The 89,211-nt window shown below is 71.8% G+C and carries 94 protein-coding genes (1 of these 94 running past the window's edge); 27 read left to right on the plus strand and 67 right to left on the minus strand.

The features are described from left to right. The 3 genes in view from ISU07_RS19170 to ISU07_RS19180 are tightly spaced (at most 13 nt apart) and all read right to left on the minus strand, a layout consistent with a single transcriptional unit that may run on beyond the window. Positions 1-198, minus strand: the start of a protein-coding gene (locus tag ISU07_RS19170) for an alpha/beta fold hydrolase (protein ID WP_194708448.1). 891 nt of this gene lie to the left of the window's left edge; the window shows 198 of its 1,089 coding nt (coding positions 1-198); it begins with the start codon at positions 196-198; its stop codon lies off the left edge, out of view. Next, positions 195-1,316: an alanine racemase gene (gene alr / locus ISU07_RS19175; protein WP_194708449.1), complete on the minus strand. Its 1,122-nt coding sequence runs from the start codon at positions 1,314-1,316 to the stop codon at positions 195-197. Before alr ends, ISU07_RS19170 begins: the two co-directional genes overlap by 4 nt. A 13-nt stretch (positions 1,317-1,329) precedes the next feature. Further along, a complete protein-coding gene (locus ISU07_RS19180; protein WP_194708450.1) occupies positions 1,330-2,703 on the minus strand; it encodes an NAD(P)H-hydrate dehydratase in 1,374 nt (457 codons plus the stop codon). Positions 2,704-2,821: 118 nt separating this feature from the next. Here ISU07_RS19180 and ISU07_RS19185 point away from each other — a divergent pair, with 118 nt between their 5' ends. Continuing rightward, entirely contained in the window at positions 2,822-3,766 is a 945-nt protein-coding gene (locus tag ISU07_RS19185; RefSeq protein WP_194708451.1) for a PDDEXK family nuclease, read from the plus strand. 26 nt (positions 3,767-3,792) lie between these two features. Here ISU07_RS19185 and ISU07_RS19190 read toward each other — a convergent pair whose 3' ends face one another. Then, positions 3,793-4,146, minus strand: coding sequence for a holo-ACP synthase (locus ISU07_RS19190; RefSeq protein WP_194708452.1), 354 nt, complete (start codon positions 4,144-4,146; stop codon positions 3,793-3,795). Positions 4,147-4,156: 10 nt separating this feature from the next. After that, positions 4,157-6,001 (minus strand): glutamine--fructose-6-phosphate transaminase (isomerizing), encoded by a 1,845-nt coding sequence (gene glmS / locus ISU07_RS19195; RefSeq protein WP_194708453.1) that lies wholly within the window; start codon positions 5,999-6,001, stop codon positions 4,157-4,159. Between the two features lie 67 nt (positions 6,002-6,068). On the opposite strand from glmS, the gene coaA reads away from it, so the two are divergent. Beyond that, positions 6,069-7,037 carry a type I pantothenate kinase gene (coaA, locus tag ISU07_RS19200; RefSeq protein ID WP_194708454.1) on the plus strand — a complete coding sequence of 323 codons (969 nt, stop codon included), beginning with the start codon at positions 6,069-6,071 and terminating at the stop codon, positions 7,035-7,037. 12 nt (positions 7,038-7,049) lie between these two features. Here the strand turns inward: coaA and ISU07_RS19205 are convergent, their stop codons facing one another. The 5 genes from ISU07_RS19205 to rplM form a co-directional block, all read right to left on the minus strand. After that, on the minus strand, positions 7,050-9,335 hold the full coding sequence (locus tag ISU07_RS19205) for a PQQ-dependent sugar dehydrogenase (protein WP_194708455.1): 2,286 nt from the start codon (positions 9,333-9,335) through the stop codon (positions 7,050-7,052). A gap of 113 nt (positions 9,336-9,448) precedes the next feature. Beyond that, positions 9,449-10,444, minus strand: a complete 996-nt coding sequence (locus ISU07_RS19210; protein ID WP_194708456.1) for a GNAT family N-acetyltransferase — start codon at positions 10,442-10,444, stop codon at positions 9,449-9,451. Positions 10,445-10,500: 56 nt separating this feature from the next. Further along, positions 10,501-11,847 (minus strand): phosphoglucosamine mutase, encoded by a 1,347-nt coding sequence (gene glmM / locus ISU07_RS19215; protein ID WP_194708457.1) that lies wholly within the window; start codon positions 11,845-11,847, stop codon positions 10,501-10,503. 20 nt (positions 11,848-11,867) lie between these two features. Continuing rightward, entirely contained in the window at positions 11,868-12,395 is a 528-nt protein-coding gene (gene rpsI, locus ISU07_RS19220; protein WP_407671458.1) for a 30S ribosomal protein S9, read from the minus strand. A 26-nt stretch (positions 12,396-12,421) separates the two neighbouring features. After that, complete coding sequence (gene rplM, locus ISU07_RS19225; RefSeq protein WP_194708531.1) at positions 12,422-12,865, minus strand: 50S ribosomal protein L13; 444 nt, start codon at positions 12,863-12,865, stop codon at positions 12,422-12,424. Positions 12,866-13,178: 313 nt separating this feature from the next. On the opposite strand from rplM, the gene ISU07_RS19230 reads away from it, so the two are divergent. The 4 genes from ISU07_RS19230 (at position 13,179) to ISU07_RS19245 (ending at position 17,033) form a co-directional block, all read left to right on the plus strand. Beyond that, positions 13,179-14,483, plus strand: coding sequence for a citrate synthase (locus ISU07_RS19230; RefSeq protein WP_194708458.1), 1,305 nt, complete (start codon positions 13,179-13,181; stop codon positions 14,481-14,483). A gap of 85 nt (positions 14,484-14,568) precedes the next feature. Further along, entirely contained in the window at positions 14,569-15,090 is a 522-nt protein-coding gene (locus ISU07_RS19235) for a cupin domain-containing protein (protein WP_194708459.1), read from the plus strand. A 115-nt stretch (positions 15,091-15,205) separates the two neighbouring features. Next, positions 15,206-15,691 (plus strand): hypothetical protein, encoded by a 486-nt coding sequence (locus ISU07_RS19240; RefSeq protein WP_194708460.1) that lies wholly within the window; start codon positions 15,206-15,208, stop codon positions 15,689-15,691. A gap of 67 nt (positions 15,692-15,758) precedes the next feature. Beyond that, positions 15,759-17,033 carry a S1C family serine protease gene (locus tag ISU07_RS19245; RefSeq protein ID WP_323742711.1) on the plus strand — a complete coding sequence of 425 codons (1,275 nt, stop codon included), beginning with the start codon at positions 15,759-15,761 and terminating at the stop codon, positions 17,031-17,033. Between the two features lie 162 nt (positions 17,034-17,195). On the opposite strand, the gene ISU07_RS19250 is transcribed toward ISU07_RS19245, so the two are convergent. From ISU07_RS19250 to ISU07_RS19260, 3 genes are all read right to left on the minus strand, one after another. After that, positions 17,196-17,630, minus strand: a complete 435-nt coding sequence (locus tag ISU07_RS19250; protein ID WP_194708461.1) for an SRPBCC family protein — start codon at positions 17,628-17,630, stop codon at positions 17,196-17,198. A 17-nt stretch (positions 17,631-17,647) separates the two neighbouring features. Next, positions 17,648-19,369, minus strand: coding sequence for an ABC-F family ATP-binding cassette domain-containing protein (locus ISU07_RS19255; RefSeq protein ID WP_194708462.1), 1,722 nt, complete (start codon positions 19,367-19,369; stop codon positions 17,648-17,650). An 82-nt stretch (positions 19,370-19,451) separates the two neighbouring features. Next, entirely contained in the window at positions 19,452-20,822 is a 1,371-nt protein-coding gene (locus tag ISU07_RS19260; RefSeq protein WP_194708463.1) for a S8/S53 family peptidase, read from the minus strand. A gap of 77 nt (positions 20,823-20,899) precedes the next feature. On the opposite strand from ISU07_RS19260, the gene ISU07_RS19265 reads away from it, so the two are divergent. Continuing rightward, a complete protein-coding gene (locus tag ISU07_RS19265) occupies positions 20,900-23,482 on the plus strand; it encodes a CHAT domain-containing protein (RefSeq protein WP_194708464.1) in 2,583 nt (860 codons plus the stop codon). Between the two features lie 4 nt (positions 23,483-23,486). Here the strand turns inward: ISU07_RS19265 and ISU07_RS19270 are convergent, their stop codons facing one another. Next, positions 23,487-23,930 (minus strand): hypothetical protein, encoded by a 444-nt coding sequence (locus ISU07_RS19270; protein ID WP_194708465.1) that lies wholly within the window; start codon positions 23,928-23,930, stop codon positions 23,487-23,489. A gap of 13 nt (positions 23,931-23,943) precedes the next feature. Continuing rightward, on the minus strand, positions 23,944-24,525 hold the full coding sequence (locus tag ISU07_RS19275) for an RNA polymerase sigma factor (RefSeq protein WP_194708466.1): 582 nt from the start codon (positions 24,523-24,525) through the stop codon (positions 23,944-23,946). Positions 24,526-24,756: 231 nt separating this feature from the next. On the opposite strand from ISU07_RS19275, the gene ISU07_RS19280 reads away from it, so the two are divergent. Next, positions 24,757-25,062: a hypothetical protein gene (locus ISU07_RS19280; RefSeq protein ID WP_194708467.1), complete on the plus strand. Its 306-nt coding sequence runs from the start codon at positions 24,757-24,759 to the stop codon at positions 25,060-25,062. A gap of 82 nt (positions 25,063-25,144) precedes the next feature. On the opposite strand, the gene ISU07_RS19285 is transcribed toward ISU07_RS19280, so the two are convergent. Next, a complete protein-coding gene (locus ISU07_RS19285) occupies positions 25,145-25,480 on the minus strand; it encodes a DMT family transporter (RefSeq protein WP_228522216.1) in 336 nt (111 codons plus the stop codon). 68 nt (positions 25,481-25,548) lie between these two features. Here ISU07_RS19285 and ISU07_RS19290 point away from each other — a divergent pair, with 68 nt between their 5' ends. Both ISU07_RS19290 and ISU07_RS19295 read left to right on the plus strand, forming a co-directional pair. Continuing rightward, positions 25,549-26,106: a TetR/AcrR family transcriptional regulator gene (locus tag ISU07_RS19290; RefSeq protein ID WP_194708468.1), complete on the plus strand. Its 558-nt coding sequence runs from the start codon at positions 25,549-25,551 to the stop codon at positions 26,104-26,106. Between the two features lie 7 nt (positions 26,107-26,113). Then, positions 26,114-26,509 carry a hypothetical protein gene (locus tag ISU07_RS19295; protein ID WP_194708469.1) on the plus strand — a complete coding sequence of 132 codons (396 nt, stop codon included), beginning with the start codon at positions 26,114-26,116 and terminating at the stop codon, positions 26,507-26,509. 7 nt (positions 26,510-26,516) lie between these two features. Here the strand turns inward: ISU07_RS19295 and ISU07_RS19300 are convergent, their stop codons facing one another. From ISU07_RS19300 to mgrA, 3 genes are read right to left on the minus strand one after another with little or no spacing between them, the layout of a single operon-like run. Continuing rightward, entirely contained in the window at positions 26,517-27,497 is a 981-nt protein-coding gene (locus ISU07_RS19300; RefSeq protein ID WP_194708470.1) for a hypothetical protein, read from the minus strand. After that, entirely contained in the window at positions 27,490-28,002 is a 513-nt protein-coding gene (locus ISU07_RS19305) for a SigE family RNA polymerase sigma factor (RefSeq protein ID WP_323742712.1), read from the minus strand. The genes ISU07_RS19300 and ISU07_RS19305 overlap by 8 nt, the downstream gene beginning before the upstream one ends. A gap of 16 nt (positions 28,003-28,018) precedes the next feature. Then, complete coding sequence (mgrA, locus tag ISU07_RS19310; RefSeq protein WP_194708471.1) at positions 28,019-29,059, minus strand: L-glyceraldehyde 3-phosphate reductase; 1,041 nt, start codon at positions 29,057-29,059, stop codon at positions 28,019-28,021. A 26-nt stretch (positions 29,060-29,085) separates the two neighbouring features. On the opposite strand from mgrA, the gene ISU07_RS19315 reads away from it, so the two are divergent. Further along, positions 29,086-29,307 (plus strand): hypothetical protein, encoded by a 222-nt coding sequence (locus tag ISU07_RS19315; RefSeq protein WP_228522217.1) that lies wholly within the window; start codon positions 29,086-29,088, stop codon positions 29,305-29,307. On the opposite strand, the gene ISU07_RS19320 is transcribed toward ISU07_RS19315, so the two are convergent. After that, complete coding sequence (locus ISU07_RS19320; protein ID WP_194708472.1) at positions 29,273-29,890, minus strand: class I SAM-dependent methyltransferase; 618 nt, start codon at positions 29,888-29,890, stop codon at positions 29,273-29,275. The two genes, ISU07_RS19315 and ISU07_RS19320, sit on opposite strands and share 35 nt — an antisense overlap. Positions 29,891-29,941: 51 nt before the next feature. On the opposite strand from ISU07_RS19320, the gene ISU07_RS19325 reads away from it, so the two are divergent. From ISU07_RS19325 to ISU07_RS19335, 3 genes are read left to right on the plus strand one after another with little or no spacing between them, the layout of a single operon-like run. Then, the gene (locus ISU07_RS19325; RefSeq protein WP_194708473.1) at positions 29,942-30,388 is read left to right on the plus strand and encodes an SRPBCC family protein; all 447 of its coding nucleotides are present in this window, start codon (positions 29,942-29,944) and stop codon (positions 30,386-30,388) included. Continuing rightward, positions 30,385-31,350, plus strand: a complete 966-nt coding sequence (locus ISU07_RS19330; RefSeq protein WP_194708474.1) for an SDR family NAD(P)-dependent oxidoreductase — start codon at positions 30,385-30,387, stop codon at positions 31,348-31,350. The genes ISU07_RS19325 and ISU07_RS19330 overlap by 4 nt, the downstream gene beginning before the upstream one ends. Then, positions 31,347-31,790, plus strand: a complete 444-nt coding sequence (locus tag ISU07_RS19335) for a TspO/MBR family protein (protein WP_323742713.1) — start codon at positions 31,347-31,349, stop codon at positions 31,788-31,790. Before ISU07_RS19330 ends, ISU07_RS19335 begins: the two co-directional genes overlap by 4 nt. On the opposite strand, the gene ISU07_RS19340 is transcribed toward ISU07_RS19335, so the two are convergent. Both ISU07_RS19340 and truA read right to left on the minus strand, forming a co-directional pair. After that, complete coding sequence (locus tag ISU07_RS19340) at positions 31,787-32,485, minus strand: L,D-transpeptidase family protein (protein WP_194708475.1); 699 nt, start codon at positions 32,483-32,485, stop codon at positions 31,787-31,789. The two genes, ISU07_RS19335 and ISU07_RS19340, sit on opposite strands and share 4 nt — an antisense overlap. Then, positions 32,482-33,285: a tRNA pseudouridine(38-40) synthase TruA gene (truA, locus tag ISU07_RS19345; RefSeq protein ID WP_194708476.1), complete on the minus strand. Its 804-nt coding sequence runs from the start codon at positions 33,283-33,285 to the stop codon at positions 32,482-32,484. Before truA ends, ISU07_RS19340 begins: the two co-directional genes overlap by 4 nt. Positions 33,286-33,324: 39 nt before the next feature. Between truA and ISU07_RS24925 the strand changes: the two genes are divergently transcribed. Together ISU07_RS24925 and ISU07_RS19355 are read left to right on the plus strand one after the other, a co-directional pair. Continuing rightward, entirely contained in the window at positions 33,325-35,031 is a 1,707-nt protein-coding gene (locus tag ISU07_RS24925) for an NAD(P)/FAD-dependent oxidoreductase (protein ID WP_194708477.1), read from the plus strand. 72 nt (positions 35,032-35,103) lie between these two features. Further along, on the plus strand, positions 35,104-36,990 hold the full coding sequence (locus ISU07_RS19355; protein ID WP_323742714.1) for a glycoside hydrolase family 3 protein: 1,887 nt from the start codon (positions 35,104-35,106) through the stop codon (positions 36,988-36,990). Here the strand turns inward: ISU07_RS19355 and ISU07_RS19360 are convergent. Continuing rightward, positions 36,984-37,901: a carbohydrate kinase family protein gene (locus ISU07_RS19360; protein WP_194708479.1), complete on the minus strand. Its 918-nt coding sequence runs from the start codon at positions 37,899-37,901 to the stop codon at positions 36,984-36,986. The two genes, ISU07_RS19355 and ISU07_RS19360, sit on opposite strands and share 7 nt — an antisense overlap. Positions 37,902-37,963: 62 nt before the next feature. Here ISU07_RS19360 and ISU07_RS19365 point away from each other — a divergent pair, with 62 nt between their 5' ends. Next, complete coding sequence (locus ISU07_RS19365; protein WP_194708480.1) at positions 37,964-38,536, plus strand: hypothetical protein; 573 nt, start codon at positions 37,964-37,966, stop codon at positions 38,534-38,536. Next, the gene (locus ISU07_RS19370; protein ID WP_194708481.1) at positions 38,533-38,898 is read left to right on the plus strand and encodes a GntR family transcriptional regulator; all 366 of its coding nucleotides are present in this window, start codon (positions 38,533-38,535) and stop codon (positions 38,896-38,898) included. The genes ISU07_RS19365 and ISU07_RS19370 overlap by 4 nt, the downstream gene beginning before the upstream one ends. Positions 38,899-38,944: 46 nt before the next feature. Here the strand turns inward: ISU07_RS19370 and rplQ are convergent, their stop codons facing one another. The 11 genes from rplQ to ISU07_RS19425 form a co-directional block, all read right to left on the minus strand. Continuing rightward, the gene (rplQ, locus tag ISU07_RS19375; protein WP_194708482.1) at positions 38,945-39,685 is read right to left on the minus strand and encodes a 50S ribosomal protein L17, sunset domain variant; all 741 of its coding nucleotides are present in this window, start codon (positions 39,683-39,685) and stop codon (positions 38,945-38,947) included. 78 nt (positions 39,686-39,763) lie between these two features. Next, complete coding sequence (locus ISU07_RS19380) at positions 39,764-40,780, minus strand: DNA-directed RNA polymerase subunit alpha (RefSeq protein WP_194708483.1); 1,017 nt, start codon at positions 40,778-40,780, stop codon at positions 39,764-39,766. 77 nt (positions 40,781-40,857) lie between these two features. Then, on the minus strand, positions 40,858-41,466 hold the full coding sequence (rpsD, locus tag ISU07_RS19385) for a 30S ribosomal protein S4 (protein WP_194708484.1): 609 nt from the start codon (positions 41,464-41,466) through the stop codon (positions 40,858-40,860). Positions 41,467-41,499: 33 nt separating this feature from the next. Beyond that, entirely contained in the window at positions 41,500-41,904 is a 405-nt protein-coding gene (gene rpsK, locus ISU07_RS19390; protein ID WP_194708485.1) for a 30S ribosomal protein S11, read from the minus strand. Positions 41,905-41,961: 57 nt separating this feature from the next. Further along, positions 41,962-42,336: a 30S ribosomal protein S13 gene (gene rpsM / locus ISU07_RS19395; protein WP_194708486.1), complete on the minus strand. Its 375-nt coding sequence runs from the start codon at positions 42,334-42,336 to the stop codon at positions 41,962-41,964. A 257-nt stretch (positions 42,337-42,593) separates the two neighbouring features. Beyond that, the gene (rpmJ, locus tag ISU07_RS19400; RefSeq protein ID WP_008361054.1) at positions 42,594-42,707 is read right to left on the minus strand and encodes a 50S ribosomal protein L36; all 114 of its coding nucleotides are present in this window, start codon (positions 42,705-42,707) and stop codon (positions 42,594-42,596) included. Between the two features lie 26 nt (positions 42,708-42,733). After that, positions 42,734-42,955, minus strand: a complete 222-nt coding sequence (gene infA / locus ISU07_RS19405) for a translation initiation factor IF-1 (RefSeq protein ID WP_011757309.1) — start codon at positions 42,953-42,955, stop codon at positions 42,734-42,736. A 303-nt stretch (positions 42,956-43,258) separates the two neighbouring features. Then, positions 43,259-45,565, minus strand: a complete 2,307-nt coding sequence (locus ISU07_RS19410; protein WP_194708487.1) for a DUF3488 and transglutaminase-like domain-containing protein — start codon at positions 45,563-45,565, stop codon at positions 43,259-43,261. Continuing rightward, the gene (locus ISU07_RS19415) at positions 45,562-46,755 is read right to left on the minus strand and encodes a DUF58 domain-containing protein (protein ID WP_194708488.1); all 1,194 of its coding nucleotides are present in this window, start codon (positions 46,753-46,755) and stop codon (positions 45,562-45,564) included. The genes ISU07_RS19410 and ISU07_RS19415 overlap by 4 nt, the downstream gene beginning before the upstream one ends. A gap of 4 nt (positions 46,756-46,759) precedes the next feature. After that, positions 46,760-47,728, minus strand: a complete 969-nt coding sequence (locus ISU07_RS19420) for an AAA family ATPase (RefSeq protein WP_194708489.1) — start codon at positions 47,726-47,728, stop codon at positions 46,760-46,762. Between the two features lie 39 nt (positions 47,729-47,767). Further along, complete coding sequence (locus tag ISU07_RS19425; protein ID WP_194708490.1) at positions 47,768-54,049, minus strand: Ig-like domain-containing protein; 6,282 nt, start codon at positions 54,047-54,049, stop codon at positions 47,768-47,770. A gap of 202 nt (positions 54,050-54,251) precedes the next feature. Between ISU07_RS19425 and ISU07_RS19430 the strand changes: the two genes are divergently transcribed. Genes ISU07_RS19430 through ISU07_RS19440 form a run of 3 tightly spaced genes read left to right on the plus strand, consistent with a single transcriptional unit; the run spans position 54,252 to position 57,541 of the window. Next, complete coding sequence (locus ISU07_RS19430; RefSeq protein WP_194708491.1) at positions 54,252-55,466, plus strand: FHA domain-containing protein; 1,215 nt, start codon at positions 54,252-54,254, stop codon at positions 55,464-55,466. A gap of 9 nt (positions 55,467-55,475) precedes the next feature. Next, positions 55,476-56,897 (plus strand): serine/threonine-protein kinase, encoded by a 1,422-nt coding sequence (locus tag ISU07_RS19435; RefSeq protein WP_323742715.1) that lies wholly within the window; start codon positions 55,476-55,478, stop codon positions 56,895-56,897. Beyond that, a complete protein-coding gene (locus ISU07_RS19440; RefSeq protein ID WP_323742716.1) occupies positions 56,885-57,541 on the plus strand; it encodes an HNH endonuclease family protein in 657 nt (218 codons plus the stop codon). Before ISU07_RS19435 ends, ISU07_RS19440 begins: the two co-directional genes overlap by 13 nt. Here ISU07_RS19440 and ISU07_RS19445 read toward each other — a convergent pair. The 29 genes from ISU07_RS19445 to rpsJ form a co-directional block, all read right to left on the minus strand. Then, positions 57,538-57,981 (minus strand): MarR family winged helix-turn-helix transcriptional regulator, encoded by a 444-nt coding sequence (locus ISU07_RS19445; RefSeq protein ID WP_194708492.1) that lies wholly within the window; start codon positions 57,979-57,981, stop codon positions 57,538-57,540. The genes ISU07_RS19440 and ISU07_RS19445 overlap by 4 nt on opposite strands. 40 nt (positions 57,982-58,021) lie before the next feature. Next, positions 58,022-59,248 carry an NAD(P)/FAD-dependent oxidoreductase gene (locus tag ISU07_RS19450; protein WP_194708493.1) on the minus strand — a complete coding sequence of 409 codons (1,227 nt, stop codon included), beginning with the start codon at positions 59,246-59,248 and terminating at the stop codon, positions 58,022-58,024. 9 nt (positions 59,249-59,257) lie between these two features. Then, positions 59,258-59,974, minus strand: coding sequence for a CPBP family intramembrane glutamic endopeptidase (locus ISU07_RS24930; RefSeq protein WP_194708494.1), 717 nt, complete (start codon positions 59,972-59,974; stop codon positions 59,258-59,260). Further along, positions 59,971-60,897 (minus strand): NAD(P)H-binding protein, encoded by a 927-nt coding sequence (locus ISU07_RS19460; RefSeq protein ID WP_194708495.1) that lies wholly within the window; start codon positions 60,895-60,897, stop codon positions 59,971-59,973. Before ISU07_RS19460 ends, ISU07_RS24930 begins: the two co-directional genes overlap by 4 nt. Further along, on the minus strand, positions 60,897-61,883 hold the full coding sequence (locus ISU07_RS19465; protein WP_194708496.1) for a TerC family protein: 987 nt from the start codon (positions 61,881-61,883) through the stop codon (positions 60,897-60,899). The genes ISU07_RS19460 and ISU07_RS19465 overlap by 1 nt, the downstream gene beginning before the upstream one ends. A 61-nt stretch (positions 61,884-61,944) precedes the next feature. After that, entirely contained in the window at positions 61,945-62,769 is an 825-nt protein-coding gene (gene map, locus ISU07_RS19470) for a type I methionyl aminopeptidase (RefSeq protein ID WP_194708497.1), read from the minus strand. Further along, on the minus strand, positions 62,769-63,344 hold the full coding sequence (locus ISU07_RS19475) for an adenylate kinase (protein WP_194708498.1): 576 nt from the start codon (positions 63,342-63,344) through the stop codon (positions 62,769-62,771). Before ISU07_RS19475 ends, map begins: the two co-directional genes overlap by 1 nt. A gap of 94 nt (positions 63,345-63,438) precedes the next feature. After that, the gene (secY, locus tag ISU07_RS19480; RefSeq protein WP_194708499.1) at positions 63,439-64,734 is read right to left on the minus strand and encodes a preprotein translocase subunit SecY; all 1,296 of its coding nucleotides are present in this window, start codon (positions 64,732-64,734) and stop codon (positions 63,439-63,441) included. A 137-nt stretch (positions 64,735-64,871) separates the two neighbouring features. Then, positions 64,872-65,312 carry a 50S ribosomal protein L15 gene (gene rplO, locus ISU07_RS19485; protein ID WP_194708500.1) on the minus strand — a complete coding sequence of 147 codons (441 nt, stop codon included), beginning with the start codon at positions 65,310-65,312 and terminating at the stop codon, positions 64,872-64,874. 1 nt (position 65,313) lies between these two features. Then, positions 65,314-65,496 (minus strand): 50S ribosomal protein L30, encoded by a 183-nt coding sequence (gene rpmD, locus ISU07_RS19490; RefSeq protein ID WP_194708501.1) that lies wholly within the window; start codon positions 65,494-65,496, stop codon positions 65,314-65,316. Then, positions 65,496-66,116: a 30S ribosomal protein S5 gene (gene rpsE / locus ISU07_RS19495; RefSeq protein WP_194708502.1), complete on the minus strand. Its 621-nt coding sequence runs from the start codon at positions 66,114-66,116 to the stop codon at positions 65,496-65,498. Before rpsE ends, rpmD begins: the two co-directional genes overlap by 1 nt. 40 nt (positions 66,117-66,156) lie before the next feature. Beyond that, complete coding sequence (gene rplR, locus ISU07_RS19500) at positions 66,157-66,540, minus strand: 50S ribosomal protein L18 (protein ID WP_194708503.1); 384 nt, start codon at positions 66,538-66,540, stop codon at positions 66,157-66,159. A 2-nt stretch (positions 66,541-66,542) separates the two neighbouring features. Next, a complete protein-coding gene (gene rplF / locus ISU07_RS19505) occupies positions 66,543-67,082 on the minus strand; it encodes a 50S ribosomal protein L6 (RefSeq protein ID WP_194708504.1) in 540 nt (179 codons plus the stop codon). A 37-nt stretch (positions 67,083-67,119) separates the two neighbouring features. Further along, entirely contained in the window at positions 67,120-67,527 is a 408-nt protein-coding gene (gene rpsH / locus ISU07_RS19510) for a 30S ribosomal protein S8 (protein ID WP_194708505.1), read from the minus strand. Between the two features lie 69 nt (positions 67,528-67,596). After that, on the minus strand, positions 67,597-67,782 hold the full coding sequence (locus ISU07_RS19515) for a type Z 30S ribosomal protein S14 (RefSeq protein ID WP_028636399.1): 186 nt from the start codon (positions 67,780-67,782) through the stop codon (positions 67,597-67,599). Positions 67,783-67,799: 17 nt separating this feature from the next. Beyond that, entirely contained in the window at positions 67,800-68,414 is a 615-nt protein-coding gene (gene rplE, locus ISU07_RS19520; RefSeq protein WP_228522218.1) for a 50S ribosomal protein L5, read from the minus strand. After that, positions 68,414-68,788, minus strand: coding sequence for a 50S ribosomal protein L24 (rplX, locus tag ISU07_RS19525; protein WP_228522219.1), 375 nt, complete (start codon positions 68,786-68,788; stop codon positions 68,414-68,416). The genes rplE and rplX overlap by 1 nt, the downstream gene beginning before the upstream one ends. A 3-nt stretch (positions 68,789-68,791) precedes the next feature. Next, positions 68,792-69,160 (minus strand): 50S ribosomal protein L14, encoded by a 369-nt coding sequence (gene rplN / locus ISU07_RS19530; RefSeq protein WP_194708506.1) that lies wholly within the window; start codon positions 69,158-69,160, stop codon positions 68,792-68,794. Further along, positions 69,157-69,459 (minus strand): 30S ribosomal protein S17, encoded by a 303-nt coding sequence (gene rpsQ, locus ISU07_RS19535; protein ID WP_194708507.1) that lies wholly within the window; start codon positions 69,457-69,459, stop codon positions 69,157-69,159. The genes rplN and rpsQ overlap by 4 nt, the downstream gene beginning before the upstream one ends. Beyond that, on the minus strand, positions 69,456-69,707 hold the full coding sequence (gene rpmC, locus ISU07_RS19540) for a 50S ribosomal protein L29 (RefSeq protein ID WP_194708508.1): 252 nt from the start codon (positions 69,705-69,707) through the stop codon (positions 69,456-69,458). The genes rpsQ and rpmC overlap by 4 nt, the downstream gene beginning before the upstream one ends. Next, positions 69,707-70,126 carry a 50S ribosomal protein L16 gene (gene rplP / locus ISU07_RS19545; protein ID WP_194708509.1) on the minus strand — a complete coding sequence of 140 codons (420 nt, stop codon included), beginning with the start codon at positions 70,124-70,126 and terminating at the stop codon, positions 69,707-69,709. The genes rpmC and rplP overlap by 1 nt, the downstream gene beginning before the upstream one ends. Positions 70,127-70,130: 4 nt before the next feature. Further along, positions 70,131-70,946: a 30S ribosomal protein S3 gene (gene rpsC, locus ISU07_RS19550; protein WP_194708510.1), complete on the minus strand. Its 816-nt coding sequence runs from the start codon at positions 70,944-70,946 to the stop codon at positions 70,131-70,133. Next, on the minus strand, positions 70,946-71,419 hold the full coding sequence (rplV, locus tag ISU07_RS19555) for a 50S ribosomal protein L22 (protein ID WP_194708511.1): 474 nt from the start codon (positions 71,417-71,419) through the stop codon (positions 70,946-70,948). Before rplV ends, rpsC begins: the two co-directional genes overlap by 1 nt. 1 nt (position 71,420) lies before the next feature. After that, entirely contained in the window at positions 71,421-71,702 is a 282-nt protein-coding gene (gene rpsS, locus ISU07_RS19560; RefSeq protein ID WP_194708512.1) for a 30S ribosomal protein S19, read from the minus strand. A gap of 5 nt (positions 71,703-71,707) precedes the next feature. Beyond that, positions 71,708-72,544 carry a 50S ribosomal protein L2 gene (gene rplB / locus ISU07_RS19565; protein ID WP_194708513.1) on the minus strand — a complete coding sequence of 279 codons (837 nt, stop codon included), beginning with the start codon at positions 72,542-72,544 and terminating at the stop codon, positions 71,708-71,710. A gap of 26 nt (positions 72,545-72,570) precedes the next feature. After that, complete coding sequence (rplW, locus tag ISU07_RS19570; protein ID WP_194708514.1) at positions 72,571-72,876, minus strand: 50S ribosomal protein L23; 306 nt, start codon at positions 72,874-72,876, stop codon at positions 72,571-72,573. Beyond that, entirely contained in the window at positions 72,873-73,850 is a 978-nt protein-coding gene (gene rplD / locus ISU07_RS19575) for a 50S ribosomal protein L4, sunset domain variant (RefSeq protein WP_194708515.1), read from the minus strand. The genes rplW and rplD overlap by 4 nt, the downstream gene beginning before the upstream one ends. Continuing rightward, positions 73,847-74,506: a 50S ribosomal protein L3 gene (gene rplC, locus ISU07_RS19580; protein ID WP_194708516.1), complete on the minus strand. Its 660-nt coding sequence runs from the start codon at positions 74,504-74,506 to the stop codon at positions 73,847-73,849. Before rplC ends, rplD begins: the two co-directional genes overlap by 4 nt. Positions 74,507-74,516: 10 nt before the next feature. Further along, positions 74,517-74,825 (minus strand): 30S ribosomal protein S10, encoded by a 309-nt coding sequence (rpsJ, locus tag ISU07_RS19585; protein ID WP_139977667.1) that lies wholly within the window; start codon positions 74,823-74,825, stop codon positions 74,517-74,519. A 402-nt stretch (positions 74,826-75,227) separates the two neighbouring features. Between rpsJ and ISU07_RS19590 the strand changes: the two genes are divergently transcribed. The 5 genes from ISU07_RS19590 to ISU07_RS19610 are packed head-to-tail and all read left to right on the plus strand — an operon-like array spanning position 75,228 to position 80,404. Further along, positions 75,228-76,349, plus strand: coding sequence for a hypothetical protein (locus ISU07_RS19590; RefSeq protein WP_194708517.1), 1,122 nt, complete (start codon positions 75,228-75,230; stop codon positions 76,347-76,349). After that, positions 76,346-76,969 (plus strand): DUF4129 domain-containing protein, encoded by a 624-nt coding sequence (locus ISU07_RS24935; RefSeq protein ID WP_194708518.1) that lies wholly within the window; start codon positions 76,346-76,348, stop codon positions 76,967-76,969. The genes ISU07_RS19590 and ISU07_RS24935 overlap by 4 nt, the downstream gene beginning before the upstream one ends. A 17-nt stretch (positions 76,970-76,986) precedes the next feature. Beyond that, positions 76,987-78,120 carry a DUF4350 domain-containing protein gene (locus ISU07_RS19600; RefSeq protein ID WP_194708519.1) on the plus strand — a complete coding sequence of 378 codons (1,134 nt, stop codon included), beginning with the start codon at positions 76,987-76,989 and terminating at the stop codon, positions 78,118-78,120. After that, positions 78,117-79,112, plus strand: coding sequence for an AAA family ATPase (locus ISU07_RS19605; protein WP_194708520.1), 996 nt, complete (start codon positions 78,117-78,119; stop codon positions 79,110-79,112). The genes ISU07_RS19600 and ISU07_RS19605 overlap by 4 nt, the downstream gene beginning before the upstream one ends. Beyond that, a complete protein-coding gene (locus tag ISU07_RS19610; protein WP_194708521.1) occupies positions 79,112-80,404 on the plus strand; it encodes a DUF58 domain-containing protein in 1,293 nt (430 codons plus the stop codon). Before ISU07_RS19605 ends, ISU07_RS19610 begins: the two co-directional genes overlap by 1 nt. Before the next feature lie 12 nt (positions 80,405-80,416). On the opposite strand, the gene ISU07_RS19615 is transcribed toward ISU07_RS19610, so the two are convergent. The 4 genes from ISU07_RS19615 to ISU07_RS19630 form a co-directional block, all read right to left on the minus strand. Continuing rightward, positions 80,417-82,318 (minus strand): fibronectin type III domain-containing protein, encoded by a 1,902-nt coding sequence (locus ISU07_RS19615; RefSeq protein WP_194708522.1) that lies wholly within the window; start codon positions 82,316-82,318, stop codon positions 80,417-80,419. Between the two features lie 78 nt (positions 82,319-82,396). After that, positions 82,397-84,310, minus strand: a complete 1,914-nt coding sequence (locus ISU07_RS19620; protein ID WP_194708523.1) for a hypothetical protein — start codon at positions 84,308-84,310, stop codon at positions 82,397-82,399. Between the two features lie 71 nt (positions 84,311-84,381). After that, complete coding sequence (locus tag ISU07_RS19625) at positions 84,382-87,252, minus strand: ATP-binding protein (protein WP_194708524.1); 2,871 nt, start codon at positions 87,250-87,252, stop codon at positions 84,382-84,384. Between the two features lie 30 nt (positions 87,253-87,282). Then, entirely contained in the window at positions 87,283-88,278 is a 996-nt protein-coding gene (locus ISU07_RS19630) for a stage II sporulation protein M (protein WP_194708525.1), read from the minus strand. A 25-nt stretch (positions 88,279-88,303) separates the two neighbouring features. Between ISU07_RS19630 and ISU07_RS19635 the strand changes: the two genes are divergently transcribed. Next, complete coding sequence (locus ISU07_RS19635) at positions 88,304-89,116, plus strand: RDD family protein (protein ID WP_194708526.1); 813 nt, start codon at positions 88,304-88,306, stop codon at positions 89,114-89,116. The last annotated feature ends 95 nt before the right edge of the window (positions 89,117-89,211 follow it).

The following is an 89,211-nucleotide window of genomic DNA, read 5'->3' on the forward strand; positions in this document are numbered from 1 at the left end:
GATCTCGACGTGCAGGGGTAGGCCGTCGTCGGCGACGACCGTCAGCGGCTGGGAGCGCAGCGAGCCGAACGGCGTCATGTCGCCGACGCCCCGGCGCGCGATGATCCGGCGCCGATGGGCGACCCGCCAGGCGGTCGCGCCGGCCGCCAGGCCGGCGGCACCGGCCGCGACCCCGAGAACCCTGCCGGTCCTGCTCACTCGTCATTCCCTTCGTAGCGTCGCTCGAGACGGCCGCCGATCCTGGTCACGATCTCGTAGGAGATCGTCCCGCACGCCACCGCCCACTCCTGCGCGGTGGGCTCGCCGTGGTCACCGGGTCCGAAGAGCGCCACCTCGGCCCCGGCCCCGGGCAGGTCGCCGCCCAGGTCGACCACCACCTGGTCCATGCAGACCCGCCCGCGCACGGGGCGGCGGACGCCGTCCACGGCGACCTCGAGCGCGTTGCTGCCGTGGCGCGGTACGCCGTCGCCGTACCCGGCCGGGACGAGCCCGACCGTCGTGTCCCGGTCCGCGACCCAGGTGTGGCCGTAGGAGACGCCCTCGCCGCGGGCGACGGCCTTGCTGAGCGCCAGCGGAGCTCGCACGGTCATCGCCGGGCGCAGGTGGGTGCCGTGCGGGACGTCGGGTGCCGGGTCGAGGCCGTACGACGCGAGGCCGACGCGGACCAGGTCCAGCCGGCTGCTCGGGCGCAGGATCGCCGCGGCGGAGTTGGCCAGGTGGGTGACCTCGGGGCGCAGGCCGGCCTCCTCGGCCCGCGCCAACGCCTGCTCGAACCGCGCCTGCTGCTCGTCGTTGGCCGGGTGGTCGGGCTCGTCGCTGCAGGCGAAGTGGGACCAGACGCCGGTGATGCGGGCCCGTCCCGCTTGCTCGTGCTCCGCGGCGCGTGCGACCAGCGCCGGCCAGTCGGCGAGGGCGGCGCCGCCGCGGGCGAGCCCGGTGTCGACCTTCAGCTGGACACGTGGGCAGTCGCCCGCGGCCACGATCTGGTCGAGGCGTTCCGGGGTGTAGGCGGTGATGTCCACGCCGTGCTCGACCGCCCTGCTCAACGACCCGTCCTCGGCGTCGGCGGGGAGGGTGAGCCAGCAGAGCAGCGGCCCCTCGTCGCCCGCCTCGCGGAGGACGAGCGCCTCGGGGACGGTGGCGACGCCGATCCAGTCCGCGCCGCCCTGCCGCGCGGCTCGGGCGCTCTCGACGATGCCGTGGCCGTAGCCGTCCGCCTTGACGACGGTCATCAACGCAGCCGGCGCGACCAGGCGCTTGAGGGTGGTGACGTTGCGGCGGATCGCGGCCAGGTCGACCACGATCTCCGGGCGCATGGCCTGGATTCTTTCAGAGCAGCCCGCGCACGACCGCAGGGATCGCCCGCGCGACGTCGGGCGCGGTGAGCGGACCGCCCCCGGACGCGTACGTCGCGGCCGCGCCGTGCAGCCACGAGCCGGCGCTGGCCGCGTCGAACGGGCTCAGCCCGCCGGCCAGCAGGGCGCCGATCAGGCCGGCGAGCACGTCCCCGGCTCCAGCGGTGGCCAACCAGGGCACGCCGGTGGTGGTGATCCGCACCCGGCCATCGGGTCGGGCGACGACGGTGTGCCGGCCCTTGAGCAGCACCACCGCGTCGTACCTGCGCGCCGCCTCGCGCGCGTGGCGCAGCGGCGCCGCCTCGATCGCCTCGCGGCTCTCGCCGGTCATCCGGGACAGCTCGCCGGCGTGGGGGGTCAGCACGGCGGGCACGGTCAGCGGCCCGTCCACCAGGGCCAGTGCGTCGGCGTCGACCACGACCGGTACGCCGTCCTCCTGTGCCTCCACGAGCATCGTGGCGACGTCGGCGCCACCGCCGGAGCCGACCGTCCAGGCCTGGACCCGGCCGTTCTCGGTCACGACGTCGGGATGGGCCGCGAGCACCTGGGCGCTGGCGCCCGCGACGTACCGGACCATCCCGCACAGCCCGCTCGCCGCGCCGGCGACGCAGAGGACGCCCGCGCCGGGGTACTGCTCGGAACCGGCGCGCACGCCGACCACGCCGCGGGTGTACTTGTGCGCGTCCTCGGCGGGTCGGGGCAGGAGCGCCGCCACGTCGTCGGGCTGGAGGCTCTCGACGGCGGCCGCAGGGAGCTCCAGGCCGAGGTCGACGAGGTGGACGGCGCCTGCGTGGTGAGCGGCCGGGTCGGCGAGGAGGGCGACCTTGTGGGTGCCGAAGGTGACGGTGACGTCGGCACGCACGGCGGGCCCGTCCAGCTCGCCGGTGTCCACGTCGACGCCGCTCGGGACGTCCACCGAGACCACAGGAACCCCCTGGAGGGCGTCGAGCGCACGGACGGCCTCGGCCCTGAGTCCTGGCTGGCCGCCGATCCCCACGATGCCGTCGACGACGAGGTCGGGCACGCTTCGCGGGGCCCCGGTGATCGTGCGCCCGCCCGCGCGCTCCAGCGCGGCCAGGCCGGCCCCGTGCGGCTTCTCGGACAGCAGCCACGCACTCACCCGCACCCCGCGCCGCGCGAGCATCGCCCCGGCGTACAGCGCGTCTCCTCCGTTGTCCCCGCTGCCCACGAGCAGCACCACGTGGGACCCGTAGGCCCGCCCGAGCATCTCGAGCGCGGCGCTCGCCAGCCCCGCCGCGGCGCGCTGCATCAGCGCCCCGTCCGGCAGCCGGCTCATCAGCGCCGCCTCCGCCGCCCTGACCTCCTCGACGGTGTGCGCCCTCCTCATGCCCTGGACGCTAGTGGGTCGTGTCGTTGAGAGTGCGCCCTAGCGCTCGCTGAACCACACGACCCGACCCTGTGGAGGGACGACGACGGCAACGTCCGGATTCGGGTTCGCTGGCGTGGTGCCTCACCGCCCTGACCGACCCGACTGGCGGTCGCTGGCCGATCAGCAAGCCGGGCTGCTCAGCCGGCGCCAGCTCAACGGGCTCGGCCTGGATCGCTTCGTCGTCCGCAACCAGGTCGACGCAGGGCGCTGGGTCGAACTGACCCCGATGGTGCTGGCGACCTTCACCGGCCCGCTGCCACGCGTCGCGAGCATGTGGCTGGGCGTCCTCCATGCTGGCGACTCCTCGGTCATCGGCGGGCTGACGGCCGCCGAGGTGCTGGGGCTGCGACATTGGCAGCGCGACGAGGTGACCGTGCTCGTCCCCGACGAGCTGGACTTCGATGAGTCGGTCCCAGGAGTGCGCTTCGTGCGGACCCGCCGGAAGATCCCCGCCATGCGCCTCCAGAGGCCAGGTATCCCCGTGGCCCGTATCGAACCTGCCGTCCTGTTGTGGGCGGCGTACCAGCCGTCGCGCCGGACCGCTCAAGGCGTCGTCGCCGCCGTCATCCAGCAGCGCTTGTCGACAGCCGACGGCATGTACCTGTGGGTGGAGCGGATGAGACCGCTGCGCTGGGCCAGGATGTTCCGAACCGCTCTCGAGGAGATCTCGGGTGGCGCCCAGTCGCTGGGCGAGATCGACGTACGCCGCATGTGCCGCGCCGTCGACATCCTGCTGCCGCACCGCCAGAGACAACGCCGTGACGCGACAGGAAAGACGCGCTGGACCGACTGCGAGTGGGACCTGCCGAACGGCGACGTGCTGGTGCTCGAGGTCGACGGCTCGTTCCACATGGACGTGGACCACTGGGAGGACGACCTGGCGCGACAGCGGCGGCTCAGTGGTCCGGGCCGGATCGTCGTTCGGTGCACGACCCGCGAGCTCCGCGACGACCGTGAGCAGGTCGGTCGTGACCTCATCGCCCTCGGAGCGCCGCGTCGTGCCCCTCATCGTGCGATCTAGCGCTCGCTGGACCACACGACCCCTGGTCAGCTCTCCAGCACCACCACCGCGGAGGCGATGCCCGCGTCGTGGGAGAGGGAGAGGTGGACGTGGACCGCGCCCACCTCCGCGGCGCGGGCGGCGACGGTGCCCCGGAGCGAGAACAAGGGACGGCCGGACGACTCCGAGACGACCTCGGCGTCGTGCCAGTTGAGGTTGCCGGGCGCGCCGAGGGCCTTGGCCAGCGCCTCCTTCGCGGCGAACCGCGCCGCGAGCGAGGCGATCCCGAGGCCGGACTCGCCCGGCGTGAACAGCCGCTGGGACAGGCCGGGCGTGCGCCCGAGCGACTCCGCGAACCGCTCCAGGTCGACCACGTCGATGCCGACCCCGATCACCGCCACGAGGAGAGGTCTACTCGACCGTGACCGACTTGGCGAGGTTGCGCGGCTGGTCGACGTCGTGGCCCATGTTGCTGGCCAGCTGGCAGGCGAACAGCTGCAGAGGTACGACGGCCACCAGCGGCTGCAGCAGCACGGGCACGCGCGGGAGGTAGATCACCGAGTCGGCGTACGGCGCCACGGCGGGGTCGTCCTCCTCCGCGAGCATGATGGTGCGGGCGCCGCGGGCACGGATCTCCTGGATGGCGCTGATCATCTTGTCGTGCAGCTGGTCGCGGCCCTGCGGCGGCACGACGCAGAACACCGGCAGCCCCTCCTCGATCAGCGCGATCGGCCCGTGCTTGAGCTCGCCGGCCGCGAAGCCCTCGGCATGGATGTACGCCAGCTCCTTGAGCTTCAGCGCGCCCTCGAGCGCGACCGGGAACCCGGCGTGCCGCCCGAGGAACAGCACCGAGCGCGCGTCCTTCAGCTCGGCCGCCAGGGCGTAGATCTCGTCCTTGCGGTCGAGGATGCCCTGGATGTGGACCGGCATCTGCTCCAGCTCGTCGACGACGGCGGCGATCTCGTCGCCGAACTTCGTCCCGCGCACCTGCGCCAGGTAGAGGCCGAGGAGGTACGACGCCACCAGCTGGGTGATGAACCCCTTGGTCGACGCGACCCCGATCTCCGGACCCGCGTGGGTGTAGATGACCGCGTCGGACTCGCGCGGGATCGTCGAGCCGTTGGTGTTGCAGATCGCCAGCACCCGCGAGCCCTGCGTGCGGGCGTGCCGGATCGCCATCAGGGTGTCGGCGGTCTCGCCCGACTGGCTGATGGCGACGACGAGGGTGTCCTGGGTGAGGATCGGGTCGCGGTAGCGGAACTCGTGCGCGAGCTCCACCTCGCACGGGATGCGCGTCCAGTGCTCGATGGCGTACTTGGCCACCAGGCCGGCGTAGTAGGCCGTCCCGCACGCGATGACGATGATCTTGTCGACCTCGCGCAGCTCCTGCTCCGACAACCGCATCTCGTCCAGCTGGAGCCGGCCTCCGGCGGTGTGCCGGCCGAGCAGGGCGTCGGCGACGGCGTGCGGCTGCTCGAAGATCTCCTTGCGCATGAACCAGTCGTGACCGTCCTTCTCGGCGGCCGACAGGTCCCAGTCGACGTGGTAGCGCTTGCCCTCGGCCGGCGACCCGTCGAACCCGGTCACCTCGACGCCCGAGCGAGTGATGGTGACGACCTGGTCCTGCGCGAGCTCGAGCGCCTCGCGGGTGTGCTCGATGAACGCCGACACGTCGGAGCCGACGAAGTTCTCGCCGTCGCCGAGGCCCACGACCAGCGGCGAGTTGCGCCGCGCGGCCACCACCCGGGACGGGTCCTGGGCGTCGACGGCGACGAGCGTGAACGCGCCCTCGAGCTGCCGGCACACGCGCTGCATGGCCTCGGTGAGGTCGACCCCGGTCTCCAGCTCGCGCTCCAGCAGGTGCGCGGCGACCTCGGTGTCGGTGTCGGACCGCATCTCCGTGCCGTCGGCCTCGAGGTCCTCGCGCAGCCCGGCGAAGTTCTCGATGATCCCGTTGTGGATCACCGCGACCCGCTCGTGCCGGCCGAGGTGCGGATGGGCGTTGCGGTCGGTCGGGGCCCCGTGGGTGGCCCAGCGGGTGTGACCGATGCCGGTCGTCGACGACGCCAGCGGGTGCTCGACGAGCTCCTTCTCGAGGTTCGCCAGCTTGCCGGCCTTCTTGTCCCAGAGGATCTCGCCGTCGTGGACCAGGGCGATGCCGGCGGAGTCGTAGCCGCGGTACTCCATGCGTCGCAGGCCCTCGACCACGACGTCCTGAGCCGACTGCTCGCCGACGTAGCCCACGATTCCGCACATGGGCCGGATCCTATCGGCGCCCCGGCCCGCGCCCGGCTTCGACGACGGCCCCTGCCACACTTGAGGTATGCCCTCCGACGGCCCGTTCGGGACCGAGCGCGAGCCGTCGCCGTACGTCGAGCTGGACCGCGCACGCTGGGCATCGCTGGCCGCCGAGGAGACGACGCCGCTCACCGAGGACGAGATCACCCGGCTGCGCGGCCTCGGGGACGCGCTCGACCTGGACGAGGTCACCCAGGTCTACCTCCCGCTCTCCGGCCTGCTCAGCCTGCGCGTGCAGGCCGCAGCGCTGCTGCACCGCCAGCAGGAGGACTTCCTCCAGCAGCCGCAGCCCCCGCGCACCCCCTTCGTCATCGGGCTGGCCGGCTCGGTCGCGGTCGGCAAGTCGACGACCGCTCGCGTCCTCCAGCACCTGCTGGCGCACTGGCCCGCGCACCCGAACGTCGCGCTGGTCACCACCGACGGCTTCCTGCTGCCGACCGCCGAGCTCGAGCGCCGCGGGATCCTGGAGCGCAAGGGCTTCCCGGAGTCCTACGACCGCCGCGCGCTGCTGCGCTTCCTCATCGCGATCAAGTCCGGCCGCGACGAGGTCAGCGCCCCGGTCTACTCGCACCTCACCTACGACGTCGTGCCCGACGAGCACGTCGTCGTGCGCCGCCCCGACATCGTCATCCTCGAAGGTCTCAACGTCCTCCAGCCCGCGCGCCCCCGCGAGGACGGCCGCAGCGGCCTGGCACCCAGCGACTTCTTCGACTTCAGCGTGTACGTCGACGCGGCCACCAGCGACATCCGGCACTGGTACGTCGAGCGCTTCCTGCGGCTGCGCGAGACGGCGTTCCGCGACCCGGCGTCGTACTTCGCGAGGTACGCCGCGCTCTCCCACGACGAGGCGGTCGACCGCGCCCAGAGCATCTGGGACTCCATCAACGGCCCCAACCTGACCCAGAACATCCTGCCCACCCGCGGTCGCGCCGACCTGGTGCTGCGCAAGGACAGCGACCACTCGGTGCGCTACGTGCGGCTGCGCAAGATCTGACCCGGCGCCGCCTCACTTGTACCTCGCCGTGTACGTCGCCGCCGCCTGCGGCGCGACGATGGTGTGCGTCTGGGCACCACCGTCGGACCAGGACACGAAGCGGTACTGCTGCTTGCCCTTGGTCTGGGGCGACACCGCGCTCACGGTGTTGGTGGAGCCGACGATCACGGTGCGCGAGAACGTCGCCTTGCCCGAGAGCCCGTTGACCGTCAGGGTCATCCCACCCGGGACGGACTGGAAGGTCAGCGTCACCACCCTCGGATCGAGCCGGAGGCTCGTCGTGCTGGACAGTCCACCGGAGTCGGTGGCCGTCAGCCGCAGCTCGAGGTAGGACGGCCACTCGTGGTCGGGCGCGACGAACGAGCCGCCGGACACCCCGGAGAAGGTCTGGATGAGGTGGCTGTGGCAGTTCGACGGACAGTGCTGCATCACCAGGTCCCAGCTCAGCGCCGACGAGGGCAGAGCTCCGTCCTGGGTGTCGGTGGCATGGCCCGTGAACGCGATGACGTCGCCGACCCGCCACAGTGTGCCCGCGGACGGGATGTCGATGACGGCCGTCGGTGCGGTGTTGCCGACCGTGACCGTGGTCGACGTCGTCGCCGTTGCTCCGTGGGAGTCCGTCACGCGGAGCGAGACCGTGAACGTGCCCGCCGACATGTAGGTGTACGTCGGCTTCGCGGCGTTCGAGTCGTCATAGGCCAGGTCGCCGTCGAGGTCCCAGGCGTAGGTCAACGTGTCACCGGGGTCCGGGTCGCTCGAGCCCGTCGCGTCGAACGCCACGGTCAGCGGCGCGGAGCCCGTTGTCGGGTTGGCGGAGACCACGGCCACCGGCGGCCGGTTCTGGGACGTGTAGCTGATCCGTCGGATCGTCCCGCCGTCGAAGTCGACGTAGTAGAGCTCTCCTCCGGGGCCGATCTGCAGGTTGACCGGGTTGGCGGCGCCCGCCACGAAGGTGCGCACCCGCGTCCGGTCCGGCAGGCCGTCGGTGCCGGTCGGCATCACCCAGATGCAGTCGCGCGAGTAGTCCGCGAAGAACAGCGCGTTGCCGTACTCGGCCGGGTACGGACTCTGGGTCGCGGGTGGTCCGAACTGCAGTCCCGAGATGGACGAGCTGCCCGTCGGGCAGGTCTCGCCGGCGACCACCTGGTTGCTGTGGTTGTAAGCGAGGTACGGCGACGTGACCGCGCCCGAGGTGGCGTAGAGGTTCTCGCAGACCGCGAGGTCCGCCCCGTCGTACCCGGACTGACGAGACGCTCCCTCGTAGCAGGGCCAGCCGTTGTTGGCCGGTCCGCTGGTCGGTACGGGCACGCGGTTGATCTCCTCCCACGTGTTCCAGCCGACGTCACCGATCCACAGCTCGTCGGTGCCAGGGCGTCCGGTCAGGCGGAAGGGGTTGCGCAGGCCGCTGGCCACGATGCGACGCGCGTTGGGGTCGGCCGAGGACGCGAGCGGGTTGTCCGGAAGCCCCTGGCCGGTGGCGGGGTCGACGCGGATGACCGAGCCGTCCAGGCCCACCGGGTCGGACGTCGTGCGCAGGTCCTGGCTGCGGAGGGCACCTCCCTCAGCCGTGGGCGGTGCGAGGACGGTGCCAGGCGGCCCGGGCGGGTCTCCGCACGGGTTGAGCGGCGACCCGTCCTGTCCCCAGTCGGCGAAGTTGAAGCTGGCGCCGTCGCCGGCACTGGCGTAGAGGGCGCCCGACCTGTCGAACTCGACCGTGCCGACGGAGTGACTGGGGTACTGCTGGCACCAGTCCTCGACGAGCACCTGCTCAGGCCCCGTCATCGTGTCACCAGCCGCGGTGAGACGCGACAGTCGCCCGCTCACGACACATCCGTCCGCCGTGGCGCCGGGGGGCGTCGGACACGGGTCCGAGTAGACGCCGGGGGTTCCCCAGCGCGGGGCCTGCTGCGACGAGCCCAGCTCGTGGTCGTAGGTGTAGAGCACGTAGACGTACGGCTTCGTCGGGAACTCGGGGTCCAGGGCCATGCCGAGCAGTCCCCGGTCCCAGAAGTTGTAGACGTTCGCGTTGAGGTCCGCGAACACCTTGGGTGTGGTGTCCGACAACGAGTCGAAGATCTTGATGACGCCCCGCTTCTCCGCCACCAGCACACGGCCGTCGGGCGAGAATCGCACGACCGTCGGGTTCGTCAGGCCGCTGAGCACGACCGACTCGCTGAAGCCCGGCAGGGTCGTGGCACCCTGCGCCTCTCCGCTGACGGTGACGGCGGCCAACCCCGCCGCCACCAGGGAGAGGACCGCACCCCTCGCCACCCGAGACCAGTTCAGCCCACGCCGCATCGTGACCCCCTCGGCCGGGCGACGGACCATCGAGGTCCGGCGCCGATCTCCAGGATCCTGGTGCGACGGCTGCCGCGACCGGGTGAACCGGTGGACGTTCTAGCCAATCTGGGCTACTGCGACAGCGTCTTCTGCACCTCCAGCTGCTGCTCGACCAGCCGGTACCCGAGCTGGTCGTTCACGGCGTTCATCTGCGCGTTGGCGTCGGCGTTGTTGGTCGTCACCAGGCGGCACCGCGGCTCCGCGGCCATCAGCGACTCGTGCGTGGCCAGCTTCAGCGCGAGCCCGAGGGCGTGCCCGCGGTGCTCGGGCAGCACCATCGTGATCCCGATGTCGGCATGGTCGACGACGTGCGCGGGCACGAACAGGTCGCTGTAACCCGCGAGCGCACCGTCCGGCGCGATGGCCGCAGCGGCGTACCGCCGCCGCCCGAGCTGGTCGCTGCGGGTCTCGTTGCGGCGCAGCCGCTCCGGCGTGAGCGTGATGTCCTCGATCGCGACGTCGCCGCTCGGGATCATGCTGATGAAGCCGTTCAGCGCCTCGCACACGGCCGGGGCAAGCCCGTCCGGGGTGAAGTTCCCCCAGGTCTCGATCCGGTAGCCACCGGCGCGCTCGGCCGTCTTCTGCCTCAGCGGCGCCCAGTCGGGGTGGTCGTCGAGGTCGAGGACCTTGACCCCTTCGCGGTTGGCGATCGGGTAGCCGCGGGCCTCGGCGAACCGCTCCCCCGGGCCGACGACCCCGAGCGGGGCGAGCACCTCGACGAGCACGTAGGAGCGCCCGGCAGCGCGGGCCCGTGCCTCGACGTCGGCGAGCAGCGCGGAGCCGACCCCGCGTCGGCGGTGCGGCTCGGGCACGGTCACGTCGGCGTACGCCATCGCCAGGTTGTCGGCGATCGGCAGGAGCAACAGAGCCGCGCCGACCACGCTGTCGTCGTCGTACGCCGCCAGCAGCGTCTGCTCGAAGTCGTCGTGCGGACGGGTCATCGCCGCGCGGGTGGTCGGCCACGTGGGCCGCAGGTCGAACGGACGCCCGGCCATCGCCTCGTGGCCGGCCTGCCACCAGCGGTGCAGCGCGGCCTCGTCGGCCGGGTCGACCTCGCGGATCTCCACCCGTGCACCCTAGGAACGCAGCCCGGACGGCGCGACCGGGTTTCGGCGTAGCCGGCCTAGAGGGCCAGTCGCTCGCGGACGACGTCCGCGAGGCGCTCGGCGATCGCGTCGGCCTCCGCTTGTGTCTGGGCCTCGACCATCACCCGCACGATCGGCTCGGTGCCCGACGAGCGCAGCAGGATGCGGCCGGACTCGCCGAGCGCGGCCTCCTCCTCGGCGAGCGCGGCGGCCAGGATGCCGTCCTCCTCGACGCGCGACTTGTCGACGCCGTCGACGTTGACCAGGGTCTGCGGCAGCCGCTGGACCACGGAGGCCAGCTCCTGGAGCGACTTGCCGGTGGTGACCATCCGCTCCAGGACCTGGAGCGCGGTCAGCAGCCCGTCCCCGGTCGTCGCGTAGTCGGTGAGGATCACGTGGCCGGACTGCTCCCCGCCGAGCGTGTAGCCGGACACCTGCATCGCCTGGAGCACGTAGCGGTCGCCGACGCGGGTCTGGCGCACCCCGACCCCGGCGGCGCGCATCGCCTTCACGAACCCGAGGTTGCTCATCACCGTGGCCACGACGGTGTCCTTGGCCAGCGTGCCGGCCTCCTTCATCGACAGCGCCAGGATCGCCAGCAGCTGGTCGCCGTCGACGACGTTGCCCTCGTGGTCCACCGCGAGGCAGCGGTCGGCGTCACCGTCGACGGCGAAGCCGACGGCCGCCCCGTGCTCGAGCACCGCGGCCCGGACGGTGCCGAGGTGCGTGGACCCGCAGCCGTCGTTGATGTTCAGGCCGTCGGGCGAGGCGTGGATCGGGATGACGCGGGCGCCGGCGTCCTCCAGGGCGCGCGGACCGACGTCGTAGGCCGCCCCCTCGGCGCAGTCGAGCACGACCGTCAGCCCGACGAGCGGGTGGTCGATGGTGCGCACCAGGTGCGCGGCGTACTCCTCGACGGCGGTCGCGTAGCGGGTGACGCGGCCGACCTCGCCGCCGGTGGGCCGGTCGAACTCCTCGGTCAGCCGGTTCTCGATCGCCGCCTCGATGGCGTCGTCGAGCTTCAGGCCGCCGCGGGCGAAGTACTTGATCCCGTTGTCGGGCATCGGGTTGTGCGAGGCCGAGATGACGACGCCGAGGTCGGCGCCGAGGCTCGCGGTGAGGTACGCGACGCCGGGCGTCGGAAGGACGCCCAGGAGCAGCACGTCGACGCCCGACGACGCGAGGCCGGCGACGACCGCAGCCTCCAGGAACTGCCCGGAGACCCGGGTGTCGCGGCCGACGACGGCGAGCGGACGGTGGCCCTCGAACTCGCCACGGTCGGCGAGCACGTGGGCCGCGGCCGCGGACAGGTCCAGGGCCAGGCCGGCGGTGAGATCACCGTTGGCCAGGCCGCGGACCCCGTCCGTGCCGAACAGTCGAGCCATGGGCGGACCCGGGCTCGAGATCAGCGCTTGCTGTACTGAGGCGCCTTGCGGGCCTTCTTCAGGCCGGCCTTCTTGCGCTCGATGACGCGGGCGTCACGAGTCAGCAGGCCGGCCTTCTTCAGGACCGCGCGGTTGGCGTCGAGGTCGACCGCGTTGAGGCAGCGGGCGACGCCGAGACGCAGGGCCCCGGCCTGGCCGGTGATGCCGCCGCCGTGGATGCGGGCGATCACGTCGAACCGGCCCTCGAGCTGGGTCGCGGCGAAGGGCTCGCTGACGACCTGCTGGTGCAGCTTGTTCGGGAAGTACGAGTCGAGCGTGCGGCCGTTGATCGTCCAGTTGCCGGAGCCGGGGACGATGCGGACGCGGGCCACGGCCTCCTTGCGGCGGCCGGTGGCCGCGGCGGGCGCGATGGTGGCCGGCTTGAGCGGCGCGTCGGCCGAGGGTGCCGACTCCGACGAGTAGGCGATGCCCGACTCGTCAGGGGTGTAGGTCTCCTCCACGTCTGCGTCGACGCCCGAGGGACCAGTCTCGTTGGTGGTGTCAGTCACGAGTGATTCACAGTCCTTCGTCGGAGTTACTGGGAGACCTGGGAGATCTCGAACGGAACGGCCTTCTGGGCCGCGTGCGGGTGGTTCGGGCCGGAGTAGACCTTCAGCTTCTTGAGGATCTGCCGGCCGAGCTTGTTCTTGGGGAGCATGCCCCAGACGGCCTTCTCGATCGCCTTGCGGGCGTCCTTCTCGAGGATGACGCCGATGGGGGTGGCGCTGAGGCCGCCCGGGTATCCCGAGTGGCGGTAGGCCATCTTGGTGGTCTTCTTGTCGCCGGACAGCGCGACCTTCTCGGCGTTGACGATGATGACGAAGTCACCGGTGTCGACGTGCGGCGCGAAGATCGGCTTGTGCTTGCCGCGCAGGAGGTTGGCGGCGGTGACGGCGAGCCGGCCGAGGATGACGTCCTCGGCGTCGATGACGTGCCACTCGCGGGTCACGTCACCGGGCTTGGGGCTGTACGTGCGCACAGGCATGCCTTTTCGTTCGTAGGAAAGGTTTCACTGCGCCCTCTGACGAACTCTGCCCCGCTCAGCCCGTAGCAATGGGTACGGCGTCGAGGTCTGCACCCGGCCCGTGCCCAACAGATGGGCGAGAGGCTGGACGCGGCAGGTGGCGCGACCGCTCAGTCTACGGACGGTTGCGGCGAGCGCCAATTCCGAGACTCGGATTCGACCCGTTCCGGAGCGCGGTCTAGGTTGAAAGGACGAACCGGACCCGCGTCCACCCCAAGAAGGCGGCCTGCGGGCGACCGGTTCTCCCACTGTTGTCGAAGGAGCACCCGTGCCTGAGCAGCCAGCCAACTCTCTCACCGTACGCGACAACCGCACGGGCCAGGAGTACGACGTCCCGATCACCGACGGCACGATCCGGGCGGCCGACATCGGGCAGATCCGCTCCGGTGAGGACGAGCCCGGTCTGGCGGTCTACGACCCGGGGTTCGTGAACACCGCCTCCTGCAAGAGCGCGGTCACGTTCATCGACGGCGAGAAGGGGATCCTGGAGTACCGCGGGTACCCCATCGAGCAGCTCGCGGAGAAGTCCACGTTCCTCGAGGTCGCCTACCTCCTGGTGCACGGCACCCTGCCGTCCAAGGACGAGTACGACTCGTGGGTGCACGAGATCACCTATCACACGTTCGTCCACGAGAACGTCCGCTCGTTCATGCAGGGCTTCCGGTACGACGCGCACCCGATGGGCATGCTGATGGCCTCGGTGGGCGCGCTGTCGACGTTCTACCCGGACGCCCGCAACATCCACGACGCCGAGAACCGCCACATGCAGATCGTGCGGATGATCGCGAAGATGCCGACCCTCGGCGCCTGGTCGTTCCGGCACGCGCAGGGCAAGCCGTACGTCTACCCCGACAACGACCTCGGCTACACCGCCAACTTCCTCTCCATGCTCTTCAAGATGAGCGAGCAGAAGTTCCAGGCCGACGAGCGGCTGGTCAAGGCCCTCGACGTGCTGTTCATCCTGCACGCCGACCACGAGCAGAACTGCTCGACCAACGCCGTACGGTCCGTCGGCTCCTCCCAGGTCGACCCGTACTCCGCCGTGGCCGCCGGCGTCGGCGCCCTGTTCGGCCCGCTGCACGGCGGGGCCAACGAGGCCGTGCTGCGGATGCTGCGCCGGATCGGCTCGATGGAGAACATCCCGTCCTTCATCGAGGGCGTGAAGGACGGCAACGAGCGGCTGATGGGCTTCGGCCATCGCGTCTACAAGAACTACGACCCGCGCGCCACGATCATCAAGAAGGCCTGCGACGACGTGTTCGAGGTGACCGGCGTCAACCCGCTGCTGAAGATCGCCCAGGAGCTGGAGAAGATCGCGCTCGAGGACGAGTACTTCGTCAAGCGCAAGCTCTACCCCAACGTCGACTTCTACTCCGGCCTCATCTACGAGGCCTTCCAGTTCCCGCCGGAGATGTTCACAGTGCTGTTCGCGATCGGCCGCACCCCCGGCTGGCTCGCCCAGTGGCTGGAGCTGGTGCAGGACAAGGAGCAGAAGATCGCCCGCCCCAAGCAGATCTACACCGGCGACCGCACCCTCGACTTCACGCCGGCCAGCGAGCGCTGGGCTCAGTAGTCCTGCGCCTCCGGTCCGCTTCGTCGCGTGTCCGGCGCACCCATGTGGCTCGACAGGCCCGACGGGTCGTGGTTGGGATAGACCCATGTCCTTTCCCTTCTACGACGACCCGTCCGCGGGCTACCCGCCCGACGCGTACCACGGCGACGGCGGCGAGACGTCGGCCTGGATCCGGCCGGCCGACGCGCCGAAGGAGATCGAGTACGCAGCAGGCGGCAGCTGCGAGTACCTGCTCACCGGGCCGCAGTCCGGCGGCAAGCTCGGCGTCTACAAGTGGAGCTTCGGCGAGGCCGAGAGCGGGCCGGACCCGCACTTCCACCGGTCGATCGCCGAGCTGTTCTACGTGCTCGAGGGTGAGGTACGGCTGTACGACGGGCGCGGCTGGCAGGAGGCCGGGGCGGGTGACTTCCTCTACGTGCCCGAGGGCGGGCTGCACGGGTTCCGTGGCGGCAACCGCGCCAGCATGCTGTTGATGTTCACGCCGGGCGCGCCGCGCGAGGACTACTTCGAGACGCTCGCCTCGCTCGGCCGCGGCGCGACGATGTCGCCCGAGGAGCGGGTCGCGTTCATGCTGCGCCACGACACCTACTGGGTCGACGAGGACTGAGCACCGGCGCGCTATCTGGTCTGGACGACCAGACCGGCACCAGTGGCGGGTGGTGCGGCGCACCCTTACCGTCGCCAGCAGACACCCGAATCCCCCCAACCGGAGGTCACCCCCCATGAAGCATCGTCACAGTGCTGCCCTCTGCCTGACGGCAGGTCTCTTCGTCGCCGGCGTCGTCGCGCCCGCCGACGCCGTGCCCGGTGGCAGTGCCACCGAGCGCTGCACCGGCTTCCACGCCAAGGGCGAGGGCGTCGACAGCGGGCTGGGCACCACCACCGCCACCCTGTACCGCGGCCAGCGCGAGTGGGCCACCAGCGTCGGCACCTTCACCCTCGGCGTGGAGGTGGACGGCGTCGTGCCCTTCACCGGAGAGATCGTGCTGACCAACGACAAGGGCACGCTCACCGCCCCGGTCGAGGGCACGCTCGACACGGCGACGGGTTGGTTCGCCGCCGCCTCGACCAGCCTGACCGGCACGGACGGGTACGTCGACACGACCGGTCGGCTCCGGTTCCGCGGCGTCGAGGACCTCACCGACCACACGTTCACCGAGCACGTGTACGGCAAGTTCTGCGTGCCCAAGGTGAAGAAGGACAAGTAGTCCGAATTTCACAGACGCCCAGCGCACTCTCAGGTGGCACACAGGTCGGGCCACGAGTGTCGGGGACGTGAACGAGACACCGCAGCACCCGCAGGACCCGCACCAGTCGCAGGACCCCGTTCAGTCCCAGCAGGGATGGGGGAACAGCTGGAGCACGCACCCGCTGCCCCCGATCGCCTACGAGCGCGCCACGACCACGACGCCGACCGCACCGAAGAAGCCCCGCCGGGGCGCCTTCGCAGCGTCGGTGGTCGCCGCCTCGCTGCTGGTCGGGGCCGGCGCCGGTGTCGGCGGGGCCGCGGTGTGGACCACCCAGCACGACGCGGACCGCACCTCCGCGTCGGCCCCGCGCTCGACGTCGCCGGTCGTCGACACCCCGGCCGCGGCGTCGGGCGACGGGTCGGTGGAGCAGGTCGCGCAGACCGTGCTCCCCTCGGTGGTCAAGATCGACGTGGCCGGGCCGCAGGGGCAGGGCTCGGGCTCCGGGATCATCCTGTCCTCGGACGGGCAGATCCTCACCAACAACCACGTCGTCGAGCTGGCCGGTGACAGCGGCGAGCTCGAGGTCTCCTTCAACGACGGGTCGCACGCCAAGGCCAAGATCGTGGGCACCGACCCGCTGACCGACACCGCCGTCATCCAGGCGGAGGGCGTCAGCGGGCTGACGCCGGCGACGATCGGGTCGTCCGACTCGCTCCAGGTGGGACAGAGCGTGGTGGCCATCGGGTCGCCGTTCGGCCTCGACGCCACGGTGACCTCGGGCATCGTCAGCGCGCTGAACCGCCCCGTGAACGTCGGCACCGTGAGCCAGGGCAACAGCACCGTCTACCCGGCGATCCAGACCGACGCGGCGATCAACCCCGGCAACAGCGGCGGCCCGCTCGTCGACATGAACGGCCACGTGGTCGGCATCAACGCCTCCATCCAGACCGCCAGCCAGGGCGCCACGGGCGGTGAGCCCGGCTCCATCGGCCTCGGGTTCGCGATCCCGATCGACGAGGTCATGCCGGTCATCCAGCAGCTGGAGAAGGGCGAGACCCCGACCCACGCCCGCCTGGGCATCTCGGTCGAGAACGTCGCGGCCGGCCAGGGCGCCCTCGTCACCGACGGCGCGAAGATCAGCGACGTGAACGCCGGCTCCGCGGCCGCCGACGCCGGCCTGAAGAACGGCGACGTCATCACCAAGGTCGACGACACGTTGATCACCGACGCCGACTCGCTGGTCGCCACCGTGCGGGCCTACCGCCCCGGCGACCGGGTGACCATCACCTACACCCGCGACGGGGACGAGCACACGGTCAGCCTGACCCTGGACTCCGACTCGTCCGCCACGAACTCCTGACCCCCTTTCATTCCCTTTCCGGGGTCAGGACCCACCCGGTGAGCCGGCTGCCCGTCGACCGAGCGACAGGGCGGCCGGCTCACCGTGCTCTGTGGCTCGCTCCGCTCGCTGTCCGCTTGTGGTGGGCTCGCTCCGCCCGCCCGGCCCCGCGGACGAGTGCGCTCAGCCGCCCAGCCGTTGGGCCCGGCGGCCGACCTCCTCGAGCACGCCGGGCCAGTTGGCGGCGAACTCGTCCCGGGTGGCCTCGTCGTCGAAGCCGGTCTGGGTGAGCCGGAGGGTCGTCCCACCCGCTCCGGGCGCGAAGGTCACCAGCACCCGGGTGGCGAACCGCTCGTGGCCGGCGTCGTCCTGGATGCGGGCGTGGTAGCCGAGCTCGACGCCACGGTGCACGTCGGTCAGCGTGCGCTCCTCGCGGAACGGCGGGTCGGGCGCGGGGTGGAAACGCACGTGCCACCGGCCGCCGACCCGCAGGTCGAGCTCGGAGCCGGTCACCCAGTCGGGCCGGTCGCTGTCGTACAACGCGACGAACGCGTCGAAGCAGTCCTCCGGCGACGCGTCGACCGGGTGCTCCACGGACAGGTCGAAGGTCTCGTCCATGACCCGACGGTAGGCCGTCAGCGGACCCGTTGCACCCTGCTCTCGTCCCACACCGGCTCGTCGGACTCGTAGACGTCGCCGCTCGCACCGAAGACCAGGAACCGGTCGAACCCGCGAGCGAACCACCGGTCGTGGGTCACCGCGATCACCGTCCCCTCGAAGGACTCCAGGCCGGCCTCGAGGGCCTCGGCCGACTGCACGTCGAGGTTGTCCGTGGGCTCGTCGAGGAGCAGCAGCGTGGCGCCCGACAGCTCGAGCAGCAGGATCTGGAACCGCGCCTGCTGGCCGCCCGACAGCGACTCGAAGCGCTGCTCGGCGGCGTGCGCGAGCTCGTACCGGTCCAGCACCCGGGCGGCCGCCTCCCGGCCCATGCCGTCACGGTGCTCGTCACCCCGGTGCAGGATCTCCAGCAGCGTCCGGCCGCGCAGCTCGGGGTGCTCGTGGGTCTGGACGAACCAGCCCGGCCGCACGCGGGCACCCAGCTTGGCCTTGCCCGTGTGGTCGACGTGCTTGTACGGACTAGTGGTCCCTGAGGAGCCGAGGAACGAGGCGTCTCGAAGGGCAACGGGCTCGTGTTCCTTGTCCGGGTCGCTCCCGCCCGCGGCCAGCAGCCGCAGGAAGTGCGACTTGCCGGAGCCATTGGAACCGAGGACGGCGACCCGCTCGCCGTACCAGACCTCGAGGTCGAACGGCTTCATCAGCCCGGTCAGCTCGAGGTCGGTGCAGACCACCGACCGCTTGCCGGTGCGGCCGCCCTTGAGGCGCATCTGCACCTGCTGCTCGCGTGGCTGCTCGGTCGGCGGGCCGGCGTCCTCGAACTTCCGCAGCCGCGTCTGGGCGGCCTGGTAGCGGGAGGCCATGCCGTCGTTGTAGGCCGCCTTCTGCTTGTACATCAGCACCAGCGCCTTGAGCTTCGCGTGCTCCTCGTCCCAGCGCCGGCGCAGCTCCTCGAAGCGGGCGAACCGGTCGCTGCGCGCCTCGTGGTACGACGCGAAGCCGCCCGGATGGGTCCACACCAGGTTGCCCGCGGCGCCGAGCTCCACCGTGACCACCCGGGTGGCGGTGTTGTTGAGCAGCTCGCGGTCGTGGCTGATGTACAGGATCGTCTTGTCCGACTCGCGGATCCGCTGCTCGAGCCACAGCTTGCCCGGCACGTCGAGGAAGTTGTCCGGCTCGTCGAGCAGCAGCACCTCGTCGGGTCCGGCCAGCAGGAACTCCAGCACCAGCCGCTTCTGCTCGCCGCCGGACAACGTCTTCAGGGAGCGGTACTTCGCCCGGTCGTACGGCACGCCGAGCCCCTTGACGGTGCACACGTCCCAGGTGACCTCGACGTCGTACCCGCCGGCGTCGGCGTACTCGGCCAGCGCCTCGGCGTACCGCATCTGCGTCGCTTCGTCGTCGCGCTCCATCAGCGCGCGCTCGCACTCGTCGACGGCCTGCGCGGCGCTGCGCACACGTGGCGGCGACACCGAGAGCAACAGGTCGGCGACCGTCGGGTCCGCCCCGAGGTTCGTGCCCACCATCTGTCGCATCACGCCGAGCCCGCCGGAGCGGGTGACGACGCCCGCGCTCGGCGTGAGCTCGCCGGTGATGATCTTCAGCAGCGTGGTCTTGCCGGCCCCGTTGGCGCCGACGAGCGCGACCTTGGCACCCTCACCGACGCGGAACGACACGTCGTCGAGCAGCACGCGACCGTCCGGCAGCTCGAACCGGACCCCCTGGACGTCGACGTGACCCACAAGGGTGGATCCTCCCACCGATTCGTCTGCGGTTCCCCGGGGTTTTCTCTGCTCGGGGGCGCAGACGAACCCGATGCGTGGGTCAGTAGGTGTTGGTCTTCCAGTTCGTGTCCGTCAGGCGGATGTAGCGGTGCCAACCATGCACCTGGTCCTGCCGCTGAGGCGCTTGGGTGACCATGTCCCACGCCACCTGGGTGGCCCGCTGTCCGGGGTTCGGACCGAGGCGGGCCGCCAGCAGCCCGGCGAACACCGGCGCGGCGAACGACGTCCCGCTCCAACGGGCCAGACCGTTGCCGAAGTAGCGCTTGTCGCGCTTGTTGGGCGCTTCCTTGCAGACGTAGCCGCCCTGGGGGAACGCGTTCACGTGGTTGCGACCGAGGAGGTACACGTCGGCGGAGTCGCCGTAGTTGGAGAAGCTCGACACCGGGCCGTTCCCGCGGTGGTCCAGCGAGCCCACGCCGACGGCCCAGCCGCGTGCGGCCGGGTAGAACGGCAGGTTCGTGGCGTCGTTGCCGGCCGCGGCGATCAGCACGGTGCCGGGCATGGCCGACAGCGTGTCCACCCAGAGCCGGTGGAAGGTCAACGGGCCGATGCCGTGGCGGGTGTGGCACCCGGCCGACAGGTTGATGATGTGCGGCGGTCCGGCCGGGTCGTTGAGCGCCCGGTAGATCGCGTCGACCATCTCGGTCTCGGACACGGCGATGCCGTCGCCGATCCGGTAGTGCGTCACCTGCGCCTTCGGGGCCCGGCACTTGATCACTCCCGCGATGAAGGTGCCGTGCCCCTGGTACAGCCGCAGTTGCTGACCGGCCGTGTACGGCTCGGGCTCGCCGCCGTCGCCGGCCAGGTAGGACGTGACCTGCTCCTGGCCGGCCGGCTGGTGCCAGCCGGTGTCGATGACGGCGACGCGCACGTTGGCGCCCGCCTGTGCATGGGCCTGGTCGACCATCGGTGGCCAGGGGCCGCTCAGGCCGCTCTCCTCCGGCTCCGTGGCAGGACAGTGCTTCCCGTCGCCGTTGGCCACGTGGAGGTAGTGGTCCGGTGTCACGACGCCCTCGCCGAGCTCGTCGTCGAAGATCGCCAGCATGGCCTCGAGGGCCTGGTCCCCATGACCCGCTCGACGTCGGTCCACCTGAGCCCCGCGACGCGGGCGACGCGGCGTGAGCTGGTTGACGACGACGTTGGTCACGGCGGGAGCCAGCGAGTCGACAGCGAGAGTGCCGATCCTGTCGAAGTCCGAGCGACGTCGATCGCTGGTCAACAACGTCTGCACGTCGGCGTCGTCCTGCTGTGACCAGAGGAGGCGACCGGGGACGAAGTGATAGCTGACATCGGCTGCGTCGGGCGAGTCGTAGGCCAGCTTTCCCGAACGGGCGGCCCTCATCGCCGCGACCTGGTCCCGTGTTGTCTCCCGGGCCAGCAGATGGGACGGCTCGTTCAACCTCTGTGTCATCGGTGTGCCCTTTCGCGAGAATGCGCCTGGAGGTCCCAGACGCCGGTGGGGCCGGTCGGCCCCGGGAGGGTGGCGCGATGGGGAGCACGGTGGACAGGTCGACGGTCGCCGACCTGCTCCGGCTCGCGATCGCAGAGCCCGACCGCGCGGAGCGCGAGGCCGGCGAGATCCTGGCGTCGGATCCAGGACCGTGGGAGGAGTCGGTCGCCCGCCAGGCGCGGGGGATCGTGCTCCGTGACCGCGGACTCATCGAGGGCGCGCTCGCCGAGCTCCGGCGGGCCATCCGGCTCGCGCGGCGCGCCGGCGACCCGGACCGCGAGGCCGACGTCCGCGCCACACTGGGTGTCACTCTGGTGATGTCCGGCCGGTCCGGCGCAGGGCTCGACCAGCTCGATCGTGCGGTCCACGCTGCAACAGAGTCGGCAACGCTGGCGCGGATACTGATGCGCCGGGCCAACATGCACTACTTCTTCCTGGAGCGGCCCCACGAGGCCGTCGTGGATCTCGAGCAGGCCCTGCCGCGCCTGCGCTCGGCCGGCGACCGAGTCTGGGAGGCGCGCACCCTCAACGTGCTGGGACTCAGCTACCTGGCCCTGGGACGCACGGACGAGGCGGCCCAGGCCGTGGGCGAGGCCGACGAGCTGTTCGTCCGCGAGGGTCAGGCCGTCGAGGCCGTGGTCACCCTGCACAACCGCGGCTTCATCGCCTACTGCAGCGGCGACCTGCCTCGTTCGCTGCGCCTGTACGACGACGCCGCCGCCCGTTACGCGGTCCTGCAGCTCGACCCGCAGAAGCTGGTCAGCGACCGCTGCGACGCGTTGCTCACGGCCGGTCTGGCCGAGGAGGCTGCCGAGCTGGTGACGGCACGGGTGCGCGCCGGGTCGCTGCTCCCCGTCGAGCACGCCGAGCTCCTGCTCGCCCTCGCCACCGCCGAGCTGGCCCGCGGCGATGCCCGCGCTGCGCTGGAGAGCGCGTCCCGTGCGCGGTCGCTCTTCCGCCGGCAACGGCGCGACTGGTGGGCCGACCACGCCGAGCTGCTCGTCCTGCTGGCCCGGCACGGGACCGGCCGCCCGGGGCGGCGGCTGGTCGGCGACGCGCACGCCCTCGGCACCCGCCTGGACGAGCATGGCTCGGACCAGGCGGTGGAGGCGTGGCTGCTCGCCGGGCGGGCGGCGCTGGCCGGGGGGCTCGACGTCGCGCCGCAGCTCCTGGAGCGGGCCGCGCGCTTCCGGCGCCACTCCTCGGCCCTGGTGCGGGCCACCGGCTGGCGAGCGCTGGCCCTGGAACGCGAGGCCAGGGGCGACTCCCGCGGAGTGCTGGGCGCCTGTCGTCTCGGCCTGGAGGCGCTGGACGAGCACCGCGCGGGTCTGGGTGGGTCCGAGCTCCGCGCGCTCGCGAACCGGCACGGCGACGAGCTCGCGGGCCTCGCCCTGCACCACGCCGCGGAGGGCACCCCGCGCCTGCTCCTGGCGTGGAGCGAGCGCTGGCGCGCGACCGCCCTCGCGCAACCTCCGGTCCGGCCCCCCGACGACCGCGAGGTCGCGCGGCTGCTGGCCGCTCTGCGCGACACGCGACGCAGGCTCACCGAGGCGCGAGCCTCCGGCACGGACACCGTGGCTCGCCTCGACGACGAGCGGGCGCGGCTCGAGCTGGCGATCCGGCAGCGGGCCCGCCACGTGACGGGCTCGAGCACCGAGCTGCCGCGCTTCGACATCGACGAGCTGATCGCCGGGCTCGGCACCCGGTCCTTCGTCCAGCTCGTCGAGGTGGACGGGCTGATCCACGTCCTGCTGGTCGCGGGCGGACGCGTGCGCCGCTTCCGTGCCGGTCCGGTCGGTGACGCCGAGGACCTGGCCAGGATCGCCCGCTTCAGCCTGCGGCAGCTGGCGCGCGGGCGTCCGGTCCAGCTGGCCGACATCGGGGAGCGCCTTCAAGAGGCACTCCTCGGCGAGGCCGCGCGCGCACTGCCCGACGGCCCGGTCGTGGTCTCCCCGACCAGCCGGCTGCACACAGCGCCGTGGGCACTGTTGCCGGCGCTGGCGGACGTGCCCTTCACGGTCGTGCCGTCGGCCTCGCTCTGGCTGCGGGCCCAGAGCAGCGGTCCGCGCTCCGGCCGGCGCGTGCTGATCGCGGGTCCCGGGCTGGAGACGGGCGGGTCCGAGATCGCCGTGCTCTCCGAGCGCCATCCCGAGGCTCTGGTCCTGCGCGACGGCAGCGCGACCGTCGAGCGCTGCCTGGCCGCCCTGGACGGGGCGGGGATCGCCCACATCGCTGCGCACGGGCGGTTCCGGGAGGACAGCCCGATGTTCTCCTCGCTCGACGTCGACGACGGGCCGGTCACCGTGCACGACCTCGAGCGGCTCGCCCGTGCGCCGTACCGGCTGGTGCTGTCCGCCTGCGAGTCCGGGGTGGTGGCCCCGATCGGGGCGGGCGAGATGCTCGGTCTCGCGTCGGCGATGTTGTCGATGGGGACCGCCGGGATCGTGTCGAGCGTGGCCGCGGTCAACGACGCGGCGACGGCCGTCGTGATGCTCGACGTGCACCGCGCCCTCGACGTGGGCGAGGACCTCGGGACGGTCTTGTTGCGGGCGCGCCGGCTGTCACACGGCGACGACCTGCGTCGGGCCACGGCCGCGGCGTTCCTCGCGATCGGGGCCTGACGGGTCACAGCACCAGCCACTCCGTGCGGTGGACAGTGCCGTCGATCTCGACGGCGAACCGGGTCGGGCCCGAGGCTCCGGGGAGCGTGAAGAAGCCCGAAGCGTCCGTGCGGGCCGTCCGACTCTCGCCGTCGGCCCGCTCCATCGTCACCTCCACCCCGCCACCGGACGAGAGGAGCTGGCCGGTGAGCGTGCTGTCGTCCACCTCGAGCTCGAGGGACAGCCCACCGCCCGCGAAGGCCAGCGTCCGCGCGTCCTCGGCGCCGCGTACCGCGGCCGTCGTCTGCAGCGCGGAGTCGTGCACGAGATCCAGCAGATCCTCGTCGACCGTCCGCCATGCGAACGCGCCGTACGCCGCCCGTCGGCGATGCGGAGGTACGCCGCTCTCCTGGGCCAGCGCGTCCGCCAGCTGGTCCATGAGCCCGTCGTCGTCGGTCCAGGACGTCATCGGGTCCACCTCCTCATCCATCGATGGCCGGAGCCGCCATCAGGGCGCGCATCGCGGTCGTGTTGCGTAGTTGCTGCAGGGCTCGTGCGCGGGTCGGGCCGATGCTCCCCTTGGGGATCCCGAGCTTCGCGCTGATCTCGTCGTAGGAGATCGGTGGATCGCTCATCAGCAGCTCGAGCAGCTCGCGGCGGCCCGCCGGGAGCTCCTCGAGCGCGTCGCGCAGGGCCTGGGCCCGTTCCTCGCGGAGCAGGTCCGCGTCGGCCTCGGGGTCGCCGCCGGGGCGCTCGAACGTCAGGCTCTGCGGGTCGGAGATGGACTCGCGGCCGCGCAACCGGATGACCCGGAGCGCTTCGTTGCGCGTCGTCGTGGCCAGCCACCCCGGCAGGGCACGAGGTTCGCGGATGGCGCCGAGGTTCTCGACGAGGCGCAGCCACACCGTCTGGTTGACGTCGTCGGCGTCGGCGGAGGAGAGCCGGAACTTGCCGATGACGGAGTTGACCAAGGGGAGATACCGGTCGACCAGGGCGTTCCACGACTCCTGGTCACCGTTCCGAGCGCGGGCCACCAGGTCGTCGACGGCGACGAGCTGTTGCATGCGCGTCTCCTCCGCTGCCGCGAGACGGTCCTCGATGGTCACCACGTCAGTGCAGAGCAGCGGCCGGGCCCGTTGATACGTCACATGGTTCGTCCACGGTGACACCCGCAACGTGGGCCAGCAACCACGTTTCTCACCGATTCCGAGCGATGTATCAGCGGCGGCTTTCACCCGTCAGTGGAATCACCGCCGAGGGTCCCCTCGGACGGCACACCTGAAGGGAACATCGCCATGCACACCACCACCACCCGCCGCGTCCTCGTCGCCACCACCCTGCTCGCCGTCGCTCTCGGTGCCGCCGCCTGCGGCGACGAGACGATCGCCGACCCGGGCACCACGGGCTACGACGCGCGCATCTACCCGCCCACCTCGGTACCGGCGGTCGAGTACAAGAACCGCGGCGCCGTCTCCGCCGACCGGGCCGAGCGTCAGGCCCAGGCCGAGAAGGCGCGGCAGGACTCGGCGTCCACCGCACGCTGGGACCGCAGCTCCCAGATCGAGAACCGGCTGAAGCTGCGCCGTACCCGGCGAGCGTGACGAGGAACGGGGCGGATCACCTCGGACAGAGATCCGTCCCGTTCTTCGACGTCCTCCCAGGAAGCGAGCGGGGGACGACCGGTCAGTGGGCGCCGGCGAGGTTGAGGCCCACGACGCCGGCGACGATCATCGCCAGGCTCGCGGCCTTCACCCAGGTGAAGTGCTCGCCCAGGAACACCAGGCCGATCACGGCCACCAGCGCGGTCCCGGCTCCCGCCCACACGGCGTACGCCACGGAGACCGGCATCTGCTTGACGACGACCGTCAGCATCCAGATCGAGAGGCCGTAGCCGGCCAGCACCACGGCCGCCCACCCGGGGTGGGTGAAGCCGTCGGCCTTCGGCAGCAGTGCGGTCGCGCCGACCTCGATCACGATCGCGACTCCCAGCAGCAGGAACGCGCCATACATGACAGTCATCTCCTTGATCCGGCGATGTAGCACTCGCTACATCTGGTTCCTACTGTAGCACTCGCTACAATTGATTTATGCCCGAGGAGTCACGACGTGACGCGCTTCTCGCGGCATGCACGGACCACGTCCTCGCCGAGGGGCTGATCGGGCTCAGCCTGCGACCGCTGGCCGCAGCTGTCGGGACCAGCGACCGGATGCTGATCTACCACTTCGGCAGCCGGGACGGGCTGGTCGCGGCCGTCGTCGACGAGAGCACGAACCGCTCGGTCGCCTACCTCAACGCCCTGCAGGCGCCCACGAGCGTGCGGACCGGCGTGCTGCGGCTCTGGCAGGCGTACCGCGAGCCGCCCCTGCACGCGTGCAACCTGATCTACGTCCAGGCCGCCGTCAGCGGGTACCTCGGCCAGGAGCCGTACCGCTCCGCGGTCCGCTCGTCCAACGACCGCTGGGCGGCGGCCATGCGTGACTGGTTCCAGCGGTGCGGCGCCCCGCGCGCGAAGGTCGCCCGGATCACCCAGCTCGTGGAGTCCTCGTTGCTCGGCTTCCACGTCGACCTGGCCACCGACTCCCCCGCCGAGCTGTCCCGCGCGGTGAAGGACCTGGCCGACGCCGCCGAGGGTCTGGCAGGTTAGGACGCCCATGCGGTTCACCGAACGAGAGCTGACGGTCGCGCTCGAGGGCGCGGCCAAGAGCGTGCTGGCAGCGCGCGACAAGGACGTGCGCAAGGGACGGCGTACGCCGGACGAGGCGTGGGAGGCGCTCACCCGCTTCCAGCGGTTCCAGCTGCTCGACGGGCTCGGCGACCAGCTGCTCGGCGTGCTCGTGGCCCTGCCGGACGTCGAGGTGGCCGTCGGCACCCGGCCCACGTTCACCGACGAGCAGGTCGCCACCGCGGTGCGCGAGCGGGCCGGCGACCTCGGCGGGATCCGGGGCAAGGTGCTGCTCAAGGCGCGGGTCGCGCTGGTGCAGCTGGCCCTGTCCCACGTACCTCCCCGCGCCGACCCCGACGCGCTGGTCGTTCCCGACCACCTCTAGGGCATGTCTAGCGGCGCGGCTCGAACGTGATGCCGTCGGGTGCCTGGCCGGTCCAGCCGGGCGAGAGCACCCAGTGGAGGATGTCGGCCGTCAGGTCGTGCTGGACGCCACCCCACCCGAACAGCCCTGCGCAGGTCTCGAGCTGCACGACACCCGTCTTCTCGGCCGACGTCACGACGACCGAGCTGCCCACCACGTTGGGGCACGCGAGCGCCGGACGGTCCGGGGCGGCGTCGAGCGCGGCGACGGCGTCCGCGGCGTCCTGACCGGTCAGCAGCTCGCTCTGCTCGAGCCCGCCGTCCAGGTAGCGGCACAACCGCACCTGACCCGCTGGCGCCTTCCCGGGCTCACCGTCGCGAGGAGCGCAGCCGTTGGCGTCCACGCCCGTCACGTGCTGGAAGGACCCGAGTACCGCCTCGGCCTCCTTCCGCGTCGGTGCGACGACCAGCACCCGCGTGCCTCCCGCCTGCTCGTACCCCTGCCACGAGCCCTCCGGGTAGTCCTCGCTCACGGACCGGTTGACCGTGCCCGGGCTGAACGCCTCGAAGCCGGCGCCACCTCCCTCGGAGAACTGCACGCCGTACCCGTACATCGGCGTGCACAGGATGTCGATCGACACCGCACCGGGCCGCTCGACGACCGGACTCCCGTCGCTCTCGCCGTTGCTGCACCAGTCGTCGAGGTTCCCGTGCCCCCAGTCCGCGGGCACGGTGACCGACACGTCGTGCCAGGTCTCCACGCGGGTCGGGGCCGGCTCCACGGTGTCGGTGGCCACCCGCGACGGCTCGTCGCCGCCCGAGCCGAGCAGCGCCACGCCGCCCACGACGGCCGCGACGGCGACGACGCCGGCGGCCGAGGCGAGCGCCGTACGACGACGGCGCCGTGCGCGCGAGCGCGTGCGAGCCGCGTCCGCGAGTCCGACCGCGCCGGGGGCAGCCTCGGCCACACCGCGGAGCGTGGAGCCGAGACGCTCCTCGAGCTCACTCATGGTCGTCCTCCTCCCCGAGACTGGTCCGCAGCGCCGCCAGGCCGCGGGACACCCGGGAGCGGACGCTCCCCTCGGCCACGCCGGTCAGCGCCGCGATCTCGGCGTACTCGAGCTGTTCGTAGAAGCGCAGCACCACCGCCACGCGCTGCGCCTCGGGCAGCGCGAGGCAGGCGCGCCAGAGCCGGTCCCGCTCGTCGTTCGTGTCCGGGCCGGTGACCCCGTGCGTGAACGTCTCCGCGACCGGCGTCTCCCGCTTGCGGAACCGGCGCCACCACGACGTGTGGGCGTTGACCACCATCCGCCGGACGTAGGCGTCCGGGTCACCGACGGACCGGATGTGCTCCCAGCGCGGCAGGGCCCGGGACAGCGCGTCCTGCACGGCGTCCTCGGCGTCGGCGCGGTTGCCGGTCAGCACGTACGCGAGCCGCAGCAGACCCGGGCCGCGCGCGGCGACCCAGTCGTCGAAGTCGGCGGTCACCGTCGTCTCGATCGACCCGGCACTCACGCCCTACAGACGCCCGTCACTCCTCGTCTGTTGCGTCCTCGCTCGACTTCGCCCAGATGTTGACCCCCGACTCGTCGGCGTACTCGTCGATCTCCGCGAGCTCCTCCTCGGTGAGGTCCGGGAAGTCCAGGGCGTCGAGGTTCGTGTCGAGCTGCTCGACCGACGATGCCCCGATCACCGCCGACGTGACGCGCGGGTCCCGGATCGCCCACTGGAGGGCGAGCTGGGCGAGCTTCTGTCCGCGTCGCTCGGCGATCGCGTTCAGCGAACGCACCCGCTCCAGCACGTCGTCGTCGAGACCGGCGAGCGTGGAGTCCTCCCGCGCGGCGCGGGAGTCCTCGGGCACGCCGTTCAGGTACCGGTCGGTCAGCAGCCCCTGCGCCAGGGCGGTGAACACGATGCAGCCCATGCCCTGCTCCTCGAGGGTGTCGAGGAGGTCGCCTTCGATCCAGCGGTTGAGCATCGAGTACGACGGCTGGTGGATCAGCAGCGGTGTGCCGAGGTCCCGGGCGATGGTCGCCGCCTCCGCGGTCTTGTCCGCGGAGTACGACGAGATGCCGGCGTACAACGCCCGGCCGGAACGCACCGCCGTGTCGAGCGCCATCATCGTCTCCTCGACGGGGGTCTCGGGGTCGAAGCGGTGGCTGTAGAAGATGTCGACGTACTCCAGCCCCATCCGCTTCAGGGACTGGTCGAGGGAGGCCAGCACGTACTTGCGCGAGCCGCCGCCCTGGCCGTACGGGCCGGGCCACATGTCGTACCCCGCCTTGGTCGAGATGACCAGCTCGTCCCGGTACGGCGCGAAGTCCTCGGCGAGGTACCTCCCGAAGTTCTCCTCCGCCCGGCCGTAGGGCGGCCCGTAGTTGTTCGCCAGGTCGAAGTGGGTCACGCCGCGGTCGAACGCGCGGCGCAGGATCGCCCGCTGCGTCTCCTCCGGCCGGTCGATCCCGAAGTTCTGCCACAGCCCGAGGCTGAGCTCGGGCAGCTGGAGGCCACTGCGCCCGGTGTACCGGAAGTGCCCGGCGTCGTACCTGTCCTCGGCCGCCTCGTAGGTCATGCGCCCATCGTGGCACCCTCGTCCCCGTGCCCGACTGGACCCGGATGCTGGTGCGCTGGCGGTTCACCGAGGACGGCGAGTGGCCCTACCACGCCGAGGTCGACGGCCACGGGCTGCGCGTCCGGGTCAACGACTTCCCGGCCGAGCCGCTGTACTCGCTGTTCGTCGACGACGAGCTCGTCGAGGATCTGGAGGACTGGCCGACGGTGTGGGTCAAGCCGACGCCGCCCGTGACTCCAGCACCCTGAACCCCTTCGCCGATGCCAGCCGCGTCGTCGGCCAGCCCTGGTCCCCGAGCCAGGACTGGAGCGAGTCGGCGCCGAGGTTCTTGCCGACGACCATGACGGCGCGGCCGCCCGGGGCGATCCGCGGGAACCAGGTCAGCAGCAGCTCGTGCAGGGCCTGCTTGCCGATGCGGATGGGCGGGTTCGACCAGATCTCGTCGTAGGTCGCCTCGCCCCGCCCGTGAACAAGTACGCCGTCCGGCGTGTGCGCGACGTACCGGTCGGAGACACCCAGCCGGGCGGCGTTCTCGTTCGCCAGCAGGACGGCGCGCTCGTTCACGTCGACGCCGGTGACCGTCGTCGCGGGTGAGGCGACCGCGACGGCCAGCCCGATCACGCCGTACCCGCAGCCCAGGTCCAGCACCCGGCCGGACACCGGTGGCTCGGTCTCGCGGAACAGCACCGACGTACCGATGTCGAGCCGACCGCGGGCGAAGACCCCCGAGCCGCTGGACAGCGACAGCCGGTGTCCCCACACCGTCGTGACCACTGGCTCCCTGGTGAACGGGACCGACGGGTCCGCGGTGAAGTAGTGGTCCTCGCTCACCGGGGCATCCTCCCAGCCCCTCCTTTCGGGTGGATGCCTAGGTTTGGGGGCATGGCCCACACGCTTCGCCGCACGGTCGTGACCCGTTGGGACGCCGACTCGGTCTTCGCCTACCTGCTCGACTTCGAGCACGCCGAGGAGTGGGACGCCGGCACCGTCCGCTGCGAACGGCTGGCCGGAGACGGCGGCGTCGGCACCCGGTACCGCAACGTCTCGAAGTTCCTCGGCCGCGAGACGACGCTCGACTACGAGGTCGAGAAGCTGGTGCCGGGCAGCCAGTTCGTGATCACCGGTGGCAACAAGACGGTCGTCAGCAAGGACACCGTCACGGTCACGTCGCGAGGCAACGGCGCCGAGGTGGAGTACCGCGCCGAGATGACCTTCAGCGGCGTCGCAGGCGTCATCTCCCCGCTGCTCACACCGTTCCTCACGAAGCTCGCCGACGACACCGAGGCCCAGCTGCTGCGGACGCTGGACTCGAAGGCCGCGGGAGCATGAGCCTCAGCGGTGTCGTCGACACCGTCCTCGACCGCAGCGTGGTGCTCGGCTTCTCGCGCGTGGGGCTCAGCGTCCGCTCGCGCCTGCCCGGCTGGCCGGCGGACCCGCCGCCGGGCGCCCTGGCCGGACGCGACGTCGCCATCACGGGAGCGACGTCCGGGCTCGGGCTGGCGACCGCCATCGGCGTGGCCGAGCTGGGCGCTCGTGTCCACCTGGTCGTCCGCGACGAGGCCAAGGCGAAGGCCGTCGTCGCGCGCATCTCCGCGCAGACGCCGTCGGCGGTCGTCGAGGTGCACCGATGCGACGTCGGCGACCTGGACGACGTACGCCGCTTCGCCGGGGCGTTCCGTGCCGGTGGCAGCTCGCTCGACGTGCTCGTGCACAACGCCGGCGTGATGCCCCCGGAACGGACGGAGTCCGCGCAGGGTCACGAGCTGGCGATGGCGGTGCACGTGCTCGGGCCGGTGCTGATGACCGAGCTGCTGCGACCGGCCCTGCGCGAGAGCGACGGACCCCGGGTGCTGCTGGTGACGTCGGGCGGGATGTACGGGCAGCCGCTGCGGGCCGACGACCCGGAGTACGTGACGGGCGCCTACTCGCCCACCACCGCGTACGCGCGCAGCAAGCGCGCCCAGGTCGAGCTGCTGCCGGTGCTGCAGCGACGCTGGGGCGTCGAGGGCGCCCACGTGTGGGCGACCCATCCCGGTTGGGCGGCCACACCGGGCGTGGCCGATTCGCTGCCGCGCTTCAACCGGCTGACCGGGCCGATCCTGCGCGACGCCGACGGCGGTGCGGACACGACGGTCTGGCTGGCGGCCGTCGAGCCGCCGCCGCGCGGCGGCGGGCTGTGGCACGACCGCCGGCCCCGGCCGACCAGCTTCCTGCCGAGCACCCGGACCGACGCCGGTGCCACCGAGCGGCTCTGGGCCTGGGTCACCGAGCAGACAGGGATCTCCGCGTGAGCTGGACGCGGCACCTGCGCCGGACCGTCCCGCCCGTCGTCGCGGCCGCCGTGGTCGGCGGCATCGGTACGCGGCCGACCTCGGCGTGGTACCGCTCGCTCGACAAGCCCACCTGGCAGCCGCCGCCGTGGGTCTTCGGCCCCGTGTGGACCGCCCTCTACGCCTCGATCGCGGTCGGCACGGCCCGGGCGATGGACGAGGCCGACACGGCCGAGCGGCGGTCCCTGGAGCGGCAGCTGTGGGTGAACATGGCCCTGAACGCCGGCTGGTGCTGGCTGTTCTTCACCGCCGAACGCCCCAAGGCCGCGCTCGCCGAGATCGCGGTCCTCGAGGCCTCGACGCTCGCGCTGACGCGTCGCGTGCCCGCGCTCGCGCCGTACGCCGCGTGGAACGCCTTCGCGACCGCGCTGAACGCCTCGATCGCGCACCGGAACTCCTAGCGGCCGACCGCGACGACCGGTCTCCGCTCGGGGTCGAGCACGCGCACGAGGTAGCGCAGCAGCCAGCGAGGTGCGCTCACGCACCCGGCGGTCGGGCCGCGGCCGTTGACGTGCAGGAAGATCCCGGAGCCGCGGTGGCGGACCTGCTCGTGGTTGAACGACGTGACGATCGCGTACTCGTACGGCCGCCGGAACGCCAGCAGCCGCTCGGACGCGTCCGGGTCACTGGCCGGCAGCCACCAGCGGAAGCCGCCCGCCGCCTTGTTGCGGTAGCGGTTGTAGTGGGCCGACGCGTTGTCCTGCACCCAGTAGTCGCCCGGCCGGATCTTGCGGTAGGGCAGCCGCCACGCGTCGTCGCGTGCATGCGTGCCGAAGAACCACGGCAGCCGGAACGTCCCCAGCGGCGTGGTGCCGGCGCCCTGACGCCGGTACGCCGCCCGCACCAGACCGCCGTACCCGGTGCGGCCGTCGACCACCCGGCGCCGCGCCTCCCAGCGGCCGCCCGGGTCGCGGGTCCAGTACGTGACGCGGGCATGCCAACCGGTGGTGTGCCGGACGGTCACCGCCTGGGTGGTGCGGGCCGTGGTCCGCACCCGGACTCCGTCGAGGGTGGCGTCGGCCTGCGCCGGGCCGGCGACGGCGAGGGACGCGAGCACGAGCAAGGGCGCCACGAGGACCGCTGGTCGAGGGGTCACGCGGGGTCCTCCAGCGTGCGGAACCGCCGCGACGCCTCGGCCTGCGCTGCGAGCTCGTCGTCGGGCGGGTACCCGACCTCTTCCAGCGTCAGCCCGTGCGGGGGCACGACGGTCACGGCCGGGTCGCGGGTCGCGGCGGCCAGCACCTGGCCCGCCCACTCCGGCGGGCGGCGGCCCTCACCGACCGCGACCAGGCAGCCGACCAGCGAGCGGACCATGTGGTGGCAGAAGGCGTCGGCGCGCACGGTGCCCACGAGCACGTCGTCGGCGTCGCGCTCCCACGCGAGGTCGAGCAGCGTGCGGATGGTGGTCGCCCCCTCGCGCCGCTTGCAGAACGCCGCGAAGTCGTGGCGGCCGAGCAGGTCCTTCGAGGCGCGGTCGATCGCGTCGAGGTCCAACCGGTGCTTCCAGGCCAGCACGTACCCGCGTGTCAGCGGGTCCTGGGCCTCCGGCCGGTCCGCGATCCGGTAGGCGTAGCGGCGCCACACCGCCGAGAAGCGTGCGTCGAACCCGTCCGGGACGGCGACCACGCGACGTACGCGGACGTCGTCGGGCAGGAGCCCGTCCAGCTGGCGGCGCACCCGCTGCGGATCCGCCCGATCCACGTCGACGTGCGCGACCTGCCCGCGAGCGTGCACGCCGGTGTCGGTGCGCCCGGCGCAGGTGACGGCGACCTCGTCGACACGCAGGACGGTGGCGAGGGCCGTCTCGAGATCTCCCTGGACGGTGCGGAGGCCGGGCTGCCGGGCCCAGCCGTGGAAGCCGGCGCCGTCGTAGGCGAGGTCCAGGCGCAGGCGCACCGAGCCAGTCTCGCACCAGGGTCGGGCTAGATTTTCCGGGTGCCCCAGCAGTCAGGACAGCGCAAGCCCCCCGCCATCGTCATCGTCAGCCACGACAACGCGGCCTTCCTCGTCGACGAGTTCGGCCGCTACGCCCGCGACTACGACATCCGTCCCGCCACATCCATGAGCGCCGCCACCGACATCACGTCCGAGATCGAGGCGACCGGCGGCCAGGTCGCGATGCTCGTCGCCGACTCCTCGCTCTTCCCCTCCGACGTCGTGCAAGACGAGCAGCACAACGTGCTTGCGGCGTTCCACACCTGGCGTCAGGTCGTGCCCACGGCCAAGCGTCTCGTGGTCGCGCCGTGGGAGCGGTTCCTGGAGGACGCCAACCGGCTGCGTGCCGGCCTGGCCAAGGGCAAGTACGACGCGTACCTGCTGATGCCGCGCGGCGTCCGGGACGAGGAGTTCCACACCGCCATCTGCGAGCTGCTCTCCGACTGGGGCTCGACCGTGGCCCAGCCCGAGATCGAGACGGTGCGGCTGGTGGCGCCCGAGCAGGACGCGCTGACCCTCGGCATCCGCGACTTCCTCGACCGCATGGGGATGCCGCACCGCCTCTACTCACCGGACACGGAGATCGGCGCGGGCATCGTCGGCCGCCACGAGGGCGAGACCCGCTGGCCGCTGGTGGAGTCGCCGTACCACGACGTCTGGGCGCCCGAGAGCGTCCGCGAGGTCGCCGGCGCGATCTACGGGCGACCCGACGGCATCGACCTCGACACCGTCATGGACCTCTGCATCGTGGGCGCCGGCCCCGCGGGCCTCGCGGCGGCGGTGTACGGCGCGTCCGAGGGCCTCTCGACCGTGGTCGTCGAGGCCGAGGCGGTCGGCGGTCAGGCGGGCACGTCGTCGATGATCCGCAACTACCTGGGCTTCCCGCGCGGCATCTCCGGGATGCGGCTCGCGCAGCGCGCGCGCAACCAGGCGATCCGGTTCGGGACGCGGTTCTTCACCGGCTGGGAGGTCGGCGGGATCAGCGCCGAGGGCGAAGGGACCTCACGGCACCACGTCGTCCGCACCGACGGGGGCGACGTCCGGGCTCGCGCCGTCGTGATCGCGAGCGGCGTCGCCTACCGCAAGCTGCGGGCGCCCGGGATCGAGGACCTGACCGGTCGCGGCGTCTACTACGGCAGCGCGATGACCGCGGCCCGCGAGATGGAGGGGTACGACGTGGTGGTGGTCGGCGGCGGCAACTCCGCCGGCCAGGCCGCGATCCACCTGGCGCGGTTCGCGAAGTCGGTGACGATCATGGTCCGCCGCCACGGGCTCGGCGAGACGATGTCGCAGTACCTCGTCAACGAGATCGAGTGGAACCCCCGCGTCACCGTGGCCAGCCGCTGCGAGGTCAGCGCCGCCGGCGGGGACGGGCGGCTCGAGTGGGTGGACGTCAAGGACTGCGACACCGACGAGGTGGTCCGCCGCAACGCCGAGGGCCTCTTCCTGCTGCTGGGCGCCGAGCCGAAGTGCGACTGGATCCCCAGCGGCGTGGCCCGCGACCCCCGCGGCTTCGTGCTCACCGGTCGCGACGTCCCCAAGGCCCAGTGGGCCGACGGCCTCCCGCCCGAGTCCCTGGCCACCTCGCTCCCCGGCGTGTTCGCCGTGGGCGACGTGCGGGCCGGCTCCATGAAGCGCGTGGCCGCCGCCTCGGGCGAGGGTTCGTCGGTCGTGCCGCTCGTCCACGCCTGGCTGGGCTCGGCCTAGCGGGCGCGGTGCCGCCCGGCTTAGTGTCGTGTGGTCCTTCATCTCGGGGGGCAGATGAGCTCGGAGGCGCCTGTGTTCTCTCGGTCAGCAGCATCCACGACCCGTCGCAACCGGAAACCGGTCCGGCCGGTCGTCATCGGCCTCTCGCTGGTGATGGCCGCGGCCTTCGGTCCGCCGGCGGCCACGGCCGGCGACCCGGGCAGCGCCGGCGACGCGCCGTACCGAGGCCGGGTGCTCTCGCTGATGCGGCACATGACGCTGCAGCAGAAGGTCGGCCAGCTGTTCGTCATCGAGGTGGCGGGTCGGCACGCGACCGCCGTGAGCGACGCGGCGAAGGCCGTCAACCAGCGGCTGTACGGCGTGGACACGCCGGCCCAGGCCATCGCGAAGTACCAGCCCGGCGGGGTCATCTACTACACGACCCGGGTCGCCTGCACCGGCTGCGCGACCGACGACAACATCGGCGACCCCGCCCAGGTGGCCACCTTGTCCAACGGGCTCCAGGCCGCGTCGCTCGCCCAGCCGGCCCACATCCCGCTGCAGGTCTCCGTCGACCAGGAGGGCGGCGCGCTGGTCGCCCGCTTCCTCGCCCCGGCGACGCAGATGCCCGGCAACATGGCGCTGGGCGCGGGCCGGTCGACCCAGGACGCGCACGACTCGGCGAAGGTGATCGGCGAGGAGCTCGCGGCGGTCGGCGTGACGCAGGACTACGCACCGGTCTCCGACGTCAACATCAACCCCAACAACCCGGTCATCGGGATCCGCTCCATCGGCGGTGACCCGGACCTGGTGTCCGACCTGGCGTCCGCGCAGGTCCAGGGATTCCACGCGGGCGGGGTCTCCGCTGTTGCCAAGCACTTCCCGGGGCACGGCGACACCGGCGTGGACAGCCACTTCGGGCTGCCGCAGGTCACCCACAGCCTGGCGCAGTTCCACGCGATCGACCTGCCGCCCTTCGAGGCCGACATCGCCGCGGGAGTGGACACCATCATGACCGCCCACGTCGTGTTCCCGGCGGTCGACCCGTCCGGTGCGCCGGCAACGATGAGCCACACGATCCTCACCGGTGTGCTGCGCAACGAGCTCGGCTTCACAGGCCTGATCGTGACCGACGCGCTCGACATGGCGGGCGCGACCGCGACGTACCCGCCGAACGTCGCCCCGGTCCAGGCGATCCTCGCCGGCGCGGACCAGCTGCTGGTCCCGCCGCAGATGGACACGGCGTACGGCGCGGTGCTCGACGCGGTCAGGAACGGCACCATCAGCGAGAAGCGGCTCGACGCCTCGGTCTACCGCGTGCTGCTGCACAAGTACCGGCGTGGCATCTTCGCCGACCCGATAGTCGACCCGGCGGCGGCGCCGACGATCATGGGCGCGCCCGACCACCTGGCGCAGGCGCAGACGATCACCGACCGCACCACCACGCTGGTCAAGAACGACGCCGGCGTGCTGCCGCTGGCCGCCGGTCCCCGCCAGGTGCTCGTCGCAGGCTGGGGTGTCGGCACCACGCAGGGGATCGCGAACGCGATGGCCGCGCGGGGCGCGACGACGCAGGTCCTGGAGTCGGGCACCACGCCGTCGACCGCGCAGATCGACGCCGCCGTGGCCGCGGCCGAGGACAGCGACCTCGTCGTGGTGTCGACCAACAACGCCTACGCGGTCAACGCCTCGACCGGGCAGCCGACCGCGGCCGCCGCGGCGCAGACCCGGCTGGTGCGGGCCCTCCTGGCCACCTCGAAGCCGGTCGTGGTCGCCGCGATGCGCAACCCCTACGACGTCGCCTCGTTCGAGGAGGCACCCACGGTGCTCGACACCTACGGCTACACCGCTGACCAGGTCGAGTCGCTGGCGCGGGTGCTCTTCGGCGAGGTGGACCCGACCGGCCGGCTGCCGGTCTCCGTCCCGCGCGCGGACGGCCCCGGCGAGCTGTTCCCCTTCGGCTTCGGCCTCGGCTACTGAGAGGAGAGCTCCGCGCGGTAGGGCGGGTCGGCACCGGGCCGCGAGACCGTGACGGCCGCGGCCCGCACGGCGAAGTCGAGCACGCCCGCGACGTCGTCGCGGGTCATCGAGCGCAGCGCGTCGACACCGCCGCCCAGGAAGCCGCGGGTGGCGAGCTCGTCGAGCATCGCGGCGCCGAACGTGTCGCCGGCGCCGATCGTGTCGGCGACCCCGACCGCCACGCCGGGCGCGGCGACGGCCAGGCCGTCGGCGTACCAGACCGCGCCGTCCGCACCACGCGTCACCACGACGGCGGCGGGGCCCTGGCCCAGGAGCCGCTGGGCGGCGGCGGCCTCTGAGTCGCCCGGGTACAGCGCCTCCAGGTCCTCGTCGGACGCCTTGACCAGGTCGCTGAGAGCCACGGTCGCCTCGACGGTCGCCGCGATGGCCGGGCCCACCCCGGTCACGCTCGGACGCATGTTGATGTCGTACGACGTCGTGCTGGTCGGCCGCAGCCGCGCCAACAGCGCCCGCACGTCCTCGCAGCCCGGCGTCAGGACCGCGCCGAGCGAGCAGGCGTGCACGGCGAGCGGCGGGACGTCGACCTCGACCGGGCCGATGCGCCAGTCGATGTCGAAGGTGTACCTCGCCGAGCCGTCGGGCTGCAGGGTGGCCAGGGCCGACGACGTGCGGGGCACGACGTGGGGGTCGGTGACCAGGCGGACGCCCGAGGCGGCGAGGTGGTCGGCGATCAGCCGGCCGTGGTCGTCGTCGGCGAAGCTGGTGACGAACCCGCCCGTACCCCGCCCGAGCCGCGCCAGCGCCACCGCCACGTTGGCCGCGCTGCCGCCCGGGAACGTCTCGGTGCTGCCGTCGTCGCGACGCACGATGTCGACGAGGGACTCACCCACCACCAGCACGCCGTCGCTCATGCCCCGTGTCTAGCCCAAGCGCGACGGCTCCGCCAGAAGTCGTCCGGTGGCAGCATGGGCGCATGAACGGGGAGCGGAGCTCGGTCGAGCCCACCGACACCGAGCTCCAGAGCGGGGCCGGCGTCTCCGCGGCCCTCATCGCCGGGCTCGCCGTCGTGCACCTGGCGATGGCGTACTCCGTCTCCACACTGCCCGGCCTCGTCTCCGACCTCGTCGAGCCGCTGGCGGGCCAGGGCACCGCCGACTTCGTGGTGCACGTCCTGCCCCTCGTGCCGCTCGCGCTCGTCGTGCTCGGCGTCGGACGTACCGTGCTGCGCGGCGTCGCCGCGTGCGCCGTGGTCGTGGTCGTCGCCGTCGTCATCCACGCGATCACTCCGTCCTGGATGGTGACGGCACTCGTGCCGCTGGCCGCGGTGCTCGCGTGGGGAGTCGCCCGCCGCTACGGCCGGTGGTGGGTCGCCGGCGTCGCGATCGCCCCGCTCGTCGCCCTGCTCGTCCGCTGGATCGACCCCAACCCGTTCGCGGACGACGTCGCGGTCTGGGCCAGCTTCCGCGCGCTCGTCCTGCACGTCGTGCCGGCCGTCCTCGCCGGACTCGCCTGCTGGGCGCTCGAGTGGTGGGAGGACCGGGCGTGAGCCTCGGCCCCGTGGAGCACGACGGACCCGTCCCTCCGTTCGAGCAGCTGCGCCAGCAGGTCGCGGGGCAGGTCGCGTCGGGCGCGCTGCCCGCCGGCACCAGGCTCCCGACCGTCCGCGCCCTCGCGGCCGACCTCGGCCTCGCCGTGAACACCGTGGCCCGGGTCTACCGCGAGCTCGAGGCCGACGGCGTCGTGGTCACCGAGGGGCGGCGTGGCACGTTCGTGAAGTCCGGTGCGGCCGCGGCCGGCAGCGACGTGCGGGCCGCCGCGGCGACGTTCGTCGAGGAGGTACGGCGCGCGGGCCTCGGCCTCGCGGAGGCCCAGCGCCTGGTGGAGAACAGCTGGGCCCGCCACCCCTGAGGGGTGACGGGCCCAGACCAAGCAGCGAGTCGAGAGCTGCGGAGAGTCAGCCGGCCTTCACGAAGCCGGCGTTCTCGGCGGCCTCCTCGGTCCGGAACCAGACCTCGGCGATCGTCTGGTCGTACCACTGGGAGTCCGGCGTGTGGTACTTGCCGGAGTCCTTGTTGCCCTTGATGGTGAACTCCTCCGACGGAGCCGCACCGTCCTCCAGCGCCAGGGCGACGTCGTCGCCGAGCTCGAGGTCGGCGAACTTCGCGGTGAGGGCCTCCTCGGCGGCCTCGGCCACCGTGTCCTCGCCGGCGCTCGTGTCGGTCGACTCGTCCTCGGTGACCGCCTCACCGGAGAGCTCCTCGGCCTGCGGGGCCTCGGTCTTCTTCTCCGCGGGAGCGGCCTTCTTGGCGGTGGTGGTCTTCTTCGCAGCCGGCTTGTAGGCCTCCTGCACCAGCTCGATCACGGCCATCGGCGCGTTGTCGCCCTTGCGGGGACCGATCTTGGTGATGCGGGTGTACCCACCGGGGCGCTCGGCCATCTTGGGCGCGATCTCGGTGAACAGCACGTGCACGACCGACTTGTTCGTGATGGTCTTGAGGACCTCACGTCGGTTGTGCAGGTCGCCGCGCTTGGCCTTGGTGATCAGCTTCTCCGCGACCGGACGCAGCGTGCGCGCCCGGGTCTCGGTGGTGGTGATCCGGCCGTGCTCGAACAGGGCCGTGGCCAGGTTGGCGAGGATGTGCCGCTGGTGCGAGGCGCTCCCGCCGAGGCGGGGACCCTTCTTGGGAGTAGGCATCGTCGTGTCACTCGTTTCTCTCGGGCCGTGTCAGGTACCCGGGTAGACGACCCGCGGAGCGCGGGCCGGTTGGGTTGGTCAGTACTGCTCGTCCTCGACGAACGCGTCGTCGTCGTCGTCGCCGTACGCCGCCAGGGCAGCGTGCGGGTCGAAGCCGGGCGCGCTGTCCTTGAGGGACAGGCCCATCTCGACCAGCTTGGCCTTGACCTCGTCGATCGACTTGGCACCGAAGTTGCGGATGTCGAGCAGGTCCTGCTCCGAGCGCGAGATGAGCTCACCCACGGTGTGGATGCCCTCGCGCTTGAGGCAGTTGTACGAGCGGACGGTCAGCTGCAGGTCCTCGACGGGGAGGGCCAGGTCGGCAGCCAGCTGCTCGTCGACCGGCGACGGGCCGATGTCGATGCCCTCGGCCTCGACGTTGAGCTCGCGGGCGAGACCGAACAGCTCGACGAGCGTCTTGCCGGCCGAGGCGATCGCGTCGCGGGGACGGATCGACGGCTTGGTCTCGACGTCGATGACGAGCTTGTCGAAGTCGGTGCGCTGCTCGACACGGGTGGCCTCGACCTTGTAGGTCACCTTCAGCACGGGGCTGTAGATCGAGTCGACCGGCATCCGGCCGATCTCGTTGTCGGCGCCCTTGTTCTGGACGGCGGAGACGTAGCCGCGGCCGCGCTCGACGACCAGCTCCATCTCCAGCTTGCCCTTGTCGGACAGGGTGGCGATCTTCAGGTCGGGGTTGTGGACCTCGACCCCGGCCGGCGGCGCGATGTCGGCCGCGGTGACGTCACCGGGGCCGGACTTGCGCAGGTACATCGTGACGGGCTCGTCGTGCTCGGAGGAGACGACCAGGCCCTTCAGGTTGAGGATGACCTCGGTGACGTCCTCCTTGACGCCCTCGATGGTCGAGAACTCGTGGAGCACGGTGTCGACCTTGATGCTCGTGACCGAGGCACCGGGGATCGAGGACAGGAGCGTGCGACGCAGCGAGTTGCCGAGCGTGTAGCCGAAGCCGGGCTCGAGCGGCTCGATGACGAAGCGCGAACGGAACTCGTCGACCGACTCTTCCGACAGGGTGGGGCGCTGTGCGATGAGCACTTGTTCTTTCCTTTCCGGGTCCGACCGCTATTTGAAGGACCCGAACATTTGCAGGGCGGCGAAGTGGAGGACCGGGACTACTTCTTCGAGTAGTACTCGACGATGAGCTGCTCCTGGACCGGGATGTCGATCTGGGCCCGGACGGGCAGCTGGTGCACGAGGATGCGCATCCGCGAGGGGATCGCCTCGAGCCACGCGGGCACGACGCGCTCGCCGTGGGTCTCGCGCGCCACGATGAACGGGGTCGTCTCGAGCGACTTCTCCTTGACGTCGATGACGTCGTGGGCGGTCACCTGGAACGACGGGATGTTCACCTTCTGGCCGTTCACCTTGAAGTGGCCGTGCACGACCAGCTGGCGGGCGTGACGGCGGGTGCGGGCGAACCCGGCGCGGTAGACGACGTTGTCCAGGCGGCACTCGAGCAGCTGGAGCAGGTTGTCGCCGGTCTTGCCGGAGCGGCGGGAGGCCTCGGTGTAGTAGTTGTGGAACTGCTTCTCGAGGATGCCGTAGGTGAAGCGGGCCTTCTGCTTCTCACGAAGCTGGAGGAGGTACTCGCTCTCCTTGATGCGGCCGCGGCCGTGCTGGCCGGGCGGGTACGGACGACGCTCGTAGGCCGAGTCGCCGCCGACGAGGTCCACGCCGAGGCGGCGGGACTTCTTGGTCATGGGGCCGGTGTAGCGGGCCATGGGTCAGGTCTCCTTCGAAGTCTTCGCGACGGGTCAGACGCGCCGGCGCTTGGGCGGGCGGCAGCCGTTGTGCGGGGTCGGGGTCACGTCCTGGATGGTGCCGACCTCGAGGCCGATCGCACCCAGGGACCTGATCGCGGTCTCGCGGCCCGAGCCCGGGCCCTTGACGAAGACGTCGATCTTCTTCATGCCGTGGTCCATCGCCCGGCGCCCGGCGGCCTCGGCGGCCATCTGTGCGGCGAACGGCGTGGACTTGCGCGAGCCCTTGAAGCCGACGGTGCCGGCAGAGGCCCACGAGATCACCGCACCCGACGGGTCGGTGATGGTGACGATGGTGTTGTTGAACGTGCTCTTGATGTGGGCCTCGCCCACGGCGACGTTCTTCTTCTCCTTGCGGCGCACCTTCTTGGCGCCGGCCTGACGGCTCTTGGGAGGCATTCGGTTCCTTTACTCCTAGGAAAAGACGGGATCGGTGTCGGCTGCGGCGCAGACGGCTTACTTGGCCTTCTTCTTGCCGGCGACGGTGCGCTTGGGACCCTTGCGGGTGCGCGCGTTGGTCTTGGTGCGCTGACCGCGGACCGGGAGGCCCTGACGGTGGCGGCGACCCTGGTAGCTGCCGATCTCGATCTTGCGACGGATGTCGGCCTGGACCTCACGACGGAGGTCACCCTCGATCTTGAAGTTCGACTCGATCTCGTCGCGGAGCTTGACCAGCTCCTCGTCGCCGAGCTGGTGGACGCGGAGGTCCGGGCTGACCCCGGTGGCCTTCAGCACCTGCTGGGCGCGGGTACGGCCGATGCCGTAGATGTAGGTGAGTGCGACCTCGATGCGCTTGTCGCGCGGGAGGTCGACACCGACGAGGCGTGCCATGTGGTGGCCTTTCGGTTTGCGCGGTGGTGTTCGTCGTGTCGCGCCTGAGTGAGGATCGTCAGACTCGACGAAGTCGAGACTGACGACCGGAGGGAGCGCCGCTGCGAGCTTGCTCGCAAGGCGACCGCCTCCGCTCAGCTCCGGCCACTGCTCCGGAGGTGTTTCGCCGGGATACCCGGCTAAGCGATCACGTTGTGTGGTTCTTCAGTTGTGGTCGGGCCCGTCTTCCGTCCCGCGCTAGTTCGTCGCGCGTGGCTTCAGCCTTGCCGCTGCTTGTGGCGGGGGTTCTCACAGATCACCATGACGCGGCCGTGGCGACGGATCACCTTGCACTTGTCACAGATCTTCTTGACGCTGGGGTTGACCTTCACGAGGGAGGTCCTTTCGGATCGGCTGGTTACTTGTAGCGGTAGACGATCCGACCGCGGGTCAGGTCGTAGGGAGACAGCTCCACCACCACGCGGTCCTCGGGGAGGATCCGGATGTAGTGCTGGCGCATCTTGCCGCTGATGTGGGCGAGGACCTTGTGCCCGTTGCTCAGCTCCACACGGAACATCGCATTGGGGAGGGCCTCCACGACGGTGCCCTCGATCTCGATCACGCCTTCTTTCTTCGGCATGTCCTCCGCAATCTGTCGTTGATCGGTTGTCTTCCGGCCGGCCCGGGAACCGCCCCAGTACGATCTGGGTGGACCTCGTGCGGGTGCTGCGCCCTCCTCATCCGGGGCGCACGCCGGTCTCTCGAGGATTCGGAGAGGTCGGAGGCGCTCGGACAGCCGCGAGGCACGACGAAGCACGACCCACGTTGGGCCGACACGCCAGTCTAGCCAGATCGGCCTGAAGTACCCAAAACGAGCAAAACCGCAGGTCAGCGGGGGTCTCGGGCTGTCTCAGGGCCGTCTGAGGGCCGTCTCGGGCCCGCCTCAGGGGCGGAACGTCGTCAGGTTGAGCGCCGCTCGCACCCGCCGCCGCAGGCTCACGCCCTCCGACATCGCCCTCCGCTCGGCCTCCACGGCCTCCCAGAAGGACTCCGCGTCGCGCGGACGGGGCAGCCGCGGGCCGAACACGTGGCTGTCGGCGCGCTGGGCGAGCGTGCCCGCCCCCGGCGTGCCGAGCAGCCGCGACTGCTCGCGCCGGGTCACCCCGGCGCCCACGGGCACCGCCTGGCCGAGGTCACGCGCGTGGTCGACCAGCTCGCGCCACGCGCCCACGAACCGGGCCGAGATCCTGGCTCGGGTACGCCGCCGGCGCCGGCGCAGCAGCTTGGCCACCACGACCGACGACAGCAGGATCGTGATCGCGACCAGCGGGACGCCGACGTACGCGACGAGCCGCTGCACCCACACGCTCACCGGCCCGGCCTGGTCGTCCTGGGCGTCCTTGGCGGTCGAGCGGTTCTTGCGCACCTTCATGTCGGCGTCGTTCTGCTCGCCGGTGGTCGACGGCGGCGGGATCGGCGCGGGCGGGGGCACGACGGTGCCGCTCTGCTGCTGCTGACGGGTGGTCTGCTGCTCGGCCGGCCGGTCCTTGTCCATGAACAGGTCCGTGGGCAGCGTGCGCCACGAGCCGTCGGAGACCTGCACCTCCACCCACGCGTGCACGTCGGCGCCGGTGACGTGGCCACCCTCGGGGACGACCGCGCCGAACACGACCCGGGCCGGGACGCCGATGCGGTTGGCGAGCAGGGCCATCAGCGCGGCGTACTGCTCGTCGTTGCCGACCACGAAGGGGGCGTTCACCCCGCCGGTGTCGTCGGTCAGCCGGTACCGGTTGTGGCCGGCGTGGTAGATCTTCTCGCTCTCGATGACGCCGTCGGAGTACTTGCCCTCGGTCTTCAGGTGCCGCGCGATCGCGAAGACGCGGCGCATCGGCTGGGACTCCCCCTCCGACCACTGCACCGCCTGCGTGTCCAGGAACCCGGCGGCGTCCGCCGCGGCGCCGACCACACCGGTGGTCGTGCTCTGCGGCGTCAGGTCGTCGTCGGGCTGGACCGACGTGAAGGTGTAGACGTCGCCCGGACGCACCCCGCTCGGCGTGACCGCGGACGACGTGGCCAGGTTGTAGCGGAAGGACTCGCTGAGCGTGGTGCTGTCCGGGCCGTCGAAGCGGAGGGACTGCAGTGCTCCCGTGGTCGGCAGCCACACCCCGCTGTAGCCGGGGCCGATGGTCACCCGCGCGTCGACGTGGCGACCGCGGGCCGGGTTGTCGATGACGCTGGACACCCGTTGGTAGGTGTCCGAGGCGGCGCCGGGCGAGCCCGGCGGCTGGGCGTTGTTGCTGGCGCCCCAGACCACCCCGTCGTACCGGTCGAGGACCGCGATCCGGACCCGGCTCCCGGCCGGGACGCCCTCGATGGTGAACAGCTCGGTGTCATGGAGGTTGCGCGGGTCGGAGCGGCCCGGCGGCAGTTGCACGTACCTGCGGAAGGAGGCGAGCGGGGAGGGGTACTGGCCGACGTCGAACGGCGGGTCGACGTGGGTGCGCAGGATCACCCGGTCGGCGTCGCCGCCGGAGGCCCACGTGCCGACCGGCAGGGACAGCAGCCCGGCCACGCCGACCAGCGCGGCGCCGGTGCCGATGCGGACCAGCTTGCCCTGGGTGCTGCGGACCGGGGCCGAGATGCGGGCGTTGCGCAGCCCGAGCCAGGCCAGCGCCAGCACGCCGAACGCCCCGCCCTGGAGCCACAGCTGGTGCGGTCGGCCCACGCCGAGCAGGATCACCAGGGCCAGCAACGCCAGCGGCGGCAGCAGCGGCAGCGGCCCGCTGACCAGCGCACGCCGCGACTTCACCATGCTCAGCACGGTCGCCAGCAGGCCGGTGACCAGCCCGAGCACCCAGGGCAGCACCAGCAGCCGGGACTCGCCGTCGACCGGGGGCAGCGTGGTCAGCAGGTCCTTCCAGCCGAACAGCGTCTCGTCGACGAGCAGCCGCCAGCCCGACGGACCCGGCAGGCCGTCCTGCTGGCGCAGGCAGAGCAGGGGCCCGAGCAGGAAGTACCAGAGCAGGACGAGCAGCGCGGCCACCACGCTCGGCCAGCGCAGCACGATCGTCACCACGACCGTGCTGAGCACCGCGAGCAGCGCGCCCAGCATGGCGATCCACCAGAACTCCGTCTCGGTGTACGTCGCTCCGAGCCCGGCGACCGCCACGGCCACCAGGGCCAGCACGAACGCCGCGTCGACGGCGACCGTGCGGGCCTGGCTGAGCGTCAGCCGCCTGAGGAGCCTCACCGGACCGACCACCTGAGCAACGCGCCGAGGTCGTGCAGGTCGGCGATCTGGACGACGACCAGGCCGCCGGTCTCGGTGACCCGGCTCTGCCGCGACGGGTCCACGATCAGGGCGTAACGCCGTACCTCCGGCGGGAAGGCCACGACCGCGCGCTGGAAGGACTCGAAGTCACCGCGAGCACCGGAGACCAGGAACAGCAGGCTGGTGTCCGGCGAGACCACGGCGGCCCGGTGCGCGGACGAGACCAGGCCGTTCGCGCCGATCTCCGCGCGGCACACCGAGTCGAGGGCCAGGTGCCCGGTGATGCCGGACGAGGCGCTGGTGCCGCACACGAACGACGTGTCGAACTCGTCGAGCGTCGCCCGCACCAGGATCGAGGCGGCCACGGACATCGCGGTCTCGAAGTCCTGGGACTCCGTCCACACCGTGGCGCTGTCGTCCACGACGAGCGTGACGTGGCTGCGGCGGGTGTCGAGGTACTGCCGGACGAGCAGCCGGCTGTCGTCGGCCACCGCCATCGCCTTGGCCGACGACTTCCAGTGCACGTGCCGCAGGTCGTCGCCCGGGACGTACTCGCGCAGCGCGTGGAAGGCGAGGTCGCTGTGGGACACCGCGTCGGTCGAGACGCCCTCGAGGTCGCGCAGCAGGCCCGCGCCGAGGGAGTCCATCGGCACCATCGGCGGGCGCACCAGGATCTCGGTGACATCGGTCCACTCCACGTCGCGGGACAGCAGCGAGAGCGGGTCGCCGCGCCGGGTGGTCGCCGGACCGACGGGGATCACCCCGCGGCGCTCGGTCCGGATGGTGAAGCTCTCGTCGTGGGTCTCGGTGGGGGCCAGACGCGGGACGGCGTAGCGGTGCACGATCGACCCGACGGGCAGCTCGAGCATGGTCGGCAGCAGGCCGTGGGTCGCGACGTTGCGGACGCGGACGCCGGCGGCCACCGAGCCCCCGGCGATGACCCGCTCCGGCTGGAGCACGATGTCGACCCTGACGTTCGTGCGCCCGACCAGGAACGGCAGCGCGAGCACGAACACCAGCAGGCAGGCGGCCGCGAGCACCCAGAGCTCGCGCCAGTCGACGTACGCCGCGGCGACGACCAGCAGCAGGCCGGACCCGAGGATCGTCCACCCGAGCGGGTTGACGATCCCCAGCAGCCGGCGCAGCTGCGCCCTCGCCGATGCCCTCATGACGTCAGGCCACGCGGTCCGTCGGGGGCGCGACGTTGTCGAGGAGGCGGGTGATGACGGTCTCGACCGTGACGCCGCTGAACTGCGCCTCGGCGTCGAGCAGGAGGCGGTGGCAGAGCACCGGCTCGGCCAGCTCCTTCACGTCGTCGGGCACGACGTGGTCGCGCGCGTCGGCAGCCGCCCACGTCTTGGCCACCCGGACCAGGGCGAGACAGCCGCGGGCCGACAGGCCGAGCCGCACGTGCGGCTGGCGACGCGACTCCTCCGCGAGCTCGGCGACGTACGTGAGGACCGCCGGGTCGACGTACACGTCGTCGGCCAGGCCCGACATCTGCCCGATCGTCGCCGAGGTGATGACCGGGGTGACCAGGGAGGCCCGGTCGCGGATCTTGGCGTTCACCAGCAGCTCGACGGTCGCGGCGCGGTCGGGGTACCCGACGGCGGTCTTCATCAGGAACCGGTCCAGCTGCGCCTCCGGGAGCCGGTAGGTGCCGGCCTGCTCGATGGGGTTCTGGGTGGCGATGACCAGGAACGGCCGGCCGACGGGGTGCGCGACGCCGTCGACGGTGACGCGGTTCTCCTCCATCACCTCCAGCAGTGCGGACTGGGTCTTGGGCGAGGCGCGGTTGATCTCGTCGGCCAGCACGATGGTGTGGAAGATCGGGCCCTGGTGGAACTCGAAGGTGCCCTTGTGCTGGTCGTACACCGTCACGCCGGTCACGTCGGACGGCAGCAGGTCGGGGGTGAACTGGATGCGCGCGTGGCTGCCCTGGATGGTGTTGGCCAGGGCGCGCGCCAGCATCGTCTTGCCGGTGCCCGGGTAGTCCTCGAGCAGGATGTGGCCCTCGGACAGCAGGCAGGTCAGTGCCAGCCGCACGACCCGGCGCTTGCCGAGCACGGCCTGTTCCATGTTGTCGGTCAGCTGGTCGAAGGTCTGCTTGAACCAGGCTGCCTGCTGCTGGGAGATGGTCATCGGTGTCCTTGTCGTCGTCGTCGGGGACGGTCGTCGGGGCTAGGTCGTGGGCCAGGTGAAGTCTGCGGTGGCGACGCCGGCGCCGCCCGGCTGCTCGCAGTACACGTGGACGTTGCCGCCCGGCACGCCGAAGTAGAAGCGGGAGTCGAAGTCGGTGTTCGGTGACACGCCCTGGCCGGGCTGGTGGTCGTTGACGATGCAGTAGACGGGCTGACCGGCGTCCCAGTTGCCGAGCGAGATGTGCACGAAGCCGCAGGAGACGTCGATGCAGTTGTTGGGGTCGCCGTCGGTACCGAGGGTGCGGCACGGCTGCTTGCCGGTCGACGAGTCGTCGCTGCACAGCGCTCCGCGGCTGACCACGATCACCGGCGGCGGCGGCGGGTCGGTGACGGCCGCGTTGGTCGCCGAGACCGGGCCGCGCGCCGGCGAGCCGTCGGCCAGGGTGACGGTGACGTTCTCGGTCTGCTTGTAGCCGAGGTCGATCGGTTGGGTGGTGAAGGACGAGACGCCGACCGGCACCGCGAACTGCTCGGCCCGGCCGCGGTCGCTGGTCACCGTCAGGGTGGCCGGGTCGCCGTTGCTGTCGACCTCGATCGTCCAGGAGATCTTGGTGACGTCGATGTTCGGCGTGATGCTGTGGATGTTGCCCTGGACCAGCGGCCCGTAGGTCTGGACGTTCTGCGTCGAGGACTGGCTGCAGGCGCCCTTCTCGTTGCAGACCTCGAGCATCACCGTGTGCGGGCCGAGGTTGTTCGGCACGTCGAACGTCGCCTCCGCGGACCCGATGGCCGCCAGGGACTGGACCTTGGCACCGTCGGCGTACACGTAGACGCGGGACTCGGAGCCGCGGGTCGCCGGCACCGTGAAGGTCGCATGGGCCTGGTTGTTGTTGCCGGTCGCCTCGACGTCCCACGAGCCCCAGGCCGCGGGCTTGCCGACGGCCTTCCACTGCGCGGCCGGCCCCATCGCGGACAGCACGCCGCCGGACTTGCCGTCCTTGTTGATGGCCTGGACGGTGTAGCTGTAGGTCTGACCCTCGTAGTCGATGTTGGCGTTGTCGCACCCGGTCGTCTGGATCTTGGTGCAGGTGGCCAACGCGCTGCCGTCGCGGTAGACGGTGTAGCGGACCGGCCCCGGACCGTTGGGGTCCACGGGATCCCAGCTCAGCGACACCGCGCCCTGCGAGCCGGGGCTCTCCTGGTCGGTGATCGTGGGCGCGCGCGGCTGACCGGGCGGGCCGATGGGCTGGAACGGCGCCGACGTCAGGGCGCCGCCGGGGATGAAGCCGTTGAGCGGCGTGATCGTGAACGTGTAGCGCAGGTGGTTGTCGAGGCCGGTGGCGGTGTAGTTCGAGACGTACGCCGTGTCCTGGCCGCCGGCCCACTTCACGCGGTAGCTGATCTCGGCGCCGCCCTTGGTCTTCACCGGCTGCCAGGAGATGTGCAGCAGACCGTCGCCGGCCTCGACCAGCTTGATCCTGCCGACCAGGTCGATCGGGTCGTCCGGCATCGCGCCGACCGACGTGCCGCTCCAGTCGGAGAACCCGACGGCGTTGTGCGCGCGGACGCGGAACCGGTACGTCGTGCCGTTCTGGAGGCCGAGGATCGTGCACGAGGCGCCCCGGCAGCGCATCGCGTGGCCGAACTGGTCGGCCACCTCGTAGAAGTCGATGGGTGAGCCGTTGGACTCCGCCGGCCGCCAGTCGAGGCTGACCCTCGAGTCGAGCACCTCCTTGCCCGGGACGGGTGTGCCGGGCACCGACGGCGGGCCGAGCACGTCGAGGGAGATGCGCCCCTGCACGAGACGCCCCGGCGCGGAGTCACCGGCCACGTCGCTCATCACCACGCGGAACTCGGCATGGCCGTGCACCTTCGCCCCGGTCGTGATGGTGACCGACGAGCCCTGGTGGGAGATGCGCACGTCGAGGCCGGTGAGCTGGTCGGCGCTGACGACGGTCGGCACCGGGTCCTGCACGCCGGGGGTGAGGTACTGCGCCAGGTCGATGGTCTGGGACTCCCCGGCCCGCAACGTCGAGACGCGGATCGGTGCCAGGGAGGGCGGTGGCGTCGGGATCACGCGGATGTTGATGCGACCCGGCGCGCTGTTGTCGGCCGCGACCCGGAGCGTGCCGGTGTCGCCCGGCGACGAGGCGCCGGAAGCGGTCACCTGGACCACGCCGTTGGCGTCGGGGGTCCCCGCGGTGAGGCCGGCCGCGGAGCCCTGGTCGAGGTCGGCGGACCAGGTGAGGCCGTCGACCTGGTCCGGCTCCGCGGTGAACACGTGGCACACGGCCGCGGTGTCGATCCGGACGGAGCCACCCTGGGGCACCTCGAGCGGGTCCTCGGGGCAGCGCAGGATCGGCCGGGTCTCCCCCACCTGGACGGGCACCGACAAGGTGGCCCTGATGCCGTCCGGGTCGTCGACGGACCGGCCCGTCGTGACCTCGAAGACGACCGCACCCGGCCCGGCGTACCGCTTGCCGGCGGAGACGCGGAAGGTGTCGTTGCCGGTCACCTCGGCCTGCACGCTCGACCTCGGCGAGGCCCAGATCCGGCTCTTGAGGGTGAAGGACACCGGTCCGCCCGCGGGGTCGACCACGTAGTCGGACAGGTCGGCGTCGACCTTCTTGCCGGGGTCGACCTCGATGCCCGCGCCCTGCTTGACGAACGGCATGCCGGAACTCGCGGCCGGGACGTACAACGAGCCGGTCGCGGCCCCGCCGTCGGCGTCCTCGACCCGGAACGGCACGACCATGGGCTGCTCGGCCCGCTCGATGGTGATCTCGCCGCCGTTGACGCTGGTGGCGATGCCGGCCGGCGCGTAGACCTGGGCCACGCGGAGGTCGTCGAACGGGCCGTCGGGGTCGTAGGCGCCGCTGGTCGACCCGGTGGTCGCCCCGTCGACGACCGAGCCCGCCGACAGGACGTCCGCGGTGATGCTCGCGCCGTCGCCCACCGCGCCGAAGGCGTCGGAGACGACCGGCGGGTTGTTGTAGCCCTTCGCCGTGCGCAGGGTGACCGTCGACTGCGAGCTGTCGAGCCCGTCGTTGATCCGGTAGACGACCTGGAGGCTGCGGCCGTCGACGGTCGAGGGCGCCTGGAGCTCCATCGGCCCGGTGCCGGACCGCAGGCGAACCCCGGGCGGCGGGTCGACGAGGGACACGGTGACCCGGCTGCCCGCGGCCACCAGGTCGTTGGCGAGCACGTCCACGACGGCCGTGCGGCCCGGCGCGACGGTGATCTGGTCGGGGACGGCCAGCGGCGGCTGCGGCGGGCCGGGCGGGGTCACCGAGACGCGGGCCGTGCCGGTGGACGTGGCGCCGAACGTGTCGGTGAGGGTGTAGGTGAACTCGTCGGTGCCCACCTGCCCGGGGTAGGCGGCGTACTCGATCGAGTTCGCGCCGATCCGGGTCACCCGACCCAGCGCGGGGGCCGAGTCGAGGCCGAGCAGCGTCACGGCGTCGCCGTCCGGGTCCACGCCGTACCCGGGCAGGCGCAGCTTGACGGAGTCGCCGGACACCGTGCGGCCCTCGAGCACGGGAGGTTCGGGGGGCTGGTTGTCGCGGACCCGCAGCGGCAGCACCGTCACCCGTACCTTGCCGGTCGCGGTGTCGCCCTGCTCGTTGGCGGCCTGGTAGCGGATGGTGACCCGCTTGGTGCCGGCGACGTCCGGCGCGACGTACCGGACGGCACGGCCCGTGACGTACGCCGAGCCGAGGTCGCCCTGGGGCGCTCCGATCGGCTGGACGTCCAGGCTGCCGGGCTGGTCGGCGAGCCCCTCGGTGACCAGGGACAGCGTGCCGCCGGACGGGCTGAAGTCGTTGTCGAGAACCGGGATCGACTGGGAGGTCCCGGCGCGCACCGTCACCTCGTCGTTCTGGGTGACCGGCGTGTTGTCCTCGGGCAGGGGCCGCTGGCTGACGACGACCTGCCCGGTGATGCCGGACGTGCGGCCGTTGCTGATCGTGTAGCGGACCAGCTGCGGGTTCGGGGTCAGCGCGCCCTGTCGCGCCGACACGCGCAGCCAGCGCCCGGCGACCACGGCCACGTCGAGCTGGTTGGCGTTGACGGCCTCGGCGCGCTGCACCGACAGCAGACCGCCACCCGGGTCGACGTCGTTGGCCAGCACGTCGACGAGCGAGCCGGCCTGCCCGAACAGCGTCACGGTGTCGGGCACGGCCACCGGTGGCAGCGGCGGGTTCTCCGGCGCGCGCACGTCGACGCGGATCTTCCCGGTCGCGGTCTCGGCCGTGCCATAGGCGGCCTGGTAGTCGAGGAAGTACGTCTGCGCGGTCGTGGAGCGGAGCGTCACGGTGCCCTTGACCAGGTTCGTCGTGACCTCGGCGCCGGGCACCTGGGCGACCTTGCCCGCCAGCGCCAGCACGGCGTCCGGGTTGGCCGGGTCGGCGCCAGGCAGGTCGTTGGCCAGCGGGCTGATCACCACGGGCTCGCCGGTCTCGCCGGAGATCACGTCGGGCTCGGCGGTCGGGGCGACGCCGTCCAGGTCGTTGGGGTCCTGGACGCGGAACGCCAGGCTCTCGGCCACCGGTGCGCCGAGGCCGTCGGTGACGTCGTAGTCGACCTTGACCAGGCCGCCCTGCGCCGGCGCGTGGAAGCGCACCGCTCCGGCGCCGGTGACCCGTGCGTCCGCGCCGGTGCCGGAGCCGGACTCGGGCTGCGCGGACACCGTCGACACGGGGTCGCCGTCGGCGGGGTCGCGCCAGTCGGAGAGGACGGGTACGTCGATGGTGCCGCTGGCCGGCACCGTCCAGACGCGGGGCTCGAACCCGTTGCGGAGCTCCGGCTCGGAGTTCTGCGCGCCCGCGGCGGTGATGCCGACGCGCACGGTGGCGTGCGCCGAGACCGACTGCCGGCCGTCGTCGATGAAGTACTCGAAGCTGGTGCCGCCCACCGCGTCGCCGGGCAGCGTGATCTGCACCGTCTGACCGTCGGGGCTGATCGCCAGCTGCCCGGTCGCACCACCCACCTGACGCACCGAGCGGATCGCCAGCAGCCGGCCCGACGGGGCGGTGTCGTTGTCGAGCGGGTGCAGGATCGTGGTCCGGCCGGGCCGGGCGCCGAGGTCGTCGTCCTTGGCCTTGGGCGGACGGCGGTCGCCCTGGTCCTGCTTGTTCTCGTCGTCGTCGTCGTTCTTGTCCTGGGACTTCAGGTGGAAGGCGTCCCAGTTGTCGAGCTGGGTGGGCTCGTCGGAGTCGACGTCCCAGACGTGCCCGCTCGCGCGGTCGTTCAGCACGATCTGGCCACGGTTGACGCGGAAGACCAGGTCGGAGGTCTGCGCGTCCAACGCCTGCGGCACGCCCTCGATCTGCCCGCTCGAGGACCCGCAGGCCGTGACCACGGCCCCGGTGCCGCCCGCCCACGCGCCGTACACGCAGTCGCCGAGGCGCACGGGGTTCGCCGGCTCGCCACCGACCCCCTGATTGCCATTGCCGGCCACCGGAGTGACTGTGCTGATGTGGCCGCTCGCGAGGTCGACGGCCAGTAGGCCGTCGCGCGCGCCCACGAGCACCGACGAGGCGCTCGGGCCGGGCTGCTGGAGCACCGAACCCTTCGGCACCTCGGCCTCGGCGCCGCCCATGACGACCAGGCGGCCGCTCGCGGAGTCGAGGACGACGGGGACGGCGCCCACCGCGGTGAGCGCGATCGCGTCGCTGAACGGGTCGCCGGGAAGCCGCTCGGTCGTCGGCGTGCCGAAGTCGATGTGGCCCGACTGGTGCAGCGTGAGGAGCTCGTCGGAGGTCGCGGACGCGGCGAACACCGTGCCGTCGAGCGCGACGGCCAGCGCGGCGTCCTTGCCGACCGTGGCGACCGGGTCGGTCTGGTTGGCGAGCGATCCGACCGCGGGGATGCCGACGGCGGGGTCCTCGCGCGTCGCCCAGAGCTTGCCGGTCACGGAGTCGAGGACCGCGAGGCTGCCGCCCGCCATCCCGACCGCCGGGCTGCCCGGGATCGCGGCCTCCTGGTCGTCGGCCGCCTTCATCTGCGCCGGGTCGAGCGGCAGCACCACGCCGTCGGTCAGGTCGACGCCGACGACCGACGAGCCGTCCTGGACCACGTCCAGGTTCGAGTCGATCCTCGAGAACACGGTGCCGTCCAGCTCGCCGATGGGCTTGTTGATCCGGCCGTACGAGCCGTCCTTCTTGCTGGTGACCCAGATGCCGCCGTCGTTCAGCTCGGCCTGGTGGGACTGGTAGCCGTCGGCCTGCACGGCGTACGTCACGACGCCTCCGACGGCGACGGCGAGTGCAGCCCAGGACGCCACCGCCGCGCGGCGGCGCTGCAGCTGACCCCCGAACGGCACGCTGGCTTCCCTTCACCGGACTGCGCCCCTAGGAGGCCCAGCGGCACTGGTCAGTGACTCTAGGCAGCGTGGGGGCTCGAACAAAACTACGAACAAACTTGCGCCGAGTTGGGCCCGATCGTGGGCATCGGGCCCTCCCTGCATGACAATGGTGACCCACGAGCACCCTGGGCAAACGGAAAGGGCCGATCTCGGTGACGCAATGGTGACGCCGGACGTCTGGTACGTCGCGGGCGACGGCCTCCTCGTCGGTGCGGACCGACGCTGGCTGCTGCTCGGCGACACCCCCGACGACGCCTTCGTCACGAGTCTCTGGGAGACCATCACCGGGTCCGGCGTCGACCGGGTGCTGGGCCTGCTGGAGAGCCACTACGGCGGCGACCTGCCGTCCCTGGCGATGACCGGCTCGGGCCGTGAGATCACCCGGGGCAAGGGCGAGGTCACCACCGACCGGGTCGGCGTGATGCTCAGCCTCGGCTCCGGATCGGCCGTGTCCGGCAAGCGCCGGCCCTTCCGCGGCGGCGTGGTCGGGGCGGCCCTGGTCGAGATCCCGGCCGACGTGCCGGCGGCCCGCGACGAGGGTCGCGGGCTCATCGACGGCATCCCGCAGGAGGTCCTCGACTCCGTCGGACCGGACGTCCCGATCCGGGCCCGCCTGACCACCTCCGCGGAGCCGGCGTCCCCAGGCCCGACGGGACCGGTGGCCCGCGAGGCCGAGCAGCCGTCCGCCAGGCACGCGGCGGAGCCCGACGACCTCCACCAGACCGGGCACCGCCTCGAGCCCGTCGACGCCGCCGTCACCGGCCCGATCGGGCTGACCCGGGAGCCGCCGGAACCCATGACCGGTTCAGCCACCGCCGCCGGCGGCGACCGTGGCCAGACGGTCGTCCGCTCCCGCAGCGAGGGACCGCCGGTGCCGGTGCCCGAGCCTGAGTTCGAGCTGCTGCGCGAGCACACCCACGAGACCGTCATGGCGACGTACTGCCCGCAGGGCCACGTCAACCCGCCGTACGCCCCCACGTGCCGGGTCTGCTCGCAGCCCATCGCCCGCCAGGACCCGATGCGCGCGCCACGTCCGCTGCTCGGCCGGCTCCGGCTGCCGACCGGCGAGACGGTGCCGTTCGACCGCGGCGTGGTCCTGGGCCGCAAGCCGGTCCCGGTCAACCCGCACGCCCCGCTCCCCCACCTCGTGGCGGTGCCGCAGGAGGCCGGGTTCGTCTCGCGCATGCACCTCCAGATCGAGCTCGACGGGTGGCTGGTGATCTGCCGCGACCTCGGCTCGCGCGGGGGCACGACGCTGACCATGCCCGGCCGGCCGCCCGAGCGACTGAGGCCGATGGAGCCGCACGTGCTGGAGCCGGGGTGCCGGGTGTCGCTGGCCGACCAGTACGAAGTCGCCTACGAAGTCGTGCCGTAGGAACTGCCGGTGACCGCTCCGACGATTCCGGGCTTCACCTACATCCAGCACATCGGCCAGGGCGGCTTCGCCGACGTCTTCCTCTACGAGCAGCAGTGGCCGCGGCAACGGGTGGCCGTCAAGGTGGTCCGGCCCGACCTCCCGCTCACCGAGCGCGAGAAGCAGATGTTCACCGCGGAGGCCGACGCGATGGCGCGGCTGGCCGACCACCCCTACATCGTCTCGGTGATCGGGGCCGGGACGACGTCCCCGCAGGAGGGCTCCCGGCCCTACCTGGTCATGCGGTACTGCCCGCCGCCGGACCTCGGCCAGCGGGTGCAGGTCAAGCCGATGGCGGTCAGCGAGGCGATCGCCACCGGGATCAAGCTGGCCAGCGCGATCGAGACCGCGCACCGCTCGGGCATCCTGCACCGCGACATCAAGCCGTCCAACGTGCTCGTCACGACGTACTCCGAGCCCGCGCTGACCGACTTCGGCATCGCCGGCCGGATGCACGAGGTGGAGGCCGACAACGACGTGCGGATCAGCTATCCCTGGTCCCCGCCCGAGCTGCTCGACGGGCGGTCCAACGGGTCGGTCGCCTCCGACGTGTACTCCCTCGGCGCGACGATCTGGAACCTCCTCGTCGGCCGGTCGCCCTTCTCGATCCCGAGCGGCGACAACTCCTCGCGAGCCCTGACCGCTCGCATCCTGCACTCGACGCCGCCCAGGACCCAGCGGCCCGACGTCCCCGCGTCCCTCGACCTGCTGCTCCAGCAGTGCCTGGCGAAGGACCCGATGCACCGGCCCGCGAGCGCGCTCGAGCTCGCCCGGTCGCTGCAGCGGATCGAGTCGCAGGAGGGGTTCCCGCGCACGATGATCGCGGTGGAGACGGACCTGCCGGCCGTCCAGGACGTCGCCCCGACGGCCGGCGGGGACGCCACCGTCCTCAAGCCGGTGACGGTGATCTCCGGATCGTCTCCGCGGGTGGCCGTGGAGCCCCCGCCCTCCTCGTCGGCCCCGCCGTCCCCGTCCGCCGAGACCGAGCCGACCACGGGCGACCGGGCCCGGGTGATCTGGCTGTCCGGCCTGGCGGCGCTGCTGCTGGTCGTCGGTCTGGTGCTCTTCCTCACGGCCGGCGGCGACGACCCCACCTCGAGCCCCCCTCCGACGCCGACGGCGAGCACGCCCGACAGCATCGACCCGGGCGCGCCGGCCGATCCCCCGGTCGTCACCGGGCGGCGTACGGACGCGGGCGTGGTCTTCCGCTGGCAGGCGCCCGACGGCGACCAGCCGGGCGACAGCTACGAGTGGCGCCGGACCGACACGGGCGCGGGCCGGCGCACCACTGACCTCACGGTCACCGTCCGCGCCGCGGGCCGGGTGTGCGTCCAGGTCCGCCTGATCCGCAGCGGCTTCATCTCTCCCTGGGGCAACCAGTGCGTCGACTGACCGTCCTCGTGGCGCTGCTGGTGCTGCTCGCGCTGGTGCCCGGGCCGGCGTCCGCCTCTCCCGGGGACCGCATCCGGGACCTGCTCGAGCGCGTCGCGGTCACCGACACCGCGCCGTACCACCCGGGGTACGACCGCGACTGCGATCCCGGCGGGTGCGTCTTCGGCGAGGAGTGGACCGACGACAACGACACCCGGTTCGGGCACAACGGCTGCGACACCCGGCAGGACGTGCTGCTCCAGCAGATGCGCGACATCGAGCTGCGCTGGGGCTCGGAGTGCCGGATCTACCAGGCCCGGCTGAAGGACCCGTACACCGGGCGCAACCTCACCTGGAAGCGCGACGGGTACCGGATCCAGATCGACCACGTGTACCCGCTGTCGACGGCCTGGTACGCCGGCGCCTGGGCCTGGACCCAGCGCAAGCGCGTCCGCTTCGCCAACGACGTCGACCACGAGCTGCTCGCGGTCTGGGGCGCGGCCAACCAGGCCAAGGAGAACAGCACGCCCTCCGAGTGGCTGCCGCCGCGCACGGCGTACCACTGCCGGTACGTCCTGAGGTACCTCCAGGTCGCTCTTCGCTACGGCTTGTCGGTGACCGCCGCGGACGTGGCGACGATGCGGGACGTCGCCTCGCGCTGCTAGAGCGCCTCGCGCAGGGCCTCGGTGACCCGCTCGAGGTAGCCGCGGACCACGGCGCGCTCCTCGTCGCTGAGCCGGTCGTCGGTGTCGGCCAGCCGCGCCACCACCGGCCGCATCAGCTCCTCGACCTCCCGGCGCCCCGAGTCGGTGACCTCCACGCGGGTGCGCCGGCCGTCGTCGGGGTGCGGGCGGCGGCGTACGTGGCCGCGGGCGGCCAGCCGGTCCACCACACCGGAGCTCGCGGCCGAGGTGACGCCGAGCAGGTGGGACAGCTCGACCGGCCCGCGGGAGCCGCTCAGCAGGTGGCGCAGGGCCTGGAGCTCGGACGTGCTGAGGCCGGCCCTCCGCGCGACCGCCGGCTCCACCGTGGCCGCCACCTGGATCAGCGCATCCAGGGCGGCGGTCGTGGAGGTGGACGCCTCCTGCGGCACGTCGGTCGTCACCCGGTCGAACCTACCAACGCGGTGTGCCGGGACAGCGTCCTCAGGCGGCCAGCACCGCCCGGGCGGCGCGCTGGCCGGAGACGAGCGCTCCCTGGATGGAGGCGGTGTCGCGGTGGTCGCCGCAGACGAACACCCCGTCGCCGGCCTCGACGGGCCGGGTGAGCCGCAACGGCGGGGGCATGGCGGGCACGGCGTCGGGGATGACGTGGTGGGCCACGACCTCCCAGCCGTCGGTGGAGCAGCGGTAGAGGTCGGCCAGGTGCGCACGTACCTGCGGTTCGCCGGCCGAGCCGTCGGGCCGGGCCAGCAGGGTGGTGGCCTCGAGCAGGTGCCGGCCGGCGGGGGCGTACGACGGTGCAGCGGTCGTCACCGTGGCGGCGTTCCACACCGGGCCGGGCGGCGTATGGGTGCCGCGCGCATCCACGGCGAGCAGCGGCCGCGGGTCGGGCGGCTCCGGTACCGCGAACCACCAGGTCGTCAGCCCGTGCATCTCGGTGGCCGGCATGCCCGTCAGCCGCTCGGCCTCCCCGGTGCCCGTCGCGACCACGACGTGCCGGGCCGCGATCGGGCCGGCGTCGGTGTCCACGCCACCCGCGCGCACGCCGACGACCGAGGTGTCGAGGCGTACGTCGGCGAGCCCGGCGGCCAGCTGCTCGGGCAGCCGCCGCATACCGCCCTCCGGCAGACCCGGGCTCGCCAGGGCGAAGGACCGGAGCAGCAGCCGCACGAAGTTCGCCGACGTGGCGCCCTCGGGGTCGACGACCACGCCGGCCAGGAACCGCTCCAGGATGCGTCGCTCCTTGCCCGTCACCCCGAGCCGGTCCAGCGCCTCGGCCAGGGGCGCGTCGGGGGCGGTGGCCGACGACTGCGGCCGCACGAGGGCGGGCGTCATCCAGCGCACCAGGCCGACCAGGTCGCGTGCGTCGATCAGGCCGTCGCGCAGCGAGGACCAGGCCAGGTGCGGCGCCCGTCGTGGGTCGGCCAGCACCTTCAGCGAGCTCGTCGTGCGCACCAGGACGCCGGCGTCGAAGGCGCCGAGCCCGAGCGCGTCCACGTCGACCCAGCGGCGCACCGCCGGGTAGGACGGGTTGAGCACCTGGAAGCCGCAGTCCACGACGTACCCGTCGACGTCGTCGCTGGTGACCCTCCCGCCCACGTGGCCCGCGGCCTCGAGGACGACGACGTGCCGTCCGGCGTCTGCCAGCGCCCGGGCGCAGCGCAGCCCGGCCAGCCCGGCTCCCACGACCACGACATCGGCGTCCGTCACGGCTCGACCCTAGGAGAGCACCAGCGGCAGCAGGAAGAGCATGCCCAGCGACCAGGTCAGGTGGGTGATGGTCGGTCCGAGGATGCCGCCGGTGACCCGGCGCTGCAGGCCGACCACCAGGCCCAGGATCGCGGCGGCGAGCACGAGCAGCGGGATCCCGGCGGGCACCGTGACCAGGGTGTAGACGAGCGTGGTGACCAGGACGCCGTGCCGGCGACCGACGGCGGCGTACAGGGCCCCGCGGAAGTACAGCTCCTCGGCGATCCCGTTGACCGCCGTGATCAGCGCGACCAGCGGCAGCGACCCCACCTGGGCGTGGTCGAGCAGCTCGTCGACCGGCTCGCGCAGGAACGGGACGTGCGCGACCACCAGCGCACCGGCCAGGAAGAGGGCCAGCAGCAGCACGCCGAGGGCCAGCGACTGCACCACCGCTCGGCTGTCCGTGGTGCCGGTGCGGGTGTGGGCGCGACCGAGGTGCAGCGGGCCGGACACCAGCGCGCCGACGGCCCAGACGCAGGCGAGGGTGACCGTCGCGACGTAGAACAGCGAGTCGCCGGCCTCGATCCGCAGCGCCCACCCGAGGACCGCCGCCCCGACGACGAGCGTGATCCCGGCGACCCACCGCCGCCTGCGGAACGCCGAGTCACTCTCCTCGTGGTCGCGGGGCACGGGGACGACGAGCGCGGCGCGCACGAACGCCCGCACCTCGGCGACCGGGTCGATCACGGGTCGTTCCCCGTCACCGCGACGGCAATCGACTCGTCGTACCCGCGTGCACCTCCCGGCGGCGGGCCGACCAGCTCGTCGAGGTCGTGCTCGCGGCAGACCACCTCGTGCACGAGGCTCCCCACGAGGGGCCGGGCGAGGCCGGACGGGATCGGCGTGACGAGGCCGACCCACAGGCTCGCCAGCCCCGGCGTCAGGACCGGCACGGTGACCACGAAGCGCCGCCCCAGGCCGGCGACGTCCGCGAACCGGTGGATCATCTCGCGGTAGGTCAGCACGTCCGGGCCGCCCACGTCGAACGTCCGGTTGGTCTCCGGCGGCAGGTCCGCTGCCGCGGTCAGGTAGTGCAGCACGTCGCCGACCGCGATCGGCTGGATCCGGTTGTCGAGCCACCTCGGGGCGAGCATGACGGGCAGCCGACGGGTGAGGTGCCGCAGCATCTCGTACGACGCGGAGCCGGGCCCGACGATCACCGCGGCCTGGAGCACCGCGGCCGGCACCCCCGAACCCAGGAAGATCTCGCCGACCTCCACGCGCGACGCCAGGTGGGTGCTCAAGTCGTCCTGGTCGGGGTGCAGCCCGGACATGTAGACGATCCGGCCGACCCCGCGGTCCTCGGCCGCTCGCGCGAACGTCGTGGCCAGCTCGCGGTCGCGCTCGACGAAGCCGGGGCGGCCGTCCATCGAGTGCAGGAGGTAGTAGGCGAGGTCGACGCCGTCCAGCGCGCCCTCGAGGACGTCGTACGACGACGCGTCACCCTCCACGACCTCCACCCGGTCGCGCCACTCGACGTCGCGCAGCTTGCCGGCGCTTCGTGTGAGCACGCGGATCCGGTGCCCGTCGTCGAGCAGGCGGGGCACGAGGCGCGAGCCGAGGTACCCGGTCACGCCCGTGACGAGGACCGTCCGCGCAGTGGTCGCCATCAGCTCGGGGCCGGGTCGCGCTTGGACTTGTCGGACATCAGGCTGGCCACGGCCGTGACGACCAGGGTCCCGAGGATGACGACCAGCGAGAGCCAGATCGGGATGTCCGGCGCCCAGCCGATGTGCTCACCGCCGTTGAGGAAGGGCAGCTCGTTCTCGTGCATGGCGTGCAGGATCAGCTTCACGCCGATGAAGAGCAGCAGGAACGCCAGCCCGTAGGAGAGGTAAACCAGCCGCTGCAGCAAGCCGCCGATGAGGAAGTACAGCTGCCGCAGGCCCATCAGCGCGAACACGTTGGCCGTCAGCACCAGGTAGGGCTCCTCGGTCAGCCCGTAGATCGCCGGGATGGAGTCGAGGGCGAAGAGCAGGTCGGTCATGCCGAGGGTGAGCACCACCATCGACATCGGGGTGAGCAGGCGAGAGCCGTTCTCCCTGATGAAGAACCTCACGCCGTTCCAGTCCTCGCTGACCGGCAGGTGCTTGCGCACCCAGCGGACCAGCCGCGGCTCGTCGTACCCCTGCTCGTCCTCGTGGCCCTCTCGCGCGAGGTTGACCGCGGTGATGACCAGGAACGCGCCGAACAGGTAGAAGACCCACGAGAAGTTGTTGATCGCCGCCGCGCCGACGGCGATGAAGATGCCGCGCATCACCAGCGCGAGCACGATGCCGATCATCAGCGCGGTCTGCTGGTACTCCCGCGGCACCGAGAACTTGCTCATGATGATGATGAAGATGAACAGGTTGTCGATCGAGAGGGAGTACTCCGTCAGCCACCCGGCGAAGAACTCCCCGCCGTAGCGGCTGCCGGCGGTCTGCCACACGCCGACGCCGAAGGCGACGGCCGCGCCGACGTAGAAGCTGAGTGCCCGCAGGCACTCCTTCATCGTCGGCTCGTGCGGGTTCCGGCGCATGTGCCAGACGTCGAAGATGAAGAAGACGATCGTGGCGCCGATCGTGACTTCCCAGATCCACGGGCTTACGTCCACGGGGTCGGTGGCTCCGATCTCGTTGCGGCGTCAGGACAGGACAGGTCTGGTCGAGTGATGCTCAACGGCCCCCGAATGGCACGCCCATGCCGGTCAGCCTGGCCTCTCCGCCGTCGACGGCGGTCAGCACCCAGGGGCCGTTACTGGTCAGCGTAAAGGTGTGCTCGAAATGCGCCGCCCGGCTGCCGTCGGCAGTGGCCACGGTCCAGTCGTCGTCCAGCAGCACCGTCTCGTGGCTGCCGAGCGTCACCATCGGCTCCACGGCCAGCGCCAGGCCCTCGACCAGCTTGGGGCCGCGGCCCGCGCGGCCCACGTTGGGGACGTTCGGCGGCTGGTGCATCGCGGTGCCGATGCCGTGCCCGACGTAGTCCTCGAGGATGCCGTAGGGCCCGACGCTCCGGACGTAGGACTCCACGCCGTGCGAGATGTCGGTGAGCCGGCCGCCCAGCTTGGCGGCGGCCATGCCGCGCCAGAGCGCCTCCTCGGTGACCTCCATCAGGCGGCGTACGTCGTCGTCGACGTCACCGACGGCGACGGTGATCGCGGCGTCACCGTGCCAGCCGTCGACGATCGCGCCGCAGTCGATGGAGATGACGTCGCCCTCCTCGAGCACCCGGTCGCCGGGGATGCCGTGCACCACCTCGTCGTTCGCCGACGCGCAGATCGTGGCCGGGAAGGGCGGGTGGCCGTAGCCCAGGAACGACGGCACGCCACCGTGGCTGCGGATGTTCTCCTCGGCCAGCCGGTCGAGCTCGCGGGTGGTGATGCCCGGCCGCACGGCGGCGCGCAGCAGCTCCAGGGTCTCCCCGACGAGCCGTCCGGCGACCCGCATCAGGTCGATCTGGTCACGGCTCTTGATCTCGATGCCGCGGTCGCGGAACGGCATCAGGACTCGGGGATCTGGTCCAGCGCCTCGAAGATGCGCTGGGTGACATCGTCGACCTCGCCGAGGCCGTCGACCTCGACCAGGATGCCGCGGTCGCGGTAGACGTCGATGAGCGGCGCCGTCTGGTCGGCGTACACCTCCTGGCGGCGCCGGATGACGTCCTCGGTGTCGTCGGCGCGGCCTTCGAGCTGGGCCCGCTGGAGGAGCCGCGACACGAGCACGTCGTCGTCGGCGGTCAGGCAGACGACGGCGTCCAGAGCGTGCCCGGTGAACTTGATCATCCCGTCGAGCTCCTCGACCTGCGCGAGGGTGCGGGGGTAGCCGTCGAGCAGGAACCCGGGCGCGGCGTCGGGCTCGTCGATCCGGTTGCGGACCATCTTGTTGGTGACCTCGTCGGGGACGTACTCACCGGCGTCCATGTAGCGCTGCGCCTCCTGGCCGAGCGGCGTGCCCTGCGAGACGTTGGCGCGGAAGATGTCGCCGGTCGAGATGGCCGGGATCTTGAAGTGGTCGGCGATGAACTTGGCCTGGGTGCCCTTGCCCGCACCGGGCGGGCCCATCAGCACCAGTCTCATGGCCGCGTGGTGGTCGAGCCGTCGCCGCGGCTGATGGTGGTCGAGCCGCCGCGAGGAACGAGCGGCGAGTCGAGACCCGACGTGTCGAGACCCGTCATCGGAGGAATCCTTCGTAGTTGCGCTGCTGCAGCTGGCTCTCGATCTGCTTCACCGTGTCCAGGGCGACGCCGACCATGATGAGGATCGACGTGCCGCCGAACGGGAAGTTCTGGTTGGCGTTGATGAGCACCAGCGCGATCAGCGGGATGAGCGCCACGAGCCCGAGGTACATCGCACCTGGGAACGTGATGCGGGACAAGACGTAGGACAGGTAGTCCTCGGTCGGCTTGCCCGCCCGGATCCCGGGGATGAAGCCGCCGTACTTCTTCATGTTGTCCGCCACCTCTTGAGGGTTGAAGGTGATCGAGACGTAGAAGTAGGTGAAGAAGACGATCAGGAGGAAGTAGGCGATCATGTACAGCGGGTGGTTGCCGCGCACGAAGTAGTCGTTGATCCAGCGCACCCAGGGCGCGGTCGAGGTCTGGTTGAACTGCACCGCCATCGCCGGCAGGTAGAGCAGCGACGAGGCGAAGATGACCGGGATGACGCCGGCCTGGTTGACCTTGAGCGGGATGTACGTCGAGGAGCCGCCGAACATCTTGCGGCCCACCATCCGGCGGGCGTACTGCACCGGGATGCGGCGCTGCGCCTGCTCGATGAAGATGACCGCCGCGATGATCGACAGACCGATGGCCACCACGACCCCGAAGACCCACCAGCCCTTCTCGGTCTTCACGTTCCACAGGGCCACCGGGAAGGTCGCCACGACCTGGGTGAAGATCAGGATCGACATGCCGTTGCCGACGCCGCGGTCGGTGATCAGCTCGCCGAGCCACATGATCACCGCGGTGCCGGCGGTCATGGTGATCACCATGACCAGGAAGGTCATCGTGCCGTTGTCGTGCAGCAGCGGCGCGGAGCAGCCCTGGAGCAGGTTGCCCGAGCGGGCCAGCGCCACGATGCCGGTCGCCTGGAGGATCGCCAGGCCCAGCGTGAGGTAGCGGGTGTACTGGGTGATCTTGGTCTGGCCGGCCTGGCCCTCCTTCTTGAGGGCCTCCAGCCGCGGGATCACCACGACGAGCAGCTGCAGGATGATCGAGGCCGTGATGTACGGCATGATCCCGAGCGCGAAGATGGTCAGCTGGAGCAGCGCTCCGCCGGAGAACAGGTTGATCAGGCTGTAGATGCCGGAGTTGCCGACGTCGTTCAGGCAGGACTGCACGTTGGCGACGTTGACGCCCGGAGCGGGCACCTGGGAGCCGAGCCGGAAGATCGCGATGATCATCAGGACGAACAGCAGCTTGCGCCGCAGGTCGGGCGTCCGGAATGCGTTGGCGAACGCGCTGAGCACGAAATCCTCTTTCTCCAGCAGGGCCGGTCCTTCAGGTCTCAGACGTACGACGACCGGCGGGTCCCGAAGACCTGCGGAAGCCTAACAGGCTCCCCACAGGGTCCCCGGGCCGCCGGTCGACGTACGAATGATGGCGTTCAGACCGTCGTGGCGGTGCCGCCAGCAGCCTCGATCTTCTGCTTCGCGGAGGCCGAGAACGCCTGGGCGCTGACCTGGACCTTGACGTTCAGGTCGCCCTGGCCGAGCACCTTGACGGGCTGTCCCTTGCGGACCAGACCCTTGGCCACGAGGTCGTCGACACCGATGGTGCCGCCGTCGGGGAAGGACTCCCCGATGCGCTCGAGGTTCACGACCTGGAACTCCACGCGGAACGGGTTCTTGAACCCCTTCAGCTTGGGCAGGCGCATGTGCAGCGGCAGCTGGCCGCCCTCGAAGTACGCCGGGATGTTGTTGCGGGCCTTCGAGCCCTTGGTGCCGCGGCCCGCGGTCTTGCCCTTGGACCCCTCACCGCGACCCACGCGGGTCTTGGGGGTCTTGGCGCCGGGAGCCGGACGCAGGTGGTGGAGCTTGAGCGTCATGTCAGTCGACCTCCTCGACCGTCACCAGGTGACGGACGGTGTGGACCATGCCCCGGATCTCCGGGCGGTCCTCCTTCACGACCACGTCGCCGATGCGCTTGAGCCCGAGCGAGCGCAGGGTCTCGCGCTGGTTCGCCTTGCGACCGATGGCCGACTTCTTCTGCTGGACCTTGATCTGGGCCATCAGCTCGTCACCCCCGCCGGCTCCTCGGCGCGCGCCTTGAGGAGCGCCGCCGGGGCGACGTCCTCGACGCGCAGGCCACGACGGGCCGCGACGGCCTCGGGCTGCTCGAGCATCCGCAGCGCCTCGACGGTCGCGTGCACGATGTTGATCTGGTTGGACGAGCCCAGCGACTTGCTGAGCACGTCGTGGATGCCGGCGCACTCCAGCACCGCGCGCACCGGGCCACCGGCGATCACGCCGGTACCGGGGGCGGCGGGACGCAGCAGCACGACGCCGGCGGCCTTCTCACCCTGGACGGGGTGCGGGATGGTGCCCTGGATGCGGGGGACCCGGAAGAACGCCTTCTTGGCCTCCTCGACACCCTTGGCGATCGCCGCGGGCACCTCCTTGGCCTTGCCGTAGCCGACGCCGACCATGCCGTCGCCGTCGCCCACGACCACGAGGGCGGTGAAGCTGAAGCGACGACCACCCTTCACGACCTTGGCGACGCGGTTGATGGCGACGACTCGCTCGACGTACGCCGTCTTGTCGGCGCCACCGCGACGGTCGTCGCGGCCGCCGCCGCGACGGTCTCCGCCTCGGTCGCCACCCGAACGCTGTCCGCGCTGGGGTCCGCTCATGTCAGTTCCTCTTCTCTCGTCTGCTTCGAAGGCGGGGCGCTCAGAGCGCCAGCCCACCCTCGCGGGCGCCGTCGGCCAGCGCAGCGACGCGGCCGTGGTACTGGTTGCCGGCGCGGTCGAAGACCACGCCCTCCACACCCGCGGCCTTGGCCCGCTCGGCCACCAGCTCGCCGACCTTCTTGGCCTTCGCCTTCTTGTCGCCCTCGAGGGAGCGCAGGTCGGCCTCCATGCTGGAGGCGGACGCCACGGTCTTGCCGGCCAGGTCGTCCACGACCTGGGCGGAGATGTGCTTGCTGGACCGGGTGACCACCAGGCGCGGACGCTCGGCGGTGCCGAACAGCTTCTTGCGGCCACGGACCTGGCGGCGCAGCCGCGACTTGGTGCGCGCAGCGGTGTGCTTGCGGTGTCCCAGGGAGATCGCCATGACTACTTACCGGCCTTTCCGACCTTCTTGCGGACCTGCTCGCCCGCGTAGCGGACGCCCTTGCCCTTGTAGGGCTCCGGCTTCCGCAGCTTGCGGATCTTCGCGGCCGTCTCACCGACGAGCTGCTTGTCGATGCCCTGGACGCCGAGCTTGGTGGCGCTCTCGACGGCGAAGGTGATGCCGTCGGGCGCGTCGAACGTGATCGAGTGGCTGTAGCCGAGCTGGAACTCCAGCTGGGTCGGGCCCTTGGACAGGACGCGGTAGCCCACGCCCACGATCTCGAGCTTCTTCTCGTAGCCGTCGGTCACGCCGACGACCATGTTGTTGATCAGGGTCCGCGTCAGGCCGTGCAGGGAACGGCTGATGCGCTCGTCGTCGGGACGCTTGACCTCGAGCACGTCGTCGGACTTCTCGACGGTGATCGGGGCGGCCACGGCGTGCGAGAGCGTGCCCTTGGGACCCTTGACGGTCACCAGGTTGTCGTCGATCGCGACGTCCACGCCGGACGGGACCGTGATCGGGAGCTTGCCGATGCGCGACATGTCAGTCTCCTCTAGACATATTCATTAGGGGACCCCGTCACCAGACGTAGGCGAGGACTTCCCCACCCACGCCCTTCTGGTTCGCCTGGCGGTCGGTCAGCAGGCCCTGGCTCGTCGAGATGATCGCGACGCCCAGGCCGCCCAGCACGCGGGGCAGGCCGGTGCTCTTGGCGTACACCCGCAGTCCGGGCTTGCTGATGCGGCGGACGCCGGCGATCGAGCGCTCCCGGTTGCGGCCGTACTTGAGGGTGATGGTCAGCGTCTTGCCGACGGCCCCCTCGGCGGGCTCGCCCACCTCGTAGGAAGTGATGTAGCCCTCCTGCCGGAGGATCTCGGCGACGCCCTGCTTCAGCTTGGAGTAGGGCATGGTCACCGCGTCGTGGTACGCCTGGTTGGCGTTGCGCAGACGCGTCAGCATGTCTGCGATCGGGTCAGTCATCGTCATGGTGCTTGTGTCTTCTCTCTGCTGTGGTTTCCGGCCGGTGAGGGGCGGACCTTCAGTGGTTGGGGTGGGTCACCAGGAGGACTTGGTGACGCCGGGGAGCTCGCCGCGGTGGGCCATCTCCCGCAGGCAGATACGGCACAGGCCGAACTTGCGGTAGACCGCCTTGGGCCGGCCGCAGCGCTGGCAGCGGGTGTAGCCGCGCACCGCGAACTTGGGCTTGCGGGCCGCCTTGACCCTCAGAGCTGTCTTCGCCATCTCAGTCGCTCCTTCTCTCAGCGCTCGGCGAACGGGAAACCGAGCTGCTTGAGCAGCGCGCGACCCTCGTCGTCGTTCGTGGCCGTGGTGACGACCGTGATGTCCATGCCGCGGGCGCGGTCGATGCGGTCCTGGTCGACCTCGTGGAACATGACCTGCTCGGTGAGACCGAAGGTGTAGTTGCCACGACCGTCGAACTGGTTGGGCGAGAGGCCGCGGAAGTCGCGGATGCGGGGCAGGGCCAGCGAGAGCAGCCGGTCCAGGAACTCCCACATGCGGTCGCCGCGCAGCGTCACGTGCGCGCCGATGGGCATGCCCTCGCGCAGCTTGAACTGCGCGATGGACTTGCGGGCCTTGGTGACGGTGGGCTTCTGGCCGGTGATCGCGGTGAGGTCCTTGACCGCGCCCTCGATCAGCTTCGAGTCGCGAGCGGCCTCGCCGACGCCCATGTTGACCACGATCTTGGTCAGGCCGGGCACCTGCATGACGTTCGCGATGTCGAACTCGCTCTTGAGCGCGGGGAGGATCTCCTCGCGGTAGCGGGTCTTCAGCCGCGGGGTCACCTTGGGCTCACGGGCGGCGGGTGCCTCCGTGGCCTCGGTGGCCTCGGTCTCGGTGGTGGTGTCGCTCATCAGACTTCCTTGCCGGTCTTGCGGGAGACACGGACGCTGCGCTGGGCGGTGTACGTCGAGCCGTCGGAGCGGCGCTTGGAGACCTCGTCGCGGCGGAAGCCGAGACGGGTCACGCCCTTGCCCTCGACGAGCATCACGTTCGACACGTGGATCGGTGCCTCGGTCGTGATGATGCCGCCGGTGGTGCCGGCGCGGCCGCCCTGCTGGACGACCTTGGTGTGCCGCTTGACGCGGTTCACGCCCTCGACGATCACGCGCTGCTCCTCACGGAGCACGGCGATGACCTTGCCCTCGGCGCCCTTGTCGGAGCCGGCGATCACCTTGACGGTGTCGCCCTTCTTGATGTTCACGCTCAGCTTCTTGCTCTTACCCATGGCTCAGAGCACCTCCGGGGCCAGCGAGATGATCTTCATGAACTTCTTGTCGCGCAGCTCGCGGCCCACGGGGCCGAAGATGCGGGTGCCGCGCGGCTCGCCGTCCTGGCGGAGGATCACCGCGGCGTTCTCGTCGAAGCGGATGTAAGAACCGTCGGGACGACGGCGGGCCTTCACGGTGCGCACGACGACGGCCTTGACGACGTCACCCTTCTTGACGTTGCCGCCAGGGATCGCGTCCTTGACCGTGCACACGATGATGTCGCCGATGCCGGCGTAGCGACGGCCGGAGCCACCGAGCACGCGGATGCAGAGGACTTCCTTCGCACCCGTGTTGTCGGCGACCTTGAGCCGCGACTCCTGCTGGATCACTTCGCACGCTCCAGAATCTCCACGACCCGCCAGCGCTTGGTGGCCGACAGGGGCCGGGTCTCCATGATCAGGACGCGGTCGCCGACGCCACAGTCATTGGCCTCGTCGTGCGCCTTCAGCTTCGAGGTCCTGCGCATGACCTTGCCGTAGAGCGCGTGCTTGACGCGGTCCTCGACGGCGACGACGACGGTCTTGTCCATCTTGTCGCTGACGACCAGGCCCTCGCGGGTCTTGCGCGTCCGACGAACGACACTGCGCTCGACTCCCGTTGCCTGAGTCTCGTTGGTGGTCTCGCTCATGCCTTCTCACTGGCCTTCTCGTTGGTCCCGGGCGTGGACCGGATGCCGAGCTCGCGCTCACGCACCACGGTGTAGATCCGGGCGATGTCCTTCTTGACCGTCCGCAGCCGGCCGTGGCTCTCCAGCTGGCCGGTGGCCGCCTGGAAGCGGAGGTTGAACAGCTCCTCCTTGGCCTCGCGCAGACGCGCCTCGAGGTCTGTGGCGTTCATGTCGTCCAGCTCGTGAGCTTGCGTGCCCTGCTGCGCCATCAGAACTCTCCTTCCTCGCGCGAGATGAAACGGGTCTTCATGGGGAGCTTGTGCTGCGCGCGGCGCATCGCCTCCTTGGCGATGTCCTCCGTGACGCCGGACAGCTCGAACAGCACGCGACCGGGCTTGACGTTGGCCACCCACCACTCCGGCGAGCCCTTGCCGGAGCCCATGCGGGTCTCGGCGGGCTTCTTGGTCAGCGGACGGTCGGGGTAGATGTTGATCCACACCTTGCCGCCACGCTTGATGTGCCGGGTCATGGCGATACGGGCCGACTCGATCTGCCGGTTCGTGACGTAGGAGCCCTCGAGGGACTGGATGCCGAAGTCACCGAACGCCAGGCGCGTGCCGCCCTTGGCGGCACCGGTCCGCTTGGGGTGGTGCTGCTTGCGGTGCTTGATACGACGGGGCATCAACATGGCGTCAGCCCTCGCTTCCGGACTCGCTGGGAGCGGCGGTCGCCTCGGCGGGCGCCTCGGTCGAGCCGCCCTGGCTGCCACCGCGGGTGCCGCGGCTCGGCCGCTCGCCACCGCGCTCGCCGCTCCGCTGGGGACGACCGCTGCGGCCGGGGACGCCCGCGCGGGCGGCGGCCTGGGCCTGACGCTCGGCACGGGTGCCGGCGACCTCGCCCTTGTAGATCCACACCTTCACGCCGATGCGGCCGAAGGTGGTGCGGGCCTCGTAGAAGCCGTAGTCGATGTCGGCACGCAGGGTGTGCAGGGGCACGCGGCCCTCGCGGTAGAACTCGGTGCGCGACATCTCGGCGCCGTTGAGGCGGCCGGAGCACTGGATCCGGATGCCCTTGGCACCGGAGCGCATCGAGGTCTGCATCGCCTTGCGCATCGCGCGACGGAACTGCACGCGACCCGACAGCTGCTCGGCGACACCCTGGGCGACCAGCTGAGCGTCGATCTCGGGGTTCTTGACCTCGAGGATGTTCAGCTGGACCTGCTTGCCGGTGAGCTTCTCCAGCTCGCCGCGCAGCCGGTCGGCCTCCGCGCCGCGGCGGCCGATCACGATGCCCGGACGCGCGGTGTGGATGTCGACGCGCACGCGGTCACGGGTGCGCTCGATCTCGACCTTGGCGATGCCGGCGCGCTCCATGCCCTTGGCGAGCAGCTTGCGGATCGCGACGTCCTCGCCGACGTACGACTTGTACAGCTTGTCGGCGTACCACCGGCTCTTGTGGTCGGTGGAGATGCCCAGACGGAAGCCGTTGGGGTTGATCTTCTGTCCCATCAGGCGCTCTTCCCAGTCTTCTTGGCAGTGGTCTTCTTGGCGGCCGTCTTCTTCTGGGCCGGAGCCTTCGGCTCCTGCTTCACGACCGGCTCGACGGCCAGGGTGATGTGGCTGGTCCGCTTGAGGATGCGGGTCGCCCGGCCCTGGGCACGGGGGCGCCAGCGCTTCATCGTCGGGCCCTCGTCGACCAGGCCCACGGTGACGACCAGGTCGCCGCGGTCGAGGTCCTCGGTGGTCACCGCGTTGGCCACGGCGCTCTCGAGCACCTTGTGGACCGTCGTCGCGGCCGTCTGCGGCGCGAAGGCCAGCAGGTCCAGGGCGGCGTCCACGGGCAGACCGCGGACCATGTCCACGACCCGGCGGGCCTTCATCGGGGTGATGCGGACGTACCGGGCGCTCGCGAAGGCACCCGGACGGTCGCCGAGCAGCGACTCGCGTCGGGCACTCTGGCGCCGGCGTTCGGTGGTAGGCATGTCAGCGTCGCCGTCCCTTCCGGTCGTCCTTGACGTGCCCGCGGTAGGTGCGGGTCGGGGCGAACTCCCCGAGCTTGTGGCCGACCATCGCGTCGGTCACGAAGACGGGGACGTGCTTGCGGCCGTCGTGCACGGCGATCGTGTGGCCGATCATGGCCGGGACGATCATCGAGCGGCGTGACCAGGTCTTGATGACGTTGTGGCTGCCCTTGTCGTTCTCGGCGTCCACCTTCTTCATCAGGTGGCCGTCGACGAAGGGGCCCTTCTTCAGGCTGCGAGGCATGTCGGTTACTTCCTACCCTTGCCGGTCTTGCGGCGGCGGATGATCTGGGCGTCGCTCGCCTTGCGGCGACGCGTGCGGCCCTCGGGCTTGCCCCAGGGCGACACCGGGTGACGACCACCGGACGTCTTGCCCTCGCCACCACCGTGCGGGTGGTCGACGGGGTTCATGACGACACCGCGGACGGTCGGGCGCTTGCCCTTCCAGCGCATGCGGCCGGCCTTGCCCCAGTTGATGTTGGACTGCTCGGCGTTGCCGACCTCGCCGATCGTGGCGCGGCAGCGGACGTCGACGAAGCGCATCTCGCCGGACGGCATGCGCAGCGTGGCGCGCGAGCCCTCCTTGGCGACCAGCTGGGCGCTGTTGCCCGCGGAACGGGCGATCTTGGCGCCGCCGCCGGGACGCAGCTCGATGCAGTGCACCGTGCTGCCGACCGGGATGTTGCGCAGCGGCAGGTTGTTGCCCACCTTGATGTCGGCCGTCGGGCCGGACTCGAGGTTGGCGCCCTGGACCAGGTCCTTCGGGCACACGATGTAGCGCTTCTCGCCGTCGGCGTAGTGCAGCAGCGCGATGCGCGCGGTGCGGTTCGGGTCGTACTCGATGTGCGCGACCTTGGCCGGCACGCCGTCCTTGTCGTAGCGACGGAAGTCGATGATGCGGTAGGCGCGCTTGTGACCGCCGCCCTGGTGCCGGGTGGTGATCCGGCCCTGGTTGTTGCGGCCGCCCTTCTTGGCCAACGGGCGCGTCAGCGACTTCTCCGGCGTGGTCCGGGTGATCTCGACGAAGTCGGCCACCGAGGAGCCACGACGGCCCGGGGTGGTCGGCTTGTACTTGCGGATAGCCATGTTCTCTCAGTCCCTAGGTAGCCCGGTCAGGAGACCGGACCTCCGAAGATGTCGATGCGGTGGCCCTCGGCGAGGCTGACGATCGCGCGCTTGGTGTCCTTGCGCTTGCCGAGCCCGGTGCGGGTCCGGCGTGTCTTGCCCTTGCGGTTGATGGTGTTGACCGCGGTGACCTTGACGTTGAAGACCTTCTCGACCGCGATCTTGATCTCGGTCTTGTTGGCGTCGGGACGCACGAGGAAGGTGTACTTGTTGTTGTCGAGGAGGCCGTAGCTCTTCTCCGACACCACCGGGGCGACGAGCACGTCGCGGTGGTCCTTGTGCAGGGTGCTCACTTGTCGTCCTCCGCATCATCGGCGACCGAGCCGCCACCGGCGCGCGTGAAGCCCGCGGCCTCGGCGTCCTCGGCGGTCTTGAAGTAGAACTCCGCGTCGGTCTGGTCGTACCACTGGCCGTCGGGCTCGTGGTACAGACCCGAGTCGGCGTTGCCCTTGACCTCGTAGCCCTTGGGAGCGCCGCCGCTCTTCAGCGGGGCCTTCGCGCCCTTGGGGAGCTCCGGCTTCTCGTCGGCCTCGACGGTCTCGACCTTCTCGGCCTTCTCCGGCTTCTCGGCCTTCGCGGCCTTGGCGGTCTTGACGTCCGCAAGAGCGGCCGGGGCAGCGGCCTCGACCTCGATCGTCTCGGCGACCGTCGCGCTCGAGGTGTCGCCACCGACGAACGCCTCGTACGCGCCCTGGGTGAAGACCACGTCGTCGGCAGCCAGCACGTCGTAGGTGTTGAGCTGGTCGACGGCGACGATGTGCACCTCGGGCGCGTTGCGCAGCGAGAGCCAGGTCAGCGCGTCGGAGCGCTCGAGGACCACCAGGAAGTTGGTGCGCTCCACCACGCCCTGCAGCGCCTTGAGGGCGGTGCGGGTCGAGGGCTTCTCACCGGAGACCAGCGAGTCGACGACGTGGACGCGGCCGTTCTGGGCCCGGTCGGACAGGGCGCCACGCAGCGCGGCGGCCTTCATCTTCTTGGGCGTGCGCTGGGAGTAGTCGCGCGGCTGCGGGCCGTGCACGACGCCACCACCGGCGAACTGCGGCGCACGGGTCGAGCCCTGGCGGGCGCGGCCGGTGCCCTTCTGCTTGTAGGGCTTGCGGCCACCGCCGCGGACCAGGCCGCGGGTCTTGGTGGCAGCGGTGCCCTGGCGCGCGGCGGCCTGCTGGGCCACCACGACCTGGTGGATCAGCGGGACGTTGACCGGCGCGTCGAAGATGTCGGCGGGCAGGTCGACCTTGAGGACCTGCGTCTTGCCTGGGGTGCTCACTGGGCGCTACCTCCCTTGGCGGCCGAGCGGAGGACCAGCAGGCCACCCTTGGGGCCGGGGACGGCGCCCTTGAGCAGGATCAGGCCCTTCTCGGCGTCGACGGCGTGGACGGTGACGTTCTGGGTGGTGACGGTGTCGCCACCCATGCGGCCGGCCATCCGGACACCCTTGAAGACGCGGCCGGGCGTGGCGCAGGCGCCGATCGAACCCGGCTTGCGGTGGTTGCGGTGGGCGCCGTGCGAGGCACCGACACCGTGGAAGCCGTGCCGCTTCATGACGCCGGCGAAGCCCTTGCCCTTGCTGGTGCCCGTCACGTCGATCTCGTCGCCGGCGGCGAAGGTGTCGACGGCGAGCTCCTGGCCCGGCTCGTACGACGCGGCGTCGGCCGTGCGGATCTCGAGGAGGTGGCGGCGCGGGGTCGACCCGGCCTTGGCGAAGTGACCGGCGGTCGGCTTGTTGACCTTGCGGGCCTCGATCTCGCCGAACCCGACCTGGATGGCGTTGTAGCCGTCGGTCTCGGGGCGGCGGACCTGGGTCACCACGTTGGTGCCGGCGGCGACGACGGTCACGGGGACGACGAGGTTGTTCTCGTCCCAGACCTGGGTCATGCCGAGCTTGGTGCCCAGCAGCCCCTTCACGTTGCGTTCGATAGTCATGTGAGAGCCCTCAGAGCTTGATCTCGATGTCGACGCCGGCCGGCAGGTCGAGGCGCATCAGGGAGTCGACGGTCTTCGGGGTGGGGTCGATGATGTCGATGAGGCGCTTGTGGGTGCGCATCTCGAAGTGCTCGCGGGAGTCCTTGTACTTGTGGGGCGAGCGGATGACGCAGTACACGTTCTTCTCGGTCGGCAGCGGCACGGGGCCGGCGACGCGAGCACCCGTGCGGGTGACGGTGTCCACGATCTTGCGCGCCGAGGTGTCGATCACCTCGTGGTCATAGGCCTTGAGCCTGATGCGGATCTTCTGTCCCGCCATAGGTCTCTCTCGTCCTTCTTCTCGTCCCAAGTGGGTGGGTTCCTGGGCCGCTCCAGCGACCCGCACCATCGACCCCCGCGGTCGGGCGTGTCGCAGACATTCGATCTGCGACCCGCCGAAGCGGATCTGATGATGGGGGTGTTGGCCCGACGATCGAGAGCTATCTCGGCGTCGAACGGATCGGGTCTCCAGGTGCGGTGCGGCCGCACAGCGACCACCGGCACCCATCGGGAGACGCGATTCAATGGTCAAGTACTGCCGCACCCCGGCAACCCGCCGGAGCAACCGGACTATCTTGGCAGACCTTTGGAAGCACGCAAAATCCGATGGCTCCCTGCGAGGATGGTGCCTCCCCATCTCGGGGTTTCGGTCACGTCGGAGCGGTTCGGAGGCGGAGCAGCCATGTCGGGAAGCGAGTCCTACCCGCCCCCCGGCTCCGCCGGGCACGAGCCGGCCCCGCAGCCACCCCCTCCCCCGTCCGGCTGGCAGCAGCAGCCCCCACCGCCGCCGGCCTGGTCGCCGTACCCTGCCCCGGCGAGCGGACCGATCGGCCAGCCGATGGGCCAGCTGATGGGCCAGCCGCCGATGGTGGCGGCCACCCTGCGCCCCGGCGCGATCCCGCTGCGACCGCTCGGGCTCGGCGACATCTACGACGCGGCGTTCCGGATCATCCGCCACAACGCCCGCGCCACGGTCGGGTCCGCCGTGCTGGTGACGGCGGTCGCCATGCTCATCCCGGTGCTCATCACCGCGGCGTTCGCCTGGACGGTGGACGCGTCGCTGGACCCGGACGCGAACATCACGGACGCGGGTGTGATCGGCGCCCTGGGCACCGACGCCTTCGGCTGGCTGCTCCAGTCGGTCGGGCTGGTGCTGGTGACCGGGATGGTCGCGCACGTGACCATGGCCGCCGCCCTCGGGCAGAAGCTGACGCTCACCCAGGCGTGGGAGGCCACGAAGGGCAAGCGCCTGAAGCTGTTCGGGCTGATGGCGCTGCTGCTGGTGATGATGCTGCTCCTCATCGCCCTGTTCGTGGTGGCCTGGCTGGCCGCCAGGGTCGGCCTGGGGTCGGGCGGGATCGTGCTGGCGTTCTTGTCGTTCCCGGTGTTCGTCGCCGTCCTGTGGTGGTTCTGGATCCGCGTCTACTACCTGCCCGTGCCGGCCCTGATGCTCGAGGACGTCGGCATCTTCGGCGCCATCGAGCGGGGCCACGCGCTCACGCGTGGGGCGTTCTGGCGGGTGTTCGGCATCGCCCTCCTCACCACGATCGTGACGTCCGTCGCCGGCCTGATGCTGACCATTCCCCTCGGCCTGGTCACCGGCTCGTTGGCCGACGCGGGGATGTCGCCGGGTGCGGAGGCGGTCTGGCGCTCGGTGGCCAACGGGATCGGCTCGGTCGTGCAGTCGGCGTTCGTGGCACCGTTCACCGCGGTCGTGACGGCGGTGCAGTACGTCGACCAGCGGATCCGCAAGGAGGCCTTCGACGTCGAGCTGATGACCCGGTCCGGGATCACCGGCCGGTGACCGCACCCCGGTTCGACCCGCCACTGACCCCCGGCGGTGGGGAGGCCCACGACCTGCTGCGCCGCGAGCTGCTCCACCCGGAGTACCACCAGGACAACCTGCTGCTGCGACTCATCGACTGGCTCGGACGCGTGCTGGACAACGGGCTGAACACCGCCCGGAACATGCCGCCGCTGACCACGTTCGCGGCGATGCTGGTCGGGCTGCTCGTCGTGGCGGCGCTGGCCTGGCTGCTCAGTCGCGCGCGCCGCACCGGGCGAGCTCCCGCGGGGGCCCGGCCGGTCATGCTGGAGGAGTCGGTGACCGCCGACCAGCTGCGGGACCGCGCGGTGGCCGCGCTGGCGGAGGGCCGGTACGCCGACGCGCTGGTCGACGCCTTCCGCGCGGCCGCGCTCCGCCAGGTCGAGCGCGACCGCATCGACGACGTGCCCGGGGCCACCGCCCGCGAGGTCGCCCTGGCCCTGGCCGGGGCGTTCCCCGAGCAGGCCCCGGAGGTGTACCGCTGCGCCGCCTGGTTCGACCTGGTGCTGTACGGCGGGCGCCCGGCCACCCGCGAGCAGGCCGAGCAGGTGCTCGGCCTGGACCACCGGCTCGGGGGACGCGTGGAGGCCCGGTGGTGAGCCCGGTGGTGAGCCCCGTGGTGAGCCCCGTGGTCAGGAGGGGCACCCGCTGGCGTCCGCGCCTGTCGACGATCGTTGTCGCCGCGGCCGCCCTGCTGGCCGTTGCCGTGGTGATCCTGGTCAGCGGCCGGCCGGCGACCGCGACGCCCCTCGACCCGGACAACCCGCGACCCGAGGGCGCTCGGGCCGTCGCCCGGGTGCTGGACGCCGAGGGTGTCGACGTCCACGTGGTGCGCGGCGCCGACGCGTTCGACGCCGAGACCCTCGGGCCGGGCGACACGGTCGTGGTGACCTCGACCTACTTCCTGGGGCGCAGCACCGCCGACCGGCTGGTGACGCACCTGGCGGGCGCGGACCTCGTGCTCGTCGGGCCCGAGCCGGGTGTCGTGGAGGCGCTCGGCCTGACGGCGCCGTCGTCCTCCGTCTCGCTCGACGGCGAACGTGCGGCCGCGTGCGACGACCCGCTCCTGGCCGGGCTGCGGATCGACGTGGACTTCGCCACCGAGTACGACGTGCCGGACGGCTGCTTCGCCGGGGAGCACGGCTCGCTCGCGGCGTACCCGCGACCCGGCGTCATCCTGCTCGGTGCGGCCGACGTGCTGACCAACAACCAGGTCCTACGTGCCGACAACGCCGCCGTCGCGCTGCGGCTGCTGGGGCAGAGTCACCGGCTGGTCTGGTACGTCCCGCAGCTGGAGGACCTGCGCGGGAACGACGGCGTCAGCCTGCGCACCCTGCTGCCCGACTGGATCCTGCCCGGCCTCTGGATCGCCGGGGCCACCGTGGTCGCGCTGCTGCTGTGGCGCTCGCGGCGCCTCGGGCCGCTGGTGACCGAGCCGCTCCCCGTCACCGTGAAGGCGATCGAGACCGCCCGCAGCCGGGGCCGCCTCTACCGCCGGTCCGGCGACCGCGTGCACGCGGCCCGGGCGCTGCGGCGGGCCACCCGCCGGTCGCTCGCCGAGCGGCTGCACCTGCCCGCGAGCGTGGACCCGCAGGTGCTCATCCGCAGTGTCGCCCGCCACCTGGACCAGCCGCCGTCGCAGGTGGCTGCCCTGCTGGACGACGACGCTCCGGCGCCGGGCACCGACCACGACCTGATCACCCTGGCCAACGACCTGGCGGCGCTCGAACGAGAGGTGCGAAGCAGATGACCGAAGGCACGACCGACACCCCGCCGACCGACCCCGCGCCGCCGGACGCGGTCCGCGAGCGGCTGGCGGCGGTCCGCGGCGAGGTGGCCAAGGCCGTGGTGGGCCAGGACGCGGCCGTCTCCGGGTTGCTGGTGGCGCTGCTCTGCGGCGGGCACGTGCTGATGGAGGGGGTGCCGGGCGTCGCCAAGACGTTGCTGGTGCGCTCGCTCGCCGGCGCGCTGGACGTGCGTACCCGTCGGGTGCAGTTCACCCCCGACCTGATGCCCGGCGACATCACCGGCTCGATGGTGATCGACAGCAAGCAAGGCGAGCTGAGCTTCCGCGAGGGTCCGATCTTCACCCACCTGCTGCTCGCCGACGAGATCAACCGGACGCCGCCCAAGACCCAGTCGGCGCTGCTCGAGGCGATGGAGGAGGGGCAGGTCTCGGTCGACGGTGTCTCCCGCCCGCTCCCCCGGCCGTTCCTGGTGGCCGCCACGCAGAACCCCGTCGAGTACGAAGGGACCTACCCGCTGCCCGAGGCCCAGCTCGACCGGTTCCTGCTCAAGGTGGTGCTGCCGATCCCGCCGCGCGACGCCGAGCTGGAGATCGTGCGCCGGCACGCCGAGGGCTTCGACCCCCGGGACGTCGCGGGCGCCGGCGTGCGGGCGGTCTGCGGTCCGGACGACATCGCGGCCGGCCAGGAGGCGGTCAAGCGGGTGCAGGTCTCGCCCGAGGTCTCGTCGTACATCGTCGACATCGCCCGCGCGACCCGGGAGTCCCCGTCGCTCAGCCTCGGCGTGAGCCCGCGCGGCGCCACCGCGCTGATGCGGTCGGCTCGGGCGTGGGCATGGCTGACCGGTCGCGACTTCGTCACCCCGGACGACGTGAAGGCGCTGGCGCAGGCCACCTTGGCCCACCGGCTGGGCCTGCGCCCCGAGGCCGAGCTCGAGGGCGTGCAGGTCGGCCAGGTCCTGGACTCCGCGCTGGGCTCGGTACCGGTCCCCCGCTGATGGCCATCTCCGGTCGGGTGCCGCTGCTGGTGCTGCTGGGCCTCGTGCCCGTGGTGCTCCGGCCGTCGTTCGGCACCATGTGGCTCTGGCTGCTGGCCGTGACCCTCGTGGTGCTGGCCGACTGGCTGCTCGCGCCGCGCCCGGAGTCCCTCGAGATCACCCGCCGGGCCACCGAACCGGTGCGCATGACCTACCCGACCTCCTCGACGCTGCTGGTCGTGAACCCGTCGAGCCGCACCGTCGCCGGCGTGCTGCGCGACGCCTGGCAGCCGACCGCCGGTGCGTCGGTCAACCGGTTCCCGCTCCGACTGACGCCGGGTGACCGGGTGCTGCTGCACACGCCCCTGCGACCCGTACGCCGCGGGGACCTGCGCGCCCACCGCGTCACCGTCCGCCTGCGCGGACCGCTCGGTCTCGCCTCCCGGCAGGTCACCCGCGAGGTACCCGGCGTGGTGCGGTCGCTGCCGCCGTTCGAGTCCCGCAAGCACCTGCCGTCGCGGCTGGCCCGGCTGCGCGACCTCGACGGGCGCTCGGCGGTGCGGGTGCGCGGGCAGGGCACCGAGTTCGACTCGCTGCGCGAGTACGTCCGCGGCGACGACGTCCGCTCCATCGACTGGCGGGCCACCGCGCGCAACCGCACCGTCGTGGTGCGCACCTGGCAGCCCGAGCGGGACCGGCGCGTGGTGCTGGTGCTCGACACCTCACGTACCTCGGCCGGCCGGGTCGACGACGTACCCCGCCTGGACTCCGCCATGGACGCCGCGCTGTTGCTGGCCGCCCTGGCCGCCCGCGCCGGTGACCGCGTCGACTTCCTGGCCGGGGACCGGCGCGTCCGCGCGCGGGTCCGGGCGGCCGGGACCCGCGAGGCGGCCGCGCGCATCCAGGACACGATGGCCGACCTCGAGCCGGTGATCGCCGAGGCGGACTGGACGGCGCTGGCCGGCGCGGTCACCGGGCTCGGCCGCCAGCGGGCGCTGGTCGTCCTGCTCACGCCGCTGGAGTCCTCGGCGATCGAGGAGGGCCTGCTGCCGGTCCTGCCGACACTGGTCCGCCACCACCGCGTCGTCCTGGCGTCGGCGAAGGACCCGGCCCTGGACCGGCTGGCCGCGGCGCGGACCACCGTCGACGACGTGTACGACGCCGCGGCGGCCGAGCAGGTGCTGGCCCGGCGCCGCGGCACCGCCGACCTGCTCCGCGCCCTCGGAGTCGACGTCGTGGACGCAGCCGCCGAGCAGCTGCCGCCGGCGCTGGCCGACCACTACCTCGCGCTCAAGGCGCAGGGCTTGCTGTGAGCGGCCCGACGATCAGCGTGGCCTGACCAGGTCGGTCGGCCTGCTCCACGGTCCGTAGCCGTCGGCGTTCCGGGCGCGCACCCTGAACCGGTACTCGCCGGCACCGAGGGCGAAGAAGAGCTGCCGCTTGCCGGGCGACACCAGCTTCTGGGCGACCTTCCTCCCGCTCGCGGCGAAGACCGCGACCTGGTAGCCCGAGATCCTCAGGCCGCCGGCCTCGGCCGGGGGCCTCCAGACGACACCCGCGGTCCGGTCACCGCCGGACGCGCCGGCTCGCTCGTCGACCCTGCGCGGCTTGGACAGCGGGTCGATGGTCACCGTGATGGAGGCGCGGGGACCCTGGCCCGCGGCGTTCAGGGCGGAGACGGCGATCGTGTGCTTGCCCGCTCCGACGTTCTTGAGGACGAGCGAGGTGGAGGTGGTGGTCGTCCTGAGCTTGCCGTCGACGTACGTCTTGTAGCCCGACACGGGCCCGGCTCCGCTCGAGTCGGGGGCCGTCCAGGTCAGTCCGAGGACCGAGCCGTCGAACGGTGCCAGCCTCTTGGTCCTGAGCCCGTGCGGGGCCCCGGGCGAGCCCTGGTTCTCCACCGGCAGGGCGCGCCGCAGGTGCCAGCGACTGGTCGTGGCCGCGAGCACGGTCACGTAGGTGTTCTGGGCGTCCCGGGACACCGGCCGCACGACGCAGTAGTAGAGGCCGGTGGACAGAGTCCCGCCCGAGCAGTCGGGCACCAGGGAGTCCCGGCCACCCTCGTCGGTGTGCACGACCTGCACCTCACCGAGCGGGGTGGCCATCACCTCGGGCTGGGAGTAGCGGACCACCAGCCTGGCCGGATGCGCGGCATCGGGGACGAGGCCGTCGGCGTGCGCCAGCACCTCGTTGCCGATCTGCTTGACGTCGGCGGTCACGCCGCGTTCCTCGAGCTGGACGAGGGCCGGGACGCCGTTCGTGCCGGGCACGGTGAAGCCCAGGCTCATCGGGTCCGTCGCCGGGTTCGTGGTCGGCTGGCAGGCGGGGACGCTGTCACAGCGGCCGGTCGCGAACGTCGTCCCCGCAGACACGGCGGCACCGACCTTCTGGTTGTCCGGCATGGCCAGGGTCCCCGACAGCACCGCGACGGTGCCGGTGCCCAGGTACTTGCCCTGGACGACGCTGGTGCCGCTTCCGCCGCTCTTGCGAAGGGTGCCGTTGTTCGTGACGACGCTCTTGGTCAGTCCCGAGACGTCGGAGCCCGGGTAGTAGCCGCCGTCGCCGGCCAGGTCGACGAGGCCACCCGGCTGGGTCGTCAGCGCCGTGCCGTCGTCGGCCGTCACGGACGAACCGGGGGTCACCGTCAGCACCCCGCCACCGGCCACGCTGAGGGTGTAGCCCGTGCGGATGAGGGCGCCGAGGTTCGCCACGGTCGCGTGGCCCTCGACCACCAGCTCGCCGGTGTCCGCCGGCGGCTGGGGACCGTTCGCAACGTCCCGGGAGGTCAGCGTCGCGGCCGAGGTGGTCGAGCCCAGGGTGAGGGCGCCCTGGACCCGGATGGTGCCGCTGCCGCCGAGCTGACCGCCGGTCGCCTGCACGCTCGTCCCCGCGGCCCAGACCGACTCGGCGCTGCCGTTGGCGAGGATCCCGGCACCGGCGTGCAGCACGATCGTCGCGCTCCCGGCGACGTGGAGCTGGTCGACCGTGGAGAGGGTGTTCGCCGCGACGTCGATGGTGTCGGTGGTCTCGATGCAGATGACGTCACCGGGCCGGTCCCCCGGGATGCCCGCCGGGCTCCAGTTGCCGCCGTCGCCCCACGTGGTGTGGTCGGACGAGCCGGTCCAGACCCGCACAGTGGGGGACCCCGACGAGCACACCGACGGCAGCGCCTCCGCCACCTGGGGCGTCGCGAGCACGACCACGCTCGACGCCACCACCGCGGCCACGGCCGATCCCACGGTCGGCCCACCCCACCGCTTCACACGCCTCCAGCTTTCCCCGAGACGCGATCGTCCGGGGTCTGTCTAGCGGGGCGACACCCAATCAGTCCAGGCACTGAACGGGCCGTACTTGTCGAGGTTCCTCGCCCGCACCTTGAACCGCACCTTGCCGGTCGTCTTGAACGTCACCATCACCTTGAGCTTGGCGGCGCTGACCTTCTTCTTGGCGACCACCTTGCCGGCCTTGTTCACCACGACCACCTGGTAGTCGGTCAGCGCCAGACCGCCCACGCTGGCCGGCGCCTTCCACCTCAGCCCCGCCGTCTTCTTGCCACCCTTGGCGCCCCTGAGGGCGACCGCCTGGCGGGGCTTGGACAGGGCCTTGATCGTCACCGCCGTGGCGGCCTTGGCGCCGTTGCCGATGACGTTGACCGCCTGGACCTCGAGCGTGTGCGCGCCGACGCCCGGGTTCGGGACGTCCGCGGCCAGGCCGGCGGTGGTGGCCACCTGCTTGCCGTCGAGGAGGACGCGGTACGACGACACCGCGGCGCCGCCGTCGTTCGCCGGCTCCGCCCACACGAGGTGGACCCCCGCACCACCGCCGGTGATCGCCGCGGCCGCAGCCTGCGGGGCGGACGGTGCCGTCTGGTCGCCCGGCTCGCCCGGCAAGTTGCGGCGCAGGTGCCAGCGCGAGGTCTCGGTCGTCTTGATCGTGACGATGGTGTTCTCAGCGGTGCGCTGGACCGGACGCACGACGCACGCCGTGGCGCCGGGCGGCAGCGTGCCCGTCACGCAGTCGGGGATCTGGACCTGGAGACCTGAGTCGAGCGTGTGCGCGACCTGCACCGACGCCAGCGGCGTCGCCATCACGTCCGGGTCGGAGAGCCGCAGGGTGATGGTGGCGGGGTTTCCGGCGTCGGGGGTGAGCTGGTCGGCGTGCGCGAGGATCTCCTGGCCGATCCGCTTGGAGTCCTGGGTCAGCGGCGGGACGGCCAGCTCCTGCAGCTGGACCGAGGCCGTCTGGGGGTTGGAGCCGGGGATCTGCATCGTCACGGCGGTGGGGTCGATCGCCGGGGAGACGCTGCCGGCGCAGACCGACGTCGTACCGGCACCGCACGCCCCGGTGCCGAGGGACATGCCGGCCACCACCTTGCCGGAGACGACCTGGCCGCCCGCGAAGGCCAGCGTCGCGCAGCAGTCGACCTCCACCGTCGACCCCGAGATCGCGGTGTACGCCGCGTCGATGATGCTGGTCGTGCCACCGCCGGTCTTGGCGATCGTGCCGGCGTTCACGAGGGACCCCACGGTCCGCCCTGGAACGGGGCTCCCCTGGTAGTAGCCGCCCGCGCCGTTGAGCTCGAGCCGGCCTCCCGCGACGGTGGTCCCGGTCCCCCAGTCGGCGGTCACGAACCCGTCGTTGTCGACGACGAGCTTGCCGAAGATCCCGATGCCGTACGACGAGCGCATCGACAGGGCGCCGTCGTCGACGAACACGGAGCCGTCCCCGGGAATGTCCATGGTGCCGCCCTGACCTCCCCAGAACGTCCCCACCGGGCCGTCGACCGAGGTGAGCACGGACCCGCCGCTGAAGTGCACCGTGCCGTGCACGTGGATCAGTCCGGTGCCACCGATCGTCCCGTGGTCGACGAACACGTCCCCGAGCCACAGCGAGAACTCGTGGGTGTCCACGAAGAGGTTGGCGTTGGTGACCGTCAGGGTGGCGAGGGTGTCGATGTGCAGCTTGGCGACGTGGACGACGCCGGTGCTCAGCGTGGCGGACTTGCCGCCCTGGATGCAGGCCACGGAGCTCGGGCCAGGCACGTTGTTGGTCCAGTTGCCGCCGGTCGCCCAGTTACCGCTGCCGGTGAACGTCGTCGTGCAGTCCCCTGGCAGCGCTCCGTTCGCCGCCGGCACCGCGACCACGACCAGCAGGGCGGCGACCAGCGCGCCCAGCGCTCCCAGGACCCCGGCCCGCTTCGGCCTCTGCGTGCGGCTCATCCCATGACCCCCCTCGCCACGAATCCCAGAAGAGTAAGCCGGACAGGGCCCGCCTGACGACCGTGTTCCGGTCAGCCCGCCCCGACGAGGCTCTGGAACAGCTCGCGGACCCGGTCCGGCGGCAGTGACGTGCCCAGGGTCCACTCCCGCCCGGCCGCCTCCGGGCCGAGCGTGCTCCGGGCGAGCTCGAGCCCCCCGGCGAGGTCGCCCTCGACCGGGTCGTCGGTCCCGGTCGGCGACGGGGCCAGCCGCTGCGCCGCGGCGTACAGCCGCACGGCCTCCGCCGCCCGGCCGCGGGCCGCGCCCAGGGACGCCGCGATGCGGTAGCACTGGGCGACCATCTGCTTCTGGCCGACGTTCTCGGCCGACTCGAACGCCCGGGTGAGGACGGGGACGGCGCCGGCCAGGTCGCCCGCGGCCACCGACGCACGGGCCAGCACCAGCAGCGCGACGCCGGCCTCCATCGGCAGCACCGGGTCGGCGATGGCGAACGACTCCTCGGCGTACGCCCGCGCCCCGTCCGCGTCGGCCTCGTCGAGGGCGATCTCGGCCAGGATGCTCAGGGCGTCCGAGGTCCGCAGGATGTCGCCGTGCCCGCGGGCGACGGCCAGGCGGGCGAGGTGCATCTCGCGCTCGGCCTCGAAGTCCCCGGCGATGCCGTGGGAGATGGCCAGCACCCCGAGCCCCTCGGCGACCAGGGGGTACAGGCCGAGCCGGCCGGCCGCCTCGGCCCCGAGGCGGGCCAGCTCGGTGCCGCGGGAGACCTCGTTGGTGACCAGGAGCAGGGCACCGTAGTAGCAGCGGCTGGTGGCGACGGTCGCCTCGTCGCCCAGCGGCTCGGCGACCGCGATCGCCCGCTCGAAGGACGTGGCCGCCTCCTCGTAGTCGTTGAGGTGGTAGGCCAGCAGCCCCGCGAGGGAGTGCAGCCGGCCCGCCGACTGCGTGTCCCCCGGTACCGACCGCAGGACCGCGCGGGTGCGGGCGAGGCCGGTGCGCAGCTCGCCCGAGGCCACCCAGAACGGTCCGGCCGCCAACGCGAGGTCGACGGCCTCCTCGATGCGGCCCAGGCGAACGGCGGACTCGAGGCTCGCGTGCACGTCGCGCGAGATGTCCTGGAACCGGCCCAGCGCCATGCGTCCCTCGGCCCGGTCCAGGTCGTCGTGCCAACGGTTGACGTTCTCCAGCAGGTAGGCGACGAGGGCCAGACGGGCCGGGTCGAGCTCGCGGGGGTCGGACACCTGGCCGCGCAGGTACGCCCGGACGGTCGCCGGCATCACGAAGCCGACCCGCACCCGGCTCACCAGCGACCGCACCAGGCCCGCGTCCAGGACCTCGGTGAGCCCGTCGATGACGTCGCCGAGGTCGGCGGCGACCGCTTCGGCCGCCTCGAGGGTGAAGCCGTCCTCGAAGACCAGCAGCCTCCGGCACAGCCGTCGGGCGCCGTCGCCGAGCCGGTCGACGCTCCAGGCGATCGTCGAGGCCAGGGCCCGCTGGCGCTCGGGCACGTCCGGGGCCGTCGTGCGCAGCAGCTCGAGCCCCGTCTCCAGGCTCTCGCGCAGGCCGTCGATGCCGACCAGCCGGACCCGGGCGGCGGCCAGCTCGAGGGCGAGCGGGACGCCGTCGAGCAGCCGGACGACCTCGGCGAGCTCGCGCTCCCGGCCGGTCAGGTCGAGGTGCGGGTCGGCCTGCCGGGCCATCCGGCTGAACAGCTCGACGGCCGGGTTGGCCCGTACCTCGGCCGCGGACGCGTGCGGGGGAGGTACGTCGAGCGGGTCCACCGTGAGCACCTGCTCGCCGGTGAGCCGCAGCGGGAAGCGGCAGGTGACGAGCAGCTCCAGCGAGGGCAGGTCCTCCAGCAGCCGGCGTACGGCGGCCGCCCCCTCGGCCGACACGTCGACGTTGTCGAGCACCACCAGCGGTCCGCGGTCGCCCGGACCGACCTCGGCGTCGGGGTCGCCCACGACTGCGGTGACCGCGGCGACCACGTCCTCGGCGGTGTCGGCCTCGGTCACCTCCACGAACGAGACCTCCCGCTGCGTGATGTCGCGCAGGTGCGCGGCGGCCACGGTGGCGACCCGGGTCTTCCCCGTGCCGCCCATCCCGGTCAGCGTGACCAGGAGCGTGGTCGCCTCGCGCAGGGTCAGGTCCACCCGGTCGACCAGACCGTCGCGACCGACCGTCGGCGTCCGCGGGATCGGCAGGCGGCCGGCAGCCCGAGGGGCCGGGTGGTCGCCGAGAGCGGGGTCACGGGTCGGGTCCTCCAGGAGGATCGCGGCCTCGATGCGCTTGAGCGCCTCGCCCGGCTCGATGCCGAGCTCGTCGGCGAGGACGGCCCGCGCGTCGGCGTACACCTCCAGCGCGTCCTGGAAGCGCTGGCCGCGGTAGTACGCCGTCATCAGCTGGCCCCAGAGCCGCTCGCGCGTCGGGTTCTCGCGGGTCGCGGCCCTGAGCTCGTCGACCACCTCGGCGTGGTGACCGAGCAGGAGCATCAGCTCGAACCGCTCCTCGACCAGGCTGCTGCGCAGCTCGGTCAGCCGGTCCACGTGCGGCCGGGCGAACGGCACGTCCTCGACGCCCGACAGCACCGGGCCCGTCCAGAGGGCCAGCGCAGCCTCCAGGGTCGCCACCGCCGCGCCCGGCTCCTGCTCGCCCGCCGCGGCGGCCAGCGACTCCGCGCGGAGTGCGTCGACGTCCTCGGGGCCGACGTCGAGGGTCAGCCCGTCCGGGCCGAGGGCGACGCCCACGCGTTCGGCGAGAGCCTCGAGCGTGCCCGGCGGAGGCATCAGCGCGCCCCACAGCCCGGCGGTCACCTCGTCGGCCGGCACCGGGCCACCCGCGGCGAGCGCCAGCATCGCGACGAGCGCGCGGTCGCGCTTGCCGGCCGGGGTGCGGTCCTGACCGTCCACCTCGGCGCGCACCGGGCCCAGCACGTCCACGCGCACGGCGAGAAGCGTAGGGCTTCGGACGGCGCGTCAGCCCTGGCTGGCCACCCGGTCCTCGAGCAGGGCGTCGTCGATGTCCCCGGTCTCGCCGCGCAGGTAGGCCGCGCGGCCCAGGACGAACACGTACGTCAGGAACGCCGCCTCCGCCAGCAGCCCGATGCCGACCCGGGCGAACGTCGGCAGCCCGGACGGCGTCACGAAGGCCTCGATGAGCCCGCTGACCAGCAGCACCAGCACCAGACCGAGCGCCACCGTCGCCGCGGTCCGGCCCTCCCGCGCGACCGCCTGGCTGCGGGACCGGTCGCCGGGCTCGACCCACGACCAGAACAGCCGGAAACCGACGCCGCCGGCCACGAAGACGGCGGTCAGCTCGAGCAGCCCGTGGGGCAGGATCAGCCCCCAGAACAGCTCGCCGCGGTCGTGCCGGATCATCACCGAGCCGATGATCGCCAGGTTGGCGATGTTGTCGAAGAGCACCTTGACCAGCGGCAGCCCGAGGATGCCGAGGCCGAGGCACAGGGCCGTCACCCAGGCGTTGTTGACCCAGACCTGCGCGGCGAAGTGGCTGGCGGCGTACTGGCTGTAGTAGCCCTCGAAGTCGTTGTTCACGAGCTGGTCCACGTCGTCGGGCGACAACAGTCCCTGCTCCACCGCGGGGTGGTCGAGCAGCCACCACATCATCACCGCGGTGACGACGACGTTGGCGGCCATGGTGCCGATCCACCACCAGCGCAGCCGGTACAGCGCGGCGGGGAAGCGGTCGACCAGGAACCGGCGCACGCCGTCCCACGTGCCGACCCGGGTGCCGACCGAGCGGTTGCGGGCGCGGGCGAGCAGCGAGGACAGGTGGGCCACGAGGGTCGGGTCGGGCGCGGCGCTCCGGAGCACCGACAGGTGGGTGGCGACCTGTTGGTAGCGCTCGACGAGCTCGTCGGCCTCCGCGCCGCTGAGCCGGTGCTGCTTCAGCAGCCTCTCGAGGCGGGCCCAGTCCGCATGGTGCGCGAGCACATAAGCGTCCAGGTCCACGCCGGGAAGCCTAGGCTTTCCCGTGATGTCGCACCCCGAGTTCGCCACCCTCTCCGCCGACGACCTGGTCACCGGCGAGGCGGTCGCGCTCGACCTGCCGCCGGCGAGCCTCGGCCTGCGGATGGCCTCCGGGCTGGTCGACGTGCTGGCGACGGTCGCCCTGCTGCTCGTGGTGATCTACACCTTCCTGGTCGCCGCCCTGCAGTCGGACGCCGCGCTCGCCCAGGTGGCGTTCGTGGGCACGCTGGTCGTGGTCTTCCTCGTCTTCCCGACGACCGTGGAGACGCTCAGCCGCGGCAAGTCGCTCGGCAAGTGGGCGTTCGGGCTGCGCACGGTGCGCGACGATGCGGGGCCGATCAGCTTCCAGCACGCGTTCGTCCGGGCGCTGGTCGGGTTCGTGGAGACCTATGCGACCGGCGGCTGGCTGGCGTTCTTCTCCTCGCTGATGAGCGAGCGCGGCAAGCGGCTGGGTGACTACGCCGCCGGCACGTACGTCGTGCGGGAGCGGGTGCGCCTCCACCTCGCGCCGCCACCGCCGATGCCGCCGGAGCTCGCGGACTGGGCGCGCCGCGCCGACGTCGTCACCCTCCCGACGGCACTGGCGCTCGCGGTACGCCAGTTCCTCCAGCGGGCGGCGAGCCTGGAGCCCGGCTCCCGGGCGACCGTCGGGGCGCACCTGGCGCAGCAGGTGTCGGCGTACGTCGCCCCGCCCCCGCCCCCCGGACACGCGCCCGAGACGTTCCTGGCCGCGGTGGTGGCCACCGGGCGCGAACGCGACGAGGCCCGGCTCGGCCGTGAGCGGGCGTTCCGCGAGCGGCTCACGGCGCGTCGCGGCTAGGTGTACCCGGCCAGGACCTGGGTAGCGGCGAGCCTGGTTGAACGAACGAGAACCTCCGAATGGGATGTGGCTTGTCTAAGGCCCACTTCCACCCG

The sequence above is a fragment of the Nocardioides islandensis genome (assembly GCF_015352455.1).
Classification (GTDB): Bacteria; Actinomycetota; Actinomycetes; order Propionibacteriales; family Nocardioidaceae; genus Nocardioides; species Nocardioides islandensis.

What these genes read in the sequence shown, in the direction of transcription:
- rplC (WP_194708516.1), bottom strand. Translation starts at nt 74,506, where the DNA reads ATGACTATCGAACGCAACGTGAAGGGGCTGCTGGGCACCAAGCTCGGC.
- rpsM (WP_194708486.1), bottom strand. Translation starts at nt 42,336, where the DNA reads ATGGCACGCCTCGTCGGTGTCGACCTCCCGCGCGACAAGCGCATCGAG.
- ISU07_RS19295 (WP_194708469.1), top strand. Translation starts at nt 26,114, where the DNA reads ATGCGGTTCACCGAACGAGAGCTGACGGTCGCGCTCGAGGGCGCGGCC.
- rplR (WP_194708503.1), bottom strand. Translation starts at nt 66,540, where the DNA reads ATGGCGATCTCCCTGGGACACCGCAAGCACACCGCTGCGCGCACCAAG.
- rpsE (WP_194708502.1), bottom strand. Translation starts at nt 66,116, where the DNA reads ATGAGCGGACCCCAGCGCGGACAGCGTTCGGGTGGCGACCGAGGCGGA.
- ISU07_RS19610 (WP_194708521.1), top strand. Translation starts at nt 79,112, where the DNA reads ATGGCCATCTCCGGTCGGGTGCCGCTGCTGGTGCTGCTGGGCCTCGTG.
- ISU07_RS19240 (WP_194708460.1), top strand. Translation starts at nt 15,206, where the DNA reads ATGAAGCATCGTCACAGTGCTGCCCTCTGCCTGACGGCAGGTCTCTTC.
- ISU07_RS19365 (WP_194708480.1), top strand. Translation starts at nt 37,964, where the DNA reads ATGAACGGGGAGCGGAGCTCGGTCGAGCCCACCGACACCGAGCTCCAG.
- rpsC (WP_194708510.1), bottom strand. Translation starts at nt 70,946, where the DNA reads ATGGGACAGAAGATCAACCCCAACGGCTTCCGTCTGGGCATCTCCACC.
- rplQ (WP_194708482.1), bottom strand. Translation starts at nt 39,685, where the DNA reads ATGCCTACTCCCAAGAAGGGTCCCCGCCTCGGCGGGAGCGCCTCGCAC.
- rplP (WP_194708509.1), bottom strand. Translation starts at nt 70,126, where the DNA reads ATGTTGATGCCCCGTCGTATCAAGCACCGCAAGCAGCACCACCCCAAG.
- mgrA (WP_194708471.1), bottom strand. Translation starts at nt 29,059, where the DNA reads ATGACCTACGAGGCGGCCGAGGACAGGTACGACGCCGGGCACTTCCGG.
- rpmD (WP_194708501.1), bottom strand. Translation starts at nt 65,496, where the DNA reads ATGGCCCAGATCAAGGTCCAGCAGAAGAAGTCGGCCATCGGTCGCAAG.
- ISU07_RS19235 (WP_194708459.1), top strand. Translation starts at nt 14,569, where the DNA reads ATGTCCTTTCCCTTCTACGACGACCCGTCCGCGGGCTACCCGCCCGAC.
- rplO (WP_194708500.1), bottom strand. Translation starts at nt 65,312, where the DNA reads ATGACGCTCAAGCTCCACCACCTGCGTCCGGCTCCCGGCGCCAAGACC.
- ISU07_RS19275 (WP_194708466.1), bottom strand. Translation starts at nt 24,525, where the DNA reads ATGCAACAGCTCGTCGCCGTCGACGACCTGGTGGCCCGCGCTCGGAAC.
- ISU07_RS19280 (WP_194708467.1), top strand. Translation starts at nt 24,757, where the DNA reads ATGCACACCACCACCACCCGCCGCGTCCTCGTCGCCACCACCCTGCTC.
- ISU07_RS19290 (WP_194708468.1), top strand. Translation starts at nt 25,549, where the DNA reads ATGCCCGAGGAGTCACGACGTGACGCGCTTCTCGCGGCATGCACGGAC.
- rplX (WP_228522219.1), bottom strand. Translation starts at nt 68,788, where the DNA reads ATGGGTAAGAGCAAGAAGCTGAGCGTGAACATCAAGAAGGGCGACACC.
- ISU07_RS19330 (WP_194708474.1), top strand. Translation starts at nt 30,385, where the DNA reads ATGAGCCTCAGCGGTGTCGTCGACACCGTCCTCGACCGCAGCGTGGTG.
- ISU07_RS19300 (WP_194708470.1), bottom strand. Translation starts at nt 27,497, where the DNA reads ATGAGTGAGCTCGAGGAGCGTCTCGGCTCCACGCTCCGCGGTGTGGCC.
- ISU07_RS19270 (WP_194708465.1), bottom strand. Translation starts at nt 23,930, where the DNA reads ATGACGTCCTGGACCGACGACGACGGGCTCATGGACCAGCTGGCGGAC.
- ISU07_RS19590 (WP_194708517.1), top strand. Translation starts at nt 75,228, where the DNA reads ATGTCGGGAAGCGAGTCCTACCCGCCCCCCGGCTCCGCCGGGCACGAG.
- map (WP_194708497.1), bottom strand. Translation starts at nt 62,769, where the DNA reads ATGCCGTTCCGCGACCGCGGCATCGAGATCAAGAGCCGTGACCAGATC.
- ISU07_RS19250 (WP_194708461.1), bottom strand. Translation starts at nt 17,630, where the DNA reads ATGGACGAGACCTTCGACCTGTCCGTGGAGCACCCGGTCGACGCGTCG.
- ISU07_RS19430 (WP_194708491.1), top strand. Translation starts at nt 54,252, where the DNA reads ATGGTGACGCCGGACGTCTGGTACGTCGCGGGCGACGGCCTCCTCGTC.
- ISU07_RS19515 (WP_028636399.1), bottom strand. Translation starts at nt 67,782, where the DNA reads ATGGCGAAGACAGCTCTGAGGGTCAAGGCGGCCCGCAAGCCCAAGTTC.
- coaA (WP_194708454.1), top strand. Translation starts at nt 6,069, where the DNA reads ATGCCCTCCGACGGCCCGTTCGGGACCGAGCGCGAGCCGTCGCCGTAC.
- ISU07_RS19360 (WP_194708479.1), bottom strand. Translation starts at nt 37,901, where the DNA reads ATGAGCGACGGCGTGCTGGTGGTGGGTGAGTCCCTCGTCGACATCGTG.
- ISU07_RS19460 (WP_194708495.1), bottom strand. Translation starts at nt 60,897, where the DNA reads ATGGCGACCACTGCGCGGACGGTCCTCGTCACGGGCGTGACCGGGTAC.
- rplF (WP_194708504.1), bottom strand. Translation starts at nt 67,082, where the DNA reads ATGTCGCGCATCGGCAAGCTCCCGATCACGGTCCCGTCCGGCGTGGAC.
- ISU07_RS19325 (WP_194708473.1), top strand. Translation starts at nt 29,942, where the DNA reads ATGGCCCACACGCTTCGCCGCACGGTCGTGACCCGTTGGGACGCCGAC.
- rpmC (WP_194708508.1), bottom strand. Translation starts at nt 69,707, where the DNA reads ATGGCGCAGCAGGGCACGCAAGCTCACGAGCTGGACGACATGAACGCC.
- rpsD (WP_194708484.1), bottom strand. Translation starts at nt 41,466, where the DNA reads ATGGCCCGCTACACCGGCCCCATGACCAAGAAGTCCCGCCGCCTCGGC.
- ISU07_RS19635 (WP_194708526.1), top strand. Translation starts at nt 88,304, where the DNA reads ATGTCGCACCCCGAGTTCGCCACCCTCTCCGCCGACGACCTGGTCACC.
- rpsJ (WP_139977667.1), bottom strand. Translation starts at nt 74,825, where the DNA reads ATGGCGGGACAGAAGATCCGCATCAGGCTCAAGGCCTATGACCACGAG.
- ISU07_RS19265 (WP_194708464.1), top strand. Translation starts at nt 20,900, where the DNA reads ATGGGGAGCACGGTGGACAGGTCGACGGTCGCCGACCTGCTCCGGCTC.
- rpsQ (WP_194708507.1), bottom strand. Translation starts at nt 69,459, where the DNA reads ATGAGCGAGACCACCAACGAGACTCAGGCAACGGGAGTCGAGCGCAGT.
- ISU07_RS19285 (WP_228522216.1), bottom strand. Translation starts at nt 25,480, where the DNA reads ATGACTGTCATGTATGGCGCGTTCCTGCTGCTGGGAGTCGCGATCGTG.
- ISU07_RS19420 (WP_194708489.1), bottom strand. Translation starts at nt 47,728, where the DNA reads ATGACCATCTCCCAGCAGCAGGCAGCCTGGTTCAAGCAGACCTTCGAC.
- rpsS (WP_194708512.1), bottom strand. Translation starts at nt 71,702, where the DNA reads ATGCCTCGCAGCCTGAAGAAGGGCCCCTTCGTCGACGGCCACCTGATG.
- glmM (WP_194708457.1), bottom strand. Translation starts at nt 11,847, where the DNA reads ATGGCTCGACTGTTCGGCACGGACGGGGTCCGCGGCCTGGCCAACGGT.
- ISU07_RS19260 (WP_194708463.1), bottom strand. Translation starts at nt 20,822, where the DNA reads ATGACACAGAGGTTGAACGAGCCGTCCCATCTGCTGGCCCGGGAGACA.
- infA (WP_011757309.1), bottom strand. Translation starts at nt 42,955, where the DNA reads ATGCCGAAGAAAGAAGGCGTGATCGAGATCGAGGGCACCGTCGTGGAG.
- ISU07_RS19205 (WP_194708455.1), bottom strand. Translation starts at nt 9,335, where the DNA reads ATGCGGCGTGGGCTGAACTGGTCTCGGGTGGCGAGGGGTGCGGTCCTC.
- rplV (WP_194708511.1), bottom strand. Translation starts at nt 71,419, where the DNA reads ATGCCTACCACCGAACGCCGGCGCCAGAGTGCCCGACGCGAGTCGCTG.
- alr (WP_194708449.1), bottom strand. Translation starts at nt 1,316, where the DNA reads ATGCGCCCGGAGATCGTGGTCGACCTGGCCGCGATCCGCCGCAACGTC.
- ISU07_RS19415 (WP_194708488.1), bottom strand. Translation starts at nt 46,755, where the DNA reads ATGAGGGCATCGGCGAGGGCGCAGCTGCGCCGGCTGCTGGGGATCGTC.
- rpsH (WP_194708505.1), bottom strand. Translation starts at nt 67,527, where the DNA reads ATGACGATGACTGACCCGATCGCAGACATGCTGACGCGTCTGCGCAAC.
- ISU07_RS19620 (WP_194708523.1), bottom strand. Translation starts at nt 84,310, where the DNA reads ATGAGCCGCACGCAGAGGCCGAAGCGGGCCGGGGTCCTGGGAGCGCTG.
- ISU07_RS19475 (WP_194708498.1), bottom strand. Translation starts at nt 63,344, where the DNA reads ATGAGACTGGTGCTGATGGGCCCGCCCGGTGCGGGCAAGGGCACCCAG.
- ISU07_RS19180 (WP_194708450.1), bottom strand. Translation starts at nt 2,703, where the DNA reads ATGAGGAGGGCGCACACCGTCGAGGAGGTCAGGGCGGCGGAGGCGGCG.
- ISU07_RS19605 (WP_194708520.1), top strand. Translation starts at nt 78,117, where the DNA reads ATGACCGAAGGCACGACCGACACCCCGCCGACCGACCCCGCGCCGCCG.
- rplE (WP_228522218.1), bottom strand. Translation starts at nt 68,414, where the DNA reads ATGAGCGACACCACCACCGAGACCGAGGCCACCGAGGCCACGGAGGCA.
- glmS (WP_194708453.1), bottom strand. Translation starts at nt 6,001, where the DNA reads ATGTGCGGAATCGTGGGCTACGTCGGCGAGCAGTCGGCTCAGGACGTC.
- rpsK (WP_194708485.1), bottom strand. Translation starts at nt 41,904, where the DNA reads ATGCCTCCCAAGAGCCGTCAGGCCGGCGCCAAGAAGGTGCGCCGCAAG.
- rplB (WP_194708513.1), bottom strand. Translation starts at nt 72,544, where the DNA reads ATGGCTATCCGCAAGTACAAGCCGACCACCCCGGGCCGTCGTGGCTCC.